Source organism: Thermasporomyces composti (genome assembly GCF_003386795.1).
Taxonomy (GTDB): Bacteria; Actinomycetota; Actinomycetes; order Propionibacteriales; family Actinopolymorphaceae; genus Thermasporomyces; species Thermasporomyces composti.
Window position 1 is genome coordinate 2,068,535 of the sequence record NZ_QTUC01000001.1, and the last position, 115,343, is coordinate 2,183,877.

General features: G+C 70.5%; 91 protein-coding genes and 2 tRNA genes (2 of these 93 running past the window's edge). 52 read left to right on the plus strand and 41 right to left on the minus strand.

Annotated features, from left to right (window positions below):
* The 3 genes from DFJ64_RS09015 to DFJ64_RS09025 form a co-directional block, all read left to right on the plus strand.
* Positions 1-292: the 3' portion of a potassium channel family protein gene (locus tag DFJ64_RS09015; RefSeq protein WP_115850059.1), read on the plus strand. The gene continues 809 nt to the left of window position 1, outside the view; only the last 292 of its 1,101 coding nucleotides appear in the window; the start codon falls outside the window, past its left edge; the stop codon is at positions 290-292.
* Between the two features lies 1 nt (position 293).
* Positions 294-1,277, plus strand: a complete 984-nt coding sequence (locus DFJ64_RS09020; RefSeq protein WP_115850060.1) for an NAD(P)H-quinone oxidoreductase — start codon at positions 294-296, stop codon at positions 1,275-1,277.
* A gap of 615 nt (positions 1,278-1,892) precedes the next feature.
* Positions 1,893-2,504 carry a bacterial proteasome activator family protein gene (locus DFJ64_RS09025; protein ID WP_115850061.1) on the plus strand — a complete coding sequence of 204 codons (612 nt, stop codon included), beginning with the start codon at positions 1,893-1,895 and terminating at the stop codon, positions 2,502-2,504.
* A gap of 89 nt (positions 2,505-2,593) precedes the next feature.
* Here DFJ64_RS09025 and DFJ64_RS09030 read toward each other — a convergent pair whose 3' ends face one another.
* From DFJ64_RS09030 to serS, 5 genes are all read right to left on the minus strand, one after another.
* Positions 2,594-3,571, minus strand: a complete 978-nt coding sequence (locus tag DFJ64_RS09030; protein WP_245941023.1) for an HAD family hydrolase — start codon at positions 3,569-3,571, stop codon at positions 2,594-2,596.
* 351 nt (positions 3,572-3,922) lie between these two features.
* Positions 3,923-4,630, minus strand: a complete 708-nt coding sequence (locus DFJ64_RS09035) for a hypothetical protein (RefSeq protein WP_147304654.1) — start codon at positions 4,628-4,630, stop codon at positions 3,923-3,925.
* A complete protein-coding gene (metG, locus tag DFJ64_RS09040) occupies positions 4,623-6,284 on the minus strand; it encodes a methionine--tRNA ligase (protein ID WP_115850064.1) in 1,662 nt (553 codons plus the stop codon). The genes DFJ64_RS09035 and metG overlap by 8 nt, the downstream gene beginning before the upstream one ends.
* 256 nt (positions 6,285-6,540) lie before the next feature.
* Positions 6,541-7,380, minus strand: coding sequence for an HAD family hydrolase (locus DFJ64_RS09045; RefSeq protein WP_115850065.1), 840 nt, complete (start codon positions 7,378-7,380; stop codon positions 6,541-6,543).
* A gap of 47 nt (positions 7,381-7,427) precedes the next feature.
* A complete protein-coding gene (serS, locus tag DFJ64_RS09050; protein WP_115850066.1) occupies positions 7,428-8,702 on the minus strand; it encodes a serine--tRNA ligase in 1,275 nt (424 codons plus the stop codon).
* Between the two features lie 811 nt (positions 8,703-9,513).
* Between serS and DFJ64_RS19430 the strand changes: the two genes are divergently transcribed.
* On the plus strand, positions 9,514-11,070 hold the full coding sequence (locus tag DFJ64_RS19430) for a bifunctional phosphatase PAP2/diacylglycerol kinase family protein (protein ID WP_245941024.1): 1,557 nt from the start codon (positions 9,514-9,516) through the stop codon (positions 11,068-11,070).
* A 71-nt stretch (positions 11,071-11,141) separates the two neighbouring features.
* On the opposite strand, the gene DFJ64_RS09060 is transcribed toward DFJ64_RS19430, so the two are convergent.
* The gene (locus DFJ64_RS09060) at positions 11,142-14,315 is read right to left on the minus strand and encodes a sacsin N-terminal ATP-binding-like domain-containing protein (protein ID WP_245941025.1); all 3,174 of its coding nucleotides are present in this window, start codon (positions 14,313-14,315) and stop codon (positions 11,142-11,144) included.
* 34 nt (positions 14,316-14,349) lie between these two features.
* Between DFJ64_RS09060 and cutA the strand changes: the two genes are divergently transcribed.
* Positions 14,350-14,673 carry a divalent-cation tolerance protein CutA gene (gene cutA / locus DFJ64_RS09065; protein WP_115850069.1) on the plus strand — a complete coding sequence of 108 codons (324 nt, stop codon included), beginning with the start codon at positions 14,350-14,352 and terminating at the stop codon, positions 14,671-14,673.
* Positions 14,674-14,716: 43 nt separating this feature from the next.
* Here the strand turns inward: cutA and DFJ64_RS09070 are convergent, their stop codons facing one another.
* Positions 14,717-16,180: an NsdA family TPR-like regulatory protein gene (locus tag DFJ64_RS09070; RefSeq protein ID WP_147304655.1), complete on the minus strand. Its 1,464-nt coding sequence runs from the start codon at positions 16,178-16,180 to the stop codon at positions 14,717-14,719.
* Between the two features lie 386 nt (positions 16,181-16,566).
* Positions 16,567-17,676, minus strand: coding sequence for a LacI family DNA-binding transcriptional regulator (locus DFJ64_RS09075; protein ID WP_115851938.1), 1,110 nt, complete (start codon positions 17,674-17,676; stop codon positions 16,567-16,569).
* Positions 17,677-17,872: 196 nt separating this feature from the next.
* Between DFJ64_RS09075 and DFJ64_RS09080 the strand changes: the two genes are divergently transcribed.
* Positions 17,873-19,852 (plus strand): ABC transporter substrate-binding protein, encoded by a 1,980-nt coding sequence (locus DFJ64_RS09080; RefSeq protein ID WP_115850071.1) that lies wholly within the window; start codon positions 17,873-17,875, stop codon positions 19,850-19,852.
* 59 nt (positions 19,853-19,911) lie between these two features.
* Entirely contained in the window at positions 19,912-21,396 is a 1,485-nt protein-coding gene (locus tag DFJ64_RS09085) for a sulfatase-like hydrolase/transferase (protein ID WP_115850072.1), read from the plus strand.
* A 75-nt stretch (positions 21,397-21,471) separates the two neighbouring features.
* On the opposite strand, the gene pheA is transcribed toward DFJ64_RS09085, so the two are convergent.
* Positions 21,472-22,410, minus strand: coding sequence for a prephenate dehydratase (gene pheA, locus DFJ64_RS09090; RefSeq protein ID WP_115850073.1), 939 nt, complete (start codon positions 22,408-22,410; stop codon positions 21,472-21,474).
* A gap of 194 nt (positions 22,411-22,604) precedes the next feature.
* Between pheA and DFJ64_RS09095 the strand changes: the two genes are divergently transcribed.
* The gene (locus DFJ64_RS09095) at positions 22,605-23,615 is read left to right on the plus strand and encodes an aldo/keto reductase (RefSeq protein ID WP_115850074.1); all 1,011 of its coding nucleotides are present in this window, start codon (positions 22,605-22,607) and stop codon (positions 23,613-23,615) included.
* Positions 23,616-23,667: 52 nt separating this feature from the next.
* On the opposite strand, the gene gndA is transcribed toward DFJ64_RS09095, so the two are convergent.
* Both gndA and DFJ64_RS09105 read right to left on the minus strand, forming a co-directional pair.
* Positions 23,668-25,146: an NADP-dependent phosphogluconate dehydrogenase gene (gndA, locus tag DFJ64_RS09100; protein WP_115850075.1), complete on the minus strand. Its 1,479-nt coding sequence runs from the start codon at positions 25,144-25,146 to the stop codon at positions 23,668-23,670.
* Positions 25,143-26,504: an anhydro-N-acetylmuramic acid kinase gene (locus DFJ64_RS09105; protein ID WP_281268498.1), complete on the minus strand. Its 1,362-nt coding sequence runs from the start codon at positions 26,502-26,504 to the stop codon at positions 25,143-25,145. Before DFJ64_RS09105 ends, gndA begins: the two co-directional genes overlap by 4 nt.
* 240 nt (positions 26,505-26,744) lie before the next feature.
* Between DFJ64_RS09105 and DFJ64_RS09110 the strand changes: the two genes are divergently transcribed.
* On the plus strand, positions 26,745-28,598 hold the full coding sequence (locus DFJ64_RS09110) for an MBL fold metallo-hydrolase (RefSeq protein ID WP_115850076.1): 1,854 nt from the start codon (positions 26,745-26,747) through the stop codon (positions 28,596-28,598).
* Positions 28,599-28,653: 55 nt separating this feature from the next.
* Here DFJ64_RS09110 and DFJ64_RS09115 read toward each other — a convergent pair whose 3' ends face one another.
* The 5 genes from DFJ64_RS09115 to DFJ64_RS09135 form a co-directional block, all read right to left on the minus strand.
* Entirely contained in the window at positions 28,654-29,277 is a 624-nt protein-coding gene (locus DFJ64_RS09115) for a D-sedoheptulose-7-phosphate isomerase (RefSeq protein WP_245941026.1), read from the minus strand.
* A 166-nt stretch (positions 29,278-29,443) separates the two neighbouring features.
* A complete protein-coding gene (locus DFJ64_RS09120) occupies positions 29,444-31,918 on the minus strand; it encodes an alpha-mannosidase (RefSeq protein ID WP_115850077.1) in 2,475 nt (824 codons plus the stop codon).
* 204 nt (positions 31,919-32,122) lie between these two features.
* Positions 32,123-33,205, minus strand: a complete 1,083-nt coding sequence (locus tag DFJ64_RS09125; RefSeq protein ID WP_115850078.1) for a LacI family DNA-binding transcriptional regulator — start codon at positions 33,203-33,205, stop codon at positions 32,123-32,125.
* A gap of 120 nt (positions 33,206-33,325) precedes the next feature.
* Positions 33,326-34,399, minus strand: coding sequence for an AraC family transcriptional regulator (locus DFJ64_RS09130; protein ID WP_115850079.1), 1,074 nt, complete (start codon positions 34,397-34,399; stop codon positions 33,326-33,328).
* Complete coding sequence (locus tag DFJ64_RS09135) at positions 34,396-35,169, minus strand: phytanoyl-CoA dioxygenase family protein (RefSeq protein ID WP_115850080.1); 774 nt, start codon at positions 35,167-35,169, stop codon at positions 34,396-34,398. Before DFJ64_RS09135 ends, DFJ64_RS09130 begins: the two co-directional genes overlap by 4 nt.
* A gap of 160 nt (positions 35,170-35,329) precedes the next feature.
* Here DFJ64_RS09135 and DFJ64_RS09140 point away from each other — a divergent pair, with 160 nt between their 5' ends.
* The 5 genes from DFJ64_RS09140 to DFJ64_RS09160 all read left to right on the plus strand — a co-directional run bounded on the left by DFJ64_RS09140 (position 35,330) and on the right by DFJ64_RS09160 (position 44,370).
* Positions 35,330-36,205 (plus strand): carbohydrate kinase family protein, encoded by an 876-nt coding sequence (locus DFJ64_RS09140; RefSeq protein WP_115850081.1) that lies wholly within the window; start codon positions 35,330-35,332, stop codon positions 36,203-36,205.
* 103 nt (positions 36,206-36,308) lie between these two features.
* A complete protein-coding gene (locus tag DFJ64_RS09145) occupies positions 36,309-37,703 on the plus strand; it encodes an Nramp family divalent metal transporter (protein WP_115850082.1) in 1,395 nt (464 codons plus the stop codon).
* Positions 37,704-37,953: 250 nt separating this feature from the next.
* Positions 37,954-40,119 carry an anthranilate synthase component I gene (locus DFJ64_RS09150; RefSeq protein ID WP_115850083.1) on the plus strand — a complete coding sequence of 722 codons (2,166 nt, stop codon included), beginning with the start codon at positions 37,954-37,956 and terminating at the stop codon, positions 40,117-40,119.
* Between the two features lie 103 nt (positions 40,120-40,222).
* Positions 40,223-43,219 carry an FAD-binding and (Fe-S)-binding domain-containing protein gene (locus DFJ64_RS09155; protein ID WP_245941027.1) on the plus strand — a complete coding sequence of 999 codons (2,997 nt, stop codon included), beginning with the start codon at positions 40,223-40,225 and terminating at the stop codon, positions 43,217-43,219.
* 26 nt (positions 43,220-43,245) lie between these two features.
* Positions 43,246-44,370 carry an amidase gene (locus DFJ64_RS09160; protein WP_170152559.1) on the plus strand — a complete coding sequence of 375 codons (1,125 nt, stop codon included), beginning with the start codon at positions 43,246-43,248 and terminating at the stop codon, positions 44,368-44,370.
* 21 nt (positions 44,371-44,391) lie between these two features.
* On the opposite strand, the gene DFJ64_RS09165 is transcribed toward DFJ64_RS09160, so the two are convergent.
* Together DFJ64_RS09165 and dnaB are read right to left on the minus strand one after the other, a co-directional pair.
* Positions 44,392-45,414 (minus strand): BtrH N-terminal domain-containing protein, encoded by a 1,023-nt coding sequence (locus tag DFJ64_RS09165; RefSeq protein WP_211310549.1) that lies wholly within the window; start codon positions 45,412-45,414, stop codon positions 44,392-44,394.
* 102 nt (positions 45,415-45,516) lie between these two features.
* A complete protein-coding gene (gene dnaB, locus DFJ64_RS09170) occupies positions 45,517-46,866 on the minus strand; it encodes a replicative DNA helicase (RefSeq protein WP_211310550.1) in 1,350 nt (449 codons plus the stop codon).
* A 469-nt stretch (positions 46,867-47,335) separates the two neighbouring features.
* Between dnaB and DFJ64_RS09175 the strand changes: the two genes are divergently transcribed.
* Positions 47,336-48,697: an MATE family efflux transporter gene (locus DFJ64_RS09175; RefSeq protein ID WP_245941028.1), complete on the plus strand. Its 1,362-nt coding sequence runs from the start codon at positions 47,336-47,338 to the stop codon at positions 48,695-48,697.
* A 157-nt stretch (positions 48,698-48,854) separates the two neighbouring features.
* Positions 48,855-49,691 (plus strand): ion transporter, encoded by an 837-nt coding sequence (locus DFJ64_RS09180; RefSeq protein ID WP_115850089.1) that lies wholly within the window; start codon positions 48,855-48,857, stop codon positions 49,689-49,691.
* 162 nt (positions 49,692-49,853) lie between these two features.
* Here DFJ64_RS09180 and rplI read toward each other — a convergent pair whose 3' ends face one another.
* From rplI to rpsF, 4 genes are all read right to left on the minus strand, one after another.
* Entirely contained in the window at positions 49,854-50,303 is a 450-nt protein-coding gene (gene rplI, locus DFJ64_RS09185; protein ID WP_115850090.1) for a 50S ribosomal protein L9, read from the minus strand.
* A gap of 16 nt (positions 50,304-50,319) precedes the next feature.
* Positions 50,320-50,556, minus strand: a complete 237-nt coding sequence (gene rpsR, locus DFJ64_RS09190) for a 30S ribosomal protein S18 (RefSeq protein WP_115850091.1) — start codon at positions 50,554-50,556, stop codon at positions 50,320-50,322.
* A gap of 70 nt (positions 50,557-50,626) precedes the next feature.
* Complete coding sequence (locus DFJ64_RS09195; RefSeq protein ID WP_115850092.1) at positions 50,627-51,115, minus strand: single-stranded DNA-binding protein; 489 nt, start codon at positions 51,113-51,115, stop codon at positions 50,627-50,629.
* A 13-nt stretch (positions 51,116-51,128) separates the two neighbouring features.
* Positions 51,129-51,419: a 30S ribosomal protein S6 gene (gene rpsF, locus DFJ64_RS09200; RefSeq protein ID WP_115851941.1), complete on the minus strand. Its 291-nt coding sequence runs from the start codon at positions 51,417-51,419 to the stop codon at positions 51,129-51,131.
* Between the two features lie 338 nt (positions 51,420-51,757).
* Here rpsF and DFJ64_RS09205 point away from each other — a divergent pair, with 338 nt between their 5' ends.
* From DFJ64_RS09205 to DFJ64_RS09215, 3 genes are all read left to right on the plus strand, one after another.
* Positions 51,758-52,564, plus strand: coding sequence for a deoxyribonuclease IV (locus tag DFJ64_RS09205; protein WP_115850093.1), 807 nt, complete (start codon positions 51,758-51,760; stop codon positions 52,562-52,564).
* Positions 52,565-52,627: 63 nt separating this feature from the next.
* Positions 52,628-53,755, plus strand: coding sequence for a lipid II:glycine glycyltransferase FemX (locus DFJ64_RS09210; RefSeq protein ID WP_115850094.1), 1,128 nt, complete (start codon positions 52,628-52,630; stop codon positions 53,753-53,755).
* Between the two features lie 3 nt (positions 53,756-53,758).
* Complete coding sequence (locus DFJ64_RS09215) at positions 53,759-54,826, plus strand: alanine racemase (RefSeq protein WP_115850095.1); 1,068 nt, start codon at positions 53,759-53,761, stop codon at positions 54,824-54,826.
* Between the two features lie 49 nt (positions 54,827-54,875).
* Here the strand turns inward: DFJ64_RS09215 and DFJ64_RS09220 are convergent, their stop codons facing one another.
* The 4 genes from DFJ64_RS09220 to DFJ64_RS09235 all read right to left on the minus strand — a co-directional run bounded on the left by DFJ64_RS09220 (position 54,876) and on the right by DFJ64_RS09235 (position 62,495).
* Complete coding sequence (locus DFJ64_RS09220) at positions 54,876-55,955, minus strand: mannosyltransferase family protein (RefSeq protein ID WP_245941029.1); 1,080 nt, start codon at positions 55,953-55,955, stop codon at positions 54,876-54,878.
* A gap of 1,709 nt (positions 55,956-57,664) precedes the next feature.
* Complete coding sequence (locus tag DFJ64_RS09225; RefSeq protein ID WP_245941030.1) at positions 57,665-59,083, minus strand: glycosyltransferase family 87 protein; 1,419 nt, start codon at positions 59,081-59,083, stop codon at positions 57,665-57,667.
* 214 nt (positions 59,084-59,297) lie between these two features.
* Complete coding sequence (locus tag DFJ64_RS09230) at positions 59,298-62,012, minus strand: transglycosylase domain-containing protein (protein ID WP_115850096.1); 2,715 nt, start codon at positions 62,010-62,012, stop codon at positions 59,298-59,300.
* A gap of 66 nt (positions 62,013-62,078) precedes the next feature.
* Positions 62,079-62,495, minus strand: coding sequence for a DUF5318 family protein (locus DFJ64_RS09235; protein WP_115850097.1), 417 nt, complete (start codon positions 62,493-62,495; stop codon positions 62,079-62,081).
* A 440-nt stretch (positions 62,496-62,935) separates the two neighbouring features.
* Between DFJ64_RS09235 and DFJ64_RS09240 the strand changes: the two genes are divergently transcribed.
* Together DFJ64_RS09240 and DFJ64_RS09245 are read left to right on the plus strand one after the other, a co-directional pair.
* Positions 62,936-63,583: a PadR family transcriptional regulator gene (locus tag DFJ64_RS09240; RefSeq protein ID WP_115850098.1), complete on the plus strand. Its 648-nt coding sequence runs from the start codon at positions 62,936-62,938 to the stop codon at positions 63,581-63,583.
* 101 nt (positions 63,584-63,684) lie between these two features.
* Complete coding sequence (locus DFJ64_RS09245) at positions 63,685-64,770, plus strand: inositol-3-phosphate synthase (RefSeq protein WP_115850099.1); 1,086 nt, start codon at positions 63,685-63,687, stop codon at positions 64,768-64,770.
* A gap of 164 nt (positions 64,771-64,934) precedes the next feature.
* On the opposite strand, the gene DFJ64_RS09250 is transcribed toward DFJ64_RS09245, so the two are convergent.
* Positions 64,935-66,383 (minus strand): CCA tRNA nucleotidyltransferase, encoded by a 1,449-nt coding sequence (locus tag DFJ64_RS09250; protein WP_211310805.1) that lies wholly within the window; start codon positions 66,381-66,383, stop codon positions 64,935-64,937.
* 175 nt (positions 66,384-66,558) lie between these two features.
* On the opposite strand from DFJ64_RS09250, the gene DFJ64_RS09255 reads away from it, so the two are divergent.
* From DFJ64_RS09255 to DFJ64_RS09290, 8 genes are all read left to right on the plus strand, one after another.
* Positions 66,559-69,066 carry a DUF6049 family protein gene (locus DFJ64_RS09255; protein ID WP_147304656.1) on the plus strand — a complete coding sequence of 836 codons (2,508 nt, stop codon included), beginning with the start codon at positions 66,559-66,561 and terminating at the stop codon, positions 69,064-69,066.
* 13 nt (positions 69,067-69,079) lie between these two features.
* On the plus strand, positions 69,080-70,765 hold the full coding sequence (murJ, locus tag DFJ64_RS09260) for a murein biosynthesis integral membrane protein MurJ (RefSeq protein ID WP_170152560.1): 1,686 nt from the start codon (positions 69,080-69,082) through the stop codon (positions 70,763-70,765).
* A 344-nt stretch (positions 70,766-71,109) separates the two neighbouring features.
* Positions 71,110-72,795: a protein kinase family protein gene (locus DFJ64_RS09265; RefSeq protein ID WP_170152561.1), complete on the plus strand. Its 1,686-nt coding sequence runs from the start codon at positions 71,110-71,112 to the stop codon at positions 72,793-72,795.
* A complete protein-coding gene (gene sigM / locus DFJ64_RS09270; protein WP_115850104.1) occupies positions 72,792-73,556 on the plus strand; it encodes an RNA polymerase sigma factor SigM in 765 nt (254 codons plus the stop codon). The genes DFJ64_RS09265 and sigM overlap by 4 nt, the downstream gene beginning before the upstream one ends.
* Positions 73,553-74,443: an anti-sigma factor family protein gene (locus DFJ64_RS09275; RefSeq protein ID WP_115850105.1), complete on the plus strand. Its 891-nt coding sequence runs from the start codon at positions 73,553-73,555 to the stop codon at positions 74,441-74,443. The genes sigM and DFJ64_RS09275 overlap by 4 nt, the downstream gene beginning before the upstream one ends.
* Positions 74,444-74,518: 75 nt before the next feature.
* Positions 74,519-75,526, plus strand: a complete 1,008-nt coding sequence (gene trxB, locus DFJ64_RS09280) for a thioredoxin-disulfide reductase (protein ID WP_245941031.1) — start codon at positions 74,519-74,521, stop codon at positions 75,524-75,526.
* Between the two features lie 31 nt (positions 75,527-75,557).
* On the plus strand, positions 75,558-75,887 hold the full coding sequence (trxA, locus tag DFJ64_RS09285; protein ID WP_115850107.1) for a thioredoxin: 330 nt from the start codon (positions 75,558-75,560) through the stop codon (positions 75,885-75,887).
* Positions 75,888-76,177: 290 nt separating this feature from the next.
* Positions 76,178-77,320 carry an N-acetylmuramoyl-L-alanine amidase gene (locus DFJ64_RS09290; RefSeq protein ID WP_115850108.1) on the plus strand — a complete coding sequence of 381 codons (1,143 nt, stop codon included), beginning with the start codon at positions 76,178-76,180 and terminating at the stop codon, positions 77,318-77,320.
* 19 nt (positions 77,321-77,339) lie between these two features.
* Here DFJ64_RS09290 and DFJ64_RS09295 read toward each other — a convergent pair whose 3' ends face one another.
* Positions 77,340-77,957 (minus strand): GNAT family N-acetyltransferase, encoded by a 618-nt coding sequence (locus tag DFJ64_RS09295; RefSeq protein ID WP_115850109.1) that lies wholly within the window; start codon positions 77,955-77,957, stop codon positions 77,340-77,342.
* Between the two features lie 481 nt (positions 77,958-78,438).
* Here DFJ64_RS09295 and DFJ64_RS09300 point away from each other — a divergent pair, with 481 nt between their 5' ends.
* From DFJ64_RS09300 to DFJ64_RS09310, 3 genes are all read left to right on the plus strand, one after another.
* The gene (locus DFJ64_RS09300) at positions 78,439-79,758 is read left to right on the plus strand and encodes an aminotransferase-like domain-containing protein (RefSeq protein WP_115850110.1); all 1,320 of its coding nucleotides are present in this window, start codon (positions 78,439-78,441) and stop codon (positions 79,756-79,758) included.
* 51 nt (positions 79,759-79,809) lie between these two features.
* Positions 79,810-80,781 carry a D-alanine--D-alanine ligase family protein gene (locus DFJ64_RS09305; protein WP_115850111.1) on the plus strand — a complete coding sequence of 324 codons (972 nt, stop codon included), beginning with the start codon at positions 79,810-79,812 and terminating at the stop codon, positions 80,779-80,781.
* A gap of 241 nt (positions 80,782-81,022) precedes the next feature.
* Entirely contained in the window at positions 81,023-81,517 is a 495-nt protein-coding gene (locus DFJ64_RS09310; protein ID WP_115850112.1) for a hypothetical protein, read from the plus strand.
* A gap of 7 nt (positions 81,518-81,524) precedes the next feature.
* On the opposite strand, the gene DFJ64_RS20095 is transcribed toward DFJ64_RS09310, so the two are convergent.
* Together DFJ64_RS20095 and DFJ64_RS09320 are read right to left on the minus strand one after the other, a co-directional pair.
* Positions 81,525-83,249, minus strand: a complete 1,725-nt coding sequence (locus DFJ64_RS20095; RefSeq protein ID WP_115850113.1) for an inositol monophosphatase family protein — start codon at positions 83,247-83,249, stop codon at positions 81,525-81,527.
* A gap of 945 nt (positions 83,250-84,194) precedes the next feature.
* On the minus strand, positions 84,195-84,794 hold the full coding sequence (locus DFJ64_RS09320; protein WP_115850114.1) for a TetR/AcrR family transcriptional regulator: 600 nt from the start codon (positions 84,792-84,794) through the stop codon (positions 84,195-84,197).
* Positions 84,795-84,890: 96 nt separating this feature from the next.
* Here DFJ64_RS09320 and DFJ64_RS09325 point away from each other — a divergent pair, with 96 nt between their 5' ends.
* Positions 84,891-86,327 carry an MDR family MFS transporter gene (locus DFJ64_RS09325; protein WP_245941032.1) on the plus strand — a complete coding sequence of 479 codons (1,437 nt, stop codon included), beginning with the start codon at positions 84,891-84,893 and terminating at the stop codon, positions 86,325-86,327.
* 226 nt (positions 86,328-86,553) lie between these two features.
* Here the strand turns inward: DFJ64_RS09325 and DFJ64_RS09330 are convergent, their stop codons facing one another.
* The 8 genes from DFJ64_RS09330 to rpmH form a co-directional block, all read right to left on the minus strand.
* Entirely contained in the window at positions 86,554-87,414 is an 861-nt protein-coding gene (locus DFJ64_RS09330) for a ParB/RepB/Spo0J family partition protein (protein ID WP_425452182.1), read from the minus strand.
* 180 nt (positions 87,415-87,594) lie between these two features.
* A complete protein-coding gene (locus DFJ64_RS09335; protein WP_115850116.1) occupies positions 87,595-88,500 on the minus strand; it encodes a ParA family protein in 906 nt (301 codons plus the stop codon).
* A gap of 422 nt (positions 88,501-88,922) precedes the next feature.
* Positions 88,923-89,582 carry a 16S rRNA (guanine(527)-N(7))-methyltransferase RsmG gene (gene rsmG, locus DFJ64_RS09340; protein WP_115850117.1) on the minus strand — a complete coding sequence of 220 codons (660 nt, stop codon included), beginning with the start codon at positions 89,580-89,582 and terminating at the stop codon, positions 88,923-88,925.
* Positions 89,583-89,625: 43 nt separating this feature from the next.
* Complete coding sequence (locus DFJ64_RS09345; RefSeq protein WP_245941287.1) at positions 89,626-90,096, minus strand: Jag family protein; 471 nt, start codon at positions 90,094-90,096, stop codon at positions 89,626-89,628.
* Between the two features lie 173 nt (positions 90,097-90,269).
* The gene (yidC, locus tag DFJ64_RS09350) at positions 90,270-91,232 is read right to left on the minus strand and encodes a membrane protein insertase YidC (protein WP_115850119.1); all 963 of its coding nucleotides are present in this window, start codon (positions 91,230-91,232) and stop codon (positions 90,270-90,272) included.
* Between the two features lie 3 nt (positions 91,233-91,235).
* The gene (yidD, locus tag DFJ64_RS09355; RefSeq protein ID WP_115850120.1) at positions 91,236-91,496 is read right to left on the minus strand and encodes a membrane protein insertion efficiency factor YidD; all 261 of its coding nucleotides are present in this window, start codon (positions 91,494-91,496) and stop codon (positions 91,236-91,238) included.
* Positions 91,493-91,864 (minus strand): ribonuclease P protein component, encoded by a 372-nt coding sequence (rnpA, locus tag DFJ64_RS09360; protein ID WP_115850121.1) that lies wholly within the window; start codon positions 91,862-91,864, stop codon positions 91,493-91,495. Before rnpA ends, yidD begins: the two co-directional genes overlap by 4 nt.
* Positions 91,865-91,903: 39 nt before the next feature.
* Positions 91,904-92,038, minus strand: coding sequence for a 50S ribosomal protein L34 (gene rpmH, locus DFJ64_RS09365; protein WP_245941033.1), 135 nt, complete (start codon positions 92,036-92,038; stop codon positions 91,904-91,906).
* A gap of 597 nt (positions 92,039-92,635) precedes the next feature.
* On the opposite strand from rpmH, the gene dnaA reads away from it, so the two are divergent.
* The 13 genes from dnaA to DFJ64_RS09425 all read left to right on the plus strand — a co-directional run bounded on the left by dnaA (position 92,636) and on the right by DFJ64_RS09425 (position 106,213).
* Entirely contained in the window at positions 92,636-94,120 is a 1,485-nt protein-coding gene (gene dnaA / locus DFJ64_RS09370) for a chromosomal replication initiator protein DnaA (RefSeq protein ID WP_115850123.1), read from the plus strand.
* A gap of 516 nt (positions 94,121-94,636) precedes the next feature.
* Positions 94,637-95,782, plus strand: a complete 1,146-nt coding sequence (dnaN, locus tag DFJ64_RS09375) for a DNA polymerase III subunit beta (RefSeq protein ID WP_115850124.1) — start codon at positions 94,637-94,639, stop codon at positions 95,780-95,782.
* Between the two features lie 186 nt (positions 95,783-95,968).
* The gene (gnd, locus tag DFJ64_RS09380) at positions 95,969-96,874 is read left to right on the plus strand and encodes a phosphogluconate dehydrogenase (NAD(+)-dependent, decarboxylating) (protein ID WP_115850125.1); all 906 of its coding nucleotides are present in this window, start codon (positions 95,969-95,971) and stop codon (positions 96,872-96,874) included.
* Positions 96,875-97,016: 142 nt separating this feature from the next.
* Complete coding sequence (gene recF, locus DFJ64_RS09385; protein ID WP_115850126.1) at positions 97,017-98,129, plus strand: DNA replication/repair protein RecF; 1,113 nt, start codon at positions 97,017-97,019, stop codon at positions 98,127-98,129.
* Positions 98,119-98,856 carry a DciA family protein gene (locus DFJ64_RS20100; RefSeq protein ID WP_115850127.1) on the plus strand — a complete coding sequence of 246 codons (738 nt, stop codon included), beginning with the start codon at positions 98,119-98,121 and terminating at the stop codon, positions 98,854-98,856. Before recF ends, DFJ64_RS20100 begins: the two co-directional genes overlap by 11 nt.
* Positions 98,857-99,272: 416 nt before the next feature.
* Positions 99,273-101,231 (plus strand): DNA topoisomerase (ATP-hydrolyzing) subunit B, encoded by a 1,959-nt coding sequence (gene gyrB, locus DFJ64_RS09395; protein ID WP_245941035.1) that lies wholly within the window; start codon positions 99,273-99,275, stop codon positions 101,229-101,231.
* A 176-nt stretch (positions 101,232-101,407) separates the two neighbouring features.
* Positions 101,408-103,930, plus strand: a complete 2,523-nt coding sequence (gene gyrA / locus DFJ64_RS09400; protein ID WP_245941292.1) for a DNA gyrase subunit A — start codon at positions 101,408-101,410, stop codon at positions 103,928-103,930.
* 353 nt (positions 103,931-104,283) lie between these two features.
* Entirely contained in the window at positions 104,284-104,757 is a 474-nt protein-coding gene (locus DFJ64_RS09405) for a DUF3566 domain-containing protein (protein WP_115850130.1), read from the plus strand.
* Between the two features lie 94 nt (positions 104,758-104,851).
* Positions 104,852-104,925: transfer RNA gene (locus DFJ64_RS09410), tRNA-Ile, on the plus strand.
* 124 nt (positions 104,926-105,049) lie between these two features.
* Entirely contained in the window at positions 105,050-105,187 is a 138-nt protein-coding gene (locus DFJ64_RS19435; RefSeq protein ID WP_170152563.1) for a DLW-39 family protein, read from the plus strand.
* A gap of 51 nt (positions 105,188-105,238) precedes the next feature.
* A tRNA-Ala gene (locus DFJ64_RS09415) sits at positions 105,239-105,314 on the plus strand.
* A 153-nt stretch (positions 105,315-105,467) separates the two neighbouring features.
* Positions 105,468-105,680 (plus strand): NUDIX hydrolase, encoded by a 213-nt coding sequence (locus DFJ64_RS19675; RefSeq protein ID WP_211310551.1) that lies wholly within the window; start codon positions 105,468-105,470, stop codon positions 105,678-105,680.
* The gene (locus DFJ64_RS09425; protein ID WP_115850131.1) at positions 105,677-106,213 is read left to right on the plus strand and encodes a DnaJ family domain-containing protein; all 537 of its coding nucleotides are present in this window, start codon (positions 105,677-105,679) and stop codon (positions 106,211-106,213) included. Before DFJ64_RS19675 ends, DFJ64_RS09425 begins: the two co-directional genes overlap by 4 nt.
* A gap of 174 nt (positions 106,214-106,387) precedes the next feature.
* On the opposite strand, the gene DFJ64_RS09430 is transcribed toward DFJ64_RS09425, so the two are convergent.
* Entirely contained in the window at positions 106,388-106,636 is a 249-nt protein-coding gene (locus DFJ64_RS09430; protein ID WP_211310552.1) for an MmcQ/YjbR family DNA-binding protein, read from the minus strand.
* 239 nt (positions 106,637-106,875) lie between these two features.
* Here DFJ64_RS09430 and DFJ64_RS09435 point away from each other — a divergent pair, with 239 nt between their 5' ends.
* The 3 genes from DFJ64_RS09435 to DFJ64_RS09445 all read left to right on the plus strand — a co-directional run bounded on the left by DFJ64_RS09435 (position 106,876) and on the right by DFJ64_RS09445 (position 112,022).
* Positions 106,876-109,764, plus strand: a complete 2,889-nt coding sequence (locus tag DFJ64_RS09435) for an alpha/beta fold hydrolase (protein WP_245941036.1) — start codon at positions 106,876-106,878, stop codon at positions 109,762-109,764.
* The gene (locus tag DFJ64_RS09440) at positions 109,761-110,642 is read left to right on the plus strand and encodes an ABC transporter permease (RefSeq protein ID WP_115850132.1); all 882 of its coding nucleotides are present in this window, start codon (positions 109,761-109,763) and stop codon (positions 110,640-110,642) included. The genes DFJ64_RS09435 and DFJ64_RS09440 overlap by 4 nt, the downstream gene beginning before the upstream one ends.
* 108 nt (positions 110,643-110,750) lie before the next feature.
* Positions 110,751-112,022 carry a sulfatase family protein gene (locus tag DFJ64_RS09445; protein WP_147304657.1) on the plus strand — a complete coding sequence of 424 codons (1,272 nt, stop codon included), beginning with the start codon at positions 110,751-110,753 and terminating at the stop codon, positions 112,020-112,022.
* A gap of 7 nt (positions 112,023-112,029) precedes the next feature.
* On the opposite strand, the gene DFJ64_RS09450 is transcribed toward DFJ64_RS09445, so the two are convergent.
* Positions 112,030-112,833, minus strand: coding sequence for a DUF5324 family protein (locus DFJ64_RS09450; protein WP_115850134.1), 804 nt, complete (start codon positions 112,831-112,833; stop codon positions 112,030-112,032).
* Positions 112,834-113,082: 249 nt separating this feature from the next.
* Here DFJ64_RS09450 and DFJ64_RS09455 point away from each other — a divergent pair, with 249 nt between their 5' ends.
* Together DFJ64_RS09455 and DFJ64_RS09460 are read left to right on the plus strand one after the other, a co-directional pair.
* Complete coding sequence (locus DFJ64_RS09455) at positions 113,083-113,613, plus strand: peptidylprolyl isomerase (protein WP_115850135.1); 531 nt, start codon at positions 113,083-113,085, stop codon at positions 113,611-113,613.
* Positions 113,614-113,617: 4 nt separating this feature from the next.
* The gene (locus tag DFJ64_RS09460) at positions 113,618-114,541 is read left to right on the plus strand and encodes a rhomboid family intramembrane serine protease (RefSeq protein WP_115851946.1); all 924 of its coding nucleotides are present in this window, start codon (positions 113,618-113,620) and stop codon (positions 114,539-114,541) included.
* Positions 114,542-114,784: 243 nt separating this feature from the next.
* Here DFJ64_RS09460 and crgA read toward each other — a convergent pair whose 3' ends face one another.
* Complete coding sequence (crgA, locus tag DFJ64_RS09465) at positions 114,785-115,039, minus strand: cell division protein CrgA (RefSeq protein WP_115851947.1); 255 nt, start codon at positions 115,037-115,039, stop codon at positions 114,785-114,787.
* 219 nt (positions 115,040-115,258) lie between these two features.
* Here crgA and DFJ64_RS09470 point away from each other — a divergent pair, with 219 nt between their 5' ends.
* Positions 115,259-115,343, plus strand: the 5' portion of a protein-coding gene (locus DFJ64_RS09470; protein WP_245941037.1) for a DUF881 domain-containing protein. It continues 638 nt past the right edge of the window; 85 of the gene's 723 nt are visible here — the first part of the coding sequence; its start codon is at positions 115,259-115,261; its stop codon lies beyond the right edge, outside the window.

Here is a 115,343-nt window from a genome sequence, read left to right on the forward strand (position 1 = left end):
CCCCGCGCTCGGAACCGTCCTGGGCGACCTCCTCACGTACGGCAAGGGCATGGAGGTGGCCGAGCGCCCGGTGCTGCCACGCGAGGAGGGGCGGTCACCGCGCGACTTGGAGGACGTCGTCGTGGCCGTGGTGCGGGACGACGAGGTCTACGGCTACTACGACCCCACCGTGTCGCAGGTGCTGCGCGGCGACCGGGTGGTCGTCGTCCGTCCGTCCGAGGAGCAGCCGTGGGCGCCGCGACCGGGTGAGCGGCCGGAGGACTACACCGAACCATCCGAGGACGAGGAGTGACATGCGTGCGGTGGTGACACACGGCTCCGGTGGTCGTGAGGTCCTCGCGGTCGAGGAGGTACCCGACCCAGAGCCCGGCCGCGGGGAGGTGCTCATCGAGGTCGAGGCCGCCGGTGTCAACCGGGCCGACATCCTGCAGCGCGAGGGCGGCTACCCACCCCCGCCCCACGCGTCCCCGATCCTCGGTCTGGAGTGCTCGGGCAGGGTTGCCGCGGTGGGCCCGGAGGTCGCGGACTTCGCGGTCGGTGACGAGGTGTGCGCGCTGCTCGACGGTGGCGGCTACGCCGAGCTCGTCGCCGCTCCGGCCGGTCAGGTCCTCCGCCGGCCTGAGGGGGTGAGCCTGGTCGACGCCGCCGGACTCCCGGAGGCGGTCTGTACCGTGTGGTCGAACCTCTTCATGGTGGCCGGTCTGCGTCCGGGGGAGACCCTGCTCGTCCACGGAGGAGCGAGCGGCATCGGCACGACCGCGATCCAACTGGCCGTCGCCCTCGGGGCGAAGGTCATCGCCACCGTCGGCACCGCCGCGAAGGCCGACCGCTGCCGCGACCTCGGCGCGGAACTCGTCATCAACTACCGCGAGGACGACTTCGTCGAGGCCGTGCGGGGCGCGACCGACGGGCGGGGAGCCGACGTGATTCTCGACATCGTCGGCGCTGAGTACCTTCCTCGGAACGTCCGTGCGCTCGCGACTGAGGGACGCCTCGTCGTCATCGGGATGCTCGGCGGTCGGCGCGGCGAGCTCGACCTGGGCACGCTGCTCCGCAAGCGCGCGGCCGTCCTCGCCACCACCTTGCGCGGGCGACCACCCGCGCAGAAGGCGGCGATCGTCTCCAGCGTCGCCGAGAACGTCTGGCCTCTCGTCGCCGACGGACACGTGCGACCGATCATCGACCGAGTGCTCCCGCTCGACCAGGTGGCCGAAGCTCATCGGGTCATGGAGGCGAGTGAGCACGTGGGCAAGGTCCTGCTGTCGACGCGCCCCTGAGCTCTCTCGGCCTGCGGCCTCGGGCGGACGGCCGGCGACGAAGGCGCCGCCGGACCTTCCCTCCTCTCCCGGTTCCCGTCTCACCGCGGGTCTCGCCTCGACGCGAACCTGCTGAGACCGCGCGTGCGTCCCGCCACGCGCTGTGGGCATGCAGCCACCATGTGTCGGCGATCGGGTCCGCAGAAAGTTCTGGACACGAGGAAACCAATCCGGCCGGCTGATCGTCGTACGAGTAATCCACGCAACTCGGACAACGGTGATCAGATGGCGTATTGGTGATCAACCGCGATCGCCGAGCCAGCACCTGACGAACGGGTCCGGCTGACGCTCCGGCAGCGCGCCACGGCCCGGCGCTCGGAGCGAGACCGACGGGACGTCCAGCGACGCGGAAGGCGGGTGATGACATGAACATCGACCACGCGCACAGGCAACGACGGCTCGCCCGGATCCGGATCTGGGCCGAGGTGGAGCGACGACGTTCCGAACGTCTCCGTCAGAACGCACGGGCCGCGAAGTCCAGCGGCGACGACGCGGGTCGACGCCAGGAGTCGAGCAGTGGTGAGTCTCCCGGGGGGCACTCTCGCTTGAATTGCCCCTTGGGGTAAGGATGGGGCTATGACCGAGCCTCAGCAGACCCCTGACGCCGAACGGACCCGCGGCGAATCCGCCAAGAGGGGGCAGGAGTCCGACTCCCCCCGCATCGTGATCGTCGGGCCCGACGGGATGGCCGTCGAGGGCCCTCCCCGACCCGCTGAGGGCCGTGAGGAGGAGGAAGACGACGAGCGGTCGGTCACCGACCTCGTCGAGCAGCCCGCGAAGGTCATGCGGATCGGCAGCATGATCAAGCAGCTGCTCGAGGAGGTGAAGTCCGCACCGCTCGACGAGGCGAGCCGGCAGCGGCTCCGCGAGATTCACAAGTCGTCCATCGCGGAGCTGGAGAAGGGGCTCGCTCCCGAGCTGGTTGAGGAGCTCGAGCGCCTGTCGCTGCCGTTCGAGGAAGGCGAGGTCCCAAGCGAAGCGGAGCTTCGCGTCGCCCAGGCCCAGCTCGTCGGTTGGCTGGAAGGGCTCTTCCACGGCATCCAGACGGCCCTGTTCGCTCAGCAGATGGCGGCTCGTGCCCAGCTGGAGCAGATCCGGCGCTCACTGCCACCGGGGACGCCGATGTCGCAGATGCAGCAGTCGCAGCGGCACGAGCCCGACCGGGGCGGCAGTGGCATGTACCTGTGACGTGACGGGACCGACGTTCACCGCCGGCACGCGTCGGTGGCGAGGGCGAGGGCCGGCGCGTGCCGGCTGCGGAGGCGCCGCGAGACCGCTCAGTCCGGCAGGCCGAACAGGCTCTCCAACACCTGCGCGACGCCGTCCTCGTCGTTGCTGGGGCATCGCCGGCTGACCGCCGCGAGGACGTCGGGGTGAGCGCCGGCCACGGCGTATGACGTGCCCGCCCATCCCAGCATCGCCAAGTCGTTCGGCATGTCACCGAACGCCACGACCTCGCTCGCTGCGATGCCGTTCTCCCGACACCACGCGGCGAGGGTCGTCGCCTTCGACACCCCGCGCGCGGAGATCTCCAGCAACCCGACCTTGCTCGCGTGGGTGACCTCGGCGAGGTCCCCCACCACCGCGCGGGCCTTGGCCAAGAGCATGTCGGGGTGGTACTCCTCGTGCCTGGCCAGGAGCTTCACCGGCGGTGTGTTCAGCAGCTCGGTCAGCTCTCCGACGAACACCTCGTGCCGGCGTTCCTCCGCCACCCGGTACGTCGGCTCGTGCCCGAAGCGATCCCCGAACTCCACGCCGAACGCCACGCCCGGCACCGCCGTCCGAAGCGCCTCCACCAGCCTCAGGCCGACCTCGGGTGCGATCGGGCGACGTCGTAGCTCGCGCTCCCTGTGGAGGTCATAGACCACGGCCCCGTTCGAGCACACGGCGACGCCGCGGTGGTCGGTCTGGTCAGCGATCGACCGCATCCAGCGGGGTGGCCGTCCCGTGGCGAAGATGACGGTCGAACCGCATCGCTCCACGTGGGCCAGTGCCCGGCGCGTGCGCTCGGACACCGTGCCGTCGGAACGCAGGAGTGTGCCGTCGAGGTCGCTGACGACCAAGCGGGGAACGCGAGGTGAGGTCCGAGCCACACCGTCGTAGGAGCTACGCGCCTGGCGTGCGGTGCCAGCCGCCCCTGTCGTCCTGGCCAGGCGCGGTGTCCTGGTCGGCCCACCGGCCGGCGCAGCGGTGCCGGCCCGCTCCGCCGCGCTGGCACGTTCAGCGTGGGACTCCGCATCGGGACCGGGACTCACGCACCTCATCCTGTCAGATCAGCCGCCGGGATGGGCTGGCCCGATCGCGCGAGGTCCGTCCGGACCTGGTCAAGGGTGCTCGAGCGTGGCCTACCCGGGGCGCATCGGACATCGCTCTCGGGTGGGACAAGGCGGGAAGCGCGGACGACCACGAGTCACGACGGTCAGGAGTCACCACACATGGTGAAGGCCTTCGCGACATGGTGAAGGCCCTCGCGCACCGTCACCGGAGGTCGAGGGCCTTCGCGTGTGCCGAGCCGCCAGGTCACGGGAGGAGACGTCGCCTGAGGAGGAGCCCCCGACGACCTCGTCACCGGAGATGGAGCGGGTCGAGCGGTGCGAGGAAATCGCTCAGTTCAGCGCCCGCTCCAGCCGCTGCGCGGCCTTGACGGTCAAGTCCTCCGCGACCTCGTCGAGCTGGTCCTTGTCGGTGGACCAGACGTAGATCGCGCTGAGGAGGTCACCGTTGCGCTGGTAGACCGCGATGTAGGAGTAGTCGGCTTCCTTCCGGTCGTCGGTTCCCCGCCAGGCGAACGATCCCTCGAGCGCACCCTTCGGCGCGTCGACGACCTCGATGTCCTTGATCTGCCCCTCGTCGTGCTTCCAGCCGTCGCAGTCCTCGACAGCCTTCTTGATCTCCTCGAGGGCCGCCTCACCCTTGCCGGGCTTGTAGGCGACGGCCTCGTTGCTGACGACCAGGTCCGGGTTCCGCGCGCCCTTCCAGAAGAAGTCCTGGTTGCGGGCCAGGCGGTCGCCGTCACTCCGCCCCTGCTTGCCGCAGACGTCGTTGGTCGGCACATCGAGGGAGTCGTCCTGATTCTGCACCTCGGTGTCGTGGCCGATGTCTCCCTCGCTGAGGATGACCCGGCCGATCGCCGCCTTGAGCTGGTCAGGCGTGAGCTCGCGCTCCCTGCTGTCATTCTCGTTGGCGACCCGGGCCTCGTTCTGCTGACGAGGCGCGGAGTTATCCGCCGGTGGCTCGCCGTCGTTCGAACTGCAGCCGGTGAACATCACCGCACCTGCGGCGAGCATCGCGAGTACGAGTCGGGTTCTAGGCACGAGCCCGCACTTTACTGAAGATCTCTGACGCCCCTGTACCGTCCCCACCACACTCCGCGATCTCCACCCGGCGAAAGAGCGGTTCGAGCCTGGGAAGCGCGCCGTCCGGCTGGTGGGACCCGGACTGATGCGCGAGCTTGGCCGCGAGCCCGGGGACGAACGGCTCGATCTCTCGCGCGAGGACGCGCAACGCCGCCACCAGGGTGGCCAGTGTCTGGTCGAGACGAAGCCCAGCGTCGGCGTCGCCACCGCGTTCCGCCTTCGCCAACGCCCACGGCGCCGTCCGCTCGATGCAGCGGTTGATCTCCGCGACGAAGGCCGTGATGGCGCGTGCCGCGCGCCGCAGGTCGAAGTCCTCCAACGCCGCGTCGATCCGGTGCGGGAGCCCGGAGGCCGCTGCGTCGAGACGGGCCAAGGCGGCGCCGATCCTGTCGCTGAGCACGCCTGGGCCGGGCGTCACTGCGACGCGACTCGGCGCGACGCCGACGGCGAGGGACACGGCGGGCGGCACGACGCCTCCGCGGAAGCGGTGCACCATGGCGAGCACACGCTGCGCCACGTTCCCGAGACCCCCTGCGAGGTCGCGGTTGGCCGCGTCGACGAGGCGGCGCAGGGTGAAGTCGGTGTCGCCGACCTTGGACACCTCGGCGATGAGCCACCAGCGCACGGCGTCGACGCCATACTGGTCGGCGAGGTGCATCGGATCGACCACGTTGCCGAGCGTCTTGCTCAGCTTCTGGCCGTTCGCGGTGAGGAAGTCGTGGACGTAGATGTCCGTGGGCAGGGGCAGGCCCGCTGAGAGCAGCATGGCGGGCCAGTAGACGGCGTGGAACCGCAGGATGTCCTTGCCGATCACGTGCACCCGACGACCGTCACTCGCCCACCAGGTCCGGAACGCCTCGGCGTCAGGGCCCTTGCCGTAGTCGAGGGAGGTGACGTAGTAGCCGAGCGCGTCCCACCAGACGTACATGACCTGGGTCGGATCGCCGGGGACCGGGATGCCCCACCCGCGGGCGCGCTCGACCGAGCGGGAGATGGAGAAGTCGGCCAGGCCGCGCTCGACGAAGGCTCGGACCTCGTTGGCCCGCACCTCCGGCTCGATGCGCAGCCGACCACTGAGCAGCAACTCGCGCAAGGGCTTCTGGTAGCGGGAGAGCCGGAAGAACCAGTTCTCCTCGCTCACCAAGGTAGGCGCCGTGCCGTGGGCGGGGCACACGCCGTCGACCAGCTCGTCGTCGGTGTAGAACTGCTCGCAGCCGACGCAGTACAGCCCTTCGTAGTGGCGGCGGTCGATGTCTCCCGCGGCGGCGCAAGCTCGCCACAGCCGCTCCGCCCCGGCGCGATGCCGCGGATCCACGCTGGTGCGCAGGAAGTCGTCGTAGGAGGCGTCGAGCCGCTCACCCAGGCGGCGGAACGCCTCAGCGCGCTGGGCGACGAACTCCGCCACGGGAAGACCCGCGCGGTCGGCGGCCTGGACATTCTTGATCGCGTGGTCATCGGTGCCGGACAGCAGACGGACCTGGTCGCCGCGAAGCCGCCGATGGCGGGCGAGCACGTCCGCCTGCACCACCTCGAGCGCGAAACCGAGGTGCGGGTCGGCGTTGACGTACGGGATGGACGTGGTGACGTAGAACCGCTGCGGCGCGGTGGACATCGGCGCTCCTCTCGCTCGCCCTTCGCGGCGAGGAGCGCTCGGAGACTCGACACGAGGAAGGCCCCTTTCCGCGAAGGGGCCTGACCGGTGGGTATGGCACGTGGACGGCCCCTAGCGGGGCCGCATCATCTCCTCGTGCCGGAACGTCATGCCGGCGATGATAGCTCGCCGGCATCGCGGGCCGCGAAGGAAACCAGTCAGGGTCGGCCACACCAGGGGGTCGCCTGCGGGTCGACCGCGTCCGGAGTCGACCGCGTCAGGGACGGTCGACGTCGTCGAACCACCGGCTGAGCTCGAGCGCCACGCCGTCGTCGTCCACGCTCGCCGTCACGTCGTCGGCGACGTCCTTCACCTCGCTGGCGGCGTTGCCCATCGCGACCCCACGGCCGGCCCACGACAGCATCTCCAGGTCATTGCTGCCATCGCCGATGGCGAGCACGTCCTCGCGACGGATACCCAACCGCTCGGCGACCTTGGCCAGACCGGTCGCCTTGCTCACACCCTCCGGCGCGAGGTCCAGCCAGGCGGTGTAGCCGATGTAGTAGGACACCCCGTGCAGACCGACCCGGTCGATCACGTCCAGGAAGTGCTCGGCCTCGATCGACGGCTCGCGCAGGATGACCCGGGTGGCCGGGTCGTTGACGAGGTTCTCGAGCGGCTCGATGCTGATCCGTCCGGTGAGCTCGCCCGGTGGGAAGGGAGCGTTGACGCGGTAGCCGACGCCGAGCTCCTCCACGGCCACCAACGCCTCGGGGAGCCTGGCCAGCAGCATCCGAAGCACCGGGGCCGGGTCGAAGGTCACCAGGTCGATCACCTCGACACCGCGGTCGTCGACCGGCCCGTCCGACCGCCCCTCCGACGCGAGTGAGCCGGCCTCGGGGTGCAGACGTACCACCACCGCGCCGTTGCTGCAGACCAAGTACGGCTTGGGCAGGTCGAACTGCTCCGCGACCGGCCTGGTGGCGGTGAGCCCACGCCCGGTGGCCAGCACCACGTGCGCGCCCGACTCGACCACCCGACGAGCGGCCCGCTCGACCGCGGGCGAGATCCGACCCTGCAGGTCGATGAGAGTGCCGTCGATGTCGAGCGCCACCATCCGCGGCCGCCACCCCGCGGTGCCTGGCGTGGGCTCGTCGTGACGGGTCACGCCAGCGGCTCCAGACGAGCCCGTCCTCCCAGGTAAGGCTGCAACGCCTTGGGCACGCGGACCCCACCGTCCGCTTCCTGGTGGTTCTCCAGGAGGGCGACGATCGCCCGGGCCACCGCGACGAGCGTGCCGTTGAGGGTGGCGACGTAGCGGGTGCCGGTGTCGTCACGGAACCGGATAGCGAGTCTGCGCGCCTGGAACTCCGTGCAGTTCGAGGTGGAGGTCACCTCGCGGTAGCGGCCCTGGGTGGGAAGCCAGGCCTCGATGTCGAACTTGCGGGCCGCGCTGGCGCCGAGGTCACCGGCGGCGGTGTCGATGACGCGGTACGGCACCTCCAGCTTGTCCCAGAACTCCTTCTCCCACGCGAGGAAGCGACGGTGCTCCTCCCGCGCCTCGTCGGGGTGGCAGAAGGAGAACATCTCCACCTTGTCGAACCAGTGGACGCGGATGATGCCGCGGGTGTCCTTGCCGTAGGAGCCGGCCTCGCGCCGGAAGCACGGGCTGAAGCCGGCGTAGCGCAGCGGCAGCTGGTCGGCCCGCAGGATCTCGTCGCTGTGGTAGGCGGCCAAGGGAACCTCGGAGGTGCCGACGAGGTAGAGGTCGTCCCGCTCGAGCCGGTAGACGTCGTCGGCGGCCTGGCCGAGGAAGCCGGTGCCCTCCATCGCCCTGGGCTTGACCAGGGACGGCGGGATCACCGGCGTGAACCCGTAGCTCAACGCCTGGTCCACGGCCATGTTGACGAGGGCGAGCTCCAGCAGGGCACCGACGCCGGTGAGGTAGTAGAAGCGCGCGCCGGACACCTTGGCCCCTCGTTCGACGTCGATCGCACCGAGGATCCGGCCAAGGTCCACATGGTCGCGCGGCGCGAACCCCTCGGCGGCGAAGTCGCGCGGCTGGCCGACCTCCTCGAGCACGACGTAGTCGTCCTCCCCACCCGGGGGCACGTCGTCCTCGACGAGGTTGTCGATCTGGAGGCTGAGCCGCTGGTACTCCTGCTCGGCCTCGGCCATCGCCGCCTCGGCCGCCTTGACCTGTGCGGCCAGCTCGCGGGTGCGCGCGAGAAGCTGCTGCTTCTCGTCTCCCTGCGCACGCGGGATCTGCTTACTGAGCCCCTTCTGCTCCGACCTGAGCTGTTCGTACGACGCGATCGCCGACCGGCGACGCTCCTCGGCGGCGAGCACCTGGTCGACCAGCTCCACCGAGGCGCCGCGCCGTCGCTGGCTCTCGCGCACTCGCTCGGGATTCTCGCGCAGCAGCTTGGGGTCGATCACGGCATCGAGCGTAACCGGCCACCCGACCCCATCCGCCACCGGTTTCCGGTGCGGGTCCACGTGCTGTCCATCCCGATCTGTCCGCCGGCTCCCTGGTCAGCGAGCGGCGACCCGGGACCGCCCGAGGAGAGCGCGGAGCGAAACCCCAGCCCGCCCCGGTGAGACGTCCCGGTGAGGGCGAGGGGTAGACATGCCTTCCGTGAGCGACCAGGGCGGTGCGCCGCCGCCGGAGGACGCGGCGGCGTCGGGTGCGCGGCGAGAGAGCACCAGGGGCCGGCCTCGTCGCGCCGCGCGGGGCGGCCGATGGCGAGCGTGGACCTCGCGCGCTGACTCGCCACCGGACGAAGACTCGCGAACGGAGCCTTCGGCGCGAACTCGACCGGTCGAGTCGACCTCGGAGGTCACTCGACGATCCGACCGGCGGCCGGACCCTTCCGGCGAGGTCGGACCATCGCGGCAGCCCGGCCCAGCACGCCGTCACCGGTGGAATCCGGACCTGTCCTCCGGAAAGTCCTCGGCGCGGCCGGAACGGCCACGCCCTGACCGACCCCACCCGTCCGGAGAGCAACCCCGCCTCGATCAACCCCGCCTCGATCGACCCCGCCGCCGAGATCAACCCATCCGACCAGTCCAGCGCGATCCCTCCGGCCCCGGTCACTCCGGCCGGGCCACGCTCGACCGCGCCGAGCGTCGGCAGCGCGAGCGCCCACCCGCCGACACCCCGCTGAGGTCGAGTCCACGCGTCGAGCGCCCGCCCACGGTCGCGGGACGCTCGAGACCCACCCGACCCACCACCCAGGTTCCGGTGGGGGTGACCGAACGACAGGCGGCCTTCGCCGCCGTGCTCGGTGGCGGGGTCTTCGTCGCCATCGTCGTCCTCGTCCTGGCCGGGTGGCCCCCGATCGTCGGCCTCGACCGGGCCATCGCCCGTGGACTTGCCAGCTTGTTCGACCAACCGGTCGCGATCGAGGTTCTCCTGGTGCTCGCGCACCTGACCGCACCGTGGGTGCTGCGGGGGGTGAGCGTGATCGTCGCGGCCGTCCTGCTCCGACGCGGGTCACGACGCCTCGCCGCCTGGCTGCTGGGCACGGTCGCGTTCGGCGTCGTCCTCGAGTACGGCTTGAAGAGCCTCATCGCTCGTCCTCGACCGCCCGTCGCGGCGGTGCGGATCCCAGCCAGCGCGCTCCCCTCCGGGCACGCCCTCACCTCGGCCCTCGTTGTCGGGGCGCTCCTGCTGGTGCTGAGCCGGCCGGGCGTGTCGCGGAGGGTCCGGACCGCCGCGTGGTCGACCGGCATCGCCTTCGTGCTCGTCGTCGGGTTCGACCGGATGGCGTTGGCCGTCCACTACCTCTCCGACGTCCTCGCCGGCTGGGCACTCGCCGTAGGAGCGCTCGGTCTCACCGCCCTGGTCGGCGGCGTGGCTCGACGGTTCCCCCGTCCACGCGGAACCCGCCGCTTCGGCTCCCGGCAGCGGGTCGCGGTCATCCTCAACCCGTCCAAGGTGGAGGACGGCGACTACCTCCGATACCTCGTCGAGCGCCAGGCGGCGAAGTCAGGCTGGGCGGAGCCGCTGTGGTTCGAGACGACGCCGGACGACCCAGGACACGCGATGGCACGCGCCGCCCTCGAGGCCAAGGTCGACCTGGTCATCGCCGCCGGGGGCGACGGGACCGTCCGGGTGGTCTGCGGGGAGCTGGCCGGCACGGGCGTCCCAGTCGGCATCCTGCCGGTCGGCACGGGCAACCTGCTGGTGCGCAACCTGGGCTTGCCGCTCGACCTGTCCGCCGCCGTCCGGGTCGCCCTGACCGGGCGCAACCGCGCGCTCGACTTGGTCCGCGTCGAAGGCGATCACCTGCCGACCGACCGTTTCGCCGTCATGGCAGGGCTGGGCCTCGACGCGGCCGTCGTGGGCGAGGCGCCGCCGAAGCTGAAGGCTCGCATGGGCTGGCCCGCGTACGTGGTCTCCATCGTGCGCAACCTGTCCTTCCCCGCCGTCCGGGTCGAGATCGCCGTGGACAACCAGCCTCCGGTCCGGCGATGGGTTCGCACCGTGCTCGTCGGCAACGTCGGGACACTGCACGGCGGCCTGTCCCTCCTGCCGAACGCTCGGCCCGACGACGGCCTCCTCGACGTGGTCGCGGTGGCGCCGCGTCGGCTGACGGACTGGCCGGCGCTGGCCTGGCGTGTCGTTCGACGCTCCAAGGGACAGGACGAACGGCTGCGGACCTGGCGGGGCCGTCGGGTGGTGATCCGCGCGGAGGACGCCTGTCCACGCCAGCTCGACGGGGACGTCATCGAATTCGGCCACGAGCTGCGCTGCGAGATCGAGCCGGGTGTCCTCCTGGTCCGCGTGCCGGCCGACCGCTAGACCACCCCTCGCGCCGAACCGCGGTCTGCCACGGGCCGCCACACGGCCTCGGGTCCAGCACGATGCGTCGCTCAGTCGTCGTAGACCGACTCGGCGAGCAGCTCGGGCAAGCGGTCCGGTTCGGCGAGGACGGCGGCGATCGCGTGCCGCTGGTCCCACCGGCCAGCCGCCCACGCCAACGCTCGCGCCAACCCTTCCCCCGTGGCCGCGTGCGGCCGGCCCTCGTCGTCGACCCACCAGTCGACCGGATGCCCGTCGACCCGCAAGTCGTCGTGCTCCCACCATGCCCGCGGGACCTCGGGCAGGAGCCGACGGACCGCGGTCGGAACGGGCAGCCGGACACCGTCGTCACTCACCACGCCCTCCGCCGACTCCGAGGCGAGCGGGATGTCGAGCAGATCGGCGAGGGTGTCCGCCGCGGCACCGGACGCGAGCACCTGGCCACCGAGGTCCGTCCGTTGCGCCCACATGGGGTCGTCCACGACGACCGCGTCGCGGGTGGACACCACCTGGGTCCGGTCGCCGGTGAGGACCCGAACTCGTTCCGGCGCCGGGCCCTCGAGCGCCGAGGAGTCCAGGTCCTCGAACTGCGCCCACAAGGCCAGCATGGTCTCCACCGGCACGGTGAGGGAGGGGTCGGCGAGACGGTCGAGGATCCGCCGGACACCTCGCGCGTCGAGGTCGCCGATGGTGCGGACGAGGCCCAGCGCGGCGCGGATCCCCGGGTCGAGGTCGGCCACCCACGCGGGCGGCTCCGCCAGCAGCGCGGCGAGCGCGGGGTCCGCGTCCGGGTCGGCGAACGCCGTGATCGGTTGCCCGTCGATGCGGACGTGCCGGCGAATCCACCACGCGGTGTACGACGACACCCGGACCACCCGGTCGGGATCTTCCACGTCCCGCACGCGGACCGGCTCGGCCAGGGCCTGCCGGGTCTCCCGCTCGCTGGCGAGGAGGGACAGCGCGCGTGGCCACGCGTCGTCCCGGACGAAGTCCAGGTCCCGAATGGCGCTCATCTCGTCGACCCGAGCACCGAGCACGCCCGGCGATTCATCGGGCCCTTCGCTGGCGAGCGCGTCGAGGGCGGCATGGGCCCAGGCCTCGATGTCGTCGAGGTCGGCGAGGTGGTCGGGCAGCGCGGCCACGTCCACGTCGGTCGCGGTGAGGACGCTCAGTCCGCGCGCGACGCCGACGGCTTGGAGCACCTCAGGACCCCACCGCTGGAGCAAGGAGTCGTTGACAGTGCTGAACTCCTCCGGATCGAGGATCTCGTGCGCGGGGGACCCCGGCAGCACGAGCCCGTTGGCCGGGACCGACTGGCCCTCCGCGTCGAGCAGGGCGAGGTCGCCCAGCCAAGGCAGCTCCTCGTGGGTGAGCTCGCCGGCGTCGAGCGCCGCGGCGACGAGGGAGAGGACGCTGTCCGACACAGCCGTGGGATCCTCGGCGTCGAGGGAGTTCTCCACGGCCACCCGCACGGCGCCGTCCTCGAGCAACGCTCGCGGCCCTGCCATGGTCGCGCCCAAGCGAACGAGCGCGTCGGAGGCCGCGTCGGCGGCGGCCTCCGGATGGACCAGGCGCAACCCGTACGGCGCGAACACGGCGAGCGCCTCCGCCGACACACCGGCGGCGCCGGGCAGCAGGAGCCCGCGGGCGCCTCGAACGACGCGCCCGTCGACCAACGGGACGGGCAGCGCACCGAGGGCGTCCCGCAGACCCGGGTCCGCGGCGGCAGGCGCCAAGGCCACGTAGAGGTCGTGCCACCAGCGCGGTGGGAAGGCGGTGGCCTGTCCGGCGAGCTCGTCCACCAGGTCGGCCAGCGAGAGCCGGCGGACACCGAGCGCGTCGTAGGCCGCCTGGTCACGACGGCGGAAGGGGACGAGCCCACCCACCACGGGGGCGAGCAGGCGTAGGAGGGAGTCGTCGGCTCCATCGATGGCGACCGCGTCCCGAGGCCGCACGACGCCACCCGCGACTGTGCGAAGGATCGGCGTGTCGGGGAGCCGGCGGAGGATGGCCTCCCGCAACGCGGCGTCGAGCCGCCCCGCCGCCAGCCCCACGGGTACCAGCGCCACCACGTCGTCGCCGGCCTCCGCGCGCTGGCGCGCCAGCTCGGCGTACGCCGTGGCCGCTTCCTCCACCAGACGATCGGTGAGCGGGCCGGGCGCGACGTGCCGGCGCGTGGGGTCGAGCGGGAAGGACGCGAGGAGCATGGCCGGCAGCGACAACGGCTCGTCAGTGGGAGTCGGTGCGTGGACCACGCTGGGCGTGGCGAGGGTGTCGCCCGCACCCGCCAGCGGCTCAGCGTCCGTGCTGACCTTCGGCAGCGCCCACAGCACCGACCAGAACGGTCGATCCCTCTCCTCGGTGGGCCGGTCGGCCAGGAGACGCGCCCGCTCCTCCGCCGTCCAGGTGCCGCCGCAGCGGTAGGAGTGCCAGCGGCTGTCGACGTTCTCCAGGACCCGAACGCCGGACTCGTCGACGTCGATCTCCACGCGTGCGAGTCGCGGCAGGGCCAGCAGGAGAGCGTCGTCGGCTTGGGCGAGGAGGCGACGGACCAGGTCGGCCGCGGCCTCGTCCCGCAGGGGTAGGACGACGGCGGTGTCGAAGCCCTCCGGAGGCTCCCCTTCGGCGGGGAACGGTAGCCGGAGCACCGGGACGTGCCCGCCGCGCCGGCGCAGCTCCGCCCCCAGGCCGGGTGCGGTGGCCGCCGCCTGCTCCACCAACGCCACGGTGTCGGCGCGAGAGAACCGCACGCCGCCGCTCCGGGACACGATCGTGGGCTCGTCGGTCACCGCGAGGACCGCCGCGAAGCCCACGCCGAACCGACCCACTGGCAGCTGGTCGTCCGACGACTGGCCGACCTCGTCCCGTTTCGCCGAGGCGCGCAAGGTCGCGAGCGCCTCGACACCCGCGGCGGTGAGGGGAGCACCGACGTTGGCGGCGACCAGGACCGGGCCGCCCGACTCGGCCCGCGCGCGTTCGTCGTCACGCAAGGTGAACCGGAGGCGTCCGGGCACCCCGGCCCGGGCGGCGGCGTCAGCGGCGTTCTGGGCGAGCTCGACGATGAGTCGGTCACGGTAGCCGCCGAGCGCGAGGTCCTCTTCGGTGTTGGCGTCTTCGCGAAAGCGGGCTGGCGAGGCCTGCCAGGCCGCGAGCACCCGGTCGCGGATGGCGGCCGTCCCGAACGGATCGTCCACCCCGAAATTATTGACGCTCACCGGCACGCCCACGCCCGACCGCGAGGTCACCGGGCTCGCGTCGCCGCACGGTTAGCCTTCCGGGATGCAGCACGAACACCTGCTCGTGACGACGACGTGCGACGACGAGGAGAGGGCACGCACCCTGGCTCGGTCCGCCGTCGAAGCGCGGACGGCCGCGTGCGCCCAGGTCGTGGGACCGCTGACCTCCACCTACTGGTGGGACGGCAAGGTCACCGAGTCGAAGGAGTGGATGGTGGTGTTCAAGACCACCGCCGAGCGCTTCCCCGACCTGGAGTCTCACGTCAAGGTTCACCACACGTACGAGGTCCCGGAGCTGGTCGCGACTCCCGTCACCGGTGGGAGCTCGGCCTACCTGGACTGGATCACGCAGGAGACCCGCCGCTGATCCGCGGCGGGTCTCCCGATCGCCCCCGGCGGGACCTGAGGGCTTACACCAGGGTGGCGAGCCGGGCGGACAGGTCGGAGAGGACGGCGACGTCCCGCCGCGGGGCGATCAGCTGATGAAGTTCGCGGAGCCGTCGGCTGCCCAGGCTGGCCTCCTGCGCCAGCGTGACGTCCAGCGCCTCGTGAGCCAGCTCCGCGCCGCGCTCGTACTGCTGCCGGTAGATCTGCGCGGTCGCGACGTCGGCGAGGATGATCGCCTTCACCTTCGCGTCGGTGTCCGGGAGGGCACTGATCACCTGGTCTGCCACGCTTTCCAAACCCCGGTGACGCAGCCGGACGTACGTCGTCACGGTGAGGCTGCCGAGCCGGGACCCGTTGTAGAACCTCGTCCAGACACGTTCCTGCTCGGGCTCGGCGTAGTCGAACGCGGTCGTGGCCCGCTCCAGCGCGCGCAGGGCTTCCGCCTCCTCACGCAACCCTGCCTGGCATTCGGCCAGTCGAGCGGCGATCCACGAACGGGTGGCGGCATGGCTTCGTCCTCGCGCCATGCCCTCGGCCTCGATCAGCACGTCACGGGCCTGGGTCAGTCGTCCGGCGGCCTCCTCCAGGTAGGAGCGGTAGGTGAGGACGCAGGCGAGCAAGGGGCCGTCCCCTGCCTTCCGGGCCGCAGCCGCCGCCTTGTCATACCAGCGAAGAGCGCTCGCGTAGTCGCCCCGGTCGAACGCGAGCCAGCCGTACAACGCCAACGACTCTCCGACAGTGGAGAGGAGCCGGCCTTCCAGAGCGCTCGGGACACTTCCTTTGAGAATCCGGCCCAGCCGACGGAGGTGGTCGTTGAGCGCGGGCGTCAGCTCTCGCGCGGGTACCGTCTCCTCTCGTCGGAACAACTCCGCGGTACGGCGTTCGAGATGCTCCACGGACGCGAGGTCGAGGGTCGTCGACCTGTCCAGCACCCGCGCCAGACGATCCCACGACTCGCTCTGGGAGGCGGGAATGCCAACCAGGGAGAGTCCCAACAGGGTACGGCGGTGCATGTCGTTGTCTTCTCCAAAGCTGTCAGTGTCCCTGCCCACTGAGTGACGGGTCGCCTGGAGCGGCCCTCGTTGGCGGGCCGTTCCGTGACGGTCCCCCGTCGCGTGCTGCGTCAACGGTCTGGGGGTCAACGGTCTGGGGGTCAACGGTCTGGGGGTCAACGGTTTGGGAGCCGACGTGCTCTTGGTCGGCTTGGTAGGCGGCGGCTTGTAGGTGATGTCGAACCACGCGTAGTCCGCCGGCATGCGCAGTGCTTCGGCCCAGCTCGCGAGCGCGTCGAGGGTGCGGACGCGATTGCGACCGTGCTCGATGCGCGAGACCTGGGCTTGCGTGATCCCGACCCAGGAGGCGACCCACTCCTGGGGGATGATCCGGCCGTGCGCGGGGTGGGTGCGGTAGGCGACGGAGACCGCACCCATGTCGCGGGTCTCCCTCGCCCGCTGCATCTCTGGTGTCGACCAGAACTCCGGTCCCATCTGGGGCGCTGTCGCCGGTGCGCTCGCCTTGTGCCGCGAGCACGGCGAGCAGAGTTGGCCGGCGTTGTCACGCGCGAGCCTGCCCTCGCACCCGCACGGACAGGCACAGCTTCGAGCACCGGATGCCATAACCGAAGCGTAGCGAGACGATTGCGATACGTTGTATGGTATGCGTAACCTGCATACGGTATGCGTGAAACGCGTCGTATGCGCGTGACGTGTGTGCTTATGTCGACTTTGTCGGGAAAGCTCTGACTGCACGGCTCGGCGGTTGGCTGCGCCCCGCCCCGTCTCTGCCCCGGCCGCCGGGCCGACAGCTCACCGCGTCAGGTCCGCCAGACGGCGGGCCTGGCCGCGGTCGCTCCCCGTTCGCGTCGTCGCGACACTCAGCCGTCGAGGGCGGTCACCCGCCGTGCCGAGGACCGCGGAGTCGACAAGGCTCCCGTGCTCTCCGGAACGACGGTGCTCTCTCGAACGATGGTGCTCTCCCGAACGACGAGCTGGAAGCCGACATGCACCCGACGCGGGGGCAGCGTTGCTCGACTCGACACCCGCCGGTCCAGCAAGTCGACCGCGGTCTCCGCGATCGCCCGCTTGTCCGGTGAGATCGTCGTGAGGGAGGGAACGGCAATCCGCCCGTAGGGAATGTCGTCGTGCCCGACGATCGCGATGTCCTCGGGAACACGTAGACCACGTCGGTGGATGCTTCGGAGCGCGCCCAGGGCCAGCAGGTCGGTGAAGCAGAACACCGCGTCGGGTGGGTCGTCGAGGTCGAGCAGCTGGTCCATGGCGGCGGCCCCGATCTCACCGACGTACCGAGCGGCCTGGCCGATGAGTGCGGGATCCACGTGCAAGCCCGCCTCGGTCAACGCCTGCTGGTAGCCCTCGAGCCGTTGCCGAGCGGCGCCTCGGGCGCGGCGCCCCATCGCGCCGATCGCGGCGACACGTCGTCGGCCAAGGTCGATGAGGTGCTGGGTCGCGGTCCGCGCGGCCGCCACATTGTCGATCGAGACGTGGTCCAGCGTGGCGTCATCGATGACCTCGCCGATGAGCACGATCGGGGTCGAGCTCGTCCGGCGGCGCAGCGCCGCGGCGCTGATCCGACTGGGGCTGTAGATCATGCCGTCGATCCGCCGGCACAGCCTGCCGTCAATGATCTCTTGCTCAAGGTCCTTGTCGCCCAAGGTCTGCTCGATGAGCACCACCCACGAACGCTGCTGCGCGACCTCGACGACGTGCCGGGCCAGCTCACTGAAGTAGGGCATGTCCAGCTGCGGGATGACGAGCGCGATGACCCCCGTCCGGCCTCGCGCGAGGTTGCGCGCGGACAGGTTGGGCTGATAGCCCAGCTCCTCGATCGCCTGGAGAACTCGCTTCCTGGTGTGCTCGGCGACGAACGGATGGTTGTTGACCACGTTCGACACGGTCTTCTTCGACACGCCCGCGCGCGCCGCCACATCGGCCAGTCGCGGCCGGCGCGCCTGTCCACGCACCATCCCGTCCACCATCTCCGTCTCGCCTTGTTCGCCGTGTCGTCAGGCGTGCCCTGACCACCCACCCTGGTGGTGGGACCGTCGTCGCTGGGTGGCTCGTCGCTGGGTGGCACCGTATCCCGCCGTTGTCCCGACGTGACCGCCACCGGTGTCTTTACACCGGTGCATACACCGGTGTAAACAGGCAGCGGAGGTCGCCATGGACGAGTCCACCAGCCGGCGAGCGGGTCGGCGAACGTACACCCGGCGCGCCGCCCTGACGATGACCAGCCTCGGCCTCGTCGTCGCCTCGGCCTGCGACGCCCTCTCCACCCAGCCGCGGGGCAAACCCAGCCCGAGCGCCCGTCAACGCGACGGCAAGGAGCCCCCGCAGCTGGCCGAGCAGGTCGCCGCCGGCGAGCTTCCGCCGCTGAGCGAGCGGCTTCCGGACAATCCCATGGTGGTCGAGCCACTGAAGGAGATCGGCCGCTACGGCGGTCAGCTGATCCTGCTCGGACTCCACGAGGTCGTCGACGTCAACACGACGATCGGCTACGAGAACCTGGTTCGCTGGAAGCCCGGCATCGAGACCGACCTCACCGCCGACCAGGTCATTCCCAACGTGGCGGAAAGCGTGGAGGTCGGCGCCGACGGCGCCGAGTACACCTTCCGGCTCCGCAAGGGCATGAAGTGGTCGGACGGCGAGCCGTTCACCGCCGACGACATCCTGTTCTGGTACACGAGCGTCGCCAGCAACCGCGAGCTCACCCCGGTGCCGATCGACTGGCTGGCGGTCGACGGCAAGCCGTTCGAGGTCGCCAAGCTCGACGACCACACGGTCGTGTTCCGCTTCCCGCAACCCAACGGTCTGTTCCTCACCAACCTCGCCACCCAGCGCGGGACGCCGATCACCGACTTCCCAGCGCACTACCTGAAGGATTTCCACCCGGACTACGTCGACGTCGAGAAGCTGGTCGCCGAGTCCGACAGCGACTCCTGGGTGGACCTGTTCTGGTCGAAAGCCAACCGGCAGGAGAACCCGGAACGCCCGGTCATCGACGCCTGGCAGCTCACCACCGCGGTCGCCGACTCACGTCGCCCCGTGGCGGTACGCAACCCCTACTACTGGAAGGTCGATCCGGACGGGCGCCAGCTCCCCTACATCGACCGGGTCGTGTTCGAGCTCGTGCAGGACGAGGAGACCGCGGTCCTCCGCGCCACCAACGGTGAGTTCCACCTGGTCGACCGCGACATCACGACGCTGCGGAACAAGCCGGTGTTCGGACGCAGCCGTGAGGAGGGCGGATACGAGTTCTTCGAGACGATCCCGCAGCAGATGAACCAGATGATCATCATGCTGAACCTCACCCACAAGGACCGCGCGCTGCGGGAGGTCTTCCAGAACAAGGACTTCCGTATCGGCCTGTCACACGCGATCAATCGCGACGAGATCATCACCGCGGTCTTTCAACGCCAGGGCGAGCCGTGGCAGGCCGCGCCCCGCCCCGAGTCGCCCTTCTACCACGAGCGGCTCGCCAAGCAGTACACCGAGTACGACCCGGCGAAGGCCACGGAGTACCTGGACAGGGCCCTCCCGAGGAAGGACGCACGCGGCCGGCGACTCCGCCCGGACGGCCGAGCGCTCTCCTTCCAGGTCGAGGTCACCACGAACTTTCCCGACCTGATCGACGCGCTGGAGCTGGTGCGGCAGCACTGGCGCGCGGTCGGTGTCGACATGAGCGTGCGGAGCGAGCAGCAGAACCTGTTCTTCGAACGGATGGAGGCCAACGCTCACGACGCCTGCGTGTGGATCGGCGGTGGTGGGCTCGGGGCCACCATGGACCCCTTCTACTACATGCCGTACAACTTCAACACCCGGTACGCGATGCCGTGGTACTTCTGGTACTTCGATCCGAAGGACGAGCGCGCCGAGACACCGCCGCCAGCGGCACGACGTCAGATCACGTTGTACCGGCAGCTGCTCGCCACCAGTGATCCCGCACGCCAGGACCAGCTCATGCGGGCGATCCTCGACATCGCGGCCGAGGAGTTCTACTGCATGGGCGTCGCGTTGCGAGGCCGGGAGTACGGCCTGGTGCATGCCAAGCTCCGCAACGTGCCGAAGGTCTCGATCACCGGCTGGCTGCACGCGAACCTGATGCCGGCGAACCCCCAGCAGTTCTTCTTCGCCGAGGACTGACTCGTCGCCGTGGACTGACACCAGGGGGCCAGGACGTCGACGACCGCGAAGGGGCGCGCATGACCGAGCTGCCGAACATCCTGCTGGTGATGACCGACCAGCACCGAGCCGGCTTCACCGCCGGCGAGGGTTTCCCGCTGGACACGATGCCGTTCACGGACTCCCTCGCCGCAGCCGGGACGCGCTTCCGCAACGCGTACACGACCTCGCCCGCCTGCGTACCGGCCCGCACGAGCCTGCTGACTGGACGGTTCCCCACCGCGCACCGGGTTCGGCAGAACTCCGCCACGCACCACGTCCTGCGCGGCGACGACCTGCTCGACGTGCTCCGTCGGGCTGGCTACTCCCTGCACTTCGCCGGCAAGACCCACATGTACCGAGGGCGGCAGGACTTCGACAGCTTCGCCGGCCCGTACTGGCACGAGCGCGGCCCGGAGGGCAGCCAGCAAGACCAGGCGTTCTCCGCCTGGCTGCGTTCGATCGACCATGGGCCGACCACGGAGCCGACGCCGTTCCCACTGGAGTGCCAGTTCCCGTACCGCATCGTCTCCGACGCGATCGCGGGGCTGTCCCGCCGCGACCGCGGCCGACCGTTCTTCGGCTGGGTGTCGTTCCCGGAGCCGCACAACCCCTACCAGGCGCCGGAACCGTACTTCTCGATGTTTCCGGAGGAGGTCGTCCCTGACCGACTGTGCGGTCCGGAGGCGGCCCGAGCCAAGGGTGGGGCGTGGCGCTGGCTCGCGGATCTGCTGGAGAGCAAGCGCCCAGGGTACGACCGGCTGTGGCGCCGCTACCGGGCCACCTACTGCGGCATGCTCCGGCTCATCGACGACCAGATTCGGCGGCTCGTCACCTGGCTCGACGACGACGGCTGCCTCGACGACACCCTCATCATCCTCCTCGCCGACCATGGCGACTACGTCGGCGAGTACGGCCTCCAGCGCAAGGGCGCCGGCATGCCTGAGGCGCTCATGCGCGTCCCGTTCGCCGTGCGCGGACCGGGCGTGCGAGCGCACGACAACAACCGCGACTTCGTCTCCCTGGTCGACGTCTTCCCGACCTTGTGCGAGGTGGTCGGCGCCGACATTCCCGACGGTGTGCAAGGACGCAGCCTGTGGCCGCTGCTGACCGGTGCGGACTACCCGGTGGAGGAGTTCGGCGAGATCTACGCCGAGCGTGGCTTCGGCGGGTTGCCGTACGAGGAGGACGCCCGGATACCGCTGCACTTCCCGTACGAGGGGCCGACGTACGACGAGCTCAACAGCGTGACCCAGAGCGGGACGACCAGGATGCTGCGGCACGGGCGGTGGAAGCTGCTCTACGACGTCACCGGACGCGGTGAGCTCTACGACCTCGAGCGGGATCCGATGGAGCTCGACAACCGGTGGGACGATCCGGACCTCCGCGACGTGCGCGCCCGGCTGACCGAGCGGCTGCTGTGGTGGTCGACCCGCGTCGTCGACGACCTGCCGCGAGCGCGCTACGAGCCACGTCGGGCGCCCCGCAACTACTACGCGCCCTTCCGGGTTCGCGAGACCGGCTGAGTGGGACCGAAAGCACGCCAGGACCCCGAGGTCTCCACCGTCGCGCGCTCAGGGTGAGCTCTCGGACCGGGTCCGTCAGACGCGGCCCTCCTTCAACGCCGCGAGCCACGCGGCGGCGCTGGCGAAGTCGGCGTCGGTGGTGCCGGGCCGTGGGCAGACCCGCACCCCGTCCGCCCGCGGATACGAGCCGAGGAAGCGCACCTCGGCGCACACCCGACGCAGGCCCATGAGGGCCTCACCCACCCGGGCCTCGGTCAGGTGACCCTCGCAGTCGATCGAGAAGCAGTACTTGCCGAGCCGTTCCTTCGTGGGCCGGGACTCGATCCGGGTGAGGTTGATGCCCCGGATCGCGAACTCCTCCAGGATCTCGAGCAGCGCGCCTGGGTGGTCGTCTCGAATGAACGCGACGACGGAGGTCTTGTCCGCCCCGGTAGGCGCCGGCGGCGGCGCCGGACGGGAGACCACGACGAACCTGGTCACCGCATCCGGGGTGTCCTCGATCTCGCTGGCCAGCACGTCCAGGCCGTAGTGCCGGGCGGCGACCGGCGGCGCGATCGCGGCGTCGAACTCCGACGTCTCCTCGGCGACGGCGGCGGCCGCGGCCGCGGTGGAGGAGGCGAGCAGGACCTCGGCGTGCGGGAGCCGCTCGGCCAGCCACTGGCGGCACTGGGCCGCCGCGTGCGGATGGGTCACGATCCGCTTGCAGTCCTCCAGCTGGGTGTCGGGTCGGGCCAGCAGGGCGAACGAGACCCGCAAGAGGATCTCCCGGGTGATCATGAGGTGCCCGTTGGCGAGCTCGTCGAGCGTGACGGGCACCGCGCCCTCCACCGAGTTCTCGATGGGCACGACGGCGGCGTCGGCGGCGCCGGAGCGGACGGCGTCGAGCGCGGCGGGCACCGTGTCCGCCGGGGTCAGCTCCGCCTGCTCGGCGTCCGGCAGGGTCCGCAGCGCGGCCTCGGTGAAGGTCCCAGCCGGGCCGAGGTAGGCGTAACGCGTACGGGGGGTGTCGACCACGCTCTTGAGCGTACGAGTCGCTGTCCTGGATCGGCCGCTCGACCCCCGCACCGGCCGACGGATCTGATAACCCGGCGATTCGGGCGAGTCGTAGGCCGCCGTCCGCTGTGCTTTGGGAGAGTCCGCTGATTGGTCTGGGATCGGCGATTGAAAATGGATCGGTAACCCGGGCCAACGTTGCCTAGCATCCTGGCATGCAGATCAACAACGCGACCACCCGCCGTCTGGGGCGGTCCGACATCGAGGTGAGCGCGCTCGGCCTCGGATGCTGGGCGATCGGCGGACCGTTCTCGATGTTCGGCCAGCCGGACGGGTGGGGTGAGGTGGACGACGCCGAGTCCACCCGCGCCATCCGCCGCGCCGTCGAGCTCGGCGTGACCTTCTTCGACACCGCCGACGCCTACGGCACCGGCCACAGCGAGCGCGTGCTCGGCCGGGCCCTCGGCGCGCACCGCGACCAGGTGGTGATCGCCACCAAGGTCGGCTACACGTACGACGAGGAGCGACGCGAGCTCACCGGCACCGACGCCTCTCCCGCCTACATCAAGCGAGCGTGCGAGGCGTCCCTGCGCCGTCTCAACACCGACTACATCGACCTGTACCAGCTGCACGTCGGAGACCTGTCGGAGACGCAAGCCCAGGACGTCCGCGCGGTCCTGGAGGACCTCCTCGACGCCGGGACGATTCGGGCGTACGGCTGGAGCACCGATGACGTCGAGGGCATGAAGGCCTTCGCGTCCGGCGGACGCTGCGCGGCCGTCCAGCACCAGCTCAACGTGTTCGAGCTGCTCGACCCCGACAGCAGCGCCTTCGCCATGCTGCGGCTCTGCGACGAGCTCGACCTGGCGAGCATCAACCGCTCACCGCTCGCGATGGGGCTGCTGACCGGCAAGTTCACCGCGGACACCCGACTGCCCTCCGACGACGTCCGCGCCAACGCGCCATGGCTGCGGTGGTTCCGCGACGGTCGACCGGCGCCCGACCTGTTGCGACGGCTCGACGCAGTCCGCGAGATCCTCACCAGCGAGGGACGCACGCTCGCCCAGGGAGCGCTCGGCTGGATCTGGGCGCGGAGCGAGCGCACCATCCCCATCCCGGGCTTCAAGACCGTCGCCCAGGCCGAGGAGAACGCCCGGGCCTTGGAGTTCGGCCCCCTACGACCGGAGCAGGTGGCCGAGATCGACCACCTGCTCCGTGCCGAGTGACGTCATCGAAATGCCAGGCACCTAGGAGGACACCCGGCGACTGACTCGGCGCTCACGCCTCCCGCTCGGACCTGTCGCCCGACCAGTCGAGGTGGAACGTGCCGTCGGCGTCGATCCGGCGGTAGGTGTGGGCGCCGAACAGGTCCCGCATCCCCTGGATGAGGGCGGCGGGCAGCCGGTCGCGCCGCAGTCCGTCGTAGAACGCCAACGTGGCCGAGAAACCTGGGACCGGAACGCCGGCCGCGGCCGCCACCGACACCACACGGCGCCACGACGCCTGCCCCTCGCTGACCGCCTTCGCGAAGTACGGGTCCACCATGAGCGACGGCAGGTCGGGTCGCTTCTCGTAGGCCTCGCGGATCCGGTCGAGGAACCGGGCGCGGATGATGCACCCGCCCCGCCAGATCGTGGCGATCTTGCCGAGGTCGATGTTCCAGTCGTACAGCTGGGAGCCGGCCCGGATCATGTCGAAGCCTTGGGCGTAGGCGACGACCTTCGACGCGTACAACGCCCGGCGAACGTCCCCGACGAAGGTGTCCGGGTCGTCGATCGAGACCGCCTCCGTTGGCCCCGCCAGCAGCTCGCGAGCCGCTGCCCGCTGCGCGGCGTGGGCCGACAGGGACCGGGCGAACACGGCCTCGGCGATGCCGGACACCGGGCTGCCGAGGTCGAGGGCGATCTGGACGGTCCAGCGACCGGTGCCCTTCTGCTCGGCCTGGTCGAGGATGACGTCGACGAGTGGCTGGTCCCCGCGCGGGTCCTTCGTCGCGAGCACCTCGGCCGTGATCTCGATGAGGAACGACTCGAGGTCCCCCTCGTTCCAGCCGCGGAAGATTTCCGCCAGCTCTGCCGGCGTCTTGCCCAGGACGGTGCGGAGCAGGTCGTACGACTCCGCGATGAGCTGCATGTCGGCGTACTCGATGCCGTTGTGGACCATCTTCACGAAGTGGCCCGCGCCATCGGGACCGACGTGGGTGCAGCACGGGGTGCCGTCGACCTTGGCGGCGATGGACTCCAGGATCGGGCCGAGGGTCTGGTAGGCCTCCGGCGTGCCGCCGGGCATGATGCTCGGCCCGTTGAGCGCGCCTTCCTCGCCGCCGGAGATCCCGACGCCGACGAAGTGGATGCCGCGCTCCCGTAGCGTCGACTCGCGTCGGCGGGTGTCGATGAAGTGGGCGTTGCCACCGTCGACCACGATGTCGCCGGGTTCGAGCACCTCCGCGAGCTGGTCCAGCACCTCGTCCGTCGGAGCGCCGGCCTGGACCATGACGATCACCGTCCGGGGGCGCTTCAGCACCGCTGCCAGCTCCCGCAGGGAGCTGGTCGGGACGAAGGTCCCCTCGCTGCCGTGCTCGGCGATCAGCGCGTCCGTCCGAGCCTGGGTGCGGTTGTGAACCGCCACCACGTGGCCGTTGCGGGCGAGGTTCCTCGCCAGGTTGCGGCCCATCGTGGCGAGCCCGGTGACGCCGATGTCCGCCAGTGGCGCCTGGGTCTTCGTCGTCTCGGTGCTCTCGGTCGTCGTCTCGGTCATGGTGCGATCCTCTCGCTTCCCCCGTGCAGGATCCGGAGCCGGGTCGGCACGCTGCCGGCGGGGGAGGGTAGCAGGAGGGGTCCCGACCCCGGCGTGAGCGACCCCAGGAGGGCCGCCGAGCGAGCGCCCGTGCAGGCGGGGACCGTCGCCGGGAGACCGTGGACGGTGAGGAAGCCGAGCAGGGCGAACGCGTACGCCTCCTTGCTGTCGGCCGGGAGCCCGAGGTCGTCGATCGGGCGTAGGACGAGCCCTCGCCCGCCGGGATCGGTCAGCCCAGCCCTCGGCGAGTCGGCGTCGGCTGAGTCGAGCACAGCTTGCTCGACAGCGGCTGGCTCGGCTCCGGGTGACCCGGCGCCGAGTGACGTGGCGCCGGTCAGCTCCGCGATGCGGCGCATGAGCCACGAGTTGCGCACGCCGCCTCCCGACACGACGAGCTCACCGACCGCGTGGGCCGCGCACTCCCGCGCGACGAGCCGCGCCGTCAGCTCGGTGACCGTGGCCACGATGTCAGCTGGGGGCAGCTCGGGGTGAGCCGCCAGCCGCCGGTCGAGGTAGCCGGCGTGGAACAGCTCCTTGCCGGTCGACTTCGGCGGCGGGAGGTCGAAGTACGGGTCGTCCAGCAGCGCGGCGAGGAGCGCGTCGTGCACCGTTCCGGACGCGGCACGTCTGCCGTCCACGTCGTAGGGCTCGCCGAAGTAGCGCCGGCAGGCGAGGTCGATGAGCGCGTTCGCCGGGCCGAGGTCGTAGGCGAGGACGCTCCCGTCGGGGCGGATGAGGGTCATGTTGGCGATCCCGCCGAGGTTCAAGGCCGCCTTGGCGCGCGGCCCGGGCGGGAGCAGCAGCACGTCGAGGATGCTCACCAGCGGCGCACCCTGTCCACCCAGTGTGATGTCCCGGGAGCGCAGATCGGAGACGACGGGGACGCCGGTGCGCTCGGCGATCCACGCCGGCTGGCCGAGCTGGAGCGTCCCACGCGCCCGCCCGTCCTCCACCCAGTGGAAGACCGTCTGCCCGTGCGAGACGACCAGGTCGGCGTGCCCTCCGGCGAGCTCCGCGATCCCACGGGCCGCCGCCTCGGCGAACGCCTGCCCGAGGAGGGTGTCGAGCCGGCAGACCTGCTCCAGCGTCGTCGTGGCCGGTGGCAGGACCTCGGTGAGGAGGTCTCGCACCTCGGCGCTGTGTGGTTGCTCGAGGGCACCACGAGGCCGCAGCAGCACCTCCTCGCCGTCGAGGCACAGATCCGCCACAGCCACGTCGATCCCGTCGTAGGAAGTCCCGGACATCAGGCCGACCACGCGGCACACCTGGCCTGGGATGGGCCTTCCGGTCGGGTTTGTCCCGCTGGACGTTGTCGCCATCGAGTACTCACCAGAAACGTCTGTCGACGTCAGTCGTCGCGAGGGCACGACCTGACCAACCTAGGGCAATCCAGCCAGGGAGGGCCCGCCCGGATCCGAACGCCAAGCCGCCGCACTCAGGCAGCGGTGACTCTCCGCACACAACAGGGCGGCAGAGTGATACCGGCTGTACACTCCTCGGTCGGACATGGACGTGTACACGCATCCCGTCGAGGACTGGTGACTCGCGAGGGTTCGGGCGTGCGCCCCTTCGGCCGGACACGGCGGCTCAGCCCGCACGTCTCCGCCTTCACCGACACCTGCGAGGTCTACGTCCTGCACACCGGTGACCGCGCGGTCCTCGTCGACTTCGGCAGCGGCGCGGTTCTCGACCACCTCGACGAGCTCGGTGTCCGCGAGGTGACCGACGTCCTCGTCACCCACCACCACCGCGACCAGGTGCAAGGACTCGCCCGTGCAGCGGGCCGAGGCATCCGGATCTGGGTGCCCCCGGTCGAGATCGACCTCATCGCGCACGTCGACGAGCACTGGCGGACCCGGCCGCTCGACAACGGATACGACCTGCGGGAGGACCGCTTCTCGCTGCTGGAGCAGGTCCCGGTCACGGGCACCGTCGCGGAGTACCGCACTCGCCGATACGGCGACGTCGACGTCCACACCCTGCCCACACCGGGCCACACCGTCGGCTCGGTCACCTACCTGGTCGACATCGACGGCCGGCGGCTGGCGTTCGTCGGCGACCTCGTGCGCGGACCCGGCCAGGTGTGGTCGCTGGCGGCGACGCAGTGGACCTACACCGGCATCGAGGGTCTCGCGACCACCGTTCACTCCTGCCAGACGCTCCTCGACGAGCGTCCCGACGTCCTCCTGCCCTCGCACGGTGACCCGATCCACGACCCCGCGGCCGGCTTGTCGCTCGTCGTCGACCGGCTCGCCGCGCTCGCCTCGATGCGGCTGGGTCGACCGTGGGACGCCTCGTCCCGCCGCGGCGACACCTGGGAGACCCTGACCCCTCACCTGCTGCGCAGTCGGACCACGTTCGCCACCACGTACGCCCTCCTGTCGCGGGACGGCACAGCGCTGTTCTTCGACTTCGGGTACGACGCGGCCATGCCGATGGCCGGCAACGACCGAGCCTCGCGGCGTCCGCTGCTCTCCCCGCTCACCAGCCTGCGACGCGACCACGGCGTCGAGCGGGTCGAGGTCGCGATGCCGACCCACTACCACGACGACCACGTGGCCGGGTTCAACCTGCTCCGCGAGGTCGAGGGCACCGAGATCTGGACCGCGGAGACGATCACACCGATCCTCGACGCGCCGCGCGCCTTCGACCTGCCGTGCCTGTGGTACGACCCGATCCCGTCCGACGGGGTCCTTCCCCTCGGCCGGCCGGTGCGCTGGCGAGAGTACGAGCTCACCGTCCACGAGCTGCCCGGCCACACGCTCTACGCCGTCGCGATCGAGGTAGTGGTCGACGGTGTGCGCGTCGTCGTCACCGGCGACCAGCAGGACGGCGGCTGGGTCCAGGGACAGCGCAGCGAGGTGCTCAACTACCAGTACCGCAACGGCTTCCACTACGACGACTACATCCGCAGCGCGGAGCTGTACCGCAAGCTGCGTCCCGACCTCATGGTCAGCGGGCACTGGCGGCCTCGCTGGGTCGACGAGGCCTACCTGGATCGGCTGCTCGAGGACGGACGGCGGCTCGCGGAGCTGCACCGCGCCCTGCTGCCGCTCGACGAGGTGGACCTCGGCCGGTTCGGCCTCGGGACGCGGATCCTGCCGTACCGCTCCCGGGTGGCGGCCGGCTCCTCCGCCGAGGTGACCGTCCTCGTGCGCAACCCCCTCAGCGTCACGGCAGACCGCGCGGTCGAGTCGGAGCCGGTCGTGCTCGAGCTGGTCCTCCCGGCCGGATGGGGGACGCCGCGACGGCGACAGGTCGTTCAGCTGGCCCGTGGGCAGGAGGCTCGGGTGCCGTTCGTCCTCTGTCCGCCCGCCGGCATCCGAGCCGATCGCGCCCGGATCGCCGTCGACCTGACGGTGGGGCAGGTGCGGTTCGGTCAGGTCGCCGAGGCGCTGGTCGACGTCCGGTGACCGCCGGTCGTCGCCTGTCCCGACCCGGGAATGCCGTCCCCCGTCCGCGCCACCGTCACCCTGTGACGGCTTGGATGACGTTGCCGCTCTCGTCCACCTCGCCGGCCGCCCACGCGTCCACCCACTCGCTCAGCAGATGCAGGATCAGCTGGTGCATCTCCTGGGTGCGGGGGGTGGTGAGCGACGGCACGAGCACCGCGTAGTCGGCGTACTGGAGCGCGTCGCCACCGCCACCGGCCGCGAAGAGCACCGTCGTCGCGCGAGCGTCGCGTGCGGCGGCGAGACCACGGACGATGTTCGGCGAGCGACCGCTCGTGGTGAAGCCAGCGACCACGTCACCGGAACGCGCTAACGCGCTGACCTGGCGGGCGAAGACGTCGTCGTAGGAGTAGTCGTTGGCGACGCAGGTGACCACGGAGGGGTCGACCGTCAACGCGACGGCCGGGAGTGGGCGACGATCCCGCTTGTAGCGGCCGACCATCTCCGCGGCGAGATGCTGCGCGTCCGCCGCACTGCCGCCATTGCCGAACGTGTAGAGCCGACCACCCTGGGCGAAAGTCCGGCACAGCAGCTCTCCGATGTCACAGACCAAGGGCAGCAGCGCCTCGACGCTGCGAGCTGTCTCGATGTGGTCGCCAAGCTGGCGAGCCAACAGCTCACGCATCTCGTCCCCTCCCACGACGCGTCCTCGCGGGCAGGTGGCTGCCCGGCCTGAGGTTACCGAGAAAACGATCCCACGAGACCGACCTCACGGAGAAGCGGGTCGGACGCCACAGCGTTTCCCTCGGCGGATCGCCCGTTCCGTGAGGATCTGTCCGTGGTGGTCCGGACCGCGCGTCGCACCGTCAGGACACCGGCTCCTCCAGGATCGTCGCCGCCACGACCGGACGGTCGGGGTCGGTCGGCACCAGCAGCGTGGTGATCTCGTGCGGGGCGACATCGACCGTGACGTCCCGATCCAGGAACGGCAACCGCAGGGTCATCCGTCCTCCCGCGCCGGACGAGTCGTAGGCGCGGACGACGACGTGCTCGGGACCGTCCTCGGCCCGCTTGAGCACGGTGGGGATGATCGGGCCGTCCTCGACGTGGGCGAACGAGCGTGCGGAGGGCAGCGTCCCGGCGTGGAAGGACTCGTACGTCGCCGTCGGAGGCTGGGCGAGCTCGGCGGCGAGCCGAGGCACACCCGCCGCGCACCAGTCCCCGTCATGCGGGACCAGGAGGTAGCGGAACGTCTGACGGCCCTGGTCTTGGTAGCTGTAGGGCTCGTCGGGGTCGAGGCGTCGCGGCTCGTGCCAGGCGTAGACCGGGCTCCGCACGGCGGTGATGCCGATGTCGGGGCCGCTCACGTCGTACGCCGCCTTCGCGTCGTTGAGGACGGCCAGACTCGCCCGACGCCCGTCGGGCAGCTCACCCGTCACGTTCACCCACGACTGCCCGGGCTCCTCCGCTCCGTCGGTGGGCCGCTCCAGGTGGCCGTACGGGATCTCGTAGGTCGCGACGGGGTTCCGCAGCGCCGTGGGGAACCTCAGCTTGAGCAGCTTGAGCCGCTCGTGCCAGTCGAGGGTCACCCGCACCTCGAGGTGTCGCGCTTCCGCGCCCAGGATCAGCTCCTCGACCAAGGTGGAGGTGCCGTACCCGCTCTCGATCCGCACGACGGTGCGGACGGGGCCCTGCTCGACGATCCGCGCCGACTGACACTTGAACGGCGTCCCCGGGCCGGCGTAGGAGACGACGCGGTGCCCCCACGTGTCGGTCGGGTCATCGGCGACGACCGTGTGCGGGCGGTCGACGCCGGCGAGCAGGTCCGCGCCGCTCCCCTTGTCGAGCAGGCTGCGCAGCCAGCCCGTGGTCGGGTCGACCTCGACTCGGAGGTGGGCGTTCTCGATCACGACGCGCTCGCCGGGCGTCCCCCCGGCGGGCCGTCCTGCGCCGGTCACGGCCGGGGTGAGCCCCTCGGCCGGCAGCAGCCAGTACAGGCGGTAGCCGAGGGGCGGCAGCTCGACCGGGAAGACCAACCGGCGGGGGTTCGACGTGGTGGCGAGCGGCCGGGTGCGCTGCACCGGGACCGCCTGGCCGGTGTCGTCCTCCACCCGGTCCAGGTTGACGCTGAGGCCGAACTCGCACTCGACGTCCGCGCGCACCGGCCACGGGTGCGGGTTCCAGACCAGGACGGGCTGGGCGCCCTCGCGGAGCGGGATGTCGACGTCCCGCGCGATGCTCTGCAGGGCGAGGTTGACAACGCGCCGCGCGATCGCGCGCGCCTCGCCGAGCTCGTCCCGCGCGTCCTCGTACGCGGGCTCGATCGAGGTACCCGGCAGGATGTCGTGGAACTGGTTGAAGAGGACGAGCTTCCACGCGTGGGTGAGCTCCTCGTCCGGATACCGCGTGCCGGCCACGTGGGAGGCGACGAGCGCCCACTTCTCCGCCTCCAGGAGCGCGTGCTCCGCGCTGCGCATCCACGCCTTGATGCCGGAGTGCGCGGCATAGCAGCCGGCGGCGTGGTGCTGCAGCTCACCCTTCCACACCGGCAGGTCGACGCCGGACGCGCGCACCGCGTCGACGTACGCCGGCGGGCTGGAGAGCACGAGCTCGCCGTACGTGCCCAGCTCGTCGAGCCGGTGAATGCTGTCGATGTTGGCCTTCGTGGGCCCGCCACCATGGTTGCCGACGCCGTAGAAGACCATCGCCTCGGTCAGGCCCGGTGGCAGCTGGGCCACCGCCTTGTCGATGTGGTAGCCGATGTCGGCGCCTGGGCTGCAGTACTCGTGCGGGATGCGGTAGGCGAGCACGCGCGAGCCGTCCGGGCCTTCCCACCAGAACGGGTTGCCCGGCAAGGTCGCCTCGTGCGGACCCGGCCGCAGGAAGCCGTACGCCTCCAGGCCCTGCTTGCGCAGGATCTGCGGGAGGTTGGCGTGGTGGCCGAACGGGTCGGCGTTGAGGCCGACGGTGGCCTTCCGGCCGAACTTCTCCGCCAGGTAGCGCTGGCCGTACAAGCCCTGGCGGCAGAAGGACTCACCCGTCGGCAGGTTGCAGTCCGGCTCCACCCACCAGCCGCCGACATTGACCCACCGACCTTCGGCCACTCGCCTGCGGATCTCCTCGAAGAGCGCGGGGTCGGTCTGCTCGACCCACGCCAGCAACGCCACCTGGTCACAGGTGAAGACGAAGTCGGGGTACTCCTCCATCCGGTGGATCGCCGACCAGAAGGTCGCCCTCGCCTCCGCGAGGCCTTCCGGCCACCGCCACAGCCACACCGGGTCGATGTGCGCGTTGCCCACCATGTGGAGGGTCCGTCGCGGTGCGGCCTGAGGCCTCGACATCGGCCACTCCCTCCCGCTGCTCGCCGGCCCGCTTCTCGCGTCCTCTCGCTCCCGCCATCCCGGTCAGGAGCAGCATGGGATCGTTTCCATAACCGTAGGAACCGTAGGGCCGGCGCGAAGCGGCGTCAACGCCGGCCCCGTCCGCGAGCCAGCGTGACGCTGCGTCAGAACCCACGAACAGACCGCGACATCGCTGTGGACGCGTCAGGTCGGACGGGTCTGACGGGTGCGCCGAGCCGGACGCGCGGTCGAGCCGCGCATGATGAGCGGGCAGTCCAGTCGAGTGGTGCGCGGACGCCCGGGCTTGGCGATGCGCGACAGCAACACCGTCGCGGCCCGCGCACCGAGCTCGGCCGCCGGCTGCCCCGCTGTCGTGATGCCTGGCTCCACCATGCTCATCCACGGCGAGTCGTCGAACGCGACGAACGACAGGTCCTCGGGGATCCGCAGACCGAGCGCCTTGGCCTGCCGCCAGACCGCCGCGGCGACGAGGTTGTTGGCGGCGAAGACCGCGGTCGGCCGACGGCGGCTGGACAGCAGCGCCGCGACCTCCTTCTCGATACGCGCCTGGTCGAACCCACAGCACAGGATCGCCTCGTCACCCACCGGTCGACCGGCTTGGACGAGCGCCTGCCGGTATCCCTTGGCCCGACCGGCACTCGACGTCCAGTCGATCTCGTCGACGACCATCGTGATGCGCCGGTGGCCGAGCTCGAGCAGGTGACGCGTGAGCTCGCGGGCCGCCGTGACGTTGTCGACCAGCACCGCGTCGCACTCGCCACGGCAGAACTGCCGGTCGATCTCGACGACGGGCACACCGTGTCGGAGGACGAACTGGCTCGCCGCCTTGGACACCGGTGTGAGCAGCACGCCCGCCACGCGCATCGCGAGGAAGGTCCGCGCCGCGGCCATCTCCTCCACGTCGCTGCCCGCGTCGTCCACGAGCACGATCGTGTATCCCTCCTGGCGGAGCACACCGCCCGCGCCGGCGGCGACCTCGGCGTAGAAGGGGTTCCGCAAGTCGGACACGAGGAGCCCGACGGTCGCCGTGCGACGTGCCTTGAGCCCGCGGGCGTTCGCGTCGGGCACGTACCCCAGCTCTTCCGCCGCCTTCCGGACGCGCTCCTTCACCTCGGGTGCCGCGTAGCCCCGCCCGGTGAGGGCACGGGACGCTGTCGAGCGGGAGACACCAGCGCGGAGCGCGACGTCGAACAAGGTCGCGCGAGCGGGGACCGGACCACGCTCCGACTGCTGGGGAGCGTCCGAGACCTGATCCGCCTGGGCCAAACAGCACCTCCATCTGCGCGCCGCGACCGGCGCGGCCGTCGAACGCGTCGGGAAGACCGCCGCGCGGAGTGTCGTACGGAACGTAGTCAGCGAGCTCTGGGAGCGTCAACACACCTGCCGTCACGGTGCCAGCACGCTCGACGACAGCACCTGGGCCCGAGGACGGTGCTTCTCGGTGGGTCCGTCGGTGGGCCCGTCGGTGGGGAGGTGAGCGGTGCCGTCGCCGGATCGGAAAGCACCCGGCGTGACGCCCCAGTGGCGCCGGAACACGGTGGTGAAGTGGCGCACGTCGGGATACCCACAGGAGCGGGCCACCTCCGCGATGGAGACCGGACCAGCCTTCGCCGCGCGGGCCAGCAGGCGCTGAGCGGCGATCTCGAGCCGCAACCGGACGAGAAACGCGTGGATCGTCGTCCCCGTGAAGACGCGGAACAGCCGGCTCGCGTGGCGCTCGCTCACGTGCACCTGGGCCGCCACGTCCCGGACCCGGACCGGCCGGTCGTAGTTGTCTCGCAGGTAGCGGACCATGGTCCGAACCATCTGCTCGTCGCGGGTCGGTGCCTCGGGCGCGGGTTCCGGTGTCAGGTTCTGGTCATCCACGACCGCGCGAGCGGTCTCGACGACCAACAACCCAGCGAGGTTGCGGACCACGTCCCCGACGCCGGGGCCGGGGTTCGCCGCCTCCGCGCACAGCAGCTCCAGGATGGCGGGAACCTGGCCGGACCGCCGGGACAGCACCGGGGCCGCTGGCTCCGCGAAGGCGGCGAGCAACGCGCGCCCGTGGTCGTGGTCCGACGAGCCGGATCGCGCCGCCGCCCTCACCGGGATGAGCGTGTAGGACCAGAAGTGGATGCCGAGCGGGTCGTCGTCGCTCGAGACGATCTCGTGGACGTCGCCTGGTCGCGCCACGAACACAGCGCCCGCCTCGACCGGGTACTCCCTCGCCCCGGTGCGGAACACGCCCCGCCCGGCGTACGCGTAGCAGATCTCGTAGAACGAGTGCGTGTGCAGGTAGTTCCGCCAGGGCGAGGGCTCGTAGAAGCCCCACGAGAGGAACTCCGCCTGGTGGCCGCCGACCTCCACCGCGACGCGCACGGCGTTGAGGCGCTCGATCGCCCTCCCCCCGCGGGCCAGGCTGGTGTGCTCCCGGGCCTGGTGACCCGGGAACACACCACGCGACGGTGAAGCGGTCACGCTGTCGTGGATCCCCGCGCGGTCGGGTCGATGCCGCGGAGCATCATGCCCTGGCCCAGCGACTCGGTGTGGACGTTCTTCGTCGGCGGGTCGGTGGGGTCGCGGAACTGCACGAGCAGCGTGGTCCGCGCCTCCGACGTGCGGTTGACGCCCGAGCCGTGGACGAGGAGGTAGCTGAAGAACAGCACGTCGCCGGCCTCCGCCTCACACGGCACCGACTCCTCGAGCGGCCACTCGCTGAAGGGCAGGTGCCAACCGCCCTCCTCCCGGTGCGGCAGCGGCCCCTTCGTGTGGCTCCCCGGCACGACCCGGACACAGCCCTTCTCCACCGGGGCGTCGTCGAAATGGAAGATCGCCGCCCCCACCGAGTGCTTGGCGTGCGGGAAGAACGGATAGTCCTGGTGCATCGGGAACGGCGAACCCTTCTCCGGCGGCTTGATGAACATCTTCGTGTGGTGGAGCTGGACGTTCGGCGTCCCCATGACCGCCGCGGCCACGTCGGTGAACCGCGGGTCGACGATGAGCCGGGCGAACGCGCCCGCGTAGAACTGGACGTCGTGGCAATGCCGCAGCTGCGTCGGGCTCCCCATGGTCAGCTCTCGAGCGCTGCCCCAGGTGGGATCGACGTCTCGATTGAGCCGCTCGATGAGCGCGTGGCACTCCTCTCGATAGGCCTTCGCCTCGTCCTTGCCGAGCAGTCCCTTGACGAGCACGTAGCCGTTCTCGGCGTAGGCCTTCGCGTACTCGGCGAGCCGCGCGTCGTCGACCATGGTTCCTCCCGCAGGTGACAGGGATGGGCACCGACGTGCTCGACGGTAGGCCGGACCGCGCACGTGGTCGCGGGCTGGAACAGACATCCTTGTTGACGAAACGGACACGGGCCCGGCCCCGTGCCGATGTCGGACAACCCAGAAGGGAACGCCCGCGCCCATGAGTCGGCTGGTCTTCGTCGGTTCGGTCAACGTCGACACGATCACGGTCGTGCCGCACGTCCCGGCCCCGGACGAGCGTCTGGTGGCCGAGACGATCGTGTCCGGCTACGGCGGGAACTCCGCGACAGCCGCCGTCGCGGCCGCGCGCCTCGGCGGCGACGTCGCGTTCATCGGACCGATCGCGGACGACGAGCAGGGCGAGCGGGTTCGAGCGGACCTCGAGCGCGAGGGTGTCGACACCTCCGGCGTCATCCCCGTCCCGGCCGGCGAGGGTGGCGCCAGCGTCATCCTGGTCGACCGGTCCACGAGAACCCGAGCGATCTGCACCCGACCGATGCCACCGTTCGAGCTGACGCCCCGAGCGCGTGAGCTGGTCGCGAACGCCGCGTGGGTTCACGTCGACCACCTCGGCTGGTCGCCCGTGCGAGGGCTGGACACCACGCCCCGGTTGTCCGTGGACGCCGGCAACCCCATACCGGACTTCACACCCCGCGATGTCGACCTCTACGTCCCCACGACCGCCTCGCTCCAGCGCGCCTATGGGGACCTGCCCATCGCGGCGCTCCTCGACCGCGCGTTGGCGGACGGAGCCCGCGTCGTCGTGGCCACCGACGGCGCCGCCGGGGCCTACGCCGCCGAGGCACGAGGGCGACACGTCCACGTGCCCGGCTTCGAGGTCGAGGTGGTGAGCACGCTCGGAGCCGGCGACGTCTTCCACGGCGCGCTGCTCGTCGCCGTCGACCGCGGGCTGCCGCTCGCGGAAGCGGTCCGCTACGCGAACGCGGCGGCCGCCCTGTCCTGTCGCGCCATCGACGGACGGTCGGGGATCCCCACGCGGACCGAGCTGGAGGAATGGCTCGCCGCCCGGTCCTAGGCAGGTGACCGATATCGGCTCGACCTCCTGACCCTCGCCCGAGCCGGACCTATGGTCGCGAACAGGGTCGCTCGCGCCACGGCCAGCCGGGAGGAGGTCCGCCATGGCCATCGAGACCGCAGCGGCCGACCCGTACCGGCTCACGACCGAGGGGATCAGGGAGCCGCCGAAAGGCTGGGGAGCGAGCCTTCGCTACCTCGGCCCCGGGCTCATCGTGAGCGCCTCGATCGTCGGGTCCGGCGAGCTGATCGCGACGACGGCTCTCGGCGCCGAGGCGGGTTTCGCGCTGCTGTGGATGGTCATCCTGTCGACGACCGTCAAGGTCGCCGTCCAGGTCGAGCTGGCACGCTGGACGATCTCCACCGGCCAACCCGCGCTCACCGGCTACGACAAGGTGCCGCCCCGCTTCGGCCGGATCGGCTGGGTCAACGCCTTGTGGATCGTCCTGGCGCTGTCGAAGATCCTCCAGCTCGGCGGCGTCATCGGCGGGGTCGCGGCCGCCCTCAGCTTGCTGTTCCCCTTCGGCGAGCCGCTTGGCAAGACGTCCTTGACGATCTGGACGATCGCCCTGATCGCCGGCAGCATCGCGCTGCTGTACTCCAACCGCTACAGCCTCATCGAGCGCGGCGCGTTCGTCCTGGTCGCGATCTTCTCCGTCCTCACCGTCGCGATCGCGTTCGGGCTGCCCTTCACGCCGTTCGCCTACAACAGCGAGGACATCCTCAACGGGCTCGCGCTACGGATCCCCGCCGGCGCGGTGGGCGCGGCGGTGGCGATGTTCGGCATCACCGGAGTCGGCGCCGACGAGATCACCTTCTACACCTACTGGTGTCTCGAGAAGGGCTACGCGCGGTGGACCGGCCCGCCGGACGGCTCGGACGCCTGGGTTCGCCGCGCCAAGGGGTGGATCCGGGTGATGTACAAGGACGCGTTCGTCTCCTGGGTGATCTACACGTTCGCGACCCTGGCGTTCTTCATCATGGGCGCCGCCGTCCTGCACCCGCAGGGCCTCCAGCCCGAGGGCAACGAGATGTTGACAGCCCTCTCCCGCATGTACACCGACACCCTCGGCGAGTGGGCGACGATCTCCTTCCTCATCGGCGCCATCGCCGTCCTGGGCTCGACGCTGTGGGCGTCGATCCCGAGCTGGTCGCGGATGCACGTCAACGTGCTCGGCACCCTGCGCCTCGTCGACTGGGACAACCAGGCAAGCCGACAACGCTGGACCCGGTTCTTCACCGTCGTGCTGCCCATCGTCTGGGGCTTGGCGTACCTCGTCATCGGCTCCCCGGTGATCATGGTGCAGGTCGGTGGCGTGATGACCGGGATCTTCCTCCTCGCCGTCGTCGTGGCCGTGTGGTACCTGCGGCGGACCGAGGTCGACCCCAGGATCTACGGCGGACGCGCCTTCCACAGCCTGCTCGTCATCAGCAGCGTGGCCATCATCCTGGTCGCTGTGTACTCGGTCCTCGGCGCCTTCGGGATCACCATCGAGTGAGCTCGTGGGGCGACGCGACGGACCTCGAGCCGGGGGTGTTCGGTCTGGACGTCGGTCTGTTGGAGACCGCCGGATCGGTGGTAGCCTCCCGGCCATGCGCAGGTCGAACACCCAGTGGTGGCGCCGCCCGTAGGGCGGCCGCTCGGTCTGCGCACCCCGATCGACGAAGCGACCGCCCGCACCGGCGGTCTCTTCGTCCTACGACCGGAGCGCTCCGGCGGTGCGGGCCCGACTCGAAAGGCCGACCGCCGTGGACGACACGCTCCGCTACCTCACCGCCGGCGGGATCACCGTGACGCGGACCGCCGCCCCGGTCGATCCGACGACCCTCGACCAGCTCGCGGCCAGGCTCGACAGCCGGCGCGGTGGTGTCTTGAGCTCAGGCGTGGACTATCCGGGCCGCTACAGCCGCTGGCACCTGGGGTACGTCGACCCACCGCTGGAGCTCGTCGCCTACGGCCGCCGACTGCGCGCGCGGGCGCTGAACGAGCGGGGCACCGTGCTGCTGCGAGCCGTCGAAGCGGCGCTGGCGACCGTCGGCGAGCTCCTCGAACGGGAGACGACCACCCTCACGATCGACATCCCGCCCTCCGACCAGCTGTTCACCGAGGAGGAGCGGCACCGCCAGCCCACCGTCTTCACCGCCCTCCGCGCGATTGTCGCGGCGTTCGCCAGCCCAGAGGACCCGCACCTCGGGCTGTACGGCGCCTACGGGTACGACCTGGCGACGCAGTTCGAGCCGCTGCGGCTCCGCCACGACCGAACGACGGCCCCGCACCGCGACCTGGTCCTCCACCTGCCCGACGAGATCCTCGTCATCGACCGGAAGCGGGAGACGAGCCTCCGCTACTCCTACGACTTCGAGATCGGGGGAGAGAGCACCCACGGTTCGCCACGAGTAACCCCACCGACGCCTCGGCATCCAGCCCAGGTCAGCCCGCCCGCGCCTCCACCGCCGGGCCGCTTCGCCGCGATCGTCGAGAAGGCCAAGGAGCACTTCCGGCGAGGCGACCTGTTCGAGGTGACACCCAGCCACGCGCTCCACGTCTCGTGCGACTCGCCCGCCGCGTTCTTCGCACGGCTGCGCAGTCGCAACCCCGCGCCGTACGAGTTCTTCTTCAACCTCGGGGACGGCGAGTACCTCGTCGGGGCTTCGCCCGAGATGTACGTGCGAGTGACCGGAGACCGGGTGGAGACCTGCCCGATCGCCGGCACCATCCGGCGCGGGAAGGACGCCCTCGACGACGAGCGGCAGATCCGCGCCCTGCTCAACTCCGTCAAGGACGAGTCCGAGCTGACCATGTGCACCGACGTCGACCGCAACGACAAGGCGCGGGTCTGCGTCCCGGGCAGCGTGCGCGTGATCGGCCGACGCCAGATCGAGCTCTACAGCCGGCTGATCCACACCGTCGACCACATCGAGGGGCGCTTGCGGCCCGGCCTCGACGCGTTCGACGCCTTCCTCACCCACATGTGGGCCGTCACGGTGACCGGCGCGCCCAAGCAGTGGGCGATGCAGTTCATCGAGGACCACGAGGACGCGCCCCGCCGCTGGTACGGCGCCGCTGTCGGCTTCGCCGGCTTCGACGGGTCGATGAACACCGGTCTCACCTTGCGAGCGGCGCACATCGAGAACGGCGTCGCCACGATCCGGGTGGGAGCCACCCTCTTGTACGACTCCGACCCCGAGGCGGAGGAACGCGAGACCTACCTCAAGGCGCGCGCCCTGCTGGAGACCCTGACCGAGCCGACGGACACCCACCAAGCTCCCCAGAACAGGACGAGCGACGGGAGCACCCGCCCAGCCGGACGTCGCGTGCTCCTCGTCGACCACCAGGACTCCTTCGTCCTCACGCTCGGCGACTACTTCCGGCAGCACGGTGCCGAGGTCACGACCTTGCGCTACGGCTTCCCCGAGCGGCTGCTCGACGAGCTGGCGCCGGACCTGGTGGTGCTCTCGCCCGGACCCGGCCGCCCCGAGGACTTCGCCTGTGCCCGCCTCCTGGCGGCGATCGAGGAGCGCGGCCTGCCGGCGTTCGGGGTGTGCCTGGGTCTGCAAGCCATGGTGGAGTACGTCGGCGGCCAGCTCGACCTGCTGCCGTACCCGGTCCACGGCAAGCCGGGGTCGGTGCGGGTGCTCGGCGGCCGGCTGCTCACCGGGCTCGGGGAGCAGTTCACCGCCGGGCGCTACCACTCGCTCTACGCCGAGCCGGACCAGGTGAAGGAGTTCGAGGTGACCGCGGTCACCGAGGACCCCAGCGGCGCCACGGTCACCATGGCCATCGAGGACCCCCACCGACGGTGGTGGGCGGTGCAGTTCCACCCGGAGTCCATCCTCACCGCGCACGGCGACTCCGGACACCGGGTGATCGAGAACGTCCTGGCCCTGTGCCGGGGGGACACCCGTGTGCCGTGACGGTGCGTCCCGTTCACGCCGTCCGTCGTGATTCGCGATGGGCCCACGGACGCGACCTCGACCCGCCCCACGGCGCTGGAGACCGGCGTGCAAGGCTCGGCACGTGCCTAGAACCACGCAGACCGCGAAACCGGAGGTTGACGCGCCGGCCCTGCGCAAGGAGCTGGCCAAGGTCGTCCGTGGGCCCGTGCGCTTCGACGCCGCGAGCCGTGCCATGTGGAGCGCGGACGCCTCCAACTACCGGCACGTGCCGATCGGAGTGGTCCAGCCCTACGACACCGACGACGTGCTCGCCACGATCGAGGTGTGCCATCGCCTCGGCGTCCCGATCCTGCCGCGCGGCGCCGGCACCAGCATCGGCGGCCAGGCGGTCAACACCGCGGTCGTGCTCGACTTCAGCCGCTACCTCAACGCGATCCTGGAGATCGACCCCGACCGCCGACGGGCGCGCGTCCAACCGGGCGTCGTGCTCGACGACCTGCGCCGGGCGGCCAGCCGGCACGGCCTGACGTTCGGACCGGACCCGTCCACCCACAACCGCTGCACCCTCGGCGGCATGATCGGCAACAACGCGTGCGGCGCCCACTCGGTCGCGTGGGGCAAGACCGTCGACAACGTGGCCTCCCTCGACGTGGTCCTCGCCGACGGAACCCGGCTCACCGTGGGCCCCACCTCCGACGAGGAGCTCGCCCGACGGTGCGAGGAACCCGGGCGGGTCGGTCGGCTCTACCGGGCACTGCGCGCCCTGCGTGACCAGTACGGTCCTCGGATCGAGGAGCTGTACGGCGACCCGGCCCAGGCCGGCCCGGCGCACTCCACCCTCACCCGGAGAGTCTCCGGCTACAACCTGGACCAGCTCCTGCCGACGGCCGGCTTCGACCTGGCGAAGGCTCTCGTGGGCACCGAGGGCACGTGCGCCACGATCCTGGAGGCCGAGGTCCGCCTGGTCGAGGCGCCGGCGGCCCGGACGCTCGTCGTCCTCGGCTTCCCCGACCAGTTCGTGGCCGCCGACCACGTCCTGCCCCTCCTCGACCTTCGCCCTCTGGCGATCGAAAGCGTCGACGCCACGATCGTCGACATCGTGCGGTCCCGGAACCCGGCGAACCCCGCGCTCGACAGCCTGCCGGCCGGCGGCGCGTGGCTCTACGTGGAGACCGGTGGGGAGTCGCCGGCCGAGGCCGAGGAGCGCGCCCGCGAGGTCGCCCGAGCGATGGAGAAGTACGGCGCCACCAGCCTGGTCGTCACCGACCCGGCGCAGGCGCGAGCGCTGTGGCGCATTCGCGAGGACGGCGCCGGCAGCACGACCCGACTGCCCGACGGCGGTGAGGCGTGGCCCGGCTGGGAGGACGCCGCCGTCCCGCCGGACCGGCTCGGCTCGTACCTGCGTGGCTTCGACGCGCTCATGAAGGAGCACGGTCGGCAGGGCATCTACTACGGGCACTTCGGCGACGGCTGCATCCACATCCGCATCGACTTCGACCTGCTCACCGAGCGGGGAATCGCCGACTTCCGGAGGTTCATCGAGGAGGCCGCCGACCTGGTCACCGAGCACGGCGGCTCGCTCTCCGGCGAGCACGGCGACGGCCAGGCCCGGGCGGAGCTGCTGAACCGTATGTACCCGCCGGACATCCTCACCGCGTTCGCGGAGTTCAAGCGGGCGTTCGACCCCGACGGGCTCATGAACCCCCACCGCATCGTCGACCCCGCCCGGCTGGACGACGACCTCCGTGTCTTCGTCGCCCCGCCCACCCTGCGCGGTGGCACGACTCTGGCGTTCTCCCACGACCGCGACGGCTTCGTCGGCGCGACGCGACGGTGCATGGGTGTCGGGAGGTGCCTGTCCGCCCAGGGCGGCGTCATGTGCCCCAGCTACCGGGTAACCCGGGAGGAGAAGCACTCCACCCGCGGCCGGGCTCGCCTGCTGTTCGAGATGGCCTCCGGCCAGGTCATCCAGGGCGGCTGGCGGTCGACGGAGGTCCGCGAGGCCCTGGACCTGTGTCTGTCGTGCAAGGGCTGCAAGACCGACTGCCCGGTCAACGTCGACATGGCCAGCTACAAGGCCGAGTTCCTGAGCAAGCACTACGCGGGGAGGATCCGGCCGGCGTCCCACTACTCCATGGGATGGCTGCCCGCGTGGCTGCGGCTCGCGGCGCCCTTCGCCCGGATGGTGAACGCCGCGGCACGGCGACCCGCGCTGGCGCGCCTGGCCAAGAAGCTCGGCGGCATCGCGCCGGAACGCGAGATCCCGACACTGGCTGAGGAGACGTTCGTCCGCTGGTTCCGGAGCCGGACGCCCACCGCGGTGCCCGACGACGCGCCTCGTGTGCTGCTGTGGCCGGACACCTTCACCAACGGCTTCGACCCGGCCCTGGGGAAGGACGCGGTCGCCGTGCTCGAGTCCCTCGGCTACCGCGTGGAGATTCCCGACAAGCCGGTGTGCTGCGGTCTGACCTGGGTGTCGACCGGTCAGCTCGGTGTCGCCAAGCGCGTGCTGCGGCGGACCGTCCGGGTCCTCAAGCCGTGGCTCGACGCCGGTGTGCCCGTCGTGGGGCTCGAACCGAGCTGCACGGCGCTGTTCCGGGGCGAGCTGACGGAGCTGCTGCCCGACGACCCCGACGCGGCCGCGTTGGCCAGGCGCACCACGACGTTCGCCGAGCTGCTCGCGAACCACGTGGACGACCTTCAGGTTCGCAACCCGGGCCAGCGGGCGCTCGTGCAGGTCCACTGCCACCAGCACGCCGACCTGGGCTACACCGCTGACCGAAAGGTCCTGCGCGCTCTGGGCGTGGATGCGGAAGTCCTCGACTCCGGCTGCTGCGGCCTGGCCGGCAACTTCGGCTTCGAGAAGGGCCACTACGAGGTGTCGATGGCCTGCGCCGAACGCGTCCTGCTCCCGGCGGTCCGGGCGGCCGGCGACGACGTGGCCGTCCTCGCCGACGGGTTCAGCTGCCGGACCCAGGTCCGACAGGCCAGCGAGCGCGAACCCGTCCACCTGGCGCAGCTCGCCGCCCGTGCGCTCGGTGTCGGGCCCGCCAGCGGCGCGTCGGATGAGCAGGCGCCCACCGACCGGCCCCGGGCGTCGGGCGAGGGCGACACCTGATCCGAGACGTACGGCAGGATGCGTGCGTGGACTCCATCTGGCTGCTACGCCTCGACGCGGACGGTGACGGTCCTCGCCTCGCCGTCAAGGACTGCATCGACGTGGCGGGGACGCCGACGACCGTGGGCTGCCGGGCGATCGCCGAGGACGCGGTCCCGGCCGCCCTCGACGCGCCCGTCGTAGCCACCGCCCGGCAGCAAGGCGCCCGCGTGGTCGGCAAGACCAATCTCGTCGAGCTGTGCCGGCACGCCGACGGCGTGAACCCCTGGACGGGCACACCGCCGAACCCGCTCGACCCGACGCGCATCCCGGGCGGCTCCTCCAGCGGCTCGGCCGTGGCCGTCGCCCGGGACGAGGCCGACGTGGCCTACGGCACCGACACGGGCGGATCGGTCCGGGTGCCGGCGGCCTGCTGCGGCATCGTCGGCCTCAAGACGACCGCGGGCCGGGTCCCCACCCACGGCGTGTTCGAGTTCTCCCGCACGCTCGACACGGTCGGACCGATGGCCCGGGACGTCGCGGGGACCACGCTCGGTATGCAGTTGCTCGAGCCGGAATTCGAGACCGCCAGCCTCGACGACGTCCCACTCACCGTGGCGCGCCTGCGGTTCCCGGGCGTCGACCCTACGATCGACGCGGCCGTCGACCGTGCCCTGAAGCTCGCGGGCTGCACGATCACCGAGACCCAGCTGCCTGAGTGGGACACGTGGGTGAACGCCGCCAACGAGCTCATGGTCTACGAGGGGTACTGGGCGCACCGGCACCTCCTCGCTCGGGCCGACCGGCTCGAACCCCGGCACGCGACCGATATCGCCAGCGCCGCCGAGATCAGCCCGCGACGGGTCGTCGACTGCCGCCGGGTCGGCGTCGCGGCGACGGCGCGGCTGACCGCCCTGCTGGACCAGCACACCGTCCTGGCGCTGCCGACGATGGCGATGGAACCGCCGAGGTTGGGAGAACGCGCACGGACCACCTACCTCACGGTGCCGTTCAACCTCACCGGTCTGCCGGCGCTGGCGCTCCCGATCCCTCGAGCCGGCTCGCGACTTCCCGCGTCGCTGCAGCTCGTCGGCGCGCCGTACCAGGAGGAGGTCCTGCTCGCCCTCGGCGCGCACATCGAGGCCGCCCTGGCGGCGGAGGTGACGGGCTAGCCGGGCACGGGATCGTCGCGCTCAGGTCTCGACGGCGACGAGCGCCGTCATGGCCTCCCGTTCGAGCTGGGCGATCTCCGACAGCACCGCGGACGCGTCGCGCAGCCGACCCTCGTCACCGGACTCTCCCGCCTGAGCGATCAGGCCGGCCACCTCGGTCCACAGCGTCGCGGCCCGCCCGTAGCGCTCGTGGCCGACCCGGACGGCCTCGTCGTCGATCAGCTCCGCGCACTCGGCCAGGAAGTCCCGGTAGAGGTTGCGGAACAGCGCGCCGCCCGTGCCGCCTCGCTCCATGAGCGCGGCGACCTGGGGCAGGTCCCGGGCTGGGTCGGCGCTTCGGTCGAGCCAGGTGACGACGAGCTTGGCGGCCTTGGCGATGCCCCTGTGGCCCAGGTTGGCGATCGGTGGGTCCAGGAAGGTCGACGCGCAGTCCCGGATCGCCGCGGCCGCCGCCTCCCGCAACGGAGGCAGCGTGGCCGGAACGGTGACGGTGAACGACCTGTTCGGCGCCGCCATGGGACCGCGCTCGGCTCGGGCGGCGGCCAAGCTCTCCAGATCGACGGTCACCGCACCGCCCTGCTGGTCCGTGTCGACCACGTAGGCGCGCTCGTCGTCGTACCCGTACATCGCCACCATGTGGCCGGCGAAGTGCACCCGAGGCGGGGTGAAGTAGGGCAAGTGGTAGCTGTCGAGCTGCAGCCCCACGGGGCGGCCCGCGTCGAGCTGGCTCGTCACGTTCTGCCACGCCTTGCGGCGGGAGGACGTCTCCTGCGTCGACAGGGCGAGCCCGAGACGGTCACAGAGGTTCGTGGTGAGCTCGAAGGGCCGCACCCGTCCGCCGAGAAACGGCATGGGCATCCCCTTGCGATCCCAGTAGATGAACGACAGGCCGGCGCCGAGCCCGAACATCATGGGCTCCGAGAGCTCCAGGCCCTGGTGGCGCAGCAGCACGCCGAGGGTGGAGGTCTCGCAGTGCTGCAGCCCACGGCGAGGGGCGTCCTCGAGGATCATCCGCGTCTCCTGTCGTTCGGGGACAGCGGCCATGCTGACAGCTTCCCCCGACAGCTCCGCCACCCGGGGGCCCCACCGGTGGTGAGGCACGGACGGTGAGCCGACGGTGAGGAGACGAGGAGCCGCCCGGCCCGGTCAGCCCTGGGCCATGTCGACGAACCGCTGGTAGTGGCCCTGGAACGCCACCGTGATCGTGGCGGTCGGGCCGTTGCGGTGCTTGGCGATGATGAAGTCGGCCTCGCCGGGGCGGGAGGACTCCCGCTCATAGGCGTCCTCGCGGTGGAGCAGGATCACCATGTCCGCGTCCTGCTCGATGCTGCCGCTCTCGCGGAGGTCGGCCAGCATCGGCCGCTTGTCCGTGCGCTGCTCCGGGCTCCGGTTGAGCTGCGACAGGGCGACCACCGGAACACCCAGCTCCTTCGCCAGCAGCTTGAGGTTCCGGGAGAACTCCGCGACCTCGACCTGGCGGCTCTCGACCTTCTTGCCCGACGTCATCAGCTGCAGGTAGTCGACGATGACCAGCCGGAGGTCGTGGCGCTGTCGCAGGCGCCGGCACTTCGCCCGGATCTCCATGAGCGTCATGTTGGGCGAGTCGTCGATGAACAGCGGTGCGCCGGACACCTCGCCCATCTTGCGGGCGAGCTTGGCCCAGTCGTCGTCGCTCATCGTTCCTTGCCGCATGTGCTGCAGCGGGACGCGCGCCTCCGCCGACAGCAGCCGCATGGTGATCTCGGTGCGGCTCATCTCCAGCGAGAAGATCACCGAGGCGAGGTTGTTGTGGATGGCCGCCGCGCGGGCCAGGTTGAGCGCGAGGATCGACTTGCCGACGCCGGGGCGAGCGGCGATGACGATGAGCTGGCCGGGGTGGAGGCCGTTGGTGAGGGCGTCGAGGTCGGCGAAGCCGGTGGGAACGCCCACCATGCTGTCGCGAGCGCCGATCGCCTCGATCTCGTCGAGGGTCGCCTCCATGATCTCGCTGAGCGGCGCGTAGTCCTCGCTGGTCCGGCGCTCGGTGACGTTGTAGATCTCGGCTTGGGCGCGGTCGACGATGTCGTCGACGTCGCCGTCGCCGGCGTACGCCATCTGGGTGATCTTGGTGCCGGCCTCGACCAGCCGCCGCAGGATCGCCTTCTCGCGCACGATCGCGGCGTAGTAGCTGGCGTTCGCGGCTGACGGCACCGAGGCGATGAGGGTGTGGAGGTACGGCGCGCCACCGACGCGAGTGAGCTCCCCCCTGCGCTGCAGCTCCGCTGCCACCGTGACGGCATCGGCCGGCTCGCCTCGGCCGTAGAGGTCGAGGATCGCCTCGAAAACCGTCTCGTGTGCCGGACGGTAGAAGTCCGAGCCGCGGACCTCCTCGATCACGTCCGCGATCGCGTCCTTCGACAGCATCATGCTGCCCAGGACGCACTGCTCGGCGGCGACGTCGTGCGGCGGCACCCGGTCGGCCACGCCAGCGACGCGGGAAACGGGAAACTCGCTCACGCTCACAGCCGCTCGTTCCCTCCCGAGATCTCCCGTGACGACGCCGTCGGACGCTCGTCCACCTGAGCCGGTGTAGCGCAGGGCACCGACAGGTGACCGGCCGGGGAAGCCCAGCGGCTGGTCAGCGGGGGTGGGGGGTGAGGGTCCGACGTGAGGTACGACGCTACGCGCACCTCATCGGGATGGAGAAACTCGTCCTCCACAGCCCCTGTGGGTGAACCCCGCGAAGCCTGGGGACCGCTTGGGGATGAGCTGTGCACAGCGTGTGGATGAGACTGTGGACAACTGTGGGTCATGTCGGGCATCCGGCCTTCTGCCTGCGCGATCGCCGTCCCCACGCTGTGGATGACAGAAAGTCGGCCGGCACGGCAGAAAACTCATGCCTCGGCTGCCCGTCCTCGGGTGGCCTCCCACCCCTGGCGGCGACAGCCCGTTCCCGGTCACCGACGCCAGCCGGCATGATGGGGCGGTGCCCCCTGCTGTCTCCACCCGGCCAGGGTTGCGCCTGCGCGACCCGCACGACCGCGAGATCCTGCGGCTCGCCGTGCCCGCCTTCGGCGCGTTGGTCGCCGAGCCGCTCTACCTCCTCGCCGACTCCGCCATCGTGGGGCACCTCGGCACCCCGCAGCTCGCCGCCCTGGGGCTCGCGGGGACGGCCATCCAGACGCTCGTCGGGCTCTTCGTCTTCCTGGCGTACGCCACGACGGCCTCGGTCGCCCGCCAGCTGGGGGCGGGTGACATGCGCACGGCGCTGCGCTTCGGTGTGGACGGGCTGTGGCTTGCGCTCGGCCTCGGAGTGGCCTTGGCCCTCCTCGGTGTGCTCGTGGCCCCGACGGTGGTCGACGCGTTCGACCCCTCGCCGGCGGTCCACGGGCACGCCGTCACGTACCTGCGGGTGGCGGTCCTCGGCATGCCGGGCCTCCTGCTCACCTTCGCCGGCACCGGTGTGCTGCGTGGACTCCAGGACACCCGGACGCCGCTGTGGATCGCCGCGTGCAGCTACCTCGGCAACATCGTCCTCAACGTCACGTTCGTCTACGGCCTCGGCTGGGGGATCGCCGGCTCGGCGTGGGGGACGGTCCTGGCGCAGACCGGCGGCGCCATCGCCTTGGGCGTGGTCGTCGTCCGCGGCGCCCGCCGCCACGGCGCCTCCCTCCGCCCCGACCTGGCAGGCATCCGCGCGTCCGCTCACGCCGGTGTCCCGCTCTTGGTCCGCACTCTCACGCTGAGGGTGGCGATCCTGGCTGCCACCTACGTCGCGACGTCCCTCGGCGACACCGCTCTCGCCGCGCACCAGGTGGCGTTCACGTTGTGGAGCACGCTGGCGTTCGCGCTCGACGCCATCGCGATCGCGGGCCAGGCCATCGTGGGCCGGTACCTGGGCGCCGCCGACGTGGCCCGGGCGCGCGCCGCGACCCGTCGGATGATCGAGTGGGGCGTGGCGGCCGGGGCGGTGTTCGGCGTGGTGATGGTGCTCGCCAGGCCGCTGTACGTGTCCCTGTTCACCCGTGACCTCGACGTGCAGGCGCTGCTCGCGAGCGTGGTCCTCCTCTTCCTCGTGTTCGAGCCGGTCGCCGGCGTGGTGTTCGTCCTCGACGGCGTGCTCATCGGCGCGGGTGACGGTCGCTACCTCGCCTACGCGGGGGTGTGGACGCTCGTGGCGTTCCTTCCCCTCGCCGGTCTCGTCCTGCTCACCCACGGCGGGCTGGTCGCCTTGTGGTGGGCGTTCGGGGGCTTCATGGTCGCCCGCCTGGTCACCTTGGTCGTCCGTATCCGTGGGAACCAGTGGCTGGTGACCGGCCCGGACGCGAAGACCCGAAGCCACGCCTGAGGAGCGTTCCTCACCGTCCGGTAGCCTCCACGCGACGGTGAGCAGTCGAGATCAGCCTCCGGGCCGTGCGATGCGGCCGCAGGCCTCGCCGCCCCGGGTCGAGCTGGCGACCGGCTGACCGTGACTGTGACGTGTCGACGGTGACGAGGGGGCATCGGTGTCGTCGGACCGCATCCGAGGGATCGTCGAGCACCCGTGGTTCACCCACGGCATCACCGCGCTCATCGTGGCGAACGCGGTCACGCTCGGACTCGAGACGTCACCGGCGATCGTCAGCTCGGTCGGCCCTCTGTTGCACTGGTTCGACCGGATCGCCTTGACGATCTTCGTCGTCGAGCTGGTGCTGCGCATGCTGGCCTACCGGGAACGGTTCTTCCGTGACGCGTGGAGCCTCTTCGACCTGACCGTGGTGGCGATCGCGCTCGTCCCCGCGACCGGACCGTTCGCGGTGGTGCGGGCGCTGCGCGTGCTGCGGGCGCTGCGCGTGGTGTCGCGGGTGCCGTCCATGCGGCGCGTCATCGAAGGGCTGCTGGGGGCGCTCCCCGGGATGCTGTCCACCGGCGCCCTGCTGGGCCTGGTGCTCTACATCGCCGCCGTCATGGCGACCGGGCTGTTCGGCTCCGTCGCCCCCGACCACTTCGGCAACCTCGGCACGACGCTGTTCACGCTCTTCCAGGTGATGACGGGTGAGGCCTGGCCCGACATCGCGGACGAGGTGATGGCGGAGCTGCCGTGGGCTTGGGTCTTCTTCGTCACCTACATCCTGGTGTCGAGCTTCGCGGTGCTGAACCTCTTCATCGCCGTCGTCGTCAACGGGATGGAGAGCGAGATCGCGGCCGAGCAGCGCGCCGAGGCTGCCAGGGACTGGGCCGCGGAGAAGGAACGCGACCGGATCATGCTCGAGGAGCTACGAGCGCTCCGTGCCGAGATCGCCGCGCTCCGGCAAGGCGACAGTCGAGAGCGCGACGTGCGCGTTCCCGACTCCGGAGCGTGATCACGGCACGGCGACGACATCTATCCACAACGGCCTGACGGGACCTGTGGAAATCGGGCCGAAGCCCGCGTGGAAGATCGACAGCGCCCCTGTGGACAACGCTGTGAACAACCCTAGGACGGGTCGTACCATCGACCCGCCCTAGGTTACGGACAGTGAGAACTACGCTGCCGGAACGACCTCGAGAGCAAGCGTCGCGCTCAGCTCCGGGTGAAGCCGAACCGAGACCTGGTGGCTGCCCAGCGTCTTGATCGGGTTCGCGATCTCGATTCGACGCTTGTCGATCTGCGGGCCCCCGGCCTGCTTGACCGCCTCCACGATGTCGGCCGGCGTGACCGAGCCGAACAGGCGCCCGCTCGCGCCGGACCGCGCCGGGACCGTGATCGTCAGGCCCTCCAGCTGCGCCTTCACCTCACGAGCCTGGTCGAGGTCACGGATCTGCCGGACCTCGCGAGCCTTCCGAATCGCGGCGACCTGCTTCTCGCCGCCCTTCGTCCAGCGGATGGCCAGGCCACGCGGCATGAGGTAGTTGCGGCCGTAGCCGTCCTTGACCTCGACGATGTCACCGGGCCCGCCGAGGCCGGACACCTCCTGAGTCAAGATGAGCTTCATCGGTGCGACCTCCTCGTCAACGGGCCGTGCTGGTGTACGGCAGGAGCGCCATCTCGCGAGCGTTCTTGATGGCGGTCGCGACGTCACGCTGGTGTTGGGTGCAGTTGCCGGTCACGCGGCGCGCACGGATCTTGCCGCGGTCGGAGATGAACTTCCGCAGCAGGGTCGTGTCCTTGTAGTCGACGTAGGAGATCTTCTCCTTGCAGAACACGCAAACCTTCTTCTTCGGTTTGCGAACAGCAGTCTTGGCCATCGTGGTGCTCCTTCACGAGCCCCGCGCGAGGCGGGAATGGTCACGGGTGCTGGCTCGATGGGTGGTGCGGCTAGAACGGCGGCTCGTCGTACGAGCCACCCGCCGGGCCACCGCCCCACGGGTCGCTGGCCTGGGGAGCGCCACCAGCCGCGGGCGTCTGCCACGGGTCGTCGCCACCGAAGCCACCTTGGGACCGCGTGGTCTTGGTGACCTTGGCCGTGGCGTTCCGCAGGCTGGGACCCACCTCGTCGACCTCGACCTCGTAGACGGTGCGGCGCTCACCCTCGCGAGTCTCGTAGGACCGCTGCTTCAGCCGTCCCTGGACGATGACCCGCATGCCACGCTGCAGCGACTCCGCGACGTTCTCCGCCGCCTGCCGCCACACGTTGCAGGTGAGGAAGAGGGTCTCGCCGTCCTTCCACTCACCGGCCTGACGGTCATAGGTACGCGGTGTCGACGCGACCCGGAAGTTCGCGACCGCCGCACCAGAAGGGGTGAAACGCAGCTCCGGGTCGTCGACCAGGTTGCCGACGAGCGTGATGACGGTGTCCCCTGCCATGGTCGTCTCCTGTTCAGCGGGCGTCTGGTCGAATGACCTTAGTCCGCAGCACCGACTCGTTCAGGGACAGCTGACGATCGAGCTCCTGGACGACCGACGGCTCGCACGACAGGTCGATCACCGCGTAGATGCCCTCGGACTTCTTCTTGATCTCGTACGCCAACCGGCGGCGACCCCACACGTCGACCTTCTCCACCGTGCCGCCACCCTGGCGGACGAGGGAGAGGTACTGCTCGAGCGACGGCGCGACGGTGCGCTCCTCGAGGTCGGGGTCGAGGATCAGCATGATCTCGTAGCGACGCATGCGAAGCTCCACCTCCTTTGGACTCGGGCGGCCACGGTCCTTCCGTGGCAGGAGGGCGTGCGTCTCGCCGCGGGGTTGTCGTGAGCTGGTCGACGGACGATCGCGGCGCAGCGGCCCAGGATAGCCGACGCGGCCGGCCCGCACCTAACCCGCACGCCCGCGCCCGTACTCTCTAGCACCTCGTCCCGGCGGGCCGCGACGCGCCCACGTGTCGGCCGTGCGGTGAGAGTTCGACCCGGCGTGGTCCCGGCGGCGCGTCGTCCTCGGCTCACCATGATCGGCCACCGACGACGGCGGGCCGGCGGCGGGGTGTCCGCGTCGCCTCCTACAGTCGGGGCATGACCAGCGTGCCCCTCGGCGCTCACGTCGACCAGGAGGACCCCATCGAGGAGGCGCGGCGCCGCTCCGCCGACGTCGCGCAGTTCTTTCTCGGCGACCCTCAGGGCTGGAAGGGTCCGGTGATCGCCTACCCCGGCGGAGCGGACGCCTTGGCAGCGGCCGCCGCGCAGGCCGGTGTCGGGCTGTACGTCCACGCGCCGTACGTGATCAACGTCGCGACGACCAACAACCGGATCCGCATCCCGTCCCGCAAGCTGCTCCAGCAGACCCTCGACGCCGCCGCCGCGATCAACGCCCGCGGCGTGGTCGTGCACGGCGGCCACGTGCTGAAGAACGACGACCCGCAGGCCGGCTTCGACAACTGGCGCAAATGCGTCGAACGGCTCGAGATCCGCTGTCCCCTCTTGATCGAGAACACCGCCGGCGGCGACAACGCCATGGCTCGTCGCCTGGAACGGATCGCCAGGCTGTGGGAAGCCGTCAGCGCGGCGGACACCGACGGCATGGTCGGCTTCTGCCTCGACACCTGTCACTTCCACGCCGGTGGAGAGGAGCTCGCCACCGTCGTCGACCGGGTGAAGAGCATCACCGGACGGATCGACCTCGTGCACGCCAACGACTCGCAGGACGCCGCCGGCTCGGGGCGCGACCGGCACGCCAACCTCGGGTCCGGCCAGATCGCACCGGAGGACCTCGTCGCGGTCGTCCGGGCCGCCGGCGCACCGGCGATCGTGGAGACCCCCGGCGGTGCCGAGGGACAAGCCGCCGACATCGCCTGGCTTCGCGAGCGGCTCGACGCTGCGTGACCGCTCCTCGCTGGCTTGCCCGGCCTGCCCCACGGCGCTGCGGAGCCGGGTAGCCTCGCCTGCGTGGCTCTGCGCGTTCGTACCCTCACCCCCGAGGAACACCTGGCATTCCTCAACACCCTCGACTCGGCGAGCTTTCTGCAGACACCCGCGTGGGGAGTGGTCAAGCGGGAGTGGCGGTCGGAGTCGATCGGGTGGGTCGATGAGGCCGACGGTGACAAGGTGCTGGGCGCCGGGCTCGTCCTGTACCGCAGGTTGCCCAAGATGCGGCGCAGTCTGGCCTACCTCCCTGAGGGTCCGGTGATCGACTGGAGCGACCCCGACCTGTCCCGGTGGCTCACCCCGCTCGTCGAGCACCTCAGCTCCCAGGGCGCCTTCGGCGTCCGCATGGGTCCGCCCGTCGTGACCCGGCGGTGGTCAGCGGCGACCGTCAAGGCCGCCCTGGCGGAAGGGAACGCGCGCCGGCTGGGTGAGGTGCCCGCCGACCACACCGACCACATCGCGCTCGGTGTCGCCGAGCAGCTGCGCGCTCTCGGGTGGCGGCCGCCAGCGCAGACGACGAGCGGTTTCGCCGTGGGTCAACCCCGCTACGTCTTCCAGCTCCCGCTCGAAGACCGTGACGAGGAAGCCGTCCTCGCCGGGATGAACCAGCTGTGGCGCCGCAACATCCGCAAGGCCGCCAAGGCGGGAGTCCAGGTCACCTACGGCGGCCTCGACGACCTGCCCGCGTTCCACGAGCTGTACGTCCACACCGCGCGCCGTGACCACTTCACACCCCGGCCGCTGTCGTACTTCGAGACGATGATGAAGGCCCTCTCGGGCGAGGACCCGGACCGGTTCCGTCTGTACCTCGCCCACCACGAGGGCGATCTCGTAGCGGCGACCATCGGGGTCCGGGTCGGCACCCACGTGTGGTACTCCTACGGCGCGTCGTCAACCCACAAGCGGGAGGTCCGCGCCTCCAACGCGATCCAGTGGCGGATGATCCAGGATGCACTCGCCGTGGGGGCCCGTGTCTACGATCTGCGGGGAATCACCGACACCCTCGACCCGAACGACCCGCACATCGGTCTGCTGCAGTTCAAGCTCGGCACGGGAGGCCAGGCGGTGGAGTACCTAGGCGAGTGGGACCTGCCGATCTCCCGCCTGCTGTACTCGGCTTTCGACCTCTACATGCGACGTCGGGGATGACTCATGGCGCTCACGCTGTACGTCGACACCGCCCGCTGGCGGGCACACCTCGACCAGGTTGTCGCCTCCTACCCTCGGATCGTCCCGGTGGCCAAGGGGAACGGCTACGGGTTCGGGCTCGCCAACCTCGCTCGCGAGGCCGCCCGGCTCGAGGTCGACACCCTCGCCGTCGGCACGCCGGAAGAGCTGGCCGAGGTCGCCGACCACTTTCCCGGCGACCTGCTCGTCCTCACCCCGATCCGCTCCGCGCAGATCCAGCGCCTCCAGGAGCGGACCGCCGGCGCCGGTGAGGTCGACCCGTCCCGGGTGATCCACACGGTGAGCCGCCTCGCCGACCTGATCGTGCTCTCCGACGGGCCCGGCGAGCCTCGCGTCGTGGTGGAGTTGTTCTCCTCGATGCGACGCCACGGCATCCCGACCGAGGACCTCGCGACCGTCGCCAAGCTCCTCGACGGAGTGCGTTGCGAGGGATGGGCGTTGCACCTGCCGCTGCCCGGCTTCGGCGACCACGTGGCGGAGATCAACACGTGCATCGAGCGGATCCGCGACGCCGGGGCGCCGTTGGAGCGGCTGTGGGTCTCCCACGTCACGCCCGAGGAGCTGGCGGAGCTACGCTCCGCTAACCCCGAGGTCGAGATCCGGCCGAGAGTCGGGACCAAGCTGTGGTTGTCGGACCGGGAGGCGTACCAGGCGCGGGCGGAGCTGCTCGAGGTGCACCCGGTCCGCCGTGGGGACCGGTTCGGCTACCGACAGCGACGAGTGCCGGGCGACGGTCACCTGCTGGTGGTGAGCGGTGGAACCTCTCACGGCGTCGCGCTCGAGGCGCCGAGCCACGTCGAGGACCTGCGCACGCGGGCTCGGGTGCTCGCGGTGAGCAGCCTGGAGGCGGCCGGCCGTGCGTTGTCGCCGTTCACGGTGGCAGGGCAGCGGCGGTGGTTCGCCGAGCCGCCGCACATGCAGGTGAGCGTGGTGTTCCTGCCCGCGTCGGTGCCGCCGCCCGAAGTCGGCACCGAGCTGCCCGTCAACGTCGGCATGACGCTCACCAGGTTCGACCGGATCGTCTTCGAGTGAGCCCGGACCGGAGTGAAGCCGTTCGTCGTCGGTGAGTCCGTCAGCCGGCTCAGCCCGACCATCGGCCGGTGACGTACGCGGCCGCCCACACGCCGAACAGCGGCACGGCCAGCATGAGGTAGGCACGCCACACCCACACCCACCGGACGGCGAGGGCGCCGAGGCCGATCCACAGCGGGAACCACAGCAGCGTCGCGCGCGGCACGGAGAAGAACCAGTACGACGACGCGAACGCCGCCACCTGGACGCCGATCCAGGTGGCCTCGCTCCAACGGCGGAGCGCGAGCAGGACGGCGGTGACCACGAGACCCACGACCATGGCGACCAGCTCGGCGCGGAACATCCACTCGAAGTTGGCCTGCATCGCGTCGGTGACGTTGGCGAACTTCAGCCGCCCGGTCGCGGCGCTCCACGTGTGGAGGAAGGCCTCGTGGGGTGCGGTGAAGCCGCGGTACCACCCCTCCTCCTGCGCGTGGTACCACCGCAGCCAGTCGCCGGTGCGGATGCGCAGGTAGGTCATGTAGGCGAGGAGCGGCACGAAGGGGACGATCAGCCACAGGCCGTTGATCCACTCCCGCCGCTTCGGCGAGGTGAGGAACTCGACGACGAGCGCGAGGGCGAGGAAGAGGCCGGACACCCGCACGCTCGACGCGCCGGCGGCGAGGACGGTGGCCACACCCCAGTGGCCGCGACGCGCCGCGAGCCAGGCCGGGATCGCGAAGCCGAGGAAGAGCGACTCGGTGTAGGGGGCGGCCAGGAAGATCGCGGGCGGAGCGACCATCCACATGAGCGCGGCGCGCCGCCCGGCCCCCTCGCCCCACTCCAGGTCCGCCAGCCGCGCCAGCGCTACGGCGGCGACGCCACCGGCGAGGAAGGAGACGGCGAGGCCGGCAACGACGGAGGGGACACCGAGCAGGTGGCCCAGCCGCATGAGCATGGGGAGCCCTGGGAAGAACGCCTCGACCGGATCCTCCCAGTTCGGGTCGAAGTAGCCGTTACGAGCGATATGGTCGAAGTGCCAGAAGTCCCACTGCTTCCAGCGCTCGAGGAAGGGAGGAACCTTCCCCTCGCCGTGGAACACCCACGGCGCGGTGAGCGCCACGAGGAGCACCCCGAGCCTGGTCAGCACCCACCAGGCCAGGACCTCCAGGTCTTGGGGACGCGGCCTGACCCACGACGGAAGCCTGAGCCACGACGGGAGAGGGAGGGACCGTAGCCGAGAGCGCCATCCCGACGCCGACGGCTCGTCCTTCGGCACCGCGGGCCGGACCGCGGTCACGTCCTCGTCGTCCGTGGTCGTGGTGTCCGGTCGGTCAGCCGATCGCGACGGCGCGGAGAGCGCGCCGGCGGGTGGTGACGATGGCGGGGCCGGCGCGGCAGCCGAGGCGGAGTCGGGACGTGCCGGAGCGTCGCCCCGCGAGCTCTCGCCCTCTCGCTGACCTCCGGTGAGGTCCTCGTTGGCAGGGGGTCGAGACGCCGCCGGCGGTAGAGTCGTCGGCCAAGGCGTCTGGTCCGGGTCGGTAACGGAGGTCAGCTCCGGATCGGTCAGGTCGGGATCGGTGCGGCCTCGGCGAGGACGATCAGGGCGCGCGAGGTCAGCGTCACCGAGATCAGGGCCGCCGAGCGGAGGGCCGACGAGGTTGGGTTCCGTGAGGTTGGGGTCTCCCAGGTTCGGGACGGTGAGGCTGGGATCCGTGAGGTTCGGATCGTCTCGCCCTTCGCTCGTCCTGGTGGTGTCGTGCCACCTCACGTTCTCCCCCCACAGGTCTGTGGAACCGGACGCGGTGTCGCGCGTCGTGGGGCGATCCCAGCCGTGACCTCCGTGGTGGGAGGACGGCGGCTCGCCGAACCAGCTGGTGTGCGTCGTCGTCACCGGCTCGTCGAACGGCGTGCCCGGACTCGACGAGCCGGGGCCCCCGTGACGCGCGGCCGCCCAGTCTGCCTCATGGGGGGACGGGGTTGGGTCGCCCGGGTGCCGACCAGTCGCCGGCCCGCTTGGCGCGTCGAGGGGAGTCTGCCCGGTGAGCGGTTCGAGATTCCACGACTGGTTCCGCCACGCGGGACGGTCCTCGCGGGATCCGCGGGCCTCGCTCGACCCACGCGCCGGGTCCCGACCGACGTCGAGACCTGTCCAGGTGATCTCGGAGCCTCCAGGGAAAGCAGGCTTCGACCAGTCCCAGGAGGTCTCGAGGCCCGGGCCGCCCTCTCGCCAGGAGGACGCTCCACCGACCCCAGCGTCTGGTGGGCCCGGCGGCGCTCCCGGCGCCGACGTCTCGGGCGTGCGGCGAGCCCTGCGCCCTCCGGTGTCGCCAGCCGCACCTGGGCTCCACGATCCCCGCGAATCGTCAACCCGTCCGAGGGTGTCGTCACCGACGGGGACGACGCCACCTTGCGTGTCGCTCCACGAGGCACTCCACCCAGGGCGTGCTCCCTCGCCTCGGACACCCTCGAGTGATCCTGGGTGCGGCCCAGTCCGAGGCTCTTCCGTCCACGGCGTCTCCGGCAGGTTCCACGGCTCCTCGTCCCACAACCCCGCGTCCTCCAGCGCCGGGGGGACCAGCGGTGGGGGAGTCAAGGGGTCGAGGTCGAAAGGCGGCGGGACGGCTCCAGCCGGCGGTCCCAGGTCTGGCCGAGCCGGTTCGTGGCGCTCCCGGGGCTGCCGCTCGGCACCCCCGCTCGAACCCAGGGGCGGCGCACCCCACAGGGACCTGTCGCCACCGGCACGGCGCGCCGGTGGACTCGGTGGAACTCCCTCCGGCGTCCCCTCACCTCGCGGCCACTCCGGCGGGCCCCACGACCCTCCCCGCGACGGTGGCTCGTCCGATCGCCGACGCCCTGTCACGGTGCGACCCCCTCCTCCAAGGGCGCTCGCCCGGGCCGGCCGAGCCGTACCAGGCGCCGAACCCACGCCGCATCGGGAGCGTGGTCGAAAGGTCCACCGGCGGGGTCGTCGGCCTTGTCGTTCGCGCGCACTGGATCGGCTGCGGGACGCAGGATGTCACGGACGACGGCGGCGCACAGAACCAACGTCGCGGCGATCCGCACAGCAACCGCCAGCCAGTAGGTGCGGTCTGGGGCTCCCTCGGTGGGGGGCGTCATGCTGCCGGCTAGGTGGAGCCAGATCGCGACCCAGTAGAGCACCTCACCGCCCTGCCAGATCGACCAGTCTCGCCACCGCGGTCGCGCGAGCGCCACCAGCGGCAGCATCCAGAGGACGTACTGCGGGGAGTACACCTTGTTGACCAGCAGGAACGCCGCGACGGTGAGGAAGATGAGCTGACCGAGCCGGGGTCGGCGCGGCGCGTACAGACCCAGCGCCGCGATGCCGAGACAGGCGAGAGCGAACAGCGCCAGAGAGATCGCATTGAGGTTGTCCACCGGGTGCCCGGCCAGCGCGAGGACGTACCACACCGAGCCGAAGTCGCCCTGTCGTTCGGAGTTGAACGTCCAGAAGGTCAGCCAGCTGTCGTGCGCCAGGACGATGAACGGCACGTTGACCACAAGCCAGACCGCCAGCGCTGACAGGAACGTGGCCGCCCACAAGCGAATCCGACCGACCCGCAACGCCAGGACCAGCAGCGGACCGAGCAGGAGCAAGGGGTAGAACTTGGTCGCCGCGCCCAGGCCGAGGAGGACGCCGGCGGCGACGGGCCGCGAGCGGGCCCAGGCCAGGATCGCGCAGGTGGAGAGCGCGACCGCCACGAGATCCCAGTTGATCGTGCCGGCCAAGGCGAGCGCGGGCGCGGCCGCGACGAACATCGCGTCGTACGGGCGGTGCGGATGGATTCTGGTCAGCGCCCAGACCGTGACGAGCGCGCAGACGAAGAGCAGGACGACGGTCAGGTCGAAGAAGAGGACGCTCGCTCGGACCGGGTCGGGACCGCTCAACGCCTGCGTGACCCAGGCGGTCACCTGCATGACGACGCCGGTGAGGACGGGGTACTCCAGCGGCGGGTAGTCGCCACGGTCGAGGTAGGCGATGGCGCCCTCAGCGAACCCGCGCTCCCGGTACAGGTAGGCGACGTCGCTGTAGCAGAGCCGGCTGAACGCGATGCCTGACTCTCGCGGCCACCCCTCGGCGTGACACGGCGCCTTCTGGATGAGGCCGATGACGAAGAGCGCGGTCGTGACGAGGAAGGCCACCGCAAGCGGTGTCCAGCGGGATACCCCCACCAGGGCATGCCGACCGATCGGCCCGCCCATCCAGGCGGTCGCCAGGCGGACCAGCGGATCCTCCCGCGACGGGCTCCTGCTCACCGCACCTCCGTGCTCCCTGATCGCGCCCCCACCGGGACGGTCCGCTCCCCCCAGAGCGGACCAGCGACGCGGCGTCGACGAGGTCCGCTCCCCTCCCGGGCCCAATGGTGCCCTATCTGCTCGGCGACGTGACCCCTGTCCCTCGACCGGGATGCGGTGACCCGCGGCATCGCACGTCGTGCCGTGCGACCGGGGAGGCCTCAGGAGGCGAAGGTCACGATGCCGGCCACGTCTTTGTGGGGGTCGGAGCGGGCACGGTCGGCCGCGGCTTCGGCCTCGGCTGTGGTGGCTCCCGCCGTGGAGTCTCGGTGGGCCGTGGCTCCGGTTCCGGGTCAGGGTCGTCAGGGTCCGGCGGTGGCGGAGGTGGTGGCGGCGGAGGCGGGGGCGGCTGCGTGGGCCGTCCTGTCGGCCCCGGCGCCGTCGGCTGGGGAGCTGGAGAACCCGGCGACGCGGTGGGTCTCGGTCCACCGTCGGAGGTGGGCGTGGGCGTCGGCGTGGCGTTCACCGGCTCGCCGACGTGCGCGGGCGGGGCGAAGTGCTGCACCGGCTCGCCAGCCAAGGCGGCGCGCATGAACGCCGCCCAGATGCGGGCCGGATAGCCGCCGCCGAAGAACGTGTTCATGCCACCGACGTCGTCCAGCGATTCCTTCACCCCGTCCCCGTCGGAGTCCTTGTAGAAGGCGACCGCCGCCGACAGCTGGGGGGTGTAGCCCACGAACCAGGCGGTCTCGTCCTCGTGCGTACCGGTCTTGCCCGCCGCCGGGCGTCCCACGCGCTTCGCCTCCCGCTCACCGCTGCCACGCCGGACGACCTCCTGGAGCGCGTAGTTGACGTCCCGAACGACCCGGCTGTCGAACTCGACCGTGGTCTCCTCCGGGTTGCGGTAGACGACCGCGCCGCTCCGGTCCCGCACTTCCGCTACGACGTGCCAGGTCGCGCGCCGACCGCCGACCGCGAAGGTGGCGTAGGCGTTGGCCATGTCGACGGGGGAGACGGAGGCGAAGCCGAGGGAAACCTTCGCATGCGCCTCCAAACCTGGGGTGTCCGGCGGGACACCAGCGCGCAGCGCCGCGTCGACCACGTCCTTGGGCGAGATCGCGTTGACCGTGAGGTCGACGTACGCGGTGTTGATGGAGTCGCGGGTCGCCTTGACGAGGTCGACGTACTTGCCGTAGTCGCGGTTGAACTCGTTGTTGACCTTGTCGCCGTCGGGCAGCTTGTACGGCGAGTTCCCGGCGAACCGGCTCTCGAGCGAGACCCCGTGCTCCAACGCGGCGGCCAGCGCGAACGGCTTGAACGTCGAACCAGGCTGGAGCTTGGCCTGGGTGGCGTCGTTGAACTGGCGCTCGAGGTAGTCGCGGCCACCGTACATCGCCACGACCTCACCGGTGCCGGGGCGAACCGCGGCCACACCGACGTAGACACCCTTGGCGTTCTTCTTCGGGAAGTGCTTGCGGACTGCCTCTTCCAGCGCCTTCTGCGCGTGTGGATCGAAGGTGGTCGTCACCTGGAGGCCACCGGTCTCGATCTGCTGGTCGGTGAAGCCGATCTTGCGCAGTTCCTTGCGAACCTGGACCAGCAGGTGGCCGCGTGGGCCTTCGTAGGTGCGCTTGTCCGCGACGGGCCGAATCTTGGGAAGGGGCGCCTCGACGTCCGACGTGGGGATGACCCCCATCTCCGCCATCCCACGCAGGACGTAGCGGTAACGCCCCTCCAAGCGCTCCAGGTTGCCCTCCTTCGCCGCCGGGTCGTAGTTGGAGGGCGCCCGCAGCAACGAGGCCAGCACCGCCGCCTGGTGGGGGGTGAGCTCCTGGACGTGCTTCCCGAAGTAGGCGTTGGCCGCCACCTCGATGCCGTACGCACCGCGGCCGAAGTAGCTGGTGTTGAGGTAGTGCTGGAGAATCTCCTGCTTCGAGAGCTGCCGCTGGATCTTCAGCGTGATGAACAGCTCTTTGATCTTGCGTGACCAGGTCTGTTCCTGGGTCAGGTAGTAGTTCTTGACGTACTGCTGGGTGATCGTGGAACCGCTCTGCTTGGAGCCGCCGCGCAGCTGGTTCCACGCCGCGCGAATGATGCCGGTGGGCGAGATCCCGCTGTCAGTCCAGAAGGTGCGGTTCTCAGCGGCGATCACCGCGTCCTGGACGTGCCGCGGAACCTGGTCGAGCGGGACGGAGACACGATTCTGGACCGCGAAGCCACCGAGAACCGTGGAGCCGTCCTGGTAGTAGAGGGTGGTCTTGTTGGCGTTGAGCTCAGCGTTGGGATCGGGAATCGGCGTTCTGACGTAGAGGATGACGAACGTCGCGACTCCAGCGAGCAGCAGCACCGAACTGGTGACCAACGCTGCGGCGAGAACTCTGCGCCACCGTCGACGCCTCCTCCCGCCCTTGCCCCCCGCTCGTCGCCCGTCTGGGTCGATCTCGTCACCCCGCCGCCCCCCACCGTGACCCCCCGGCCGGGTGGACGCCGCTCGCCCCGTCAGCCCGACGTCGCGTGGCGAGCCGGGGTCACCCCGACGCAGTCCGGAGCGTGGCGCGAGGACGTCGATGTCGGTGTCGTCGTGCCAGCGACCGCTCGCGTCCTGCCCCTGACCGGCGTGGGAACTGCGGTAGCGCCTCGTGCTGCCGACGTACCCGGTCCGGACGTACCCGGTGTCGTCGTAGCCGGTGTTGTGGTAGGCGGTGTCGTCGTAGCCGGTGTTGTGGTAGCCGGTGTTGTGGTAGCCGGTGCCGTCGCGACCGCTGCCTTCGTAACCGGATCTCGCGTATCCGGCTCTCCCGTGACCGGCGCCCCCGTAGCCGGCGCCCCCGTAACCAGCCTCCCCGTAACCAGCGCCGTCGTCACCCGTGTCCGTGTCGTCAGGCGAGTAGGCGTGCCGCGCACCAGGCGTGGCTCGGTGGTCGTCACCACCACGATGGCTCCGCGTCACAGTGGCGTCCCGAGGTCTCAGTCGGTAGCGATGGACGCTACCGAAGGGTACGGCAGAGTGTCCGGTCTAGGGGTATTCGTCCTCCACCGTCCGTTGCCGGCGGGGTGGCCGACGAGGAACACCGTCACCAAGGACGTACGACAAGGTCAGGTGGTTCCAGCCACACCCCTGACAGACCTCGACGACGTACACCCGGAACTCGCCGTGCTGGCGGGCCATGGCCTCGAGCTCACGGGTCTGCCGAATTCGACCGGAGTACTGACCCAGCTCGTCACCGAAGACGTAGGTGACGTGAGTGAGCTGCTCCTTGCGGCACACCGGACACAGCTGGTCCGTGGGCTCCCCGTGGTACTTGGCCGCCCGCAAGAGGTAGGGATCGGCATCGCAGACGTCGTCCATGACGGTCGCGCCACCTCGAAACAGCGCACGCAGGGTCGCCTTGCGCTGCAAGCTGTAGTCGACGACGGACCGCTGGGACCACATGCCACTGAGGGTACGGCCTTTGCCCGAAGTGGTGGAAGGTCATGACCGTCCGCGTGTGACCGTCGCCACCTCGGATGGCCACACACGGTCGCCTCCCGACCGGATCCGACCTCGTGCCGGGCCACCCTGCGTCCGAAGAAGACCATCCCGCGGAACGGCAGAGGAGGCCGCGCGTCGAAGCGACTCGCCGCTCCTCGAGCGCGCTGCGGCGGTCGGGCGCCCTCGGTGGTGAGGCAACCGAGGAAGCCGTCTGCTGAGGTACCCGAGTCTTGCGCCTGGGCTCTCCCCGACGTATCGTCGCGACATGTCGGTCCGATGTATCGGATCGATATATCGAGCGGATCCTCGGCCGAGGTCTGGCGTGACCGGTTGTCCCCACCGGACCGGAGCCGGCTTGGCCCGCGACGAGCGAGGACGAGCGAGACAGAGGGGGCGAGGACGTGCCACGCAGGAGCGGAGTCTTGGAGATGGCCGTGCTCGGTCTGCTGAACGAGGCGCCCATGCACGGCTACGAGATCCGCAAGCGGCTCAACGCCCTCTTCGGCTGGAGCCGAGCCCTGTCGTACGGCTCTCTGTACCCCTGCCTGAAGGCGATGCTGAGGAAGGGCTGGATCAGCGAGGACACCACGGCGTCCGGGTCACGCCGGCGGGCCAAGATCGTCTACCGGATCACCGAGCAAGGCCAGGCGCGGTTCGCGGAGCACCTCGCCGAGGGCGGTCCAGCCGCCTGGGACGACGACGAGCGGTTCGGGGTCCACTTCGCCTTCTTCGCACGCACCGACGCCGCGGTACGGCTGCGCATCCTCGAGGGTCGGCTGCGCCGTCTGGAGGAACGACTGGAGCGGGTCCGCGCCCAGATCGAGCGCACCCAGGAACGCAGAGACGCCTACGCCCTCGAGCTCCAGCGGTACGGCATGGAGTCCGTGGAGCGGGAGATGAGCTGGCTGAGCCGTCTCATCGCCTCGGAGCGGCGCAGAGGTCCCGCCACGACGACCACCTCGACGACCAGCACCACCACGACCAGCACCACCACGCCCGGCCCCCCGCGTCACGACCTCGCGGCACCGGACAACGGGGTCGCCACCTGACCGCGTGAGGCGCCAGTCCTCACCCCGTCCACGCCGCACGTCGAGCCAGACGCCACCGAAGTGGCGGCCGGACGCGCGGCATCACCAAGGAAGGAAACGTGATGAGCTCGCAGCCAGTACGGGTCGCCATCGTCGGTGTCGGGAACTGCGCGGCCTCCCTGGTCCAGGGCGTCCACTACTACCGCGACGCCGACCCGAGTCAGCGGGTCCCCGGTCTGATGCACGTGACCTTCGGCCCCTACCACGTCTCCGACGTGGAGTTCGTCGCCGCCTTCGACGTGGACAGCAAGAAGGTGGGCCAGGACCTCGCCGACGCGATCGTGGCCAGCGAGAACAACACCATCAAGATCTGCGACGTGCCACCGACCGGCGTCACCGTCAGCCGTGGACCCACCTTCGACGGCCTGGGCCGCTACTACCGAGAGACCATCGTCGAGTCCGACGCCGAGCCTGTCGACGTCGTCGACGTCTTGCGCCGGTCCGAGGCCGACGTCCTGGTGTCCTACCTGCCGGTGGGCTCCGAGGAGGCGAACCGCTTCTACGCGCAGTGCGCTCTCGACGCCGGCGTGGCCTTCGTGAACGCGCTCCCGGTGTTCATCGCCAGCGACCCCGCGTGGGCGGCGAAGTTCGAGGCGGCCGGGGTGCCGATCATCGGGGACGACATCAAGAGCCAGGTCGGCGCGACGATCACGCACCGGGTCCTGTCCAAGCTCTTCGAGGACCGCGGTGTCGTAGTCGACCGGACCTTCCAGCTCAACTTCGGCGGGAACATGGACTTCAAGAACATGCTGGAGCGCGACCGGCTGGAGTCGAAGAAGATCTCCAAGACCCAGGCGGTCACCTCCCAGATCCCGCGTGAGCTGGACAAGCGCAACGTCCACGTCGGTCCCAGCGACCACGTGCCCTGGCTCGAGGACCGGAAGTGGGCGTACGTCCGCATCGAGGGCCGGGCCTTCGGCGATGTGCCGCTGAACCTCGAGTACAAGCTCGAGGTGTGGGACTCCCCCAACTCCGCGGGGATCATCATCGACGCGATCCGGGCCGCCAAGATCGCCAAGGACCGAGGGATCGGCGGACCGATCCTGTCGGCGTCGTCCTACTTCATGAAGAGCCCGCCCGTGCAGTACCCCGACGACGAGGCTCGAGAGCTCGTGGAGCGGTTCATCCGCGGCGAGGTCGAGCGCTAGAGCTCACCACGGCGAAGACCCTGGCTCCGGCGTCGGGCTGTCGAGTCCGACCCGGAGCCACCCGACGCCACCCCGAGCACCTGCCCCGACGTCACCGCTGCCTCGGCGTTTCGGCGACGAACACGGACACGCACGCGTGTCCGCGAAGGCTCCAGCGCTGGCCGTCAACGCTGGTCGTGCGCCTCCTGGTACTCCGGCTGCTCGCGCCACCACCGCAGCAGCTCCTCCCGCGCGGTCTCCTTGTCCTGCGGCCCCTTGTCGAGGCGGAACTCCAGCAGGTGCTTCCAGGCGCGGCCGACGAGCGGACCCGGTTGGATGCCGAGAATCTCCATGATCTCGTTGCCGTCGAGGTCGGGACGGATGTTCCGCAGCTCCTCCTCCGCGGCCAGCCGTTCGATCCGCTCCTCCAGATGGTCGTAGGCGCGCTGGAGTGCCGCCGCCTTGCGCCGGTTCCGGGTCGTACAGTCGGCGCGGGTCACGATGTGGAGGCGGTCCAGCAGCGGGCCGGCGTCGCGGGCGTACCGACGCACTGCGGAGTCCGTCCACTCGCCGGTGCCGTACCCGTGGAAGCGCAGGTGGAGCTCGACGAGCCGAGAGACCGCCTCGATCTGGTCGGTCGGGAACCGCAGGGCCCGCATGCGCTTGGCGGTCATCTTGGCCCCGACCACCTCGTGGTGGTGGAACGTCACCTTTCCGCCGGGTTCGAAACGACGTGTCTTGGGCTTGCCCACGTCGTGCATGAGGGCGGCGAACCTGGTGATGAAGTCCGGACCGCCGCCCGGCAGGCGATGCTCGAGCGCGATGGCCTGCTCGAGCACGGTGAGCGTGTGCTCGTAGACGTCCTTGTGGCGGTGGTGCTCGTCCACCTCCAGCCGGAGCTTGGGCAGCTCAGGCAGGATGTGGTCGGCCAACCCGGTGTCCACCAGCAGCTCCAGCCCGGCCCGCGGGTGGTCGCCCAGGATGAGCTTGACGAGCTCGTCCCGGATCCGCTCGGCCGACACGATCGTGATCCGGTCGGCCATCCGCCGCATCGCGTCGACGACCTCCGGCGCCACCGCGAAGCCGAGCTTGCTCGCGAACCGCGCGGCCCGCAGCATGCGCAACGGGTCGTCGTTGAAGGAGTCCTCCGGCCGGCCCGGCGTCCGGATGACCCCGGCTACCAGGTCGGTGAGACCCCCGTACGGGTCCACGAACACCCGGTCGGGCAGCCGCACCGCCAGCGCGTTGATCGTGAAGTCACGACGAGCCAGGTCACCCTCGAGCGAGTCGCCGTACGTCACCTCGGGCTTGCGGCTGTCGGGCTCGTAGACGTCGGAGCGGTACGTCGTGATCTCGACACTCCAGTCGCCCTTGCGCGCACCGATCGTCCCGAAAGCGCGCCCGATGTCCCATGTCGCGTCGGCCCAACCGGCGAGCAGCCGCTCGACTCGCTCGGGTGGAGCGCTCGTGGTGAAGTCGAGGTCGGTCCCGAGCCGACCGAGCAAGGCGTCCCGGACCGAGCCGCCCACCAGGGCGATCTCCTCCCCGGCGGCACGGAACCGAGCGCCGAGCTCGTCGATCACAGGCGTGATGCGCAACAGCTCGCGTACGCCGCGACGCTGCGCCTCGCTCAGGCGGTCCTTGGGCACGGGAGGCAAGCGTACGACTTCACAAGAGGGCGCCACAAAAGAACTCAGAGTGGCGTCGGACCCGTCGGACGGTTGCGCCGCGTGCGCGGACGTTCCCGGTCGGAGACCTCCTCCCGGTTCTACGCTCTGGCTCGCCAGCCATCACCATTAGCATCGAGGGGTGCCGCGTCGGACGAGGTTGCTGCGGGCCGTGGTGGGCGCCCTCCTGGCGGTCCCGCTGTCCCTCAGCGGCGTCCTGGCAGCCGGGACGAGTCGTGCCGTCGCGCAGGAGCCCCAGGTCCGCGTCTACCTGGACTCCATGACCCCGGTCGTCGACGAGCGCACCCGGCAGGTCCGGATCAGCGGGCGGATCGTCAACACCGGTGACGTCGCGTTGACCACGGTCAACGCGATGTTGTGGTTCCACGACACACCTCTCACCACCCGTCAGGAGCTGGCGGCGGCGGCCCGGGAACGGCCCGGCGAGCGGCTCGGTCTCCGCGTCGACGAACCCTGGAGCCTCGTCGACGAGGTGACCGAACGACTGCGTCCAGGGCGTACGGCCTCCTTCCGGGTCGAGGTCCCCGTCGAAGACCTCCCCTTCGGGGCGGCGGGCGTCTACGTCGTCGGCGTCGACGTCCGAGGCACCCCAGAGTTCTCCAGCTCACGACAGACCTGGCGCGCCCGCACGTTCCTGCCATACGTGCCCCGCGGCACCACCATGACGCCGGTCGAGGTCTCCTTCCTCCTCCCGCTCACCAGCGCCCCCAGCCTCGTCGCGGGCGACACGTTCACCGGCAGTGACGGAGTCACGGGCACGACGGTCGCCGACGGCACGCCCAACCCTCACGAGTTCGGAACGGACGGACGCCTGAGCCGACTGCTCGAGCTCGGCTCGGACCACCGGCTCACCTTCGTCGTCGACCCGGAGCTGCTCGCCGAGGCCGAGCGCATGGCTGACGGCTACTCGACCTCCGCCGGCGTGTGGATCGGGCCTGACCAGGCAGCGGACGTCCGTCGCTGGCTCAACCGGGCGCGGGGCGTGCTGGCCGCCCACCACACCTTGTTCCTTCCGTACGCCGACCCGGACCTGCCCACCCTGCACCAGTACCAGCTCACCGACCGCTACCAGCGAGCGATGGACGTCGCCGCGGACGCCGTCCGGAAGTACCGCGCGAGTGGCACCGTGAGCTGGCCGAGCGGCGGGCGCGCCGACGCCGGGATGCTCGAGACGATCGCGGCCAGCGGCGGCGAGACCGTCCTGCTCAACCGCGAGGCCCTCCCACGACTCCCGGCGGACGGTTCCAGCCCGGTGGCGTCACTCGCGACGCCGGAGGGCGCGCTCACCGCCCTGCTGGTCGACACCAACCTCACCGCTGGCGGTCCTGCCGGCCAGAGCTCGCCGGTCCACGTCCAGCAGCGGTTCCTCAGCGAGACCGCGCTGCTGGCGATGCAGGACGGTGGCGGCGGCCCCACCCCCTTGCGCCGGGTCGTCGCGGCGTTCCCGCGGAACTGGAACCCCGGCCCGTCCGGGCAGACGTTGTTCAGGGCGGTCGAGTCGATGACGTGGCTGCGACCGGTGTCGGCGGCCGCGCTGCTGTCGCAAGCGCCGACGGCCTACGGCGGACCGTTGGCTCGCGCGGACCGCCAGGGCACCCTCCACCCGAGCGTGATCAGCGAGCTGCGGCAGCTCTCGACGACCACCGAGACCATGCTCCAGCTGCTCGCCGAGCCCGAGGCGTCCGAGCCGGCGCTCGACCTGGGTTTCCTGCGGGGGACCTCGACCGCGTGGCGCCGTGATCCCCTGCAGGCCGCCCACCTCGTGGAGACCATGGACGGCAACCTCCAGTCGGCGATCAGCAAGGTCTCGGTGGTGCCACCGCGGCTCGTCACCCTCTCCAGTCAAACCGGACGCTTCCCGGTGACCATCTACAACGGCGGTGACGAGCCGGTGCGGGTACGGCTGCAGGTCAAGCCTCGGGACCCCGAGCTGCTCGACGTCGCGCCGATCGAGTCGGTGCGGGTCGATCCGAACCGTCGTGTGACGGTGAGCGTGACGGCTGCGGCGTCCGGCAAGGTGGCCCGTCAGGCGATCCAGATGGAGGCGCGGCTGGCCACGCCGTCCGGCATCGTCTTCGGACCCCCGGTCTCCTTCCCCGTCCAGGTCCGCGGCTACGGTCAGGTCGGTTGGGTGATCATCGGCGTCGGCCTCGGACTCATGGCGCTGGCCGCGGGCACGCGGATCTACCGCAGCGTCCACTCCGCCCTGCGGCGACGTCGAGCAGGCGGCACGCCGGTCGACCCGGCCGAGGCCGGAACCGCGACGGAACCCCCGACTCCCGCAGAGCCCGCACCTCCGGCAGCGACTCCCCCAGGGAGCGCGGACCTGACGGAGCAGACCACCTCGGAGAGCGCGCCCAGCCCATCCGTCACACTGTCCGACGACACGCTCACGGACGCCGAGGAGAGCCAGGCGCGGTCATCCGGCACGACGCGGACCGACAGGAAGCCGACCAAACCGACGGGCACCCACCTGGCCGGTTCCCAGCCGGCTGACACCGCACGACCTGACCCTCCAGGCGGCGCTCCGCGTGGCACAGCGCACGAGACGAGTCCGAATGGCACCGAGCGGCCCACCCAGACCGATCCGGCGGTCGCTCCGGCGCCATCGACCCGGGATAGGACGTGACGAGAGCACGACGGTGAGCACCGACACCGCCACACAGTCGAAGCCCCAGTCCCGCGGCTCCGGCCTCCTGAGAGCCAGCGCGATCATGGCGCTCGGCACGATCGTGTCGCGGCTCACCGGCTTCCTGCGCAGCCTGGTCCTGGTCTGGGCGCTGGGCACGGCGCTGTTCGCCGACACCTTCAACCTCGCCAACACGATCCCGAACTCGCTCTACATCCTGGTCGCGGGTGGCGCGCTGAACGCGGTCTTCGTCCCCCAGCTCGTCCGGGCGATGAAGAACGACCCGGACGACGGCCAGGCGTTCGGGCAACGCCTCCTCACGCTCACCGCGCTCGTGCTCGCCGGCATGAGCGTCGTGGCCGTCGTGGCCGCGCCGCTGCTCGTCGGGCTGTACGCCAGCGGCGACTTGAAGGAGCCGGCCAACCGGCCCTACTTCGACCTCGCGGTGGTCTTCGCGTGGTACTGCCTGCCGCAGATCTTCTTCTACGGGCTCTACGTCATCTTCGGCCAGATCCTCAACGCGCGCGGCCGGTTCGGCCCGATGATGTGGGCCCCGGTCCTCAACAATCTCGTCTCGATCGCCGTCTTCGCCGCGTTCATCGTCGTCTCGGACGCCAGGACGCCCGAGGAGATCACCGGGGGCGAGGTCGCGCTGCTGGGCCTGGGATCCACCCTGGGTATCGCCGTCCAAGCGCTGTGCTTGGTCCCCGTGCTGCGCCGCGCCGGCTTCCAGCTGCGCCCGCGGTTCGACTTCCGCGGCGGTGGCGTGGGCAAGTCCGGTCGGCTGGCGATCTGGACGATCGGATACGTCGTCGTCAACCAGGTCTGGTTCCTCGTCGCCACTCGCCTCACCACGGGCGTGGGAGCCGAGGCGCTCCGCCTCTTCGGTGACGACACGGGGTACGGCCTGACGCCCTACCTCAACGCGTACCTCATCCTCATGCTCCCGCACTCGGTGATCACGGTCTCGATCGTGGCGGCGCTCCTGCCCCGGATGAGTCGGTCGGCCGCCGACAACGACCCAGCACAGGTGCGGGCCGACCTCTCCCAAGGGCTCCGGCTGACCGCCGTGGCGATCATCCCGGCCGCCTACGCCTTCCTCGCCCTGGGCCCCGAGCTGACCGTCACGCTGTTCAACTACGGCCAGGTCGGGGAGCCGAGCGCCCGCTTCATGGGGTACGTGCTCATGGGATTCGCCCTCGGCCTGGTCGGCTTCTCCAGTCACCACGTCGTGCTGCGCGCGTTCTACGCCTACGAGGACACCCGCACTCCGGTGTTCATCCAGGTCGTGGTGGTCGCCACCAGCATCGCGTGCGCGACCGCGGCGTACGCCGTGCTCCCAGTGCAGTGGAAGACGGTCGGGATCGCGGGGGCCTACGGCGTCGGGTACTGGGTCGGCTTCCTCCTCGCGCTGGCGGTCCTGCGCCGGCGGATCCACGGCGTGGACGGTCGCCGGCTCGCCAGCACGTACCTGCGGGCCGGTGCGGCGGGCCTGCTCGCGGCGGCCGCGGCGTTCGGCGTGGCGCGGTTGGTGAACGTCAGCCTCGACGGCGCTGTCAGCCCGGTGGTGGCGCTCGTCAGCGGCGGGGTCGTCCTCGGTGCCGGGTACCTCGCGCTGAGCTGGTCCTTCCGGGTCCGTGAGATCACCGAGCTGCTCGACGTCGCGCGACAGCGTCTCGGGAGGTCGGCGACCCACTGAGGGTCGGGGGGTTCGGCCGGCTGTCGCCGTCGACATGCGGTCGCGGCGGATCCGTGTGGCGGGGGATGTCACGTCGCCCTGATCCCCACCGGTTCAGGCCAGGCCGCTGCGTCAGGGCGTGCCGGTGCGCGCACGAGCGGCGCGAGGCACACCACAGGAGGGGAACGAATCGCGAGTCCGATCCGTCGAATCTCGCGACGGGTCCACTGGACCGCGCCCAACACCGGCGAGCGACCCACCACTTCTCGCGTCACCGTGCCAGCGGAACAATGCGTGGGGCATTAGCATGGGGTCGCAAGCCCAACGGTATGGGACCACGTGTCCCCTCGGCGAGCAGGAGGGCCGTGCATCCAACTGATGTCGACCCGGGCGTCACCCTCGCCGGCCGCTATCGGGTCGCAGAGCTTCTCGCCGAGACTCCTGGCGACGGCGGCGTTGCACAGACCTGGCGCGCGGTCGACGAGGTTCTGTCACGGTCCGTAGTTGTCTACGTACTGGCTGCTGATGACCCTCGAGCGGACGCGTTGCTCGAGGCGTCACGCCGTGCCGCCACCGCCACCGACGTGCGCTTCCTCCGGGTGCTCGACGCACTCCGTGACGACGGTGTCGCCTACGTCGTTCGCGAGTGGGTGGCGGGGCGCAGCTTGGCCACGGTGCTCGCGGACGGACCACTGCCGCCGCACCAAGCCGGCCTCTTGGTGCGGGAGGTCGCCGAGGCCCTCGCCAACGCCCACGACCAGGGACTCGCCCACGAGCGGCTCGACCCCGACAGCGTGCTCATCACCGACTCGGGCGCGGTCAAGATCGTCGGACTCGCCACGCAAGCCGCGCTCGATGCCAGTGGGGGCACCAGTCAGACTGATCCGGCGCGGGCTGACGCGATCGGTCTCGGCCGGCTGCTCTACGCCGCCCTCACCGCACGGTGGCCGACCGGACCGCTCTGTGGACTCGACGCGGCCCCGCGAGCTGCTGACGGCAGCCTGCTCCTGCCGCGGCAGGTCCGCGCCGGCGTGCCACGACCGCTGGACGAGATCACCGAGCGCATCTTGCTCGATCAGCCCCGCAGTGGCGACCCACTGACGGCGCCGCGGGAGATCGCCATGGCGCTCACCGAGGTCGTGGGGTCCACCCCGCTCGAAGGCGTCCTTCCTCCTCCCGCCGACCCGAGCCTCGACCCGACGATCGCGGCGCCGCCCGTCGCGCCTCGGCCCCCCTCCTACGCCGACCAGCCCACCCAGGTCGGCGGCCGGCCGGTGGACGTCGGTGGGCCCAATGGCGCGGGTCGCTGGAACAGCGACCAGGTGTCCGACTACCCCGCCGCGCAACCCACGGTCCCGGTCCGCTCCTACCCGCCACCCCGTCCGCCGGCCGCTCGTCCGTACCCCCCGGCCAGGCGACGTGGTCCGCGGTGGTCTCACATCGCCGGCGTCCTCGTCGGACTGGTCCTGCTCTGCGGCGTGGGGCTCTTCGCGTGGCAGCTCATGAGCCAGGCGTTCCGCCCGCCCCAATCGACACCATCGAGCTCGGCGAGCGCGGAGCCCTCCGCCACGCGCGACGCAGCTGAGCCGGGCACTCCGATCGAGATCGCCGCCGCCCGCGACTACGACCCGTCGCCGGGGAGCGACGGCGAGGAGCACCCCGAGGACGTCGACAAGGCGTACGACGGTGATCCCTCCACCGTCTGGACGACGATGAGCTATCGCGGCGATCCTCGGCTGGGGCGCTTGAAGCCCGGTGTCGGTATCTGGTTCGACCTGGGCAGCGTCCAGTCCGTGGGCAGTGTGGAGCTGCAGCTGCTCGGCAACGGCACCGACTTGGAGATCCGCGTCGCACCGGACGACGCGGTAGGGCCGCCGGCCACCGCCGACGAATGGCGCACGGTGGAGTCGGTGACCGGGGCAGGCAGCGAGGTCACCATCGAGTTCGACAAGCCGGTCCGCACCCGGTACCTGCTCGTCTGGATGACCAAGCTGCCACCCGAGGGGTCGGAGTACCGAGGAGGCGTGGCCGAGATAGTCGTACGCCAATGATTACGAGGACGCCCGGGGCCGTTACCAACGGTGACGGCGCCAGTGACAAGGAACTCCTCAAGCGGCATGTCGCCGGCGACCCGGACGCGTTCGCCGAGCTGTTCCGCCGGCACCGTGACCGCCTCTGGGCCGTGGCGCTCCGCACGCTGGCCGACCCGGAGGAAGCCGCCGACGCGCTCCAGGAAGCGTTGATCTCGGCGTTCCGGAACGCCGGCCAGTTCCGTGGCGAGTCAGCGGTCACCACGTGGCTGCACCGGGTCGTGGTCAACGCCTGTCTGGACCGCGTGCGCCGCCGGGCGGTCCGCGCTGCCGACCCTCTCCCCGAGGACGACCGGGCCCCGGAGCTCGCCTCCGCCGGCCAGCCGGATCCCGCGGAGGCGGAGGAGCTTCGCCTCGACGTCATGACCGCACTCGACGCCCTCAACGCCGACCAGCGCGCGGCGATCGTCCTCGTCGACATGGAGGGCTACTCGGTCGAGGAGGCGGCGCGGATCTTGGACTGCGCACCTGGCACGATCAAGAGCCGGTGTGCCCGTGGTCGGGCAAAGTTGGCACCCCTCCTGCGTCACCTGCGGCCCACGCGGTCCACTGGGCAAGCCACGACCAGCGCGCGGAGTGACGGACAGACCGGGAACCCCGCGGGGTCCTCTGACGTCCAACGCGTGCCGAGGAACGGTCCGCGGACGGAGGCGGATCGTCCAAGCGTCCCGGCGAGCGGGCGTCGACGCGCGAACGAACCACCAGGAGGCGAGGTGAGGTGACGGTGAGTCACGTCGGCAACGACCTCCTCGCCGACTTCCTCGAGGGTCTGCTCCCGGCGGACGACGAAGCCTGGGTGGCGGCGCACCTGCGCGGCTGCCCGACCTGCGCGCGAGCCCGCGATGCTCTCCTCGAGGTGCGTGCCCTTCTGCGTCACGCGGGTGCAGAACCGCTCCCGATGCCCGACGAGGTCGCGGAGCGTCTCGAGGCCGCCCTCGCGGCCGAGTCGCGGGCACGGGCGGAGCGAACCGGCGTGGTCTCTCTCCGCACCGCCGAGACACGGCGCACCCCTGGTCAGACGGAACCAGCCCACCGAGACCGGCAGGATGGTCGCCGGCGCACCTCCGACCGGTGGGCTCGCCCGGCACGGCTGGTGCTCGCCGCCGCTGCGAGCGTGGCCGTGCTCGCCGGCGGCGCCGTGGTCGCCCGCGGCCTTCTGACCCCCGACACGACGACGGTCGCCGGGAACCCGCCCACGTCGTCCACCCCGACCCCGAGCCCCACGACCACCGCGCCCTCGACCCGGGCGCCGCGCACCTTCGCGTTCAAGACGCACTCGACGGTGCCCGCGCTCTCCACCGATGGATTCGCCGACGAGGTCAGCCGGCTGGTCGAGGCCCGTCCCCCGGGCAGCTCGCCGACCCGGGAGGGCTTCGGACTGTCCGGCAACGAGCCCGGTGTGGCGGGCAGCGCCAACCGCTGTGTCGAGCGGGTCCTGGACGAGGCGGGGGCGGGGAGCCCACTCGACGTGACCGCGGGCCAGCTCGACGGCCGTCCCGTCCAGGTGGCGATTGTGGTCGAGCGGGACAGCGTCCGTGCCTATGCGATCCAGGGGTGCCCTGGGGCGAACGCCCGAATCGTGCACCACGCGTCGGTGACGCCGCGCTGAGACCGCGTTGTCCCGCCCGCCGCGGCTGGCGACTGGTAGCTGCGGAATGTCGCGCACCTAGGATCGGTTACCTCAGTGGGCACCACCGTTGCCGAGGGGAGCGAGGAAGACGTGTCCGACGTCCGGAATGTCATCATCATCGGCTCCGGCCCAGCCGGGTACACCGCCGCTCTCTACGCCGCGCGGGCGGGACTGTCTCCGCTGGTCTTCGAGGGGTCCGTGAACGCCGGCGGCGCGCTCATGAACACGACGGAGGTCGAGAACTTCCCGGGTTTCCCCGACGGCATCCTCGGCCCCGATCTCATGGACGCGTTCCGCAAGCAGGCCGAACGCTTCGACGCCGAGCTGGTGCCCGACGACGTGGTGCGGGTCGACCTCACCGGTGAGATCAAGAAGGTCTGGGACTCCTCCGGCACCGAGCACCGTGCGCGGGCGGTGATCCTCGCGATGGGCTCTGCCTACCGCAAGCTCGGAGTGCCGGGCGAGGACCGGCTGTCCGGGCACGGCGTGTCCTGGTGCGCGACGTGTGACGGTTTCTTCTTCCGCGACCAGGACATCGCGGTGGTCGGCGGCGGCGACTCGGCGATGGAAGAGGCCACCTTCCTCACCAGATTCGCCCGCTCGGTCACGGTCATCCACCGCCGCGACGAGCTGCGGGCCAGCAAGATCATGCAGGACCGCGCCTTCGCCAACGACAAGATCAAGTTCCTGTGGAACACCCAGGTGGTCGAGATCCTGGGCGATGAGAAGGTGTCCGGGGTCGAGCTGGTCAATGTCAAGACGGGCGAGAAGTCCGTCCTGCCGATCACTGGCCTCTTCGAAGCGATCGGCCACGATCCGCGCAGCGAGCTCGTCCGGGGCCAGGTCGACCTCGACCCCGACGGCTACATCCGTGTGGAGGCGCCCACGACGCGCACCAACCTGCCAGGCGTCTTCGCCGCCGGTGATGTCGTCGACCGGATCTATCGTCAAGCGGTGACCGCCGCCGGAACCGGCTGCGCCGCGGCGATCGACGCCGAACGCTACCTGGAACATGTGGGCGACGTCGCGGCCGAGCAGGGTCGCCAGACCGTCCAAGCGTGAGTAGCCAACCAAACCCGAGAGGAGAAGGCCTGTGGGCGCTGTCAAGCCCGTGACCGACGCGGAGTTCGCGACCACCGTTCTGCAGAGCGACGTCCCCGTCGTCGTCGACTTCTGGGCCGAGTGGTGCGGGCCGTGCCGTCAGGTGGCGCCGGTCCTGGAGGAGCTCGCCACGGAGTTCGAGGGAAAGATCAACTTCGTCAAGCTGAACGTCGACGAGAACCCCAAGACGCCGCTCGAGTACCACGTGACCGGCATTCCGACGATCAACGTCTACGTCAACGGCGAGGTCGTGAAGTCGCTGGTGGGTGCCCGCCCCAAGGCGGCGATCAAGGCGGAGCTCGCCGAGGTGATCGCGGCCTGACCGAGCGGCTCGGCGTCGACGAGCACACCTGTCGAGGGCCTGGCAGGCGATGGTGACGGACACGTCATCCACCATCGCCGCCGGGCCCTTCGTGTCGTGAGCACCCCCTCGAACGGGAACGGAGCCGGTGACGGCCGCGTCGTCTGGTGGGGTCGTCTGGTGGGCGGCGTCGGCTGACGGGTCTGGACGGCTGGCCTCGATAGCATGGCGGGCAGTTGGCTGGTCCGGCCGCCGAAGCCCAGCACGAACGGCCTACCACGGACAGGCGAGCGACGAACTGGGAGGCATCCATGGCCGAGCACCGATACGGGCTCGGTGACCGCGGACCCGCGGTGTCTGAAATTCGCGCGAAGCTGGTCCAGCTCGGTCTGCTTCCAGCGTCCGGGGAGTCGGGCGATCCCGTGGAGGCGACCTTCGACCAGGCGGTCGACCAGGCGATCCGCCAGTTCCAGCAGCAGCGTGGTCTGAGCGCGACCGGCATCGTCGACGCGGAGACCTACCGGGTGCTGGACGAGGCACGGTGGCGGCTCGGCGACCGCCTGCTGTCCTACGTCGCTGGCCATCCCCTCATCGGAGACGACGTCGCGGCTCTCCAGCGTCGCCTGCTGGAGCTCGGCTTCGAGGTCAACCGGGTCGACGGCGTGTACGGCCCGGTCACCGAACAGGCCGTCCGGGAGTTCCAGCGCAGCGTGGGTGTGCCCGTCGACGGCATCTGCGGTCCGGCCACGTTCAAGGCCCTCGCGCGGCTCTCCCCGATCGTCACCGGTGGACGCGCGGACGCTCTGCGCGAGTCCGAGCGCATCCATCGAGCCGGACCCATGCTGCCCGGCAAGGTCGTCGTCGTCGACCCGGGCCACGGTGGGGACGACCGCGGCTACGTGGCCAACGGTCTGGTGGAGGCCGAGGTCGCCTACGACCTCGCCGCTCGAGTCGAGGGGCGTCTCGCCGCGACCGGTGTCCGGGTCTTCCTCACCCGGGGACGGGACAACAACCCCGACGAGGCGTCGCGCGCGCGGTTCGCCAACGAGACGAACGCCAACCTCGTGGTCTCGCTGCACGTCGACGCCCACCCCAACCCCGAGGCCAACGGCGTTGCCACCTACTACTACGGCACGGTGGGCGGTGACGGGATCCGCTCCACACTCGGCGAGCGGTTCGCGGGCCTCGTCCAGCGTGAGCTCGTCGCCCGTACGGACCTGCTCGACTGTCGTACGCACGCCAAGACGTGGGACCTGTTGCGCTACACCTCGATGCCGACCGTCCGGGTCGAGATCGGGTACATCACCAATCCCGAGGACGCCGCACGGCTCGCCGATCCCGCCTTCCGTGACATCGTCGCCGAGGCGATCGTGGTCGCCATCCAGCGGCTCTACCTCCCGCCCGACATGGACGCGCCGACCGGCGTCATGCAGCTTCGTGAGCTGATCCGCTAGTCACGCGTGCTGGCGCACGCTACGCCGGTCGAAAGGCGCCCTCCGGGGCCATCGACCCCAGCAACCGCTCCAGGGCCGCCTCGACGTCTTCCTTCCAGGTCGCGACCGTCCGCAGGTCCAACCGGAGCCGGGGATAGCGGTGGTGTGGACGCACGGTCTTGAAGCCGACCGCGAGGAGGAAGTCGGCCGGCATGATGCACGCCGGTTCCGTCCACGCCGCGTCGCCGAACGCCTCGAGCGCCCGGATGTCACGCTTGATCAGATCCTTGGCCACGCTCTGCACGAGCAGCCTGCCGATCCCGCTCTTGGCGAACTCCGGCAGGACGTAGGCCGTCATGAGCAACGCCGCGTCCGGGCTGACCGGCGAGGTGGGGAAGGCGGACGCCCGCGGCACACACTCGGGCGGAGCGCACAAGGCGTACCCGGCGGGATAGTCGTCGACATAGCAGATCTTCCCGCACGAACCCCACTCGAGGAGCGTCGCCGACACCCAGGCTTCCTTCTCCAGAGCCGGGTCGGCCGCCCGATCACCCCGCAGCCGCGCCGCGGGCGAGAGCTCCCAGAACACGCACCGCCGGCAGGTGCCCGGAAGATCGTCGAGGTTGTCCAGCGTGACGTTCGCGAGCCGGCGGGTCATGTCATCTCACCGTGGCTTACGTCCAGACGTCAGGTCATCCCGGCCATAGTCCCTCGCCGGGTGCCCCGCTGGCCAGCGTTCCCACGCGATCGGCGCGCGACCGCCGCGTCAGTGTGCCGCGCGTGACGCGGTCGACGCGGCGGGAACAGCGGCGGGCGCCCCGACGACCCGGGGACCACGCGACACGTCCCGCCGTGGCGGCGTCGCGGTGTGGTCGACCGAGGGGGTCGGGGCCTGGTAACCGCCCGCGTAGGAACCAACCGGACGATTCCGTCGACGGGGATGACGCCTCAACAAGCCGAGGCAGAACCCAAGGAGTACGCCGGCTCCTGCCCCCGCCAGGACCCACGAGACAATTCGCATCACAAGCCTCTCCGGCGAATACCCACTCCCCACGGGCCGCCTGATACGGCATCGTAGTAGCCGCGGGCCGTGGCGTCTCGACAGCAGGCCCGCGGAGCAGGAGAGGAGCGGGACGCCCATGGAGGGACGATCGGACCACCCACCTGTCCACCGTGAGACACGCTTCGACGCCGACGTCGCCCGCTACGCCGCTCGCGCGAAGGGCATGGTGGCGTCGGAGATCCGAGCACTGTTCGCGGTGGCGAACCGGCCCGAGGTGGTCTCCCTCGCAGGCGGCTCGCCGAACATCTCCGGCCTCCCGCTCGACGTGGTGAGCTCGCTGCTCAGCGACCTCGTCCTGCAGCGGGGGACGGTCGCCCTCCAGTACTCCACCGCCCAGGGCGACCCCACCCTCCGGGAGCAGATCACCGACGTCATGCGGCTCGTCGGGATCGAGGCGAATCCCGACGACGTGGTCGTCACCGTGGGGAGCCAGCAGGCGCTCGACCTGGTGACCCGCATCTTCTGCGACCCCGGGGACGTCGTCCTGTGCGAGGCGCCCAGCTACGTCGGGGCCCTCGGTGTCTTCGCGGCGTACCAGTGTCAGGTGGTCCACGTCGCCATGGACGACGAGGGCCTCGTGCCTGAGCACTTGGAGAACGCCATCCGTACCCTCGCCGCGCAAGGCCGGAGGCCGAAGTTCCTCTACACCATCCCCACCTACCACAACCCGGCCGGCGTCTCCCTCAGCCCGCAGCGGCGGGAAGCCATCCTCGAGATCTGTCACCGCCACGACCTGCTGATCGTCGAGGACGACCCGTACGGCCTGCTCGGCTTCGAGGGAGAGCCCAGCCGAGCGCTGCGGGCCGACGAGCCGGCGCGGGTGGTCTACCTCGGCTCCTTCTCCAAGACCTTCTCGCCGGGTCTGCGAGTCGGCTGGGCGCTCGCGCCGCACGCGATCCGGGACAAGCTCGTACTGGCGCAGGAGTCGGCGACGCTGTGCCCACCGGCGTTCAGCCAGCTCGCCGTCTCGACGTACCTGGCCAACCACGACTGGCAGAGCCAGATCAAGGCGCTGCGCGAGATGTACCGCGAGCGCCGCGACGCGATGCTGAGCGCGCTGGACGACCTGATGCCCCCGTCCACCACGTGGACCAAGCCGAAAGGGGGCTTCTTCGTCTGGATGACGCTGCCGGAAGGCCTGGACTCCAAGGCGATGTCGCCGCGCGCGATCCGCGAGCGAGTCGCCTACGTTCCCGGCACCGCCTTCTACGCCGACGGGTTCGGCAGCCAGTGTCTCCGCCTGTCGTACTGCTTCCCGCCGCCGGACCGGATCAGGGAGGGAGTCCGTAGGCTGGCCGCGGTCATCGAGCAGGAGCTGGAGCTGCGGGACACCTTCGGACCGTTCCACTCGGGTAGGAGGAAGGGCGTCGAGTCTCCCGGACCGGACCTCCGGTGAGGACGGCCTGAGAGAGTGAGCCGGTGACGAGCGGCAGTGAAGGGACGACGGATGAGTGATCTGGGGCCTGTTCTCGTCCTCGCGGGAGGCCTCTCCCACGAGCGTGAGGTCTCGCTGCGGTCCGGCCGGCGTGTGGCCGAGGCGCTCCGCGCCGTGGGTCTGGAGGTCTACGAGCGCGACGCCGACGCCGGCCTGATCCCGGCGATCCAGGAGGACCCGCCCTCAGCAGTGTTCCCGCTCTTGCACGGCACCGCCGGCGAGGACGGCTCGCTCCGCGAGGTGCTCGACCTGCTGGAGGTGCCCTACGTCGGCTCCTCGGCGGCGGCCTGCCGGACGGCGTTCGACAAGCCGGTGGCGAAGACCATCGTCTCGGCGGCGGGATTGTGCACGCCCCCGTCGGTCGTCCTGCCCCACGAGACGTTCCGCGAGCTGGGCGCGCACACGGTCTTGGAGCGCATCGTGGCGCGCCTCGGTCTCCCTCTGGTGGTGAAGCCGACCAAGGGCGGGTCGGCGCTGGGCTGCAGTGTCGTACGGTCGATGGACGAGTTGCCCAGCGCCATGGTCTCCTGCTTCTCCTACGGCGAGATCGCCCTCATCGAGCGCTACGTCGCCGGCACCGAGGTGAGCGTGGCGGTGATCGACATCGGGGACGGTCCGCGCGCGCTCCCCGCGGTCGAGATCGTGCCCGACAGCGGCATGTACGACTACACCTCCCGGTACACGGCGGGCGCGACGCAGTTCGTCGCCCCGGCTCGGCTCCCCTCCGCCGCGGCGGCCGCGTGCGCCGAGGCCGCGCTCGTGGCGCACCGGGCGCTCGGCCTGCGCGACCTGTCGCGTTCCGACTTGATCGTGGACGCCGACGGGGTGCCGTGGTTCCTGGAGGTCAACGTCGCGCCCGGGATGACGGAGACGTCGCTCGTGCCGCTCGCGGTCGAGTCGGCCGGACTCGATCTCGGCGTGCTGTGCCGCGACTTGCTCCACCTCGCGGCCGACCGCGCCGCCCGGGACCGTGGGGCACGGTGAGGGGCTAGTCCTCGCTGACGGCTCGGTGAGGTCACCGCGGATCTCTCGGCATCGTGACGAGCTGTTCGGCTGCCGCGCCCGAGGCGAGATCCTGCCATGAGTTCCTTCCTGCGGTGGCGGCGGGCGCGGCGCCTGCAGGCGGTCGCGCCGTGGTTGCTGCTGCTCGCGTTCGTGACGATTGTCGTCGGTGACTATTCCTTTGCCGCACCGTCGCCGTGGGCGCTCGAGGAGCGGCGGCCGGGTGCCGATCGCGGAAGCCGGTGGCGCCCTCATGGCCAGCATGGTGGGACTCGCGTGTCGGGGCCGGACGTGGGAGTGGGAGGGTCTCTCGATCCGACCCCTGCCCTGGCTGGCCGGCGGACTCGCGGCCTCGCTCGCGGTGGTGCCGCTCGGCGCGGTCTGGATCGGCACCTCGCGGATCGGTCACGGCTACAGCCCCACCGCCTACGTCTCGGCCGCGATGGCGTTGGTCGGCATCAGCCTGCTCATCGGCCCGAGCATCGCGCCTGCGCTGTCCTGGACGGTGCCGCTCGCGGTCTACCTCGCCACGGTCATCGTGCAGGTCGCGTGGCGGGACTGGGGTGGGCGGTGGTGGCCGATCGCGGATCCGCGTGCGGACGGGGATGCTCGCTGGCTGGTGTCCCTCACGCTCTTCGTGGCGGGCGTCCTCGTCCAGGCGGCGACGCGTGGCGGCACGATCGCCAGCCTTCGACGGCACGCGATCGAGAGCGCGTGAGACCTACTCAGCGGGGCGTGCGGGGCGGTGACAACGCGACGAGCAGGTCGTCGTGAATGCGGCCATTGGAGTACAGGCCGCCGCGCTGGTCCGGCGCCGTCCCGCCGCTGTGGTCGGTGAACGAGCCGCCGGCCTCGCGAACGAGCAGGATCCACGGCGCGTGGTCCCACGCGTGGCAGCAGTGCACGAGGTAGGCATCGAGCTCGCCTCGGATGAGGTCGACCAGCGGCAGCGGCGTCGGCGCCGGTTGCCGTGTCCCAGGCGGTAGCCGGCGGAGGAAGGACTCCGGCTGGACGGCGACGAGAGCGCCGTCGACGCTCGCCGTCGTCGAGACCCGCAGCCGCCGATCGGGCCGGCCGGCCACTCGCTCATACGTGCCGGTCCCGATGGCCGCCCACCAGCGGACGCCCAGGGCCGGCGCGTCAACGACCGCTACGACGATCTGGCCGTCTCGTTCGAGGGCGATCTGGATCCGCCAGTTGGGGTCGCCGCGAGCGAACGCGGCCGTCCCGTCGATGGGGTCGAGGATCCACGTCCGGTCGCTGTTGCCCTCGGTGCCGAGCTCCTCGCCCAGCACCGCGTCGTCGGGCCGCAGCTCCGCCAGGGCCTCTCGCAGGAGCCGCTCGACCGCGTGGTCGGCTTCGGTGACCGGGGTCGCGTCCGCCTTCGTCCGCGCGGTCAGGCCGCGCGCGAAGTAGTGCCGGGCGACCATCGCGGCTCTGTCGGCGAGCTCGTGCGCGACCTCGAGGTCGGACGACTCGCGGGTCACCGGAGGGCTCGGCCGGCGCACGCGCCGGGCGCGCGTCGCCTCGCGTGCGGCGGCGACCAGCATCGGCCCCCACCACTGCTCGCGTTCGAGCCGTTCGGTGAGCATCGCCACCTGCGGCGCGATGTCGATACCTTTCGCCCAGCGGGCGCACAGGTGGTTGCCGAGGTTGTGGAGGTGGAACGCGCAGCGCAGGTCCCCGAGCAGACCGAGGTCACCGACATCGGGACCCGCGACCTCGAGGTACCCGCGCAGGAACGCCTCGGCACGGTCGACCGTGGGTCGGGCCAGCGCCCCGGCGACCGCGAGGTCCGCCACTCGCAGGTCGACGTGGGTGAAGTCCCAGTCGAGGACCGCGCTGAGGTGGCCATCCCGCATGAGCACCTGGCCCGGACCGAAGTCGCCGTGGGCGACGACCCGGGGACACGACTCCGCGCCACTCAGGCGCTCGTGCACGTCCTCGGCCAGCCGCCGCAGCCACGTGCCCGCCGCACCGAACGCCCGCTCGAAGTCGGGTAGGAGCTCCGCCATCGTGTGGTCGTCACCCGGTCGCGGCGCGGTGAGGAACTCGTCGAGCCGGCTCCAGCCGGGTCGCTGCCCCAGCCGAGGCACCAGTGCCGCGGTGTGCTCGTGCAGCTCGGCGAGCAGACGGCCGTACGAGGGCGGGTCGTCGACCGGGACCGCGGGATGGGTGCCGTCCACCCACGAGAACGCCACCCAGATGGCGCCGTCCACCACCGTGGGTCCCGCGACGACCGGCGCGACCGGCGCTCCCTTCTCGGCGAGCGCCGTCACGACGTCACACTCGTAGGCGACCTCAGGGAGGCGGCGGAACGCAGGCGACCGACGCAGCGCGACCGGGGCGCCATCCCGGTACGCCCGCCAGATCGTGTTCACGCGACCGCCGGCGATCGGCTCGACGCCGGGACCGTCCAACCCGAGGGCGTTCACCACCTCGGTGCTCATCGACGTGGCGATCGCGACCCACCTCCTCGACAGTTCCGCTCAGCGACCTGGCGGCATGGCCTGGTCTGGGTGTGGTCAGGCCCGCGTCGCGGGCGGTCCAGAACGGTCCAGAACTTAGTGCCGGACGAGGCCCGCGCAGCGTCGATGTCCAGGAAAGGAGACGGCCTACGTCGGACCTCACCACGACCTCAGCCCCGGAGAGCGTGCGGCCTTCCGGAGCCGTGGTGTGGACGGCTCAGCGGAGCTCGTCGCGGATCCTCTCCTCGATCTCCTCAAGGCTGTCGAGCATCCTGAGCACGGCCTCGTGCCTGGCGCGACCGTATGCCCGCAAGGACGCATTGACGGCGCGTGGGTTCGTCAGCGGTTCCGCGAGCGGACATGTCGAGGCCAGGGCCTAGGCGCAGCCCACGGCGACGTGGAGACGAGGTCCTCGAAGCGAGCCGCCTGGTTCTCCTCCCGGTACGCGGCGAGGAACAGAGGAAGACCGGTCCCTGGTCGCCGAGGAGGATCGTCCTCGGATCGCGCCGATGCGCGGACGTGGCGCCACGGCGACATCGGGAGCCGCGCGGCTTCGTCGACAAGCATGCCTTGACGAGCACGGCGCAGCGCAGGGACGGGTACACCAGCGTCGCGGGCGAACGTCGCGAGTGCCACCGCTTCCCGTTCCCGCCGAGGACTCCGCGGTCGCGGTAGACCTTCGCGACCCACGCTCACCCGAGCAGTCGGTCACCAGGTAGGCGACCGTGGCGGTCCCTCCGGGAAGCGGGGTGGTGGTCGCCGCCGCAGGCCGTAGGACTCGACCAGTGTGTCGGCAACCGCTGACTGCTCGGTCTCCCTCACGCGCGGCGCGGTCTCGCCACGTGGACCGCGCGGCGCTTCGTCAACGGCCGGCACGAGTGCCTGGCGTTCCTGACGGCCGTTCGGAAACACGCACTGCCCGAATCGTCACCGCGCCCTGCGGCGGACCAAGGGCAGGAAGATGTCGTCGACGATCTCCTCGATGACCTTCTCGGTGACGGGCCGCCCGGTCATGAGGATCTCGTGGCGGACGAGGTCGATGGGCAGCGTGGTCAGCCGCGGGGTGAGGCGCTCTGGATCGACCTCTCCGCGGGCGGCGGCGCGCTCGAGGATTCGCTCCATGGAGGTGGGTCCCTCGCGCTCCGCCAGGAGCCGGTCCCGCAGGTCGGCCATCGTGGAGCGGGTCTCCGCGAAGAAGTCGCTCATCTGCATGCTCATGAGGACCGCCAGCTCGGCGCGCCGCTCCGAGAGCCACCGCAGCAGGGCCACGACGTCGTCGCGGAGGGAGCCGGTGTCGGGCAGGACGAACGGGTTCTTCCGGCCGTAGTGGGCGATGGCGGCTATCGCCAGCTCCGCCCGACTCGCCCAGCGTCGGTAGACGACCGAGCGGCTGGTCTTGGCGCGCGCGGCCACCCCCTCGAACGTGAACCCGGCGTAGCCGACGCTGACCAGCTCGTCCCACGCGGCGTCGAGCAGCGCCTCCTCGAGCTGGGCCCCGCGGCGCCTGGTTGCGGTCCTCTCCTGCACGACCTCTCCTCAAGATACATCAACGTATCTTATTGACGGTGTGGCGCCGAGCAGGTTAGATACACATGTGTATCTAACGATGCTCTGGAGGTCACCGTGAGCACTGTGCAGCTGCCCGCCTCCCGGGAAGGCCTCGACCCGGGCTTCGTGCGGCTCTCCCTCGTCATGCTGACCGGCGCCCTCGCCGTCGTCTTCGACACGACGATCGTCAACATCGCACTCGAGACCCTGGGTCAGCAACTGCACGTACCGGTCTCCACCGTGCAGTGGGTCACCACCGGGTACGTGCTCGCCCTCGGCATGGCGGTGCCCACGACGAACTGGCTGACCAGCCGTTTCGGCGGGAAGAAGGTCTGGTTGTTCGCGTTGACGCTGTTCCTCGCCGGATCCGTCGGCGCGGGCCTCGCGGCGGACGCACCCAGCCTCATCGCCTTCCGTGTGGTGCAGGGTGTGGGCGGCGGTCTCATGCTGCCCGTCATGCAGACGACCCTGGTCCAGGCGACCAACGGTCGGTCGCTCGGCCGCGCCATGGCGATCATCGGGCTTCCTGTCGTCCTGGGTCCGGTGCTCGGCCCGGTCGTCGGTGGTCTGCTCGTCCAGCACCTCACGTGGCGCTGGATCTTCTGGGTCAACGTGCCGTTCTGTGTGGCCGGGCTAGCAATGGCCTGGCGCTTCATGCCCTCAGGGGAACGGAACCACACCGCACCGCTCGACTGGATCGGCCTGGCCCTGGTCTGTCCCGGCATCGCGGCGATCGTCCTCGGGTTCTCCCGAGCCGGCGCGGGCGGCTTCGGCCACGCCGACGCGCTCCTGCCCCTCGTCGTGGGCGTCACGCTCGTCGCCGCCTTCGCCGTCTGGGCTCTCACGAGGGACGGCGAGCCGCTCATCGACCTCCGGCTGCTTCGGCACTCCTCGTTCAGCGCGGCGAACGCGCTGCTGTTCCTGTCGGGCTTCGTCCTCTACGGCGCGATGCTGCTGATTCCCCTCTACTACCAGCAGGTGACCGGTCGGGACCCGCTCACGGCCGGCCTCCTGCTCGTCCCGCAGGGCATCGGTCTGATGCTGAGCCGCGGACTGGCCGGTGCGCTCACCGACCGGCTGGGCGCACGCCCGGTCGCCGCCGCGGGTCTGGCGATCACGCTGGTGGGGACGTTGCCGTTCGCGTGGGTCGGGTCGGATACCGCGACGTGGTGGCTCGTCGCCGCGCTCGTCGTCCGCGGCATCGGCCTCGGCGCGGTGACGATTCCCGTCATGACGAGCGCGTACGAAGGACTCGCCGCCGACCAGGTGCCGCACGCCAGCGTGATCACGAGGATGACGCAGCAGATCGGCGGCTCGTTCGGCACCGCCGTGCTGGCCGTAGTCCTCGACAGCGCCCTCGCCCGTCACCCTGGCGGACCCGCGGAGGCCGCGGCGGCGTTCGGCCACACCTTCTGGTGGTCCATCGCCTTCACCGTGCTCGCCCTGGCCGTGTCGGCGTGGCTGCCCTCCCGGATCGCCCGGCCGACGGAACTCCGACCGGCCAGTCCATGAGGCTTTGGCGCTTGGCGATGGCTACGACCCAGACTCGTAGCGATCACCGGAACTCCCCGGCTAGGCGTCGACAGCCACGCGCCCACCCCGGCGAATCGACCGGTCGTGGATCGTGCAGGGAGACGTCGGAGTGGACACCGTGGGGATCGCCGGCCCTCAGGACGACGGTGAGAGGACTCGGTTTCACGTGAAACAGTGAGCCTGCTCAGCTGGGGCGGCACCCGCGTCAGACGTCGGGTGTGCCCGAGCTGGCACGTGGGCGGGGATCCATGAGCGCCACGATGCGCTCGAGGTCCTCCAGCGAGGCGAACTCGATGGTGATCTTGCCCTTGTTCCGCCCGAGATCGACCTTGACGCGAGTGTCGAACCGGTCGGTGAGCTGGCTCTCCAGGTCAGCCAGTCGCGGTGCGACGGGCTTGGGAGTCCGTGCCTTGGGCTTGCGGCGACTCGCCTTGCCGCCGTCGAGGGCGATGATCTCCTCCAACGCCCGCACCGACAGCCCTTCGGCCACCACCCGATGGGCGAGCGCCTCCTGCGTCTCCTCATCCTCGACGGCGAGCAGTGCCCGCGCGTGTCCGGCCGACAGCACCCCCGCCGCCACTCGACGCTGGACCGACGGCGGCAGTTTGAGAAGTCGAAGGGTGTTGGTGATCTGCGGACGGGAGCGTCCGATCCGCTGCGCGAGCTCGTCGTGGGTGCATCCGAAGTCCTCGAGGAGTTGCGCGTAAGCCGCCGCCTCCTCGAGCGGGTTCAGTTGGACGCGGTGGAGGTTCTCCAAGAGCGCGTCCCGGAGCATGTCGTCGTCGCTGGTCTCCCGGATGATTGCCGGGATGACGGAGAGCTGGGCCTGCTGGGCCGCACGCCAGCGGCGCTCGCCCATGACCAGCTCGTACCGATCGGGGCCGACGCGCCGCACCACGATGGGCTGGAGCAGCCCGATCTGCTTGATGGAGTAGACGAGCTCCGCCATCGCTTCCTCGTCGAACACCTGCCGCGGCTGACGAGGGTTCGGCGTGATGGCGTCGATGGGGATCTCGGCGAAGTGGGCTCCGGCGACGGCCGGTGGAGTGGACGACGATTCATCCACAGGGTTGTCCACAGGCGTGGATGTCCACCCGTCCGGCGGAGTGGAAGCGGGACGCGACGCCGGCGGGATGAGTGCGCCCAGACCTCGCCCGAGGCCCCGTCGAACGGTCATCTCAGCTCTCCTTGGTCGAACCCGATCGCGATCGTCGAGCCTAGCGTCTCAACGTCCGCCACACGCGGATCATCCCGCCTGCCCGTACACTCGCCCGTTCCCCTGGGCGGCAGCATGGCGATCGCTCGAACCAGCGAGATCGGATGGCGCCTGGACCGCCGGGTCACGGAGCGCGATCTCCCGCGCCGCCTCCAAGTAGGACAGCGCACCGGGCGAGCCGGGATCCCAGGTCATGACCGTCTGACCGAAGCTCGGCGCCTCGGAGATCCGGACCGAGCGCGGGATGGCACTGCGGAGCACGGTGTGACCCAGGCTCTCTCGCGCGTTCTCCGCCACCTGAGCGGAGAGCCGCGTCCGCGCGTCGTACATCGTGAGGAGGACGGTCGTGACCTCGAGCGCGGGATTGATCTCCCGAATGAGGTTGACGATCCGGAACAGTGTCTCCACCCCCTCCAGGGCGTAGTACTCGCACTGGATGGGGATCAGCACCTCGCGGCCGGCGACGAGGGCGTTCATGGTGAGCAGCCCGAGGGAGGGGGGACAGTCGATGAAGACGTAGTCGATCCGCCGCCCGGCCTGTTCCTCCTCGGCGAGGTACACGTCGAGCGCGCGCTTCAGCCGCGCCTCCCGGGCGACGACACTCGCCAGCTCCAGCTCCGCACCGGACAGGTCGATGGTCGCCGGCACGCCGAAGAGGGTGGGGAAGCGCGCGACCGGGTGGACGAAGTCCCGGAGCGGCTGGCCATCGACGATGACGTCGTAGACGTTCGGGAGGCCTTCCGTGTGCTCCATCCCGAGCGCCGTGGAGGCGTTGCCCTGCGGATCAAGGTCGATCACGAGCACGCGCGCACCGGAACCCGCGAGGGCGGCAGCCAGGTTGACCGCCGTCGTCGTCTTGCCTACGCCCCCCTTTTGGTTCGCGACAACGAAGATGCGCGTGCGCTGGGGACGAGGCAGCGTCGGCGTGAACACCATGGGGCGATCCGAGTCGAGCTCCGCTCCGACGCCGGCCTGAGGACCAGCAGAGTCGCCGGACGCATCCGCGGCGGACGCCGACGCCGAGGCGGCGGGTATGTCGCCCTGACCTCCGCAGCCCGATGTTTCACGTGAAACCGAGTCGCTGTCGCCCTCCTCGGAGCTCTGGCGACCCTCACCCTGTCCCGCTTCCAGCCGATCCTCGGGCCACCCAAGACCTGTTGGCCGACCGGGGTGGGCGCGCGCGTGCTCCGCCGCGGCCCTCGACCTCACAGGGTCGTCGACCGGCCAGCCAAGACCACGTGTCACGCGAACCTCCGACACTCTCACCCTCCCCTTATCAGCCCCACGCTGGTCTTCCGTCCTCATCTGTGGACTTGACTGCTCTCACACGTGTTCCGACTCGTTCTCCCGCGGTGACGTCACCGCGACGTCTTCGCCCCACCTCGCCGGGAGGCTCGACCGTCGCGGCCCCGGATCATGCGTACCACGGTGGTGGGTGGCGCGACGAGCCCTGAGCCGAACTTCTCGATCGACCACCGCTCCACACCTCGTCGGGGCAAGTCGGCCTCCACCGCGTGGAGCTCCTCTGCCGCTCGCTCACCCTTGACGGCCAAGAGTGACCCACCAGGACGACACAGACCAAGCGCGACACGGGTCAACCGGTCGAGCGGCGCGACCGCTCGCGCGGTGACGACGTCGTACACGCCGTCATGCTCCTCAGCACGAGCACGAAGCACAGTGGTGTTCCTCAGCCCGAGGTCGCGGGTGACCTCAGACAGGAAGGTCACGCGTCGAAGCAACGGCTCGAGAAGCGTGACGTGGAGGTCGGGACGTGCGATGGCGAGGACGACGCCCGGGAGACCCGCACCCGATCCGACGTCACACACCGAGGCGCCGTCCGGGATGGCCTCGGTCAGGACCGCACAGTTGAGAAGGTGCCGATCCCAGAGACGGTCCACTTCACGCGGACCGAGCAGGCCTCGCTCGACCCCGGGGCCGACGAGAAGCTCCGCGTACCGCAGCAGGAGGGGTAGCCGGCTACCAAAGAGCAGGCCGGCTGCTTCTGGAGCAGCCGGCACACGTCTCCGTTCCGGTGTTTCACGTGAAACACCGGACGCGCGATCACGCCGGGTAGATGACGACCCTGCGTTCGGGCTCCTCGCCCTCCGATTCACTCGTCAGTCCCTTCGCGGCCACCGTGTCATGGACGATCTTCCGCTCGAACGGCGTCATCGGCTCCAGGCGAACCGGCTTGCCGGTCTCCTTGACCTCAGCCACGAACTTCTCCGCGAGAGCCACGAGCTCCCTGCGACGCTTCGCCCGGTACCCGCCGATGTCGAGCATGAGCCGGCTCCGCTCACCGGTCTCTCGGAAGACCGCGAGCCTCGTGAGCTCCTGGAGCGCCCCCAGGACCTCACCGTTCTTCCCCACGAGGTGGCTCAGCTCGCCGCCGACGATCGCGACCATGGCGCGGTCACCCTCGACGTCCAGGTCGATGTCACCGTCGACGTCCACGATGTCGAGCAGCTCTTCCAAGTAGTCCGCCGCGATGTCGCCCTCGCGCTCGAGACGCTCGAGCAGCTCGGGAGGGATGTCGTCGTCAGGCCGGTCAGCGGGGGTACCGGCGCCGGTGTCGCCACGACCGGCGGTCCCGTCGTTGTCTTCCGCGACGTTCGAGGTGGCGTGCTTGCTCACAACCCCACTCCTTCATCTTCGCGCGCCTTCGTCAGCGCACCACGGGCTATGAGAGGGCGAGACGCCCGTCCTCAACGACCCTTTCGTTTGCTCCGCGGCAGTCGCTGAGGCTGTACCCGCTTGACGGGTTTCGGAGCCGCGCCAGTCTTGGACGTGCCACCGTCGACCGCCGGACCCGAGCCGTTCTGCGCCCCGCCTGGGACAGCCGCGAGACCCTTGCGAGCGGCCTTGCGGTTCTTGCGCCGCTGGTACGCCTCGTAGGCGGGCGTGCCAGGAGCCGGGTTCCGCCGGATCACCCAGAACTGCTGACCCATGGTCCAGACGTTGGACGTGAACCAGTAGATCAGCACACCGACGGGGAAGCTGACGCCACCAACGGCGAACGCCAACGGGAAGACGTACAGGATGATCTTCTGCTGTTGAGCGAACGGCCCCGTCAGCGCCTCGGGCGGCATGTTCTTGCGCATCAGCTGCCGCTGAGTCGTGAACGTCGTCACCGTCATCAACACGATGAGGACGACCGTCACGACCTGGACATTCAGTGTCTGCGCGCCGATGAACCGGTCGGAGATCTGCGCGCCGAAGATCGTCGCGTGCCGCAGCGATTCGACGAGCTCCTCGTTCAGGCCACGGCCCCGGACCACGCCGTTCGCGGCGCCGTCGAGCACCCGGAACAGCGCGATGAAGATCGGTGACTGCAGCAGGATGGGCATGCAGGAGGAGAACGGGTTCGTCCCGGTCTCCCGGTAGAGCTTCATGAGCTCCTGGCCCATCCGCTCCCGGTCGTGGCCGTACTTCTTCTGCAGCTCCTTGATCTTCGGCTGCAGGAGGGCCATGTTCCGGCTGGCCCGGATCTGCCGGACGAAAAGGGGGATCAGCAGGGTCCGGATGACGACGACCAAACCGACGATGGACAGGACCCACGTCCAGCCGGAGTCAGGGCCGAGGAGAGGTGCGAAGAGCGCGTGGAACGCCCGCATGATGAACGACACGATGTCGTAGAGCGGCGAAAGAATTGCGTCATACCACGACACGCTTTACGCACCTCGGGATTCGCTTGGCGCGCCCATGCCAGCGCGCGTTGGGGACGGAGGAACTGGGTCGTATCCACCAGGAGTCCACGGATGGCACCGAGCCAACCGTCGGACCGCCAGCCAGCTGCCGCGTAGCGCACCGTGCTTCTCGACCGCCTCGAGCGCGTACGCCGAGCACGATGGATGGTACCGGCAGACCTGACCGTAGAGCGGGCTCACGAAAAGCCGGTACGCCTTGAGCAGCAGGACGAGAACCGTCTTCACGACGACCTCCCCACCTGGAGGTGGCGCGGCCGCGCGGTCGCCTGCTCGAGCGCCGCGTCGAGGTCTCGCGCGAGGTCGGCACTGGACACCTTCGACGCCGACGGTAACGCGCGCACGACAAGGAGGCTCCCGGGTGGGAGGACCGCCAGGCGCTCACGCATGAGGTGCCTGAGCCGTCGCCGGACGGTGTTCCGAACCACAGCGGAACCAACCGCGCGACTCACGACGAAACCGACCAATGGAGGGTCGTCGCGCCCCTCGACGAGGACGAGGTGGACGACGAGGGTCGGACGCGCGACGCGGCGGCCGCGACGGATCGCCGTCGCGAAGTCGGCTGAACGCCGCATCCGATGACGAGCCGGCAGCACGACATCGTCTCGGTGACGACCGCGAGGAGCTCGCCGTCGTCAGACGGCGAGGCGCCGGCGTCCCTTGCGCCGACGCGCCGCGAGGATGGCGCGGCCGGCTCGGGTGCGCATCCGGATGCGGAAGCCGTGGGTCTTGTGACGCCGACGGTTGTTCGGCTGGAACGTGCGCTTCACAGGAGTCTCCCGATCGATGTGGAACGCTCGCGGATACCGGACTATCGGCGACACCATGCACCCGCGGCACAGCGACACGCGAAGGGTGCTGCGTCGCAGCTATCCGTGGGCATACAGCGATCGCCGAGAGTACGGCACCGTGACCGACCCACGGTACGAGGGGGTCGGTCACCGGGTCAAACCGAGGTGGCTCGTCCGTCTCGCCCACCGCTCAGCGTCGACGCGCCGCTGCGTCGCGCGCACGGTCCGTCGCGCCGGACCCTCCCGCGATGCCCTCCCGCGGTCTGGGTGAGATCGGTCTCCGCAATTCTGGCGCACACACGCCGTGCCACGGGGGAAGAAAGAGTCTGTGCGAGCCCCACCGCGAGGTTCGCCCGTTCGTCCCCCATTAGTGTCATCCACAGTTACTATGCACAGCCTGTGGACGGATCTGTGGATCTCTCCGGCGGACCGTTCGACCGGGGCACTCTGGAACAGAGCGGTCCTCGGGGGCGAAGGGTGAGCCGGAGGGCCCGTCGTCCAGCCCGACCCGATGCCGCCAACGCGGTCGTCACGGGTGGGAGTCCTGGGGGAGCCTGAGGGAGAGGGAGTCGGACAGTGGTCGCGGAACCTGATGCGTTGACGGTCACCTGGCGGCAGGTCCGCGAGAACCTCGATCAGGAGCTGCCGGCGACCCACCGGGTCTGGCTCGCCCAGAGCCGCCCGGTCACCCTCCACGGCAACACCGCCATCGTCGCCGTCCGCGACGACTTCACGCGGACGCAGCTCGAGACCCGGCTGCGGCCTCGCTTGGAAGAGGCGCTGTCCGAAGCGCTCGGCGAGCCGATCCGTCTCGCCGTCACCGTCGAACCAACACTGTCCCTCGACGAGGAGCACGACCCAGCCTCGGCCAGTGGACTGCCCTCGTCGAGCAGCGCTCCGCCCGAGTCGGAGCCGCCCACCGACGACGGTGAGGTGCCGCGGTCCGCTCCACCCGCTGGCCGCACCGACGCGTTCACGTTGTCGTCGACGCCGCCGGGTCAGCCGGTTCGCGCGGACAACGAGCCGCCGCGGCTGAACCCCAAGTACATGTTCGACACGTTCGTCATCGGGTCATCCAACCGCTTCGCGCACGCCGCCGCCGTCGCCGTCTCCGAAGCGCCGGGCAAGGCCTACAACCCGCTGCTCATCTACGGGGACTCGGGCCTGGGCAAGACGCACCTGCTGCACGCGATCGGCCACTACGTGCGCAACCTCTTCGCCAACGCGCGGGTCCGGTACGTCTCGAGCGAGGAGTTCACGAACGACTTCATCAACTCGATCCGGGACGACAAGGCGGCGACGTTCCAGCGTCGCTACCGGGACGTCGACGTCCTCCTCGTCGACGACATCCAGTTCCTCGAGAACAAGGAACGCACGCAAGAGGAGTTCTTCCACACCTTCAACGCCCTCCACAACGCCAACAAGCAGATCGTCATCTCCTCCGACCGGCCTCCGAAGCGGCTCGAGACGTTGGAGGACCGGCTGCGCAACCGGTTCGAGTGGGGGCTCATCACCGACATCCAGCCGCCCGACCTCGAGACCCGGATCGCGATCCTGCGCAAGAAGGCCGCCCAGGAGCGGCTCTCCGCGCCACCTGAGGTCCTGGAGTTCATCGCGAGCAAGATCCAGACCAACATCCGGGAGCTCGAGGGCGCCCTCATCCGGGTCACGGCCTTCGCCAGCCTCAATCGCCAGCCGGTCGACCTCGCGCTCGCCGAGATCGTCCTCAAGGACCTCATCCCGACCGGCGGCGAGCCCGAGATCACCGCGAGCCAGATCATGGCGCAGACCGCGGCGTACTTCGGCCTGTCGATGGAGGACCTCTGTGGCTCCAGCCGCAGCCGGGTCCTCGTCACCGCCCGGCAGATCGCGATGTACCTGTGCCGTGAGCTGACCGACCTGTCCCTGCCCAAGATCGGGCAGCAGTTCGGGGGTCGTGACCACACCACGGTCATGCACGCCGACCGCAAGATCCGCCAGCTCATGGCGGAGCGCCGCAGCGTCTACAACCAGGTCACTGAGCTGACGAACCGGATCAAGCAGCAGGCCCGGTCGTCCTGACCCGCCGCCGACCGCCGTCATCCACAGCGATCGTCCACAGGCGATCGGGTCACGCGCAGACAACCGGCGGTCCACGAGGGCTCGCCGTGCTCCTGTTGATCTTCATCCACAGGCTTTCCCCACCCGTGGATATCCGCGTGTCCGAACCGGACACGCATACCCAGGGCCTGCGCACAACCTGGGGACAACCCTGTGGATCAACCCGACGAAGTCGTGGGAACCGCTGTGGATGGTTGGGGACGAACGCTCGGCGTCCACGGGCCTCCACAAGTCGTCCCCGTTCGATCCACAGCCTGAGTGGGCAACGATCGACGCGCTCACCTGGGCGAACGCGAGTTCTCCACAGTTTCCACTGTCCCTATGAAGAGACCGAGTCTCCCTAACGAGAAAGACAAGACCTCCACAATCCACAAGCCGACCCGCCTCCACCCGAACCCGCCATGGCGGTGTACCGTCGACCTTCCCTGGCGGTCTCTTCCGTCTGCCGCCCGCCCTATCTCAAGGAGGCGATGAGCGGTGAAGTTCCGCGTCGACCGTGACGTTCTCGCTGACACCGTGGCGTGGGTGGCGCGCAGCCTCCCCAACCGGCCGTCGCTCCCGGTGCTGGCCGGGATGCTCATCGAGGCCCGTGACGGTGAGATCGTGTTCTCGGGCTTCGACTACGAGACCTCGGCGCGCGTCTCCGTCCCGGCCGAGGTCGCCGTCGAAGGAACGGCGCTGGTGTCGGGGCGGTTGCTCGCCGACATCAGCCGGAGCCTGCCGGCTCAGCCGGTCGACATCACCGCCGAGGGCGGCAAGGTGGTCGTGACCTGTCGGAGCGCTCGCTTCACCGTGCAGACGCTGCCGACCGAGGACTACCCCGAGCTCCCCGAGATGCCCACCGCGTCGGGCACGGTCAAGGCGGACGTCTTCGCTCACGCCGTCGGCCAGGTGGCGGTCGCGGCGGGCCGCGACGACATGCTCCCGGTCCTCACCGGCGTGCGCATCGAGATCGAGGGGTCCTCCGTCACGCTCGCCGCCACCGACCGCTACCGGCTCGCGGTCCGGGAGTTCACCTGGACGCCCGAGCGTCCGGACATGTCGGCCACCGCCCTGGTGCCGGCTCGCGTGCTCGCGGACACCGCCAAAGCGTTCGCCTCGGGCTCGGAGATCACGATCGCCCTCGCCAACCCCGGTTCGGGCACGGGCGAGGGCTTGATCGGCTTCGCCGGCTCCACCGGCGCGGTGATGCGGCGGACGACCACGCGCCTGTTGGAAGGGGAGTTCCCGAAGTACCGCACGCTGTTCCCGGCGGAGCAGCAGACCATCGCTCGCGTCGAGACCGGGCCGTTCGTCGAGTCGCTGAAGCGAGTGGCGCTCGTGGCCGAGCGGAACACCCCGATCCGCCTCACCTTGGACGACGGCATCGCCACCCTCGAGGCCGGCAGCAGCGACGAGGCGCAGGCGTCGGAGTCGATCGAGGCGTCGATCGAGGGCGAACCCTTGACGATCGGCTTCAACCCTCACTACCTGCTCGACGGGCTGAGCGCCATCGACGCGCCGATGGCGCAGTTCGCGTTCACCCAGCCCACCCGCCCGGCTGTGCTGACGGGTGTGTCCGAGTCCTCCGAGCCTGAGTCCGACTATCGATACCTGCTCATGCCGGTTCGGCTGCAACACTGAACGAGCGGCCTGGGAGGGGCCGGGAGAGCCGACGTCACCTGAGGGGATGCGTCACCAGGGGACCTTGGACGCGGCGTGGGCGCCCGTCCTGGTGCCTCACAGACGGGGCGGCCGGCATCGGCCCGGCCGTGGCGCCCCTCCTGGGGCCCGTACCCAGCCGGCCGGAGCAGAGAGGGGACGTCTGCCATGGAGATCGGGCTCGTCGGTCTGGGCAAGATGGGCGCCAATATGCGGGAGCGGTTGCGCGCCAAGGGGCACACCGTCGTGGGCTACGACAGGAATCCCGCCGTGTCGGACGTGTCGAGCCTGTCCGAGATGGTCTCGGCGCTCCCACGCCCCCGGGCCGTCTGGGTGATGGTGCCGGCCGGGGAGCCGACGAGGTCGGTGATCACCGACCTCGCCGAGCTCCTCGACGAGGGCGACGTGGTGGTGGACGGCGGCAACTCCCGCTGGACCGACGACCAGTACCACGCCGAGCTGCTCGGGCGTCGAGGTGTGGGCTTCGTCGACTGCGGCGTGTCCGGTGGGGTCTGGGGCAGAACCCAGGGATACGCGCTCATGTGCGGCGGAGACCCGGCCCACGTCGACCAGGTCCGACCGGTGATGGACGCTCTCAAGCCGGAGGGCGGGTTGGGCTTCGTGCACGCGGGTAAGGTCGGCGCCGGACACTTCGCGAAGATGGTCCACAACGGCATCGAGTACGGCCTCATGCAGGCGTACGCCGAGGGCTACGAGCTCCTGCAGACCACCAAGATCGTCGACAACGTCGCCGACGTGTTCCGCTCCTGGCGGGAAGGCACCGTCATCCGCTCCTGGTTGCTCGACCTGCTCGTGGAGGCGATGGAGTCGGGCGAGCTGGACAGGATCCGCGGCTACGCCGAGGACTCCGGGGAGGGGCGCTGGACCGTCGAGGCCGCCATCGAGCACGCTGTCCCGCTCCCGGTCATCTCGGCGGCGCTCTTCGCCCGCTTCACCTCCCGGCAACCGGACTCCCCCGCCATGAAGGCCGTGGCGGCGATGCGGAAGCAGTTCGGCGGGCACGCCGTCCTGCCGAGCTCCAGCGCGGTCCGCCCAGACACCGACGCGCCCTAGGCGGCCTCGCATCGACCCGCAGAAGTCACAGCCACAACTCCACGGGCCACAGCCACGTCGCGGCCGACCCCTGAACACCGACCCCCGAATACCGACCCCCGAATACCGACCCCCGAATACCGACACTGAAACGATCGCCACCGTGTACGTCTCGCGCCTGTCCCTCACGGACTTCCGCAACTACCCGAGCGCCGAGGTCTCCCTGGAACCCGGCGTCTCGATCTTCGTCGGGCTCAACGGGCAGGGCAAGACGAACCTGGTGGAGGCGGTGGCCTACCTCGCCACCCTGAGCTCGCACCGGGTTGCCAGCGACGCTCCCTTGATCCGGTCCGGCGCCGAGTACGCGATCGTTCGGGGCGAGGTGGTCCGCCAGGGGCGCCGCGCCCTCATCGAGATCCAGATCATTCCGGGCCGCTCCAACCGCGCCCGGCTGAACCGTGCGCCGGTCTCCAGGCCCCGCGACGTCGCGGGCATTCTCCGGACCGTGGTGTTCGCGCCGGAGGACTTGGCGCTCGTCAAAGGTGACCCGGACACCCGTCGGCGCTTCCTCGACGACCTGCTGGTGGCCCGGGCGCCTCGCCTCGCGGGCGTCCGACAGGACTACGACCGCGTCCTCAAACAGCGCAACACCCTGCTCAAGACAGCTCAGCAGGCCTCGTCGGGGGCGCTGCGCACGCTCGACGTGTGGGACGTCCACCTCGCTCGCCTCGGCGGGGAGCTGCTGGCCGCACGCCTGGCCACGGTCGAGGTGCTGCGTCCGCTGGTCGCGAAGGCGTACGCGCAGGTCTCGCCTGGGCACCACGACGCCCGGATCGACTACCGCAGCGGCACCGACTTGGGCGACGCCACCTCGGCAGAGGACCTCGCCGCGAGGCTCGCCGCCGCGCTCGCCGATCGACGGGACGAGGAGGTGCGGCGTGGTGTGTCCCTGGTCGGCCCGCATCGGGACGACCTCCTCCTGAGTCTCGGGGAGTTCCCGGCGAAGGGCTACGCCAGCCATGGCGAGAGCTGGTCGATGGCGCTGGCCCTGCGGCTGGCGGCGTACGACCTGCTGTGTGAGGACGGCGGGGAGCCGGTGCTCATCCTCGACGACGTGTTCGCCGAGCTCGACGCCGGACGGCGGAGCCGACTGGCGGCGCTGGTGGCGCACGCTGAGCAGGTTCTGGTGACGGCTGCCGTACCCGAGGACATCCCCGCGGAGTTGAACGGTGTGCGGTACGAGGTCGCCGGAGGGGAGGTGCGTCGTGTCGACTGAGCCGCCCGCACGATCGTCGTCCTCCCGGTCGCCGTCGTCCTCCCGGTCGCCGTCTCCTCCACCACCGGCTCCGTCATCGTCGCCTCCCCGCTCACCCTCGTCGGGTCCAGCCTCGTCGGGTCCAGCCTCGTCGGGTCCAGCCTCGTCGGGTCCGGTCTCGTCGGGTCCGGCGTCGTCAGGAACTGCCGCGGGGGCGGACCTGTCGTGGGACCCCGCTGGCCTCGACCTGGCTCGCGCGGTCGCGGCGTCGCTGAGCGCGGCCGGACGGCCGAGCCGTCCACGGGGCCGCGCCGGCACCGGTGCCCGGTCGAGAGGGACGACGGGCCGCTCGGGCGCCGAGGCCACCCTGTCCGGCGCCGCGCCTGACGACCGTGATCCTCAGCACCTCGACGCGGCGATCGAGCGGCTCGTCCACGAGCGGGGCTGGGTGACCGAGGTCGCGGTCGCCGGCGCGATCGCGCGGTGGGACGTCATCGTCGGCCCGGAGGTCGCCGCGCACTGCCGGGCGGTGCGCTTCGCCGACGGGGAGCTGACCGTCCAGGCCGATTCCACGGCGTGGGCGACCCAGGTGCGGCTGCTCGCGCCGAGCCTGGTTCGGCGTCTGAACGAGGAGCTCGGGGATGGAACGGTGCGCCGGGTGACCGTGGTCGGCCCGTCGGCGCCGAGGTGGCGCGGGCGCTCCCGCCGCACCCGCGACAGTCGGGGGCCTCGAGACACCTACGGGTGACGGCGCCGACCTCGCGCCCCAGGGTGGGAGCGAGTCGTCGAGGCGGTACGTCTCAGTCGTGGGCCTGTGTCAGGAAGGTGAAGGGTCCACGCAGAGCCGAGTGGGACGCGAAGATTCGGAGGGTCCACGGAGACTGACAGTGTTCGTCCCAGCACGGTCCGAGCGCTTCGTAGCGGGCCCGTCACCGTCGACACAACGCTTCTGGGCGCCTTGGGACCCCGGCGTACGAAGGGGGGTACCTGAGCGGTAGTTGAGGCGGCCAGAATGCCTCCAGAGCCCTCTGACGGCGGTCTTTGCCGCGTCCGCGGGTACACTGGAGGCCAATGAAGGCCGCTCCGCCTGACCGCGGCCGCGGTAGTCGGTCGCGCCAGCCGGGGCGGCTTCTTCGTGTCCCGCGAACAGGAGGTCAACCCCACGTGACGACTGGTGACGTGCCGCAGTACGACGCTAGCGCCATCACCGTTCTCGAAGGGCTGGACGCCGTACGCAAGCGGCCGGGCATGTACATCGGCTCGACCGGCGAGCGGGGGCTCCACCAGCTGGTGTGGGAGGTCGTCGACAACGCGGTCGACGAAGCGCTGGCCGGCTTTTGCGATCACGTGGAGGTGACCCTCCTGGCGGACGGCGGGGTCCGCGTCGTCGACAACGGGCGTGGAATCCCCACCGGGATCATCGAGTCCGAGGGACGCTCGGCCGTCGAGGTGGTCCTGACCGTCCTCCACGCCGGCGGCAAGTTCGGCAGCGGCGGCTACAAGGTGTCCGGCGGTCTGCACGGCGTCGGTGTCTCCGTCGTCAACGCGCTGTCCAGCCGGCTCGAGGTCGAGGTCAAGAACTCCGGCTACCGGTGGACCCAGAGCTACCACCTCGGTACTCCCGACCATCCGCTGAAGCGACACGAGCCGACCGAGGAGACCGGCACCACCATCACGTTCTGGCCCAGCCCGGACATCTTCGAGACGACGACGTTCTCGTACGAGACGATCGCGACCCGGCTGCGGGAGATGGCCTTCCTCAACCCCGGCCTGACGATGGTCCTCGTCGACGAGCGGACCGACCTCAGTGAGTCAGGCGAGCGGCGCGAGGCGGTCTTCCGCTACGACAACGGCCTGATCGACTACGTCGAGCATCTCAACGCCACCAAGGAGCCCGTGCACCGCAGCATCGTGTCGTTCTCCGCCGAGGACGACGAGGTGGGCATGACCCTCGACGTCGCGATGCAGTGGAACACCACCTTCACCGAGTCGGTGCACACCTTCGCCAACAACATCAACACCCACGAGGGCGGCACCCACGAGGAGGGCTTCCGTGCGGCGCTGACCAGCCTGGTCAACAAGTTCGGCCAGGAGTGGGGTCTGATCAAGAAGGCGGAGGAGCGGCTGTCCGGCGACGACGTGCGGGAAGGGCTCACCGCCATCGTGTCGGTCAAGCTCCGGGAGCCGCAGTTCGAGGGGCAGACCAAGACCAAGCTCGGCAACACCGAGGTCAAGACGTTCGTCCAGAGCGTGGTCTACGACCGGCTGGGCGAGTGGTTCGAGAAGAACCCCAGCGAGGGCAAGGAGATCGTCCGTAAGGGCATCCAGGCCGCGACCGCGCGGATCGCCGCCCGCAAGGCCCGGGACCTGGCCCGCAACCGGAAGGGTCTGTTGGGTGGCGGTGGCCTGCCCGGGAAGCTGGCCGACTGTCAGTCGACCGACCCCGAGGAATGCGAGCTGTTCATCGTCGAGGGTGACTCGGCGGGCGGTTCGGCCAAGGGCGGTCGTGACCCTCGCATCCAGGCGATCCTGCCGATCCGCGGCAAGATCCTCAACGTCGAGCGGGCCCGCATCGACAAGGTTCTCCAGAACGCCGAGGTTCAGGCGATCATCGCAGCCTTGGGCACGGGTATCCACGAAGACTTCGACATCGCCAAGCTGCGTTACCACAAGATCGTGCTCATGGCCGACGCCGACGTGGACGGCCAGCACATCACGACCCTGCTGCTGACGCTGCTCTTCCGCTTCATGCGGCCGCTCATCGAGGCCGGGCACGTCTACATCGCGCAGCCGCCGCTGTACCGCATTCGCTGGAGCAACGCGCCGCACGAGCTGGCGTACAGCGACCGGGAACGTGACGGCCTGGTCGAAGCCGGCTTGCAGGCGGGTAAGAAGCTGCCGAAGGAGAACGGGATCCAGCGATACAAGGGTCTCGGCGAGATGAACGCCGACGAGCTGTGGGAGACGACGATGGATCCCAACACCCGCATCCTCGGGCAGGTGACCCTTGACGACGCAGCCCAGGCGGACGAGATCTTCTCCATCCTCATGGGCGAGGACGTCGAGCAACGTCGTTCGTTCATCCAACGCAACGCCAAGGACGTCCGCTTCCTCGACATCTGAGCCGGCGACCTGCCTGTGCGACCGTCGTTGACCCCGGCTCGGATGGACGAGATCCGACGTCGCGTCTCCACCACCCCCCACGGAACGTCTGCTGAGGAACGACAGTGACCGACGACACCACCGCCACGCCACCCGCGCCTCCGCTGCGCATCAACACCGTCGACCTCCAGGTCGAGATGCAGCGCAACTACCTCGAGTACGCGATGAGCGTCATCGTGGGGCGTGCGCTGCCTGACGTCCGTGACGGGTTGAAGCCGGTCCACGTCCGGGTGCTGTACGCCATGTACGACGGTGGATACCGGCCCGACCGCGGCTTCTCCAAGTGCTCGCGGGTGGTCGGCGACGTCATGGGTCAGTACCACCCCCACGGCGACCAGGCGATCTACGACACCCTCGTGGGCCTGGCGCAGCCGTGGACGAAGCGCTACCCGCTCGTGCACGGGCAGGGCAACTTCGGGTCGCCCGGCAACGACCCGCCGGCCGCGATGCGGTACACCGAATGTCGTCTCGCACCGCTCGCCATGGAGATGGTGCGCGACATCGACGAGGAGACCGTCGACTTCCGGCCCAACTACGACGGTCGCGGCCAAGAGCCGGTCGTCCTGCCCAGCCGGTTCCCCAACCTTCTGGTCAACGGCTCCGCCGGCATCGCCGTCGGCATGGCGACGAACATCCCCCCGCACAACATGCGGGAGGTGGCCGACGCCGCCCTGTGGGCGCTGGAGCACCCTGACGCCACCCGGGAGGAGTTGCTCGAGGCCGCGATGGAGCGGATCCAGGGGCCTGACTTCCCCACGGGTGCGCTCATCGTCGGGCGTAAGGGCATCGAGGACACCTATCGCACGGGCCGCGGCTCGATCACGATGCGGGCGGTCGTCGACATCGAGGAGGACTCGAAGGGTCGGACGTGCCTCGTCATCACCGAGCTGCCGTACCAGGTGAACCCTGACAACCTGGCGCAGCGCATCGCCGAGCTGGCGGACTCCGGCAAGGTGGCGGGCATCGCCGACGTCCGGGACGACTCCTCGTCGCGGACCGGTCAGCGGCTCGTGGTGATCCTCAAGCGGGACGCGATCGCCAAGGTCGTCCTCAACAACCTCTACAAGCACACCCAGCTGCAGGAGACCTTCGGCGCCAACATGCTGGCCTTGGTCGACGGGATCCCGCGCACGCTGACCCTCGACCAGTTCATCACCTACTGGATCGACCACCAGCTCGACGTCATCCAACGACGGACCCGGTTCCGACTCCGCAAGGCGGAGGAGGAGGCCCACATCTACCGAGGCCTGGTCCGGGCGCTCGACGCGCTGGACGAGGTCATCGCCCTCATCCGGCGCAGCCCGTCGGCTGACGAGGCGCGGAACGGTCTGATGGACCTCCTCGGCATCGACGAGCTGCAGGCGCGGGCGATCCTCGACATGCAGCTGCGCCGGCTGGCCGCGCTCGAGCGTCAGCAGATCATCGACCACCTGCGGGAGCTGGAGGCGCGCATCGCCGACCTGCAGGACATCCTCGCCACACCGCAGCGGCAGCGACAGATCGTCGCCGAGGAGCTGACCCAGATCGTCGAGCGGTACGGCGACGAGCGGCGGACGAAGATCATCCCGTCCGACGGCGACCTCACCGCGGCCGACCTGATCCCGGACGAGGACGTCGTCGTCACCATCACCATGGACGGCTACGCCAAGCGCACCAAGGCCGACCTCTACCGCAGCCAGCGACGGGGCGGCAAGGGCGTGCGCGGGGCCGCGCTTCGAGGCGGCGACGTCGTCAAGCACCTGTTCGTCACCCGCACCCACCACTGGATCTTGTTCTTCACCAACCGGGGTCGGGTGTATCGGGCGAAGGCGTACGAACTTCCCGAAGCGCCACGGGACGCCAAGGGCGGGCACGTCGCCGGGCTGCTGTCGTTCCAGCCGGACGAGCACATCGCCGCGGTGCTCGCGATCGAGAACTACCAGCAGGCGCCCTACCTCGTGCTGGCGACGAAGAAGGGCCTGGTCAAGAAGACGGCTCTGCAGGAGTACGACTCCAACCGCGCCGCCGGCATCATCGCGCTCAACTTCCGCGACCCCGAGGACGAGCTCGTCGGCGCCGAGCTGGTCGGGCCCGAGGACGACCTGCTGCTGGTGTCGCGCAAAGGCCAGGCGGTGCGGTTCCGGGCCGATGACGAGCAGCTCCGACCCATGGGTCGGGCGACCTCGGGCGTGACCGGCATGCGCTTCCGCGAGGGTGACGAGCTGCTGTCGATGGCGGTGATCAGGGCCGGTGAGGAGGAAGGCCAGTACGTGTTCACCGCCACCGATGGGGGGTATGCGAAGCGTACGGCGGTGTCGGAGTACCGGCGGCAGGGCCGCGGTGGGCTCGGCATCAAGGCCATGCGAATCACCGATTCGCGTGGTTCCCTGGTCGGCGCGATCGTCGTACGCAACGGAGACCGGGTCTTGTGCGTCAAAGCTAGTGGACAAGTGACTCAAAGCCCCGTGTCGGACGTTCCCGCCAAGGGCCGTGACACGATGGGCGTCATCTTCGCGGGGGTCCGCGAGGGCGACGCCGTCGTTGCCATCGCTCGCAACGCCGAGGACGATGCCGAGGACGAGGCGAAAGTGACGGCGAGCTCGGACGCGCCCGGGGAAGATGGGCCTAGCGACGGTCCGGACGGACAGGAGTGGACCGGCAGCCAGGAGGACAGCACGTGACACGCAACGGCGGGCCTGACGAGTCGGGTACCCAGGTCATCTCCACGTCCGGAGCCGCTTCCAGCCCAGCGGGAGGCTCGGGTGGCTCGGCCGGTTCGAAGGGTGGAGCGGGCTCGAGCGGAGGTCCTGGTCCCGGCTCTCGTCCGGGCACCGGGCCGGTGGGTGGTTCCAACCCGTCGGGCGGCGGATCCAGCCCGGGCTTCGCGGACGAGGTCGCCGGGGGTCGGCAGCAGCCGGGGATGGGTCCTCCCGGCGACCGTGGCCCGCGCGGTCTCCAGGATCCTCATGCCTCGGGTGGCGGACCGGACCACCGTTCGGCTCCGCCACGCCCGGACTTTCGTCGTCCGGATCCCGTGCGTCCGGACCCGGTGGCCACCCGCGAGGCGATCGCGGCGCGGTACCGCGAGCGTGTGCGTCCGACGCCACCGCGGGTCGAGCCTCCGGACCGCAGCCGCGTCCGTCGGGCTCGCCTGCGGGCGGTCCGGGTCGACCCGTGGTCGGTGATGAAGACCGCGTTCCTCCTCTCGATCGCGTTCGGCATCGTGACGGTGGTGGCCGTCACCGTGGTCTGGAAGGTTCTGGAGGCCGCGGGCGTCTACGACTCCATCAGCCGAACGGTCACCGACGTCCTCGGCAGCGCCTCGGAGGGGCCGTTCGTCCTGGAGGACTACATCGGCCTCGATCGCGTGCTGGGCTTCACCGCGCTGATCTGTGTCGTCGACGTCATCCTCATCACCGCGATCGCGACCCTGTGCGCCTTCCTCTACAACCTGTCCGCGAGCCTGCTCGGAGGGCTCGAGATCACCCTCGCCGAGGACGACTACTGAGCCCACCTGGCTCGGCTGGACCGGTCGGTGGCCGGGTAGTGACCACCCGGTTTTGGGTGGACGCTAGGGTTGCGGTAACCTTCATCGGCGGCTCGGGCCTATAGCTCAGACGGTTAGAGCGCTTCCCTGATAAGGAAGAGGTCACTGGTTCAAGTCCAGTTAGGCCCACGTTGCCGGAGCGGCCTGGCGGAGGGTGGTCGGTGGCTGCTGCCACCCAGGTCGGCCGGCCGTTTGTGCTTTAGGGGCCCATGACCCGACCGAACCACGGCTCAGCCCGCTAGGAGGTCCCCAGATGGCGAAGAAGGTCCTGCTCGTCGCTCTCGCGGTTCTCGGTGGGTGGCTGGCCTACCGACGCTTCATGTCCGATCGGGCGGAGCGGGACCTGTGGACGGAGGCCACCGATCCCATCCCTCCGTCGGGCGGCCACTGACCGATCGCTCGTCCTGGGCCACCGTCGGGGCCCTGGCTCGCGGAGCCCATCGGGGGCGTAGCTCAACTGGCAGAGCACTGCCTTTGCAAGGCAGGGGTTAGGGGTTCGAGTCCCCTCGTCTCCACCACTCCTCCCCTGGGTGTCTCTCCTCTGGTGTCTCTCCCTTCGTCTCCAGGCGTCCCTTCGTCGTCAGCACGCCCCGGGTTAGCCGCGTGGCGCGTTGGTCCCCTGGCACATGACGTTGCGCCGAGTCGTCCACGCGGGAGGAGCTGGTCGCACGGTGACGGGAGACTCGGTTCCGGTCCTCTCCCACGAGCATCGGCGGCTCGGGCTGTTCACGGAGCCTGAGGTGCCCCGTCTCGCGATGCCGGACGGCTACAAGCGGTCGATCCCGCCTGGTACCGCCACTTTGCGCGCGGGTGGCTCGGCGTGCCGGGAGAGCGTCGGCGGCGGCGAATCCAGCGGAGATCCGGCTGGAACAATCGAGGTATGACCGAGCGGAAGCCGCCGCACGTCAGCTTCCAGACGTGGGTGGACCAGCAGATCTCCGAAGCGGTCGAACGTGGCGATTTCGACAATCTGCCAGGAGCCGGCAAACCCATCCCCGACCTGGACAAGCCCTACGACGAGGTCTGGGTACGCAACTTCCTGCGTCGGGAAGGCCTGACGGCTGACGACCTCCTGCCGACGCCCTTGCGGCTGCGCAAAGAGGTCGAGCGCCTGCGCGAGAAGGTTCGACCCTTGCGGTCCGAGCAAGCGGTGCGGGACCTCGTCGAGAGCCTCAACGAGGAGATCCTGACCTACCTCCGCATGCCGGTGTCCGGTCCTCGGATTCCGGTCGCGCCGGTGAAGGTGGAGAAGGTCGTCGAGCAGTGGCGGGCTGATCGCGCCGCTGACGACGCGGCGAGGGCCGAGGCGGCCGCCAGGGCCGAGGCGGAGCGACGGGCCGCCGAGGCGGCCGCAAGGCGGTCAGCACGACGTGAGCCGTGGTGGCGGCGCCTCACCCGTCGGCGCTCGCTGGCCTGACAGACGACTCCATCCCCTCGAGGGGTCAGCGCTGAGGCCGCTGCCGACTGCTGGCCGTTCACTGACCTGAGGAACCTCGCTGCCGCTCGTCGAACGCTTGTCGTAACCGGTGCGGTGCCCGCTGGCGCCAAGACTCGACGATCAGCTCACGCAGTTCGTCGACATCGGTCACGCTCACGTCGACCAGGACGATCGGGTGCCCGTCGTAGTGCGGCGTCGTGGAGAACGTTTCCGGAGCGGCGCGGAGCAACGCCTCCTTCTCGCCGAGGTCGCGACGAAGACCACGAGCCGGTCGTCGGTCTCGCCCTTGACGCGCAAGAACCCCTTGCCTCGCACCTTGAACCCAGGAGTCCCGTACCACAGCTCCTCGGTCGTCTCCGGCAAGGAGAGTGCGATCCGACGTACGTCGTCCATGGTCGCCATGCGAGGACGATAGACGAACTCTCGTCCTTTCAGCGGTTCACCAGGCTGCCACAGAGTCATGGTGAACCGTCACCGTCCGCCGAAGGTGTCACGCAAGACATCATTGACGCTTGGCGTTCCCGCGGTGTTCGCCGGTGGCTGTGAGGTCGGCGGACGATCGTCAAGACCAGTTGTCGCAAGTCGCGGGTATCGCCGCGAAACTCCGGTCCCGCGCGGCTGGGTCTGAATACGGTTTCGAGGTGGTCGCCTCGTCACGTGGCCGTCTCGTCATGGCGCTGGTTCTCGGTCTCGTCCTGGCGGCGAGTCTCCTCGTGTGGCGCGTCTCGACCGCTCCGGTGCATGTTCGGGTCGAGGACGCCATGGTCACCGTTCCCACCGGGCCTCGCGGTGCGCAGCGAGTCCAGTTGGACACGCGGTGGTACGTGCCGGCGACGGCCTCCGCACGCGCACCCGCGCCGGCGGTACTGCTCGCCCACGGATTCGGCGGCACCAAGGAGAGCGTGGCCGACCAAGCGCGCTATCTCGCTGAGCAGGGCTACGTCGTCCTCACCTGGACCGCGCAGGGCTTCGGACGGTCCGGTGGCCAGATCCACCTGATGGACCCGGACTACGAGGTGTCCGACGCTCGCCGGCTCCTCGATCTCCTCGCCCGGCGGTCCGACGTCCTGCGGGACGGTCCCGGCGATCCCAGAGTCGGCGTCGTCGGCTCGTCGTACGGAGGCGCGCTGGCCTTGCTCCTGGCAGGTCTGGACAAGCGCGTCGACGCGATCGTCCCGCAGGCGACGTGGAACGACCTGGGACGGGCCCTCTTCCCCGAGGCCACCGGGAAAGGACCACGCGAGGGCGTCTTCAAGCGAGCGTGGGCGAGCTGGCTGTACGCGGCCGGGCTGGGCAGGTCCGTCCCGGACCTCGACCCGGCCACCGTGCGGTCCAGCGTGCCGGAGTCCACGGACACCGCGGACCTGGCCAGTGGGTCGAGGGACGGTTCGCCGGACGAGGCCGTAGCAGGGCGAGCGCGATCCTCGACCGCCACCGCGTTCCTGCCGGAGCTGGCCCGAGTGCTGACGGACACCGCCGCGTGCGGGCGCTTCGCCCTCGAGGTCTGTCGGATGTACCACCGTGTCGCCGCGACCGGCCGCGCGGACGCCGCCACGGTGCGCCTGCTGCGCCGGTCGAGTCCCGCGGCGGTTCTCGACCGCATCACCGCCCCGACGCTGCTCATCCAAGGCACCGCCGACACGCTCTTTCCGCTGGCGGAGGCGGAAGCCAACGCGGTGGGGATCGCCGCGAACGGGACGCCGGTCCGGGTGCTCTGGTTCTCCGGTGGCCACGACGCCGGACCCGGCTCGACCCTCGACCGGAGACGGATCCGCAACGCGACGCGGACCTGGCTCGACCACTACGTACGTGGCAGCGGTCCCAAGCCGCCCCGGTCGTTCGCGTTCACCCGGGTCACCAGCACTGGCGAGCTCGGGTACGACGTCGCCACCCTCGGGCTGTACACCCGCCGCTACCCGGGGCTGGACGGTGACCAGCCGCCGCGTGTCGTCAGCCTCACCGGGCACCCGAGCACGATCAGCAGCCCGCCCAAGGCCGGCCCCGCGGCGCTGTCGTCGATGCCGGGCCTCGGGATCGTCACTCGAAGTCCGCTGGCACGCGCGTTCGTCCACGACATCCCGGGCCAAGCGGTGGCCTACGAGTCGGCTCCCCTCAGCACCCCGGTCGACGTCGTCGGCGCTCCCACCGTCCGGCTGCAGGCCGCGTCGCCGACCGGATCGGCGGTGCTGTTCGTCAAGCTGTACGACGTGGCGCCGGACGGGGGCGCCACCCTGCCGGGCGGCAATGTCGCGGCCGTCCGGCTGACCGGCCTGCCGACGTCGTACGCCGAGGCGCGACCGGTGACCGTCACCCTGCCGGGTCTGGTGCACAGGTTCCCGACCGGCCACCGGATCCGCGTGACGGTGGCGGCCGCCGACCAGGCGTACGCCGGGCCGGAAAGCCCGCAGGTCTACGTCGCGGGTCTGGCTGACGCCGCCATCGAGCTGCCGCGGGTGCGGGCGCGGACGCCGTCCGACCCGGCCGCCCCGTGGTTGGCCGCCCTGGCTGCGCTCGCGGGTCTGTGTGCGCTCGGTGTCGTCGGGGCATTCCTCGTGGGGCGTCACGGGAGATCGCGGCGAGAACGCCTTGTCGACGCCGGTCACGCCGACACCCCACTCGTCGTGCGCGGACTGGCGAAAACCTACGGGCGAGACCACGTGGTGCTGCGTGGTGTGGACTTCACCGTGCGGCGCGGGCAGGTCGTCGGTCTCCTGGGCCCGAACGGCGCGGGTAAGACGACCTGCTTGCGCATCCTCCACGGGCTGGTGCGCCCCACCGCGGGTGAGGTGCTCGTCTTCGGTCAGCGCGTCGTGCCGGGCGCGTCAGTGCTGTCGCGGGTGGGGGTGTTGGTGGAGAGCCCGGGTTTCCTCCCCCACCTGAGCGGGCGGGCGAATCTCGAGCTGTTCTGGCGGGCCACAGGGCGGCCGCTGGAGGAGGCACGGATGCCGGAGGTGCTGGAGATCGCGGGACTCGGCGCGGCTCTCGATCGTCGGGTGCGCGAGTACAGCCACGGCATGCGCCAGCGGCTCGCGATCGCCCAAGCGATGCTGGGCATGCCGGATCTCCTCATCCTGGACGAGCCCACCGACGGGCTCGACCCGCCGCAGATCGCCGGGCTGCGCCGGGTGCTCCGCCAGTACGCCGCGACCGGCCGAGCCGTCCTCGTCTCCAGTCATCTCCTCGCCGAGGTCGAGCTGACCTGTACGCACGTCGTCGTCTTGCACGAGGGCCGTCGGGTCGCCGCTGGCCCGGTCGCGGACGTCGCCGGTGACCAGGGAACGGTCGAGGTCGAGGTCACCGACGTCGAGCGGGCCGCGTCGTTGGTGTCGACGCTGCCGGTCGCCTCGGTCGCGAGGAGGGAACGCGACCTCGTGGTGGTGCTCAACGGCGTCGCTCGCAGCGAGGTGGTCCGGACCCTGGTGACCGGCGGTGTCGGGGTGGAACGGGTCGGACCCCGCGGTCGGTTGGAGGACAGGTTCCTCGCTCTCGTGGGCCAGGACGGGCCCGAGCGGATCGGAGACCGGCCATGACCGAGGAGGCGGCTCCTCGTCAGGTTCCGGCCCAGGCGTCGATCGCTGATCCCGTCGATCGACGCGTTGTCGCGGGTTTCGGAGTGCGGCTGGAGCTGCGCCGTCAGCTGTCGCGTTGGCCCACCAGGCTCGCCTGGGGTCTCTGCCTGGCCTTGCCGTTCGTGCTCGTCGCGGCGTTCCACCTCGGGGACCGCCGAGGCGTAGGCGAGGCGTCGTTCGCTGACCTCGCCACGGCCGGTGCGGCCAACTTCACCGTCTTCACCGTGGGAGCCGCCGCGAGCTTCCTCCTCACCGTCGTCGTCGCGTTGCTGGCGGGGGACACGGTGGCGAGCGACGCCAGCCACGGCACCCTCCGCTACCTCCTCGCCGTGCCGGTTCCGCGGGGCCGGCTGCTGGCCGTCAAGCTCACGGTCAGCGTGCTGACCGCGATGGTGGCCCTGCTCGGCCTCGTCGTGACGACCTACGTCGTGGGGACGCTCGCGTTCGGCTGGCGACCCTTGCGCACGCCGCGAGGAGACGAGATGGCCGCGGGGGAGGCGCTCGGTCGCATCGTCGCGATGACCGCCTACGTCGCGCTCACGCTCCTCGTCGTCGCCGCGCTCGCCTTCCTCCTCTCGGTGTCGACGGACGCGCCGCTCGCGGCGGTCGGCGGCACCGTCATGGTCGTCGTCGTCGGCGCGATCCTCGACCAAGTGACGGAGCTCGGTCCCATCCGCGCCTTGCTGCCGTTGCACTACGCCGACGCGTGGTGGGGATTGTTCACCGATCCGATTCGCCTGGAGGAGCTGGCCAAGGGCGGCGTCTCCACGCTGGTCTACTCGGTGGCCTTCCTCGTCGTCGCCTGGTGGCGGTTCCTCCGAGCCGACATCGTGACGTGAGCTCGGAGGACGTGCTCGTCCGGGCTGGACGGAGTGCGACGACCGGTATCGGCGGGTCGGCGGGGATCCTCTCGGTCTCAGCGTCGCGGCCGGCTAGGTTCGGCAGTCGTGAGCGAGCGGCCGAACATCGTCCTCATTCACTGGCACGACCTCGGCACCTGGTTGGGCACGTATGGTGTCCCGCACGTGTCCAGTCCGTCGGTCGACCGCATCGCCGCCGAGGGCGTGCGCTTCGACCGAGCGTTCTCCACGGCGCCGCTGTGCAGCCCAGCCCGCGCGGCACTGATGACCGGCCGCTATCCGCACGCGGTGGGGATGCTCGGCCTCCAACACCACGGCTGGGAGTACCGGCCGGACGTCGAGACTTTGCCGATGCACCTGCGCCGCCTCGGCTACCACAGCGTCAATGTCGGGATGCAGCACGAGGCGCGCGACCCCGCGCGGCTCGGCTACGACGAGGTCATCGAGGCGCGCGATCCGGCGACCGGATGGCAGCGCGCCGACACCGTCGTCGACCACGCCCTCGCGTGGCTGCGAGCGCCGGAGCGCCGGCGAGAGCCGTTCCTCGCGGTCGTGGGCTTCTTCGAGGTGCACCGGCCCTACCCGGCTGACCTCTATCCACCCGACGATCCGGTGTGGGTGCCGCCGTTCCTTCCCGACAACGCGCACACTCGCCAGGATCTGGCGGCGTTCCAGGGCGCGATCCGCGTCGCCGACCGCGCCGTCGGTCGCCTGGTCGAGGCGCTGCGACAGGAGGCCCTGCTCGACCGCACCTGGATCGTCTTCACCACCGACCACGGGATGGCCTTCCCGCGCGCGAAGTCGACCCTCTACGACCCGGGGATCAGGGTGTCACTGGTGGTGCGGCCGCCGGACGGGACGTCGTTCCGCCGGGGGCAGACCGACCGGCTGGTCTCGCATGTCGACGTCGTTCCGACGTTGCTCGACCTGGCGTCACCGGGCGCCGCGCGTCAGCTGTCGGTGGACGGTCGCAGCCACGCGGCCTGGCTCCGCGGCGAGGAGGATGCCGGGCGGTCCGAGGTCTTCGCCGAGAAGACGTACCACGACAGCTACGACCCGATCCGAGCGATCCGGACGAGCCGGTGGAAGTACATCAGGAACGCCGAGCCCGGCCCGCTGCTTCGCTTGCCGCTCGACATCGAGGAGAGTCCGACCCGCGCCGGCATGGGCGACGACCACGTGCGGCCTCGACCCGAGGTCGAGCTCTACGACCTCGCGGCCGACCCGTGGGAGCGCCGAAACCTCGCCGGGCAGCCCGACGTCGCCGACGTCGAGCGCGAGCTCGCGGCCGCTCTCGACCAGTGGCAGCGAGCCACCGGCGATCCCCTGCTGGACGGACCGGTGCCGGCACCGGCCTGATCGAGGCTCAGGAGTCGGACGAGGGCGACGTCCGGCCGCCGCGGGTCGATCGGCCGGACGAGCGCCGCTTGCCGCTCGCCTGGCTCGAGCTCTCCGACGTTTGCTCGCTGGCGCCCCCGTCGTTCGGAGAACCCGGGTGGTCCGCCGACGCCTCGACACCCGACGCCTTGACGCCGGGCTGAGCGGCGGCCGAGGCGTCCGACGTCGCGTGGTTCGCCAAGGCCTCGTCCGGCGACGCACTCGTCTGATCGGCAGGCCGCTGGGCTGGGCTCGTTGAGGCTGGGCTCGTCGCGCTGGTGCGGCCGAAGCTCGCCGGTCTCGTCGGCGTGGGCTGCGCCGGCGCCGGCATCGGCTGCCATCGCTCGTTGCTCCCGCCCACGAGGTAGCGGTAGGCGGCGTAGGCCGCACCGCCGAGCGCCGACACGACGAGGAGGCGGACCAGCCAGCGTGACCTGCGACGAGCCGGGCGTGTGTCGATCTCTCCCTTGAGCGCGGCGACAGCGGCCGACCCCCGCCGCACGGCTTCCACACGGTACGGCTCCGTGGCGGCGACCGCGCTGGTCACGGCACCCGCCACCTTGGGAACCACGTCCTCGACTAGGGCGGTCCGGGCGCTCTCCACCGCGGGGCTGATGCGCTCGCGTGCGTCCTCCACCACGGGTGTGATTCGCTCACGGACGTCTTTGACGGCCGGACCGAGACGCTCCCTCGCGCTCTCGACCGCTGGGGTGATCCGATCCCAGGCGTGCTCGGCGGGTGGGATCGGTGTACCCCGTCGCTTCGAGGTCCGTGCCTTCTTCTGGCGTCCCATCTGGTTGCGCCTCCTCGTTCCCACCGTCGTGGGTCTTTGAGGTCCCTGGCGAGCTCGGCCGGGGCGAGATGTCGCGGAGGCCGCGGCGGCCGTGTGGCGAGGGACCATCCGTGATGCTCTTCCCCGGCTCCTTCCCGATCATGCCCCCTGCTGGCCGGTCTTGTCCTCCGACGACACCCTGGAGGTGGTGTGCTTGTCAACGTGGGAGGATCGGTCCGACGACAGGACCTGAGGGAGAGGGGACATTCGGTGAGCGAGGAGCCCTACGCCATACTTCACACCTCGGTCGGGGACATCGTGCTGCGGCTCTTCCCCGACCACGCCCCCAAGACGGTGAAGAACTTCATCGGCCTCGCCCAGGGGACCCGCGAGTGGATCGACCCCGCGACCGGACAGAAGACCACCAAGCGCTTCTACGACGGGTTGACGTTCCACCGGGTCATCGAGGGCTTCATGATCCAGGGTGGCTGTCCACTTGGGACGGGTACCGGCGGGCCTGGCTACCGCTTCGACGACGAGATCCACCCGGACCTGCGCTTCGACCGGCCGTACCTGCTGGCGATGGCGAACGCTGGACCCAACACGAACGGGTCACAGTTCTTCATCACGGTGTCGCCCACACCCCACCTCAACGCCCGGCACACGATCTTCGGTGAGGTCGCCGACGAGGAGAGTCGGGCCGTGGTCGACCGGATCAGCAAGGTGCCGACGGGCCCCATGGATCGGCCGATCGAACCCGTGGTCATGACGTCGGTCGACGTCGAGATGCGTGAAGTGTGAGGCCGTGACTGACCTACCCCGCCCCGATGACGGCACCGGTACCGAGGAGCCGCGTCCCCCTGGCTCGGTACCGGTCTGCTACCGCCATCCCGAACGGGAGTCCTACATCCGCTGCCAGCGTTGCGGGCGCTTCATCTGTCCCGACTGTCAGCGGCAGGCGGCGGTGGGCTTCCAGTGCGTCGAGTGCGTTCGCGAGGCTGCCCGCACGATGCCGACGATCCGAACCAGGTTCGGCGGCGTCGTGCGGGGTGGTGGCGCTGTCGTCACTAAGGTCATCCTCGGCCTCAACGTGGCCGTGTTCGCCTTGACGTTCCTGCTGGGGCCCGCCTTCGAGCAGTGGCTCATGCTGATCGGCCGACCGTGGTTCCTCACACCCGAGATCGGCGAGGCGCCCGGCGTGGCGGGAGGTGCCTACTGGCGACTGCTCACCGCGGCGTTCCTGCACCTCGACCTGTGGCACCTGCTGATCAACATGTTCTCCCTCTGGGTCCTCGGCCCGCCGCTGGAGTACCTCCTCGGTCGCTTCCGCTTCGCCGCCCTCTATCTCGGCAGCGCGCTCGCGGGTTCCGCGGTGGCGTACGCGTTCACTTCGCCCCTTGTGCCCGTGGTGGGTGCCTCTGGAGCGATCTTCGGCCTCTTCGGCGCCACGGTCGTCCTGGCCCGACGCATGCGTGCGGACATGAGCTGGTTCGTCGGGATCCTCGCCATCAACATCGTGCTCAATGTGGTCTTCCGAAGCTTCCTGTCGTGGCAGGGCCACCTGGGCGGCTTCTTGGCCGGTCTCGCGATCGGAGCGGCGCTCGTGTACGCCCCGCGGGAGCGCCGTGACCTCGTCCAGGCGCTCGGCTTCGCTCTCGTGATGGCGGCGACGATCGGGCTGATCGTGTGGCGGACCAGTCAGCTCACCGGCGACTATGCCGGCTTCTAGGCCGTCGCAGGGACGCGTCCAGGCGGGACCTCGCCCGAGTGGTTTGTCCACAGGCTGTGGGTCATCCCCAGGGTCCTGTGGATCGCAGGTATGCCGCGAGCAGATCTCTGGTCGAGGTGTCGCCGCAGGTCAACGGTGGTGCGTCAGGCTGCGTGGGACGCGCGGCGTGGAGTTCCACAGCAACTCATCCACAGCCTGGGGATGGCCTGTGGATGAGTTGGGGATGGCTTGTGGATTGATGGGTCAGCGCCACTGGGTGGACACGACGAAGCCGATGGCGATGAGCCCCATGCCGACGAGGATGTTCCAGTTGTTCAAGTCGCGCATGAGGGGGATCTCGCTCCCGGCCAGGTAGAAGACGACCAGCCAGAGCAGACCCACGATGAAGCAGGTGAGCATGACAGGCGCGACCCACCGGCCACCGTGGATGGCCTTCGCCGGCGCCTTCTCCGGCGGCGGGGTGAACACCTGCTTCTTCCGGTTGCGCGACTCAGGCACGTCGCCGTCCTCCCGCATGCGACACTCTCTGGGCGACTCGCTGTCCGTTAGCGTAGTCATTGCGGCGCAGCCGATCACGACGGAGGCGAGGTGGGCGACGAGAGGGTCGAGCCGGCGGGATCGCCGGCGTCCGTACCACTCGAGGAGCGGGCCGACCCGCGGCCGATATCGCTCCCGGACGACAGTGCCGGCGCCGATCGCTCCGGAGCGAGTCGGATCGTGTACCGCCTGCTTGCGGCCGTGACCTTCGGCCTCGCCGGCTTCCTGGGCGTCACCAGCGCGGTGAGTGCCGCCGGTACCGACC

Coding starts and splice junctions, on each gene's coding strand:
- DFJ64_RS09165 (WP_211310549.1), bottom strand. CDS start 45,414: ATGGCCGCTGTCCCCGAACGACAGGAGACGCGGATGATCCTCGAGGAC.
- DFJ64_RS09085 (WP_115850072.1), top strand. CDS start 19,912: ATGACCGAGCTGCCGAACATCCTGCTGGTGATGACCGACCAGCACCGA.
- DFJ64_RS09450 (WP_115850134.1), bottom strand. CDS start 112,833: ATGGGACGCCAGAAGAAGGCACGGACCTCGAAGCGACGGGGTACACCG.
- rplI (WP_115850090.1), bottom strand. CDS start 50,303: ATGAAGCTCATCTTGACTCAGGAGGTGTCCGGCCTCGGCGGGCCCGGT.
- DFJ64_RS09025 (WP_115850061.1), top strand. CDS start 1,893: ATGACCGAGCCTCAGCAGACCCCTGACGCCGAACGGACCCGCGGCGAA.
- gndA (WP_115850075.1), bottom strand. CDS start 25,146: ATGACCGAGACGACGACCGAGAGCACCGAGACGACGAAGACCCAGGCG.
- DFJ64_RS09045 (WP_115850065.1), bottom strand. CDS start 7,380: ATGGTGGCGCTCGACATCGACGGCACTCTCATCGACCTGCAGGGTCGG.
- gyrA (WP_245941292.1), top strand. CDS start 101,408: ATGCAGCGCAACTACCTCGAGTACGCGATGAGCGTCATCGTGGGGCGT.
- DFJ64_RS09290 (WP_115850108.1), top strand. CDS start 76,178: ATGGCCGAGCACCGATACGGGCTCGGTGACCGCGGACCCGCGGTGTCT.
- DFJ64_RS09205 (WP_115850093.1), top strand. CDS start 51,758: ATGACCAGCGTGCCCCTCGGCGCTCACGTCGACCAGGAGGACCCCATC.
- DFJ64_RS09135 (WP_115850080.1), bottom strand. CDS start 35,169: ATGGTCGACGACGCGCGGCTCGCCGAGTACGCGAAGGCCTACGCCGAG.
- DFJ64_RS09235 (WP_115850097.1), bottom strand. CDS start 62,495: ATGTGGTCCCAGCGGTCCGTCGTCGACTACAGCTTGCAGCGCAAGGCG.
- DFJ64_RS09140 (WP_115850081.1), top strand. CDS start 35,330: ATGAGTCGGCTGGTCTTCGTCGGTTCGGTCAACGTCGACACGATCACG.
- DFJ64_RS20095 (WP_115850113.1), bottom strand. CDS start 83,249: ATGAGCACCGAGGTGGTGAACGCCCTCGGGTTGGACGGTCCCGGCGTC.
- DFJ64_RS09215 (WP_115850095.1), top strand. CDS start 53,759: ATGGCGCTCACGCTGTACGTCGACACCGCCCGCTGGCGGGCACACCTC.
- DFJ64_RS09105 (WP_281268498.1), bottom strand. CDS start 26,504: ATGGCGACAACGTCCAGCGGGACAAACCCGACCGGAAGGCCCATCCCA.
- DFJ64_RS09440 (WP_115850132.1), top strand. CDS start 109,761: ATGACCGAGGAGGCGGCTCCTCGTCAGGTTCCGGCCCAGGCGTCGATC.
- DFJ64_RS09430 (WP_211310552.1), bottom strand. CDS start 106,636: ATGGCGACCATGGACGACGTACGTCGGATCGCACTCTCCTTGCCGGAG.
- DFJ64_RS19435 (WP_170152563.1), top strand. CDS start 105,050: ATGGCGAAGAAGGTCCTGCTCGTCGCTCTCGCGGTTCTCGGTGGGTGG.
- DFJ64_RS09075 (WP_115851938.1), bottom strand. CDS start 17,676: ATGGTGCGTGGACAGGCGCGCCGGCCGCGACTGGCCGATGTGGCGGCG.
- DFJ64_RS09020 (WP_115850060.1), top strand. CDS start 294: ATGCGTGCGGTGGTGACACACGGCTCCGGTGGTCGTGAGGTCCTCGCG.
- rpsF (WP_115851941.1), bottom strand. CDS start 51,419: ATGCGTCGCTACGAGATCATGCTGATCCTCGACCCCGACCTCGAGGAG.
- DFJ64_RS09295 (WP_115850109.1), bottom strand. CDS start 77,957: ATGACCCGCCGGCTCGCGAACGTCACGCTGGACAACCTCGACGATCTT.
- cutA (WP_115850069.1), top strand. CDS start 14,350: ATGCAGCACGAACACCTGCTCGTGACGACGACGTGCGACGACGAGGAG.
- DFJ64_RS09245 (WP_115850099.1), top strand. CDS start 63,685: ATGAGCTCGCAGCCAGTACGGGTCGCCATCGTCGGTGTCGGGAACTGC.
- DFJ64_RS09300 (WP_115850110.1), top strand. CDS start 78,439: ATGGAGGGACGATCGGACCACCCACCTGTCCACCGTGAGACACGCTTC.
- rpsR (WP_115850091.1), bottom strand. CDS start 50,556: ATGGCCAAGACTGCTGTTCGCAAACCGAAGAAGAAGGTTTGCGTGTTC.
- metG (WP_115850064.1), bottom strand. CDS start 6,284: ATGTCCACCGCGCCGCAGCGGTTCTACGTCACCACGTCCATCCCGTAC.
- DFJ64_RS09080 (WP_115850071.1), top strand. CDS start 17,873: ATGGACGAGTCCACCAGCCGGCGAGCGGGTCGGCGAACGTACACCCGG.
- DFJ64_RS09335 (WP_115850116.1), bottom strand. CDS start 88,500: ATGGTGTTCACGCCGACGCTGCCTCGTCCCCAGCGCACGCGCATCTTC.
- DFJ64_RS09145 (WP_115850082.1), top strand. CDS start 36,309: ATGGCCATCGAGACCGCAGCGGCCGACCCGTACCGGCTCACGACCGAG.
- DFJ64_RS09195 (WP_115850092.1), bottom strand. CDS start 51,115: ATGGCAGGGGACACCGTCATCACGCTCGTCGGCAACCTGGTCGACGAC.
- gnd (WP_115850125.1), top strand. CDS start 95,969: ATGGAGATCGGGCTCGTCGGTCTGGGCAAGATGGGCGCCAATATGCGG.
- sigM (WP_115850104.1), top strand. CDS start 72,792: ATGATTACGAGGACGCCCGGGGCCGTTACCAACGGTGACGGCGCCAGT.
- DFJ64_RS09305 (WP_115850111.1), top strand. CDS start 79,810: ATGAGTGATCTGGGGCCTGTTCTCGTCCTCGCGGGAGGCCTCTCCCAC.
- DFJ64_RS09425 (WP_115850131.1), top strand. CDS start 105,677: ATGACCGAGCGGAAGCCGCCGCACGTCAGCTTCCAGACGTGGGTGGAC.
- DFJ64_RS09070 (WP_147304655.1), bottom strand. CDS start 16,180: ATGGGACCGGAGTTCTGGTCGACACCAGAGATGCAGCGGGCGAGGGAG.
- DFJ64_RS09095 (WP_115850074.1), top strand. CDS start 22,605: ATGCAGATCAACAACGCGACCACCCGCCGTCTGGGGCGGTCCGACATC.
- DFJ64_RS09120 (WP_115850077.1), bottom strand. CDS start 31,918: ATGTCGAGGCCTCAGGCCGCACCGCGACGGACCCTCCACATGGTGGGC.